Below are 115,343 nucleotides of genomic sequence, written 5' to 3' on the forward strand. Positions count from 1 at the left end.
AGGCCCCATCGGCGGCCGTCAACACAATCGTCGCCCGGACATCCCGACTCGGATCAAGCGCCTGTAGCCCAACCGCATAGGCGGCCATCTGCGGTTCGTGGTGGGTCGCTCGCCCCTGGACAAACTCGTCGATTGACTCCTCGCCCCAACGATCAGTCTTGAAATCAACAATATGGTAGGCATCATCGGAGACAAGCAGGCGGTCAATCTCCCCGCGCATCGCCACGCGTGCCCCCGACACGAGCTCCTCTAACTCGGCATCAATGCCAAACTCAGCATGGTGACTCTGGACAGCCGGCGTCACTAACGACTCAAGACCCTGGACCGCCGCGTCCGCATCTGCCATCGCAGCCGTCGCCACCGCAGCGATATCAACGGCCTCGACATCAGCCGCTGTCTCGCCAGCAAGCACTTGCCGGACAATGCGCTCAACGGCCTCCTCCGGCGGCGCCATCTCAACCAGTCGGTGGACAAGCGTGCCGTAGGCAGCTGCCGACACGCCACCAGGAATGTCACGCCCACCGCCAGCCGACTGGCCCGCTCCACGATCATGCTCCGGCACGTGGTCTTCCTCAACCACCCCAATCGTCTGGTCATCAAGCCATGCGAGCGACGCCGTTCCAGCTGCAAGGCCACTACACTGCGATGGCGACAGCTGAATCGTCGGGGTCGCCTCTTGGGTCGGCGGGGGCTCATACCCGGACAGATCAACAGTCGGCTGCGTCTCATTCGATAATTCAACCGACTCCGCGGGTGGCTGCCGAATCGTAATCGTCCCGGTTTCCTGCCCATCTGGCCCGGGATATGGCAGCGTTCGCCTGTATTCTCCGTCCGCCGCTAACGCGTCGAACACTGCAGCTGGGCCGTCACCATCTGCCTCCTCATCGGCTTCGAATAGCGCGGCCTGGACCCAGTCACGCCAGGCCTTCGCATCCGTCGGGCTCGGCTCGGCCATCTCACCGGGATACTCACTGTCAGAGCCAGTCGCATGCCGCCCCGTCAAGACCAGATGATCACGCGCCCGGGTACAGGCAACATACAGTGTGCGCTTCTCTTCGGCTCGCTCTTCATGGCGACGCTGCCGCGCAGCTGTTGCGCGACTCAGCGTCTGCTGGGTCCGGAATCGATCCGACGGTGTCGGCCCCTTCAGGCCGAATACAGGCACCCGTTCATCCTCACCGGTCGGCACCGTCTCGAACTCCGCCTGTTGCGCGCCAAGTCGGGCGCCGCCGGCCTGCGTGAACTTACGATGCATTCCAGGCACGACGACAATCGGGAATTCGTCACCCTTGGCCTCGTGAATCGTCAGTAACTGCACGCTCCCAGCGTCGGTGTCCTCCTCAGCATCAGCGAACGAGACGACATTCGCTTCGGGGTCATGCTCGGCACGCTCCTGCTGGTGTTCCAACTGCCGAATCACGCCCGAGAGACTATGCTGGTCGCCGTCGGCAATCGCATCTACACGATCCCGGAATCGCTCCACATTCACCATCGCCGTTTCGCCACGCTCGTCTGCCCCAATCGCCGCCAGATAGCCAGTTTCGCGAAGCGCCAGCTCAACGACGGCGCCCCATGAGTCTACCTGGCGACCATCGACATCGGGATCCGTGCCAGCTGCCTCGCGCAACATTGTCAGCGTCCGCGCAATCGCGGCCCACTCCTCGCCATCGGCGGCCTGCAGCGCCTGCCACAGCTCCACATCGTCCCCGTCGGCACCGGCTTGATCGTCGCGACCAGCGACAGCCAGCTGGGCAAGGCTATCATCTGGCTGGCCAAACAGTGGCGACCGCAACACCGCATACAAGGCTCGGTTATCGGTCGGATCAGCGATGACGCGTAACAGATTACAGAGTGTCTCGACTTCCGGCGTCTCGAAGAATCCCTGCCCCTTCACCACGGTATGTGGAATCTCCGCTCGTCGAAGCGCCCGCTCATAGGCCGCGAGCTCACTCCGCGACCGGAGCAACACCGCCACATCACCAGGCCGAGCTGAACGGGCGCGTTCAATCGGTTCCGTCTGGGTGGCGGCGAGCTCGGCATACTCCGGATCGTCGGCTGAGACGCTTTCATAGACGGTCGTGTCGCCAGTGAGTAACTCAGCAATGCGGGTCGCAACCACCGACGCCTCAAGCCGGGCGGGCTCATCGCTTCCCTGGGTGAGCATATGCGTCGCCACATCAGGGAGGAGCGTTTCCTGGAGTTTGGCGTCCGTCGGCACCGGAATGTACTCGACAGCCGATGTCACACCATGTGGATTCGTCCGTCCGGCACGCAACGGCTCTGACCGCGCCTCGAAGTCTGCCGGCTTGCCGTCTCGCTCAGCATACCACGGCTCACCGTCACGGGGCCGGCCAACGAAGATCCGCTCGAACAGGCCATTGATTGCTTCTAGTGGCCGTTGGAGTGTCCGGAAATTCGTCGCCAATGGCGGCTGGGCCGTGGAATACCCCGCCGCGTCGTTTGCTGCTTTGAGCGTCGCTTCGCCATCGGCAAACACGCTGACATCGGCGCCGCGGAAGCGGTAGATACTCTGTTTTGCATCACCGACGATGAACAGATTCGTCGCTGTTGGCTCCGCCGGCTCCTCACACGTGAGCTGTTTGATGATGGCCCATTGCTCCGGATTTGTATCCTGGAATTCATCCACCATCACATACGCCTCCTGGGGCGACTCGCCAGACTCACTCATGAATCCAAGCTCGCGGCGTGCAGTCGGCGATATCGAGGCCAAGAAGTGGTTCGTCAGCGCAATCAAATCGCCGTAATCGACGACATTCTCCTCACGCTTTCGCTCGGTATATGCAGTAAATGCCTCTGTCGCCAGTGTCGCAAACGCCTGCACATCCGGGTAGGTGAGTTCGGCTGTCTGGAACGGTTGCTCTGGAATTGCGTCCCACGCGCCTTCCTGTGCATATGCAAAAAGCGACTCAAGGGCGTCAGCATACAGCCCAAGCGACGACTCTGGATACTCGTCAGCAATTCCCCCCTCCGGACGTAACGCTTCGTAGACGGTGCCACTGCTGCTTGAGATGACGGCCGCAAGCACACCAATCGCCATCTCGCGGCGTTCAGCCGTCGACAGTGACGACAGATCAGCCGACGGATCTGCATACTCGCCAAGCGCCCCAGCCACGTTGTTCAGCATCCACGACTCCGTATTGCCGTGTAATTCGGCTTCGGCCTCGGCCGGAAGTGCCTCGAAGGCCGCCACCATCGTCTGCCCGTGTTCGATTACGGCTGGGGTGATGGTTTCCAACCGTGCAAGCGACAAGCCCGAGTCCTCCGTGTCGAAATACTGCGCCGCGACACGATCACGGTAGTCGGCGGCTGACGTACAGGCGTCCATCGTCGAGAGCCACTCATACGTCGTGGCTCGTGGCGTGAACGCCAGAAAATCAGTGAGCATCTCTGCCAGCGTCTCCCGCGGAAACCGCCGTGCCAGTCGTTCAACGGCGTCGGGGGCCTCTGGGTCGCGGAACACTGCCGCAACGGCCGCCTCCTGTAGCGCCGTCGCGTCTCCCTCCTCGGCTACCTCAAACCCGATATCAAGTCCGTCATACGTCATGCCGTAGCGGCCAAGCGGTGTCTCGGCGTCGACAGTCGGTGTGGTCGTCGCGCCGACGGCATGCTCGCTCAAGAGCCGGTGACACAGGCCGTGCAGGGTGTGAATATAGGCGTCGTCAAGCCCATCCGCAACGGCCCGCCATGTTCGAAACTCCGGGCCAGAGTCAGCCGCTGAGAGGCGGCTGAGGATTTCTTCACGGACGCTTTCCACAAGATCATCCGCGGCGCGTTCAGTGAATGTTGTCGTCAGAATCTGTTCGGGAATCGCTTCCGCAGCCGCCAGCCGCGCCGATTCATCGGCTGTTGGCAGGGCGGCGACTCGCTGCTCCAGAATCTGCATATATCGCGCCGTCAGCGTCGTTGTTTTGCCCGTCCCCGCCCCGGCCCGCACACTCACGTTCCGATCAAGCGTCGTTGCAGCCGTCTGTTGTTCCGGCTCCAGTCGCTCCTCGTCAATCATCGCGGGCCTCCAGTCGCATCACCGGGCGCATAGATGATGTGGCGGCAAGGGTGCAAAGAAAGTTCCTGTGGGCACGCTCGGGCGTCGTGGCTTGCCTCACGGTAGGCTACGTCCATGAGGAGTCACTGGCAGGCATGTATGCCGGCGCATCGCCAACTCCGTCACGCCGCGCCTGGCGGTGGTGATGGCGCACATCACAGACATGGGCAAAGTCACAATGGGAACACCCAGCCGTGTCCGCTTCAAGCAGCGTCGGATGGAAGACGCCCGCCGTAAGTGCCTCCCGAATCGCTGCTAACCGCTCGTCAAGCGTCGTCGTGAGAAACTCCGCAAGTGTCTCTCCCTCTGTAGCATCCGCAGCAAACAGCTGATCTGTGCCAGTCGTGTACGGAAGCGCCATGCCAGAGTGGCCACGCCAGCCAGCCACATCCGCCCCAGCCAGTGGCGTCCCGGCATAGCCCGCCGTTGTCGGCGCATCAAGTGTGTAGTATGCCGCGCCGATTGGCGACCAGTCAGCATCGAGCGTGGCATCCAACAAGCGGAGATACACGGGCAGCTGGAAGCTCACACCGCGTCGAATCTCGTCGATACTCGGATACGAGCCCGTCTTGTAATCGACAGCAACAAACTCGGTGCCGTCATCGCCTGGCTGGATATCGACGCGGTCCACCTTTCCCCTGACAGACAATCCCTCAATGAGCTCGACGGGCTCTTGCGACAAGGGTGTCTCAACCGCCCCGTTGCGCACATCAAGCCCAACCGTCGCTTCAAACAATGCTGGCTGTGTCGTCAAGCGGCCGGAATCCCGAACGAGCTCATCACGCAACCGCACGAATACGCCACGATAACCGGGCGGGCCAGCATACGGATTCTCTCGGCTGTTCGGTTCAAGCCCGGCCAGTAGCCGCGTGAGAAACCCATCACTGAATGGCGACTCAAACTGGGCCATTGCTGAGTCTGCACGCTCTGCCATCGCCGCCGCAACCATCGCGTCCGCGACGCCATCACTGGCTTGGAAATCAATCGGCTCACCGGGCTCGTCCTGGAGTCGCTTGCCAACCCGCGCCAGCGTATTGTGAATAAACGTGCCGCCAATCCGGGCATCCGGATCCTGAGCCCGTTCCGTCGGCGGCTCGAATCCCAGCAGCTCACCCATGTAATATCGGAAGCCACACGTCGCAAACGTATCCAATCGCGACGGGCTGATCGGCCCGTCAAGCACCCCAAGCGCCGTCGCAGTCTCCGTCGAGATCCAGCCGTCGTAGGCCGTCGTCTCCGGTCGCTGGCGGGCAGTTGCAAGCGTCACGCCGGCCTGGAGTCGGTCACCAACGGGCGTGTCGGCAAATGGTGGCTGGCTCGCAGCCGACGCAGCCATCTCAACCCCATCCTCCTGTATCGCCGTGTCCGCAAGCGCCCGTCCGACGACCCGTTGGGCATCTAATGCTGTCTGCGGTGGCTGTGCCCCATCACGCTGCTTCGTCGGGGAGACATCAGTACCGATCCGCTTGAGCTCAGCCAGCAAATCCGCAATTACCGTCGGGTCGCCCTCGGCCGTCTGATCAGGGTGCGACAGCGTTATTTCGGTCATCTGGGCACACAGAATCCCAAGGGCATATCGCGCCTGTTGGCGCGTATCTGTTGCTGCGAAGTCCGGGTGGACATCGTTGACAGCTCGAGTAAAAGCGAGTCGAGTCGGCGTTGACGGGAATGCATCAGCCGTGAGCCCAACCACGAATGCGTGTGTCGCTGACTGCAGCAGTGTCTCTCCATATGTGCAGATCTGAACGCCCGATTCCGCGCCCAGTGTCCACTCCACGGTAGTCGTTTCGAGGGCGCGCGGCAGGACATCACTCAATGCCCCATCGCTCTCACTGGTGTCAAGCGTCGCGGCGACACGCTCCAGCGTCCGAACCGCGGCTCGCTCCCGGGTTGTTACCCACGGCTGGCGCGTCTCAACCTCGCGAAGCTGCCAGTCGGCTGTCGAAGACAGGATGCCCAACTGACGACACAGCGTCGCAAGTGTCTCCGATGCGGTCTCTGGAGCCGCTGTGAGTGACGCACAACACTCGATCAGCCAGGCCCGTTCGGCCTGTAGTTGACTAGCTGGCGACTCCTCACCGTCGGAGGACGATGAGTTGGCCTCGGCATCCGCTGTGGTGACAGTCGTCGCGTCCGCAAGGATCTCGGGGAGCGCGTCGAGGCGTGTCTCAGCCGGCAGCATATCTTCATCGACACGGATCGAGCCGGCCAATCCACTCAGGGGCTGGGCTGGTGTCGTCAGTGGGGTGGCGGCCAACTGTCGTACGGTCTCCAAGGTCGCTTCTCCCTCTGCAATCGTCAGACACAACGAGAGCACGGTTCCGAGTTCGGTATCTACCCCCGAGCACGATTGCTCAACTGTCGCCGGAATTCCGTAGCTTCGGCATGTCTCATACAGCGTTCGGCAGGCATCCGGATCACTCGCCGCAATGAGCACCTCTGCTGGGTCGGTTCCGTCCGCTAATGTTGCTCGCACACGGCGTGCGACACCCCGACGCTCATGGGCTGGCGTCGGATACGTGTCCCAACAAATGCCCGTTGTCGCAAGCGATGGGGCAGCCGTCTCCGGCCGATAGCGATACAGGTGGCTAGCAAGGCCCGATGTATCAGTCGCTGATTTGGCGTGGAATCCAAGCTGGCGATACGTGCGCCAGGCGCGACTAGCTCCCTGATCGACACCCGTCAGTGGCGCAGCAAGCGTCGGCTCACTGGCCGCTGTTGACAAAGGCAGTGTGGCAATGACGGTCGTCTCAGTCGCCATGATGGCATCGAGGAGGCGTCGTTCCAATGGTGAGAAGAACGGTTGCGGGCCGATTACAACGGCATCTGTGGATGCAAGGGCCGCCGCAAGAAGTTCGCCATCATCAATCACGCGTTCATATCGCTCAGTTCGAAGCGTTTGCCGGTCGGTCGGATCCGATGCAGCAATCGTTCGCTCCCGATCAAAGGCCGTCGAGAGCTCATGCAATGCCGTCAGAATTGACTCAGGCAACTCAGCCAGGCGTGCGTCAGTTGTAATCGTTGCTGGCTCAGTGAGCCCGGCGAATTCAAGCAACGACAGCAGATCTTCAGCTTGCTGGCAGACACCAGCGCCAGCATGTGGCACGGACGCAGCAAGCGGATGCTCAGCCGGTAGTGAATCAACAGCCCGTTCCACCAATCGCTGTCGCTGTTCGCCTGAAAGTGCATGTTCACGTGTTTCGAAGGCATGCCGCTCTAGTGCCTGATCAACAAGGCGATCGAAGGTTGTCGTCTGCAGTTGGAGTGGTGTTCCATGCTCAAGCCACAACTCGCGCGCAGCGTCGGTCTCATCGCGCGATGGCGTCACATAGAGGACTCGCTCTGGAAGTGGCTCTGCATGTGACGCTGCATCGCCAAAGGCAGCGTCAAGTGCCGTCGCCGGATCAGTGGCGACGTGCAGCGTTGGAGACATAGTTAGTAGGCACCCACGAGCTGTAAGAAGGTTTCCACAACGTGGCAATGCCAGTCGTGGATGTTCGTCTCGGCAATGGTTATTGAAATACGCGGACAGGAAGCCCACCACTGCCGCCTGCAGCACACTCAGTATGTTTGGGGCGGTTGCTCGAGAATCTGGAAGATTTCTGTTGCACGATACTCAGCCGGTCGGCCCTGGCTCTCGACCTCCTCAAGGATTCCTGCCTCGAGTAATGATTGAATTGCTCGGTAGGCAGTCGATCGATCGACATCATACATGTCCGCGACAACAGCCACCGTCACAAACGGAGTGGTAAACAAATCGCAGGCAAGCCGTGCAGCGGTCTTTGCTTGGCCTCCATACTGGTCAGTATACGTCTGTTCCAAAGTGGCAAGTTCACGGGTTCGGACAACGGCTTCCTCGGCTTGCTGTTTAATCCCAGTGAGGAAGAAGTCAAGCCATGCACCCCACTCTCCGTCTGTTCGAACAGCTTCCATTCGCTCGATATATGTTCGCTTGTTCCGGTTGAAGAACTCCGAGAGATAGAGATTTGGCGTGGAGAGATACTCTTGATCGATCAGTTGGAGCGTGATGAGGAGTCGGCCTAGTCGCCCATTGCCATCGCCGTAGGGGTGAATAGTTTCAAACTGATAGTGAAACAAGGCGATATCGATGAGGGTGTGGTAGTTTCCTCCAGTCTGATAGTACGTTAACAGCGATTCCATCAGATCCGGCGTAACGCCGGGTGCAGGCGGGAGATATGCACCAAGATGATTTGGAGTTTGCTTGTATTCGCCAATCGTAGCAGTCTCTACCCGCCTGTCCGGCAGGTCGGTGAGAAGCACCTCATGAAGATCGTGGAGGAGCTGCTCTGTCAGCCCGTCCCTGCTAACTGCTTTGCGTCCTATTTCAATGGCTTGTTCGTAGTTCAGGACCTCCTGCGCATCTTTCGTTTCACTAGCCACTGTGGACGCTGATGCCACCTCAGTATGCGTTTCGTACTGATAGACACTTGTGTAATCGACATTTGCACCCTCAATTTCCGCGGATTCCATCGCCTCCTTTCGAAGCAGACTCGTATACAACAGCGGCGAGAATTCAGCTGCTGCTGTCCCTCCGCTTAATTTACCCAGCCAATACGTTGCGTCGGCAAGCAGTTCATACAGCCTGTCTGGAAGTGTGAGCGGAGGGGATGGAGGCAGCGGATCTGGTCGATAGTACGACTGGTCACCGTACGAGACGAGCCTCCCGGGCGCAGTGTCTGCAAGTGTGAACTCACGCGCCATTGTGCATATAAGATCGATATAGCTGCAGTATTGTGAATCTTCGTGCCGCCATTGCACGGCTCACCGATTTGTAGACATAAACTATGCATTTTGGAGAACCAAATGCAACGTTGGGCGTATAGAAAGCCCCGACACTGCAGACACACCGTTGACTGCATCACGGTGAATGTGAGGAAATCCGGAAACCCGGAAGCGACCCTGCGACCCTCAACATACAGCCGCGCGAAGATGTGTGTATGGCACACCACCACGCTCCACGCGGACCAGACCGGAGTGAGGGCCCACAGCTCGAGCCGGGAATCACACTCCTGCATACAACGGCCGTGCAGTCGCCTGGTTTTGTCCAGCTTGTCTGCAGCTCGCTTGCAGCCGCTGACGATGCATTGTGGATTGATAGCCGCAACACCGCCAACACATATCGCCTCTACGAGACTGTCAGTGACGAGCGACAGCTTTCCGGGTTACAGATTGCCCGAGCCTTCACCGCCTACCAGCATTTCGAGCTATGTCGGCAGCTCTGTCGCCGCGTCACGCCGGACACAACGCTCGTCTGCTTGCCAAACATTGTGAGTCTCTATCAGGACGATGACGTCCCGGCGCATGAACGTGAGCAGCTATTCACGGCCGTCTGTGCCGGGCTGGCTGGGCTCGTGGAGACGTATTCGCTGCGTGTGGTGATCTCCACCCCAGCTGCGAACGAGCTTGTCGACCGGCTCACAGCGCTTGCTGACCGAGAACTCTCCGTTGAGACCACGCCATTTGGGTGTTATTTCGAGGGCGACGACTACGAGACGACGCTGTATCCGACGCAACACGGGTGGCAGACTACCATTCCGTACTGGGTTGAGCTGTTCGGCGTTGTCGACGATACGCAGCTCGTTGAGACGGCCTACAAAACAGAGTTTGCAGGGGTTGCATAGATGGGCCGAACAAATCCGACCTATCGCCGGTTTCTCGATGGGCAGCGCGAACAGTGGAGTGGCTACCGCCGAGCCCTCCGCTATGAGGCGAAACAGGATTTTGATTCGATCTTTGCGTATGCCGAGCGGTATGCCGATGCAGCCGGCTATCTGAATCGGACGGATCCCTCGACCGCGCTGCTTGTCTCGATGCTTATCGGTGTAGAAGCCGAACGGCGCCAGCTCGCTGACCGTGTTGCTGCGCTTGAGGCAGCCTGTGATGATGTCACTCCTGACTGTTGAATTTCGAGAGACTGGCGTCGTGGAGTGGCATACCACCGCGACTGGTGTCCGCACAGTGGCCGCTCCGGAATATACCCCAACGATGTACGTCGGGGGCGACGAAACAGCTCTCACAGAGCTGTCGGCCCGCTTGACCGATGATCCCAAAGTCGTCACGCTGGCTGTCGAAGACCACTACACGTCACTTGGGGCCAGTGACCGCGAGGCAGTCTTGCGGATCGATGCGGCTCGCGAGCGAGATATTCGACAAGTTGCGACTGAGATCCGGCATCACCACGAGCCGACAGCGTTCCAGCCAGCGACGTTTCGGCTCTACAACGTGGATTTCTCGCCACAGTTTCGCTACTGTCTGGAAACAGCGACTGCACCAGTACCGACACGCGACCTTCGAACCCTGCGACTCGAGCTCTCCGAGCCGGCGCGGGCAGCCGATCGTGTCGAGGACCTTGCTATCGATGGCGAGCAGGTGGCTGGCGATGCAGCTACAACACTTCGGGTGCTCGACGAGCGGCTTCGGACGACCGATCCAGATGTGCTATGTTGCTCTACGGCCGCACTTGTCCCCCTCCTCGAGACGGCCGCACACGAGCATGGCCTCGATGACTTTGCACTCGGGCGCCGAGAGGGCTATGAGCAACTCGCTGGAGCAAGCACCTACGAGAGCTACGGGCAAGTAGGCCACTCGCCCGCTCGCTATGCCGTCCCCGGGCGGGCGATCATTGATCGGGCAAATAGTTTCATGTTCGACAAGGGCGGGCTCGCCGGCATTCTCGATCTTGTTGAGCGATCATGGAAACCGATTCAGGAGACGGCATGGGGCTCAATTGGGACGATCTTGACAGCGATTCAGTTACGCGAAGCAACAAGCCGGGATGTGCTGGCACCGTGGAACAAATGGGAGCCAGAGCGATTCAAATCAGTCGATCAGTTACACGATGGCGATCGTGGTGGGTTCATTTTCGCGCCCGATGTAGGACTCCATGAGAATGTCACCGAGGTCGATTTTGGCTCGCTGTATCCGAACATCATGTGCAAGTGGAATATCTCACCGGAGACCATCGACTGTGAGTGCCATGACCGGGCGGGTGTGCCAGGCCTCGAGTATTCACTGTGTGACAGTCGTGGCTTCATTCCGGACGTCTTGCGCCCACTTATCGATGATCGCGCGGCGTACAAAGAGCGGCTTGCAGAAACGAGCGACCCTGATGAGCGTGAACACCTCCAGCAACGAGCGGATGCACTCAAATGGATCTTAGTCTCCTGTTTTGGGTATCAGGGATATCGTAATGCGAAGTTTGGCCGCATCGAGTGTCATGAGGCGATCAATGCAGTGGCGCGTGAACTCATGCTCAATGCGAAAGCCCGCCTCGAGGAGGGTGGTTGGCGCGTGGTACATGGAATTGTGGACTCGCTGTGGGTGACACCGAGGGCGCCCGATCCCGAGCCGATTGGAACCCTCTGTAGCGAGATCTCCACAGCGTGTGGAATCCCGCTTGAGCACGAACACGAGTTTGAGTGGGTTGCCTTCGTTCCAAAGCGTGATTCGGAAGCTGGCGCACTAACGAAATATTTCGGCGCAGTGCGCGATCCAAGCCCCGAAGCTGATGCGTACAAGATTCGTGGGATCGAAACCCGGCAGCGATCAACGCCGGCGTTCATTGCGACTGTGCAAGAGGAGCTGATTGCTCGCTATGCTGATACGCGCCAGCCGGAGGCTGTTGTCGCTGCGCTGCAGACGCATCTGGCTGCGTTGCAGACTGGTGACGTTGCACCTAATGAGCTGGTAGAGACTGCACGCACATCACAACCACTCGAGGCGTACACGCAGGCAACGCTCACGGTCGCAGCGCTGGAGCGTCTGCGCGAGCAGGGACTGTCACGGGCGCCTGGCCAGGATGTCGAGTATATCGTTGTTGCCGATGATGCAACGGGCGCCGCACGCGTTCGGCTCCCGCACGAGTCCCCCAGTACGTACGATATCGACTACTACAGCCAGTCGCTGATTCGAGCAGGCGTGAGTGTGTTGGCGCCATTTGGCTACGATGAGCGAATGCTCCGCCAGGCACTGCGTGAGACGACCGACCAGACACTCGCTGCCTATCAGTGAATCCAGATTGCCCCGGTGAGAGACGTGATGAGCTACCCGGAAACCCGGAAGTGACCCCCTTCCGCTTATGATGGCTGGCGCAGGTAGCATGGAGTAGAGCATGTTGCACAACGCCCGCGTTCTGGACGCTGACTGGGTCCCGAACGACGTGATCCACCGGAACGCGGAGAAGAATCGCCTGCGCAATGCGCTCCAGCCGGTGTTGGATGGCGCCCAGCCACAGGATGTGTTGGTTGAGGGGCCATCGGGTGCAGGCAAGACCTGCTTGGCGCGGTATACAACGGCAAAGCTCGAAGAACAAGCCCTGAACGTGCAAACCCAGTATATCGACTGTTGGAACCACTCCAACCGCTATCGTGTACTGCTCGATCTGCTCGAAGGGATCGGCCCGACGCATGATATTCACCGCAATACGCCACAGGACGAGATGCTGAGTCGGCTTGAGCGGATCGATGACCCGTACGTCGTCATTCTCGATGAAGCCGATCAGCTTGCCGACAAAGATCTGCTCCGGGAGCTATGGTCGATTCCACAGTTGACGGTGATTCTGATTGCTAACCGCGAAGAGGACGTCCTGAATGCACTCGACGAGCGAGTTCGCTCTCGGTTGCGGAGTGCCATGCGCGTCCGCTTCGATCAGTACCATCATGATGAACTCGTGGCGATTCTGCAGGCGCGCGCTGAGGCAGCCCTCACGCCAGAGGCGATCGATGGGCCGCAATTGGATCAGTTAGCCGATGCTGCAGCCGGCAATGCACGGGATGCGATTACATTTCTCCGACAGGCGGCCCAAGAGGCAGAGTGGGACGGCCGTGAAACGATCACGAGTGAACATATCCGCACCGCGATTCCGGCAGCACGCGACAATCTGCGTCAGCGCAGTCTCGACAAGCTGAGCGAGGATCAGCGATTGATCTACGATGTGTTGTTAGAGCATGGGTCACTCATGCCCAAGGAGATTCATGAGCGGTATACCACGCGGGTTGATGATCCAAAGACGAAGCGAACAGTACGGAAGTATCTCCGTAAGCTGGAGCACTACAACCTAATCGAGAGCGAGGGCGAAGGGCCCAGTCGTCGCTATACGCCAGCGACGTAAATTACTCCGAACTCAACCCCCGAGACACTCGCCGTATTCACCTGTAAAATTGGTACCCGGAAACCCGGAAGCCGCCACCTTACGCCTATTGACAGACACTGGCTGGGTAGTAGTATGGCAGCAACCAACAGCGTCGGAGACCACATCCAACGGCTCGCACTGCAGCGGATCCTTGACCACCTGCGCGCGGAGCACGAGCGTGGTCGGAGCTTCTACACACTCACTGAGATTGCCGAAGCGACTGGGCTTGATCCCACGACTGCCGCACAGGCGATGGAAGAACTGGAGGACGGTGGCCCATACACCGTCGAGGCAGTGGACGCAGAGTACAGCGAGATTCAGTGGCACGTATGGGGGTCTCCCTACGAGCTTGATGGCTGGGACTCTGACGTGTGGAATATTGAGGAGTGAAGCACAGCTAAAGACATACCTTCCGAGAACACCTGGTCTAACACATAGTCACACCTCGGTTCTGAGGCCGCCATGGACGAGGCAAGTTGTGGCGGGGCTTCAAACCGGGTGTCCTAACTGATGAGTTACAAGTGCTCGATGGGTGGCAATCGAACAGCCACGATCACCCCTGATGTACCGACTTTGCCCCGAAGGTTCTTGGTAGACGACTAGTACTGACACGCATGGTATCAGTCGAGAAGTGGAATGGGACCGGGAACGATTTCGTGATTGTTCCAGGGACCGCGCCTATCGAAGATGAGGCTCACTTCACGAAACATGTTTGCGACCGCGAGACCGGGCTTGACGACGTACATAGTAGAAAGCGTGGTGCAGACGGTGTGCTGTTTCTTACACTCCATGATGGCACTCCACCACGGGTTGAGATGCACCACGTCCAACCCGATGGCTCAACACCAGCGATGTGCGGCAACGGGGTTCGATGTGCAGCACAGTGGGCGCTGAATCGGACCGAGGCCGAATCCGTCATTGTTGAACCACCAGCTGGCCCACATCCGGCGACGCCAACAGCAGATGGCATCGAGATTGAGATGCAGCAACCACGATTTGCGCCGGCGGCTGTTCCGCTCAATCGACCCACGCCGCTTGTTGCAGAATCCCTCGGCGGATTCGACATTACAGCCGTCTCGACTGGGGTCCCGCATGCCGTTGCGTTTGTAGACGATATTGCTGACTACGACCTCTCAGAAGTTGCGCCACCGATTCGGCATCACGATATCTTTCCAGAGGGTGCGAACGTAACGCTCGCCGAATGGGTCGGTGAGACAGAGCTCATTCAACGAACGTACGAACGTGGTGTTGAAGCCGAGACAGACGCCTGTGGAACGGGAGCCGTTGCGATTGGCGCAGCCGCGGTCCGGACCCAGCGCGTCGCTCCCGGAACAACGCTTTCAATCCAGCCGCCAGGTGGGACGTTGGCTGTGACTGTCGACGAAGAGCAGGTCCTGATGGCCGGCCCCGTAGAACGCGAGTTTGAAACGACACTGGAAGCGACCCGTCGGAGTGTCACTCCCTCTCCGACCGACTGATGGCGGAACAAATTGCGACTGAGCCAACAGTCAGCACAGACACCGTTGCCGTCCAGGTGTTGCCCAGAAAAGCATTTGCTGCCAGTGACTTTCGCGACCCGCTAGACCAGTTCAAAGATGTCGTTATTCTCTCCGACTCGACATTCGCTGAGCTGTTCGATGATGCTCGTCCGACGGGCTATGTAGAACTCTCGACAGGGACCACCTCCACTGTGGCCCCGGCGTTGCGATTTGCTGATGGGTACGATGGCACAGTGAACGGTCGCCCGAAGGCGTATCTCAGAAACAACATCCAACAAGAGCTCGCTGTCGATCGCGCAGATCCGGTTCTTGATGTTCGAGCCATCGACGAACCAGATAGCGGTCCCTTGGAGGTCGTCCGCCTTTCAACGCAGATTGAGAGTACCGAGCCAGAGACGTGTCGGCTCCACCCAGAGCAATTGGCCGCGATGAATCTGGCAGACGGCGATGATATCGAGCTGTACAACCCACAGACAGGGTGGCGACTGAACAAAACCGCGCGAGCAGAGTCACGGCTTGATCCAGACCAAATTTCACTGAGTACTCGGGGACGGAAGTTACTCCAAGCTGAATTCGACGAGCGAGCCGGCGATGACGTCACAACGGTTCTGCATGCCAGGCCGCCAGTCGCCTGTCATGAACCAGAAGACCAGTTCTTGCCGACCGTACGAGCCGCTCTCCGGCGGCTTGTCGATCGCTCGGTCGGCTACCAGGAGACACAGCTGAAGATCAATATCGGACTCAATGCTGATGAAGGCCAAGGCCGTGGACGGGTCAACGAAGATACGATGGATATCCTGGCTGTTGAGGATGGTGACCGGGTCGAGATCTCCGCCAAAGATACTCGCACCGTGACGCGAATTCGAGCGATTGACCCAGAGAGCCACCTCATCAAAACTGACGAGGATATCCATGCATCTGATGTCCGGGACCGAACGATTCTCTTGCCATCGACCGTGCGAGAGGAGATTGACGCTGTCAGCGGAGATACCGTCACCGTCCGTAGGGAAACCCGAAATATCGCAATTCGACAGATTACACCTTCGTTATTCGGCTTTCTGGGCGTGTTTGTTGGCGGAATTCAGACGGTCGATCTCGCGGTGCCGCCAGCCTGGCAGTTGGAGGGCATTATTCTCACGATCATGCTCTCATTTGCCGCAATTTGGCTGACCCTCTGGCCGGAGCGGGAACGCTGTCGGTGACGAGTGTTATGGTGCGGTTTCGCGGGCGAAATACACTGTATCGGTATCCGCGCCGCGATCATTTGGAATTCGATGCACGAGATCGAATCCGAACTGCTCTAAGATTGCAATGTGCGCTTCGTTGTCGTCCCAGGTTTTTGTCGTCACATAGGGTTGGACCCACTCTGTCGGGAGATCAGTGAACAGGTACTCATACAGTGTTGAGGCGATGCCTTGCCCCCGGGAATCGGGCTCTACAGCAACGATTTCCACGTGGTTTGACGGAGTATACCCGTCCAAGAATTTCGACTCAGAGATCTGCTTGAATGATAAGAACCCAACTACCCGGTCATCCTCAACTGCGTAAATGAGCGGACGGGCCAGACATCGGTTGACGTACCCGTCAACATCTGTGTGTCCGCCTTCGGCTGCCGACCGATCCATGTCACTTCGAGAGCCGCCCGTCAGCGGGGGGACGAACTCATCATCAACGGTCTGAATGAGCCGGCGGATATCTGCTGTATGCGTCTCCAGCTGCCCGTCGCTAAATTTTACATTCATATCTCATCTGACCCGCATTCCCTGGGGTCGTACACGCCGTTCGCCCAGCGATTAGCGAATTACCGGCTGATAGTCGCTTAACAATTGTCACTTGGCCTCGGTGGCATCATCGTCGTTCGGGTGTTCTCTGGAACAACGCTCTCCGCTGAGGTAGCGGTGTTCACCGCACCGAGCACGTCCGCGAAGTCTCGCGGTAACTATCGTCCGGGGGACAGAAGCTTTCTCTGTCTCGCTCTGCAATCTGTTTGACAGTGGTTGACGCTATCAGAACGTACGCTGACTACGATACCTTCGCTCGCAGGTGGCACTCAGAGACACTCAGAGACCACGGTGTGGCCCTGGAGACGGCACGAGAGCGGAGTCTCATCAGCGAGCAAGATACGCATCGACTGTGGCAGTTGTTGGGTCTCCTGGACGAAGCTGACGTGTTCATCCAGCTCCCGGAGTGGCTCGTTGACGAGAAAACCGACGACGTGCGGGAACGCCTGGCCACCGCGTTTGTCGGACGTATCTCCCGTGAAACCGAGGAGGCAGTTCTCTTCAAGAACTCGTCGCCGGGTCGTCGTCTCATGCAGATCGCACACAAGATACACTCGCTCGAACACGGCATCGAGAATACTGCAGTCGATAGCGACCGTCGAGAGCGGTTGAATGATATGCTACAGGAAGAGCATCGGCGATTCGAGAAGCGAGACGATGCCCCGTATCTCTCTGACGAGTGGCTTCCGAAGTCTCAGCTTATCAGTATCGTCCAACGGAGAGAGTAGTCGGTACCACGGCCTGTTCACCAAGCCAGTGTGGCGAATCTCGTCGTGAATCGTTCTATACGACGGATTCTCCCGACGTTGTGTATGTCATTCGAAATGCTTCTGAGTGTAAGATTACCGAGAATTTTTGACCGGTTTGTTACGGAGAACTCGTCGAGGAAAGCACTTGGAGTCGTTCCTACGGTGGGTTGCGACCTGCGTTGAGCGGGGCATACGAGTCCGTGTGGTAGGCGACCCGCCAGAGTTTGAGGACCGCACGGGTGATCAACTCTTTGGGAGATTGTGCGATACAGGACGCTTCGACCGCGTCTGGGTCGGAACTCGCATTCGGTGGTGGGTGGTAGTGTGCTAATCCGGAGACATGGATGTAGTCGCCTGCGTGTGGATGCTTTCCCCAACGCAGATTCTCCCCTTCGGTGTCCGTGTAGTGGAATTTGTAGTCATCTCGTGTTGTCCACTGGATGTCGATTCGGGCCTCATCGGCTGCACACAGTCCGTCGTCAAGCACAACTTCGAGCACAGAGGGATGGAGATAGTCGTCGAGTGCAGCTGTTGCGAGCGGTTCCATCTCCTCAACGATGTCACGAATCGTCAGGAGCGCCGGGCGATCCGTCGCTCCCCGGAGCGTATGGGTTTCTGCTTGGGCAAGAGACTCCCGCACCATTCAGGCAGAGACGCTATCGTCAGTCGACCGACGGTCACTATCAACGAACTGCTCAGCGTTGTCGATCGAGAGGGCAGCGTTCGCGAACGCGAGATTCCGTCGAAGGGTTTTCCACTCACGAATCGTTGCTGGATCGATCTCCTCCTGTGGGGATTCGGTCTCGCTGAGGGCCTGGTTCGTCTGGTTGACCGTCAATTCCTCGGGAGAATCAACACCGAATTCGGATCGATACTCGGTGAGCTGCTCGCGCATCTCCTGAATTCGAGTAACGAGTTCATCAGTTGAGACGTGCTCGAGGATGTCGGCAGCCTGTTCGACGACAAGTGATTCAGGGGAGCGCCGATAGAGTGTTCCACCCTGTTCGCCAGGTGTCGTCTCGACAAACCCCTCGTCTGCGAGTGTGTTCAGGTGCTTCCGAGCGGTCTTTGGTGCCGTCCGTGCATCGTCAGCGACGGCAGCAGCTGAGACGGGGCTGTACGTATGCGCAACGACGTGTCGAATGCGCTCATAGGGGGTTGTGTCTGCTTCCCAGTCCTCACCAACCGCGTCGTTAACGTCTGTGAACTCATCTGGTGGGGCTCGGTCGCTCATGTATAGATGCACGTCTTAGAGGAATATAGTGCTTTGGTGAATTCATATGTTCCCCCAGTAGAGAGTACACCGGCTGGATTCCCCCAAGTGAATTCCGGAAATCGGGGGAGAAGTAGCGGAACACAGACAAACGGCCAGAAAGCGCCGATGGATAGGCTTCTGCCGATAGATTCGTTCGAGCCGCGGTGCGGTTATCCAACGCCGCAGGTACGCTGTCCGATACTCTACTGTACAGCGTCAATGACTGCTGCCACGTCCGACTCATCCTCAAGAGAGTCGTCACCAACGAGGTGCAGTCGTTGTCGTGGCCGTCCGACATCCTGTTTAATCTGTGTCGTGGCAATCGCGCCGGCATCCTCAAGCGTGGTCTTGGCGCGCGAGATCGTCGCTTTACTGGAGAGACCACAATCCTCCAGGAGCTTCGAAACCGCATACAGCGAGCAATCGTTGGCTGCCGCCGCCAGCACCGCTCGCTGTTGGTCTGGCGTCTCGCCGGGGGCTTGCAGCGCGGAAATAAAGTCAGTCTGCAGGTCTTCGTCGAACTCCTCGGCCACGCGCTCACGGAACGTCGACAGCGTCCCGCCGGGAAGCCCGTATGGCTCGCCGGCCTCGAATGCCTGTGCGGCGGCCTCGCGTGCTCGCTCGACCGTGGGTGTATCCTCGCTCGTCGTCGCGACGGTCGTCTCAGGCAGTGGCGTCGAGACCGCGACCGCGTCGTCCGTCACCGCGAAACTCGACTCATGTGCTGCGGTCTCCGAAACGCGAACGTCCGCGGTCGCTGCAAGCTCATTGAACAGGAGCCGCCCGAGGTAGTCGCCTCGGAGACGTGTTCTGGCTGTTGGCGACAATACGATGCGCTCCGGGCCTAGTTCCGGCATCTCGCCGGGTGGGTCAGTCGGCGCTGGAGTGCCACACAGGCGTGATGCATACCCGACCGCTTCCCGGGCGCTGGTGAAGACGAGATACTCGGGTGCAGTCAGTGCCGCGAACGTGGGGGCTGAATGCTCGGCTGGGGGTGCACTCATACATCAGTTTAGTGGTGGGATAAAATAAGACCTGTCGCTCTGGAATCTGTTGGCTTCACTGTTCCTCTCGCAGTGCGACGACCGCGTCCGCCCGCTCGACCCGCCGCGGTTCCCCATCGTGCACAACAAACAGATCGTTGCCGACGGTGACGGGCGCACGGTCACCCTCCTCGAAGCCAGCATCGCGGGCGTTCGGGAGCTGTACCTGATACCCGTTCCCCTCCGGCTGGATGCTCGCGAACATGATGCGATAGAGCGACTCGGCGTCACGCGCCAGCGGATCGACCAGTTCGATGCGGTCGCGGCCAGTAAGTTCCGCTCGATTCCCGACCAGTAGCGTGTCGTCGACGGCGACGATGAACACGTCGGCGAGGTCGTGCACGTCGCCGTCGTCGGTCTCACGCACGAGCCCAGCCTCGCGCGCCGGCACGGTCACCTGCAGCGCAAGCCCGCCGCCCGAACGTTTGATACGGTTCGCTGCCATACGTTCGTACACGATACGAACGTGGAAAGAGCTACCGACGACGACTCTCCCGACCGCCCGCTCTCAGAGCTGATCGACGACCGGAGCGACATCGCTGAGTTGCGACCACGCATCAAGGAGCGGGCTCGCGAACTCCGGGCGGCTGGGGACGACGCCCACGTTGAAGACCTCCTCGCGCTGACGCGCAAGAACGATACGGCGTACATCTCCGATGCGGACATGGCGAAAGCGGAGTGGGCAGCCGAGATGTACGAGTACGCGAACGACCACTTCCGCGAGCAGCGCGACGACGGCGAGCTTGACGCCGCCGACATGGACTGGACGCCCGACGGCGACGTGATGATTGCACCGCGGAAACTCCACTACTTCCTCGGCGGCTCGGGGAAAACGACCCGCGACGGCCGCCCCGTTGAGAATAACACGCACTGTTGGGGTGAACTCCGCGAGGGGTTGCGGTGGGCGCAGATTCTCGGCCTCGTCGACGCCGACGCCATCAAAGACAAGCGGAATCCGTCGCCACAGGGACCGGCTATCACCATCGCGAGCGACGGATCGGTCGAGGACGCCTCGCCTGCTCGCGACCGCGGTCCCGCCCGCGTGCTTGACGAGGTCGGGCCGTTCGAAATCGACACTGGCTACCGGAAACCGAACGTACCGACGGAGATTCGCCGGCCCGAACTGCGCCACGAGGATGCCGACGATCTCATTAGTACGGTTGCGGAGGACCTCGTCGACACAGCCTTCCAGCGCGTCCGGTATGACGCGCTCTCCCAGCAGGCCTACTACGTTGAGGTGTGGTGCGAGAAGTCGGGTATCATCCCCCAATCGCTCTCTGCGGAGTACGGGGTCACCCGGCGTCCTGCAGGCGGTGGGGAGATGTCGTATCAAATGTGCCGACAGGCCATCGAGATTGCGGCCGCTCGCGAGCAGGGCCTCGTCATTATCCTACTCACCGACTACGACCCGAAGGGCAGTGATATGCCGAAGTCCGCCGCCCGGAAGCTCGAGGTTGAAGCCGCGTTTCACGACACGGAGGTGCAGCTGCATCACGCGGGCGTCACCCGCGCACAGGTGCAGGAGTACGAGCTCCGAACAACGCCGGCGAACGACCCCAGCGGTGACGCGGCGAATCCGGGCCGGAAGGCGTACGAGGGGCACACGGAGACATTCGAGGCGTACGCCGGACAGGACCCGGTCGAAGTGGATGCCTTTGCCGCCGACTATCCTGGCGAGTTCCGCCAGGCCATTGCCGACTACATCGAGCCGTACTATGACGATGCGCTCGCGACGCGGATTGAGGCGGCGACCGAGGATGCAAAGCAAGAGGCACTCCGACTCGTCCGTCGCCGCCTCAGTGAGGACGAAATCGCGGTTGAGGATGCCGTGGCGGACCTCCAGCGGGCGATTGATGCCTACATCGACCGCATGGCCCCTGGGTTCGAGGCCGCCGAAGCCAGCCTTGAAGCACTTGCTGATGAGGCGCGCGAACAGCGCGAGGAACACAAACTGGACCAGCGTCGTGACGAGCTGAAGGACGCAATCCGCATGGACTTCCGCGATGCACTTGCCGACGTGGAGGTCGACCTACCGGACCCGGACGCCGACGGCCGCGAGGGGCCGCTGCTGGATACGCGACGTGGCTTCTTCGAGCAGGTCGACTGGTACAAGGCGAACGATATTCGCGAGGAGTAGCCCACCGACGCGTCACTGCTGGTTGCTGTCACCGTCTGAGCGGCGCTGCTCGGGTTGTGATATGCTGCCCTGTTGAAATTCACACTCAGTACAGTTGCAGCAAATCTATGCGTGTTTTATCTGGGTACGGGAAACGCTGGAAGCGATGATTCGTCCTGAAGTGTGGCGACGAAGTGCTGTCTCAGCCCCGCTGGTCGTTTTACACAGTTTTTTGATACGTGGCTGTAGTAAATGTGGTATGCGCGATGTACCGATGTACAATCCCACTCATCGGGTCCCCCGATCTCGCAAGCATGGGCCCGACTCCGACCCGTCTGTCCGCTGGAGTCACCAACTTCAAAAGTACGTCCATGAGGTCGCTATCTGGGACAACACGGTGTATGTCGCAGTGAGTGATGAGGTTGTGGCAATCGGTACCGATGGCACCGAACAGTGGTCGTTCCGAACGGACGATGAGGTGTGGTCGTCGCCAGCGGTCGTGGATGGCACCGTCTACGTCGGGAGTGACGACGCCCATGTTTACGCGCTGGATGCTCGCAGTGGCACCGAACAGTGGTCGTTCCGAACGGACGGTGAGGTGCGGTCGTCGCCAGCGGTAGTTGATGATACCGTTTACGTCGGGAGCGGGTACAGCGCGCAGGTGTCGTCGCCTCCTTTCGATAGGGGGACTGTCTACGCGCTGGATGCTGCCAGTGGCACCGAACGGTGGACGTTCCAAACAGCCAATGATCCAGTTTCGGGTGTGAGCTCGTCGCCAGCGGTCGTGGATGGCACCGTCTACGTCGGGAGTGACGACGCCCATGTTTACGCGCTGGATGCTCGCAGTGGCACCGAACAGTGGTCGTTCCAAACAGCCAATGCTCCAAGTTCGGTTGTGAGGTCGTCGCCAGCGGTCGTGGATGGCACCGTCTACATCGGGAGTCGCGACACCCATGTTTACGCGCTGGATGCCCGCAGTGGCACCGAACAGTGGTCGTTCCAAACGGACGGTTGGGTGCGGTCGTCACCTGCGGTGGTTGATGACACTGTCTACGTCGGGAGTGACGACACCCGTGTTTACGCACTGGATGCTCGCGGTGGCACCGAGCAGTGGTCGTTCCGAACGGACGGTGAGGTGCGGTCGTCGCCAGCGGTGGTTGATGATACCGTTTACATCGGGAATGTCGACCGTCATGTCTACGCGCTGGATGCTGCCAGTGGCACCGAACAGTGGTCGTTCCAAACAGACGGTACAACGATCTCACCTGTGGTGGTTGATGGCACTGTCTACGTCGGGAGTTGTGACAGGGTCTACGCCTTAGGGGAAGAGGAGTCAGGAGGGAATACGAAAGTCTACGAACGCTGTTCAGGGTGTGGGGCGGATTTGTCCGACCACGGTGACGTGAACTTCTGCCCAAAGTGCGGGGCTCAGACAGAGACGAGTGCAGACTCCAATTCATAAGTATACGACCCGTGGGTGTTTGATACCAGTCTCAGTCGCAGAGCCTAGTGACTCACTCAATGATTCGGTCAGCAGCGGGATGCTGTACAGATGATCGAATCGCTGCATGTGCGCCCTACATCTTGCACGGCTTCCAGAACGTGTACTGGATCTGGTAAGACTCACAGCGGTATCTACAGGCGGAGCAGGCCGAGTGCCTCGGGGCTTGACCCCGAGGCGGTTCACGCACTTCGAGTAGCACAGCTGATTCGGTAGATCAGAGATGGAATGAACGTGGTCGCAGTGCTGCATTGATCCTCTGTATACCGCACGTAGTCTGTACCAAATTCGAAGAATTCTATTGAAGCTAAACATCCTACTCACTGCGTAACCCCCCGTGATTGTGTCCCGGTTACTACCCCACAGCGTGTAGGCGTTCACCGCGGCGAACGGATTCTACCTCAGTCTCTCTCCAGTTGAAATGGCGTTAGTAGATACGCGCGTATCCACCGCGCTCGCCAGCACCCTCGAACCCAGGCGGCAACTCGCGTCCAACCCTCACGTCCAGCAGGATGTGCTGTGCGGCCCGTGTGGCTGTTTGTGGTTGCCGGGTAGGTCTCCATCACACTCTGGGGCAACTGACCCACACGGTACCCGCTCGTGGCTGCTGTCTCGTCTCACTCGATATGCCCCGTCCTGTGCGTTGAGGCTATGGCGAGCCGGCCATCAACATCCTGCAGGTCGTGGTGACTCGCTGCGGCGAGTTCGTCGATTGTATCCTCAACCTCCGGACGCCGGAACCGGTCGCCAGAGACTTCCTCGACGACTTCGGACCGAGCGACACCGTAGCCGGAGTCGCGCTGGTGTTCGTCGACGTAGTCCACAACCACATCGCCGATATCGGTCGCATCGGCGTCGACTGTGATATCCTCGCGCTCGTGTAGTTTCGTCGCGCGGAGATATGTCGAGAGGACCGACTCCTTCTGCTTCTGGAACGCTTTGTACGTTCCCGAGATGGTGAGGCGGTCGCCCTCTTCGACCGTATCGCAGTCGTCGCCTCGGAGAAACACGATGAGCCTCGGTGGGTCTTCGAGCGTCGAGTTTGGTGGCTTCGTGAGTATCTTCTGATGGTCGATCAGGTCAGATTCGGAGAGCTTGAACCGGAGGACGGGGTTGCCACAGTCTTCACACCGCTCCGGTTTCTGCATCTCTCCGGGCTGTTGTCGTCGTTGATTGATGTAGTAACACGATGTGCATTCGAAAGCTGCATTATGACAGAATGGCTCGACTGGCCCAGCCTCGACGACAGCTGCGTCGACGGAAATCGTGGAGTTGAGGTCGGCCGCTCGCTGCTTCCCGACGCGAATCACGTCGCCCGGGTCGTCGCTCATTGGTCACCCTCGTAGAGCGCGACGTTGATGCGGTCCCATGGCAGTTCAACTACTTTCTCGCCGACAATCGAGAGGTCGTACTCGTCGTTATCGGTTCGTTTGTAACACGGCTCCAGATTCTTCGGCGATCCGTCGTCGTGAACACCGATATGGTTCTTCAGTGACCCTCGTTTGTAGTCTGGGTGAGGGGCCGCCCAGTCGGATTGCGTCCGCACTGGCCCCTCCTCGTCGAGAATTTCACACGCAGTGACCAGTTTCTCCCGCACGTCGCGGTCCTTATCGAGCCAGTCGCGAATCTGGCGTGGCACCTCGAAGTCCTTCGCGACCTCCTCGACGGTCGGGAGGTCCTCGGGATTGAACGTCACCTCCTCTTGCCCGCGCTCGGCCTCCGTTGACTGCAGCATCAGGTCGGTTTCGAGCGGATACGGCCGACGGTCTTTGAGTGCGCTCCGGACGAGCGCCTCGTTCCCGGCCACATCCTCGGCCGTCGTCCCGTCGGGGAAGTGTGCATCTGTCAGATACCACTGCGAGTAGTAGTCGCCCACCGACGGCTCCTCGTCTGCCGGGTCGTGCACGGTCCGTTCGGGGACATGAACCCACCAGTTGCAGTGGCGGTCGCCGCCGTCGACCCACGGGTCGTGCCGGTTGTCGTTATCGGGGTCGGGCCGGACCTCGGCCCCGAACGCGAGTCCGTAGCGGTCCAGCCAGAACTCGTCTTTCAGCGAGAGGGCACAGGGGGACCCGCGTAACTCCACCGGGTAGTACTTCTGGCCGCCGGCGACGACCATCCCCCAACCAATCGAAAACTGGTTCAGCTGTCGCCGCTCCTCGTCAGTGAAGTTGTGCGAGCGGTCCAGCGTCTCAATCCCCTCCTCGTTCTGCCGGAGGAGTACCTTCGTCGCGAAATTCTGCCGAATCGACTTCTCCACGTCGTTCAGCTTCTGCGTGCTCGCGAGCATCATGATACCGCGCGAGCCGCCGCGTGAGCCGATGCGGAAGAGCGTCTGTTTCAGGGCACGAATCGCTTTGGTCTGCCCGCCGCCAAACCCGTGCTTCGACGGCGCGAGATCCTTCAGTTCACGAATTTCCAGGCAGGCACGCGGGAGTCGTGCGTTCTCCTCACGTGCTTCCCAAATCAACTCCAGCCAGAGGTTGATGATGTAGTACTTCAGCGGCTCTTGGCCCCGCCCGAGGAACGACGTACAGAGAACCGTCGCCGTCTCCTGGTCGGCGATAACCTCGGCCATATCGATGTTCGTCGCGGCCGCTGGTGAGGTGATGAGGCCGTCGCCGGCGAGCCGAGCCAGTTGGTTCGCGGCGTCGGTGAGCACGTCCGAGGCCGGCATCTTGTACTCCGCCGTTTTCGTCACCGTTGAGCCGCCCTCGCGCTCGCCGACGGTTTCCGTCCAGGTCACCTCGGCAGGCGTTTCGCGAGCATAGAGATTTAGCTTGAAGATGAGTTCGGCCACGTCACCACCGTTGGCGAGCGTCTCGTCGAGTGCCTGCTCGATGCGGTGGACCACGTCACCCTCGCGCTTGTTCACACCGGCAAAGTTCAGAATCATCTCCGGCGTCAACTGGTCGATGCCGATGGTGAACTGTGTGAAGTTCGCCGGGAGTCGGTCGGGGACGGAGTCTTCCATCCGCGGGACCAGCACCTCAGCGTCGAAGCCGCGCGGCACCTGGTCGAGCCGGTCGAGATTCTGCTGGATGACTTCCTCGTCGGTTGGAATCGGGAGCATCGGGGTCTCCATCCGGCCATCATCGAAAATCGAGAAATAGGAATAGCCATGCTCTTCCCAGAGATTCATCCCAATCGAGGTGAGCGTTGAGTCCTTGCCAGACCGCGGGAGCGCACAGGCGAGGATATGGTCACACGAGTCGTGTGGGATTTCGACCTTCCGCGCGTCTAGATCGTCGGAGTTCTCAGCGGAGAGTCGCCGCCGACCGACAGGCGTCGGATTCTCCTCCTCGTCGAGCGACCCGAGGTGGCCGAGATTCTCGACAACTAACGGCGTCCAGTTCGACGGGTCGTGAATCGAGTTCTCGTACCCGAGCGCCTGCGCGACCGCCGAGAGCGTTGCTGCCTCCTCTTCGGCGTCGGGGAAGCGCCCCTGCGACCGCGCCCGGTCATGTGCTTGGTACGTCGCCCGGTATCTCGCGGCCATCTCGACGGTTATCTCTTCACCGAGATTCTCGGCCAGCGCTGCGGGCGACTGCAGCATCTGCTCGAGATCGGCGTCATTCTCCAGCACCGACCGAATGTGCGTCATGATTTCCGACGCCCGCCGCTCTTCGCGACTTCCAATCGCGGACCGTGCCTGCTTGAGCAAGCCGCGTACATAGCCTTCCGTCTGGAGCGTATCCTCGCGGGCGGCTCGCTCGCGCTGTGCCTCGATGACGCCACGGACGGCATCCGATATCTCGGCATCGTCCTGTGACTGAATCTGCTGGTATTTCCGTTCAAACGCGTCGCTATCGTGGGTCTGTGATTCTGACATGAATGCGAATCTGATTAGCTCGGTGTGGTCGTCCAACTGTCCGCGTCGATATGCGATGAGACGGCGGGGTCCCACGACGCCGAGAGGTCGGGCCGCTCGGGAAGCGGATACGTCGCCTCGGCATCGGGGTCGAAGTCGCCGTGGAACTGCGCGCGAATCTCCGCGGTTGACTCGGGCAAGCCCATCTCGCGGAGATACACAACGGTCACGTCGCGCATCTCACCGTCGCTCGACTGCACCGGCACGTCGATTTCCCAGAGTGCCGGCCCGAGCAGGTCGAGATAACACTCGCCGATGAGCTCCGGATCGTAGCGACCGTCGGGTGCTCGCGATGCCACGCGCTCGGCGAGTTGGTACTTCGGTACCATCGCCGGCGGGTGGTCGTTCTCGCGCACCTCGTCGAGAATTTCATCATACACTGCGCCCCGCGAGTACTCACTGTCGTTCCACTCGATGAGTTCCGGGAACGGCAGCATCTCGGCGGCATCCGTGGCCCACTGCTCCTGCTGTGCGGGCCATACATCCTCACCGTGGATGAGCTGATACCACCGTTTGGCTGTCGTGCGGGCAAGCCGGTGTTTGTCGTGGTCGAACAGCACCCGTCCACCGACGAAGACGACGTAGGCGTCGCGCCCGCCGTCCACGTCCTCGATGGGTTTTGCGAGCGCCATCGAATCGCTCCAGGTCGACGTGTCGCTGTCAGCGCGCGCACTTCGGACCGCACGCCGCTCTTGCCAGCGCCGGCCACCGTAGTAGCCTGTCCCAACGACAAGACCCATCGCCCCGAGGAGAACGTAGCCAACTGGGGAGAGCGTCACCGTCTCCAGTGCCACAATGCCGAGGAACATGATGAAGCCCGCTGGCAGGAGAAGCTGGTAGGCGATATTCCCGAGGGAGGCGGTCGCGGCGACCTGCTTGCGGAACGCCCGTAGCGTCTCGGCCAGTTGCGCCGTCGCGCTTTGCTGACCCCCGGCTGCGTGGTCGTCCTGCAGCGCCGTCTCGTCGGTCGTATCCAGCGACTCCTCAGTACTCGCCGCGCGCTCGTGAGCCTCCACCAGCATGGCCGTGCGGACGCCCGCCCGCGTGCCTGCCTGGAGTACCGCGGTCGCCATCTGGTTTGAGATGCAGTACTCGATGACGTTGTCCTCACGCGCGGCATCGAGCAGGCCGTGGTATTCCAGCACCAGTCGGTCGTGGCGCGCGGCCAGTCGCTCGCGGTCGGTGTCTGTGTCTTCATCGTCGACGGGCAGGCCGGCAAGGTCCGAGGCTCGGTCCTCGTAGGCACTTTGCAGCCGTTCAATATCGGCCTGCATCGCCGTGAGCTTCCGGTCAACAAACGCAGCCAGCGACTCGTCGGTGTCGCTGCTGGCTCCGGCATCGGTATCTACAGACTCTGTCTTCTCGGGACACGCCGGCAACGCACCGGAAACTGGATCGGCGAGTTCGCCGCCCTCTGTGGGCGTAGCCTCTTCGCCGGGTGCTTCATCGACGGCGTCGCCGTTGAACGCCCGCATCAGCTTGGCGCGCAACTGCTGTTCGCTGTGGTCCGTCGAGCCGTAGAGACCGACTGCCGCCGCCGTTGAGCGAACCTCGGCGGCGTACCGTTTGACAGCCTGCTTCGAGACGTTCGTCTCGGCGGCGGTCTTTGCGGCCATCCGGTCGCGCTGCCAGCGCAGCATCATCGCCGCCGCGATAAGCCCGAGCACACCGTACAGATACGTCGAGGAGCCGTACTTCACGAGCGTCCGAAGAATCGGCCCACTCTCCGTCGTCAGTGGGAGCGACAACCGGACGAGCAGGAACAGCACCCCGATGACGGCCATGAAGAACATGACCACGGCGAGCGCGAGGAGTCGGAGCCCAGCCGTCTCACGACTCCCGACGATGCGCATGAACGCGCGAGCAGCGTACTCGCGCAGTGGCGTGCCCGCACGACGTGGGAGGCGACCGCGCACAGCCGCGAGTGGCTGGTAGTCAGACCACCAGACGCCTGCACTCGCGAGGAAGAGGCCGACAACCGCCGCGATGAGCAAGAGCGACACCATCAGTCGTCACCTCGTGCAGCCGTCGTGTAGCGGTCCTCGTCGGCGCGGCCACTCTCCAGCCGGCCGGTCCCGGACTGCAGATGGTCGAGAGCCGTCGACACGCGCTGGTACGGCTCGCGATACTTCGGCAGGCCATGCTTTTCCGCGAGTCGCTGGAGGACGTACTTTGACTCGGCGAGGAAGCGCCGGGCACTGCCGAGATGCTGGTCGCGAATGATGGGTTCAATCCACGTCTCTTCAAGCGGCTCGCCGTTCTGCAGTGCCCGCTCAATCTCTGCGATACCCTCATGCGTGCGAACGAGTGGCCCGAGTTCGTTGCCCTCCTCATCGGTCACCACGTCGCCGGTGTGGTCACGAACCGGGTCGACATCGTCCGCGGATGGGTCGAGCCGGAGCAGGCGGCCGTCACCGTCGACGGCGGGTTTACCAGCCGCCAGTAGCTCCCCGAGTTGGCTCTCGGTCGCAACGCCCAGCTGCTCGCGATAATGAACCGCGCCGGTCCCGATCTTGTCCACGTCTTCCAGCCGCGACTCGGCGGCCTGCTCTTCATCGCGCCGATAGCGTTGCACGAGTTGGCTCCGACGGAGTTGGCTCAGTTGACTCTCGGCGAGCGACCGGAGTTTCCGCCCGTGCTTACTCAGGAGGCGTCGCGAGAGCAGAATCAGCCCGACGGCAGTCAGGAACAGCAACAGGCCGGTACTCAGATAGAGGATGAACAAGTTCTGAATCCGGGTGAGGTCGCCGGCGAGGAAGTTATCGAAGACGCTCGCACGCTGCTGGAGATTCTCCTGCCAGTTGCGAATGCCAGCGAGCGAGCCCTCGTAGCCAGCGTCCTCGGCTTGGTCCTGCAGGTCCTCGATGAGGCCCTGCCCGTTCGCGACCGACGGCGGCACGGTCGTCGTCCCGGTGCCGCTCACGTAGAGGTCAATCGTGCGCGTTGAGTCGTCGGCGAAGAACAGCTCCAGTGAGTAGTATGATTCCGAGTCGGGCGACGCCTCGGGTTGCCACTCCAACTGAATGGTCTGGTCGCCATCGAGGATGCGCGCCTCCCCACCCGGCTGGGTGATGCGAACCGCCTCGACGGGAATGGTCGTCGCGAAGCCAGCGCTCCGGCCGGTGATGTTGTAGGCGCTCCCCGCCTCGCCGGTGGTTATCGACGAGTACTGCTCGCCGAAATCCAGTGGCGCAAGCCGCACCTGCTCGGCGAGTGAGGGTGTGGCCGTGCCGTTCTCATCGTCTGGGGTTGGCGTACCGCCGTCGTCGTCCTCCTGGAGCGCGGGCGCCACAGACGTGTCGGCCGCTGTTGCACCACCGGCGGCGGTCGCCGGCACCGCGAGGAGCACGACAAGAAACACCACAAGCAGTCGTTTCATCGACGGTCCTCCCCGCTCTCGGCGTCAAACGGCGGCTGGTCCCGGGACTGATGTCCCTGTGATTCGATTTGCTCGAGTATCTGGTTGGTCGTCATATTGCCGTTGATGTAGGGTTGAATCTCTTCGATATGGTCCGTCACGTAGTTCCAGGCGTCCTCGCGAGCGAGGCTCAGCTCTTCTTCCTTCTTCCGGAGCTCCTCGGACATGGAGCCAATCCGTACCTGCAGTTCCCGCGTCCGGTCGCGAAGGTTGCGGTTGTCCGTCCGCAATTGCTCGCGCTCTTTGGCCGACATCGTCGCCGGCGGGAGCCAGATGTAGTCCGGCTCTGTCTCGGGGGTCAGTGACTTCACACGCCCCTTCGTCCGGAAGTGCCAGACGTTCGGTTTTACCTCGGTCGCCCACGGCGGAATCTCGTAGCCAATCTTGTCCGAGACCGGCCGCGTCAGGTCGGAATCATCCCGGAGCGCGCGGTCGTCGGCGATGCGCTTTGCCGACCGAGCGACCCCAAGCGTTCGCGTGTTCGAATACTCGTAGGCGACCATCGACGAGCCATCGACTTCGGGGTCGTCCCGATCCGACCGCGCATCCGGCGCGTTCGAGATATCGCGACCGTCAATAGGCACGGTAATCTCCTGCTCGTCACGCCCACTCTCGGGGTCGGCTTCCACCGTCGCGACGAGTTCGCCTTCGTTCGCCGAGCGCCGGCGCTCGAACCCGATTGCGACCGGAAGGGAGACCGCCACGACCGTGCCGACCTGCACGACAGGGTTGGCGAGTATGCCCGACGGCCCGCCGCTCTGGAGGAACGAGAAGCCCTCGTAGCCGACGACACAGAGTGCGACGAGCAACGCCCCGAGGGTGATTTTGCCCTCGGTAGGCAGCGAGCCGAGGCGTGTCCCAAGCCCGACCGAGTCGTCCTGCACGGCCTGCTGGCGCGCCTCACTCGTCTCCTCGATGCCGCCCGACGCACTCGCCTGCGATTGGCCGAGGCGATAGATGATGGCGACGACGGCGAGCGCAATGACGAGCGCAAGCACCACGAGGACGGGCGTCGAGACGTTGCCCAGCAACGGAACGGACGCCATCAGTCGGCCCCCGCGTCGGCAACCGACGCTGTCCCATCGTCAAGCTCGGGGTCGTCCCCGTCGCGTGGTTCAAACAGGCCGACCTCGGGGTCGCCCCGAATCACGTCTGCACCCTCGAACGCGCCAGGGGAGATGTCGAACTCCATCGCGCTCGTGATGCTTTGCTCAATCTCCGACTCCGCGTCATGGAAGATGAGCCGGTCCTCGACGACCATCAGCAGAATCTGGCCGCGCTTCACCAGCGGTTCGTATGCCGTACTAACGCGCTCGACGGCGTCTTCGAGGATGTGACACTGGTTGTCGGCGGCGAGTCGGCGGAGCCGCTGTCGCCGGCGGACGGGGTCTTCGATATGCTCCATAATCTGTTGGAGCTGCCGTTCCGTGCCGTAGTCGGCGAACACGGGACAGGCCGCCCCCGCCTCGTAGTGCGGACAGCCTTCGCAGTCGTCGGGAAACTCATCCCGACCGTCCGTCGTCCCCGGCGTGCGGTACATCGCGTTCCCCCGCGTCAGTTCGGCCGTGCGCTTGGAGATGTGCTCGCGAGCGCTGGCGGCCGGGAGTTCGCGCGCGATGACGAGCCACTCGGTCACACCCTTGAGCAGTGCTTGCTCGTGCCCGAGATTATCCCGGTGCATCGAGAGTTTCTGTCTGAGTTCGGCGGCATCCTGCTGGAGGATATCGGCCTCGTCAGTGTCGTCGCTAATCGGATTGTGTCTCATGTGTTGAATCAGGTGCAGACTCGGGGTCTGCGAAGCCGCGGTCGATTGCGATGCGATGCAGTTCGTCGGTGGCCTCAGGACAGAGGTCGCCGTCCGGGGCGGCCACCTCAGCCCCGTCGGCGACATCAGCGACTAACCCGTCTGGTGGGCCGTCGACGGCGATGGGATACTCGTCGACGGCCTCGACGGGCAGGAGCAACAGACCGCCACCCTCGGTCGGCTGCGCGATGACTCGGCCACCATCGGACAGCGCCCGCGGGAACGCGGAGTCGTCGACAAAGCCCGCCCGGAGGTACGCCTGCAGCCCAGCGCCGTTGGAGATGATATCCAACACCGAGTAATCAGTCATGGCGTGAGCCCTCCGTTATCGTTGTACTATGATTATAACGCGGCCAGCTGGCGAAAAGACGATACGGAACGGCCATCAGCCGTTCACCATCTGTCGCCAGTCGTCTTTCGCGTCGCCGATGCGTGTCGTTGCGATAGCTGCCCCGAGGATGACCATGATGAACGCGACCGACCGCGCCCACCCGCCCAAGAACAAGAGCCCGCCGAAGATGGCGACGTACGCGATGCCACCGAGCGCCTGCGTCACGTTCGACAGGAGGCCGATGCCGTCGCCGAACGATTTGCCGATCCAGCGCCCGGCGAGGACGCCGACGACGAGGAGCACCGCGCCGATGACGAGCGTTTGCCCAGCGGCCATCAGTCCCGCCCCCGGTCGTTGCCGTCAGACCCGACCAAGTCGCGGACGCGGTCTTCGGTTCGGCGACCTTTCGCGCCCATCTCTCGATTCAAGATAAGGTCCCACGCGAGGGAACTCCCGAGCAGTACTGCGACAACCAGCGCCGCGAGCACAGCCGCCAGGACGAACCCGCCGCCGGCGACGAGCGCCGGCAACAGGAGCGCCGTGGCGAGCACGGCCGCGGCGATGATGAGGATTCGTGAAACCATTAGTTGAGCCTCCGTCTCCGAATCATGACCGGCAGGACCGTCCCGCCGAATAGTGAGAAGTCGCCCAGCATGTCGAGCCCGGAGAGGTAGCTCTTCAGCTGGTAGTCGATGTTCGCTCGGAACCCGGGATTCGCGTAGAACTTCACGACCGCGTCCTCGCGTGCCGCTTCCGAGAAGTGGAACGCGACGGCCGTGCCGTTCTGCGTCTCACTGTAGTAGACCGGGTCGGACGCATCCTGGCCCGCATCGCGCCACGAGCTGTAGCCGTCGACGCTCGGGGCTTTCGCAAGCGCACGCCAGTCGTCGATAGACTGGCCGTTCGTCGCGTTCTCCAGCGGGACAACCACACGGGCCGACCCGTCGGCGGCAATCTCGTAGGTGTGCTTCTCGACACTGCTACTGCTGAAGTCGGGGAGGACCTCCTCCCACGCGCTCTTCGACTGCTCGGCGCGTTCCGTCACCCATGACATCGAGAAGATGCGGGCTTGGTTCGGGCTGAACGAGGCCGTCGTCTCGGGTGGCAGGGTGAACGCGATTTTCGTGTACGTCCGGTCGGCCTCAAAGTCGTGCGTGGCATCCCACGTCGCCTCGATATCCGCGTTGTCGGCAGACACCGTGCCCGGCAACTCTGCCGGCGGAACTGCTTCCTCGTCGGCCTTCACGACCAGTCGCACGCAGTAGCCGTTCGGATTCTCGCCCGTAATCCGGTAGAACGAGTTGGCCGTGCCGACCGTCACGCGTGTATTCTGGGTCGTCGTCTCGACGGTCGTCCCGTTCGCGAGGGTGTCAATCTTCGCCGCGTCAGTCATGAGCGCGTCGTGCGTCACAACTGTCTGGCAGTCGGATTGCTGGCTTGTGCCCGCTGCTGGGCCGACAGTGACGGCCATGCCCACGAGCATAAGCGCACAAGCGAGTACGAGGAGTCGTCTCATCGACGCACCCTCCCGACCAGTCGGCCGAGGCTTGTCCGCACGGCGCTGCCGAACTGGCGCGTGCCGTCGACGAGTCGCTGGCCGAAGGCGTTGGTCCGGCGTCGCCACCGGTCGCCGGCGTCGCCGTCCCAGTAGTCAGCGGCCCAGTCGCGGAACCGCTGGTACGGGAGCACGATGCGAATGAGCATCCCAGCGGCGATGGACGCCAGCACCGCGGCGAGAATGCCACTCACCGTCGCCGAGGCGACGATGAGCGCCAACGTGCCGGCGAGAAAGACGCCCCGAGCGAGCCAGCGGAACGCCGACACTTCCGCGTCCGCGACCGCTCGGCGTACGTCATCCTGTGACGGGGGATCGTAGTCGAGGAGGCTCATCTGTCACCTCGCAGGTAGCGGTATGGCCAGCGGACGGGGATAGTCACGACGAGCGCGACCGTCACGAACAGCGTCGCGAGGGCGTACGTGGCTGCCCACACGGTATTTCCACCCGCGTAGCCGACACGCCGGGCGTAGGACGTGTCACCGTCCATGAGGCAGTCGCCGGCGTCACTGAGGCGGTCACCAGCCCGTCGCCAGTACGTCTCCGGCAACGATTCGTGGCGTCGTTTTTGGGCGTCGCGATGGCCCCGGGAGTCGCCGGACCACCCGCCCTTACTGTGCGTCATCCGTGCCCTCCGCGGCCAGTGCAGCCGCTCAGGGGTAGTCGAGTACTGTGTGTCATACTGAATCAGCCTCGAACCGTCTGCAGGCCGAACCGGCCCAACCCGATCAAGAAGGTAATCGTGAACAGGACGACGAGAATGAGCGTCGCACCAAAGCTGAACAGCGCCGACACGTAGGCGGCCCCCATCCCGAGCAGCGAGAAGACCATCTGGTCGCGTGGCTCACCGAACAGCACCGCCCGAAGCCCCTCCTGTGCGAACTGGACAGGGTCGTCCTGCAGTGTCGCGTTGACCATTATTCTCTCACCCCGTCGGGCAGGTCGATGGAGTCGCTGTAGGCCTGCATCCGCGAGAGTAGTGCCATGTCAACGTCGCGGTTCTCGGCGACGTACTCCGTCGCGAAGTAGTCGAGTTCACTCGCCGCATCCTCGGCGGCGAACTCCTCGATGGTGAGCGTCCCGTCGACGTCGCGGGTGGTGTCGTTCACCATCCGGAGATTCGTGAACTCGCCGTTGCTCTCGTCGGCAAGCAGGTAGCGCGTCGCGGTCGCGTCCTCCACGACGAACTCCACGGCGATGGTGTCCCAATCGCTCACCGGCGCACTCACGCGCTGGTTCACGTATGGTTCGAGCGCGGCAGCGTGCGTCTCGAACACGGCGCTCGTGTTGCTCGCGTACTGCTGGGCGCGGTCCATCGACGACGTGTCGGCGGTCAACTTCCCGAACTCGTACATCGCGCGGTCGATGAACTTCTGCGCGACGGTCGAGACCGCGTCGACCCGTTCACCGAGCGTCGCATCACTCGACGACACCTCAACGCCCGTGAGTTGGTCGAACAGACTCGACTCCTCCTGGGTCTGTGTTGCTGTGGCGACGCCGGCCCCACTCGTCACGAGCAGGACGGCGACCGCGAGGACGGCGACAGTGGAAAGGCGGCTCACGGTGGTCCACTCCGGTTGTACCGCGGCGTTGGTGTTCGCCAGAGGGCGACCGCCGCGACGATGAAGAGGCCGATGCCAGTCGCCGCTGCGACCGTTGACGCCGAGACGGACAGCGGCATGTCCGTGAGGAGGCGGGGCAGCGCCGCGGCGAGCATGAGTCCGCCGCCAGCACCGACGCCGACGAGCGCGAGGTCAGCGTCCGTCATGGCCCTTGCCTCGTGGAGTCTGCTGTTGCTGTGTGGTGTAAATGTATCATAGGTTGAATTGCTCACCCCGAGAGTCGAACTCGGTCCCTGCGGTGAGCGCGAAAGAATGGACTGCGATGCTCCGACAGAGCCGGAGCGAGCGGCGTTACTTTGCGGGTGCGCCCCACCACCAGCGGAACCACTCGTCACCGCCGCCGGTGAGCGCGAAGATCGTCTGCCCGATGGCCCAGCTGAACGCCGACGAGACGAGCATCCCGGCTCGCCCGTCTTCGTCGAGGCCCTCGCTACCGAGCAGGAGCTGCCAGATGATATCCAGCAGCATCCACACCAGCGCGACAAGGCCGACCAGCACGACGACGATGTAGCCGACCGTCGCCTGCCAGACAAGCGCGATGATGCGCCAGAGCGCCTGTGCTCGATATTCGTTGCTGAAGGTATCCATCGGGACTCACCCCTGCAGCGTCGGGCGACCGATGAAGAGCAGTCCAGCGCCGAGCATGCCCGTCAGCGACGAGATGGACGGGATGAAGCTGAAGAAGCCGGAGTCACCGAACGTGGTGACGGACTCGAACATTCCCAGCTCCTCACCAGCCGTCGTGGAGATGTCGGCGCTGCTCTCGCCCTCGTAGGCGTCACCGAGCGTGATGCTGTGGGCGGGGTAGCCGCCGACGCTATCGTACTCGGCGTACGTCGCCCCACTCGCGTCGAGCACCGACTCGGGTGCAATCTGCGAGTAGATGCCGTAGTTCTCGTCGTCGAGCGTGACGATGTGCTCACTGATTCGGTCACTCTCCGAGATGTCCGACGAAGAGAGTCCGAGGAACGACGAGTCAGACGACGCGCTCGATTCGAAGGCCGAGGAGACGGTGTCGTTAGCGTAGACCACGTTGACGGTCGTGCCTGCGCCGCCGATGGCGACATCAGACGCTTCGACCGTCGCGGTCGTCGTGTTCTCCGTGTTGCCGAAGAGCGTCTCTTGGAGGAATCCCGGCTCTTCCTCTTCGGTTTCAGCGACGCCGGATGCGGTCGCGTTGGAGCCGATGAAGACGACCGCGCGGTCGCCGACGTTGTTGAGCGTACCGGAGATCGAAGCGGTCGGCGGCGAGTCGGCCGTCGTATCGCCAATCATGCGGACACTGACGGACTTGGACTCGCCCGCGCCCATCTCGATGGCTGCGAAGTCGCTCTGTGTGAGCGTGATTTCGTAGCCGTTGTTCGCCGAGTCGTACTCCGAGAACCGCGTGGAGTCGCCTGAAATTCGCTTGACGACTTCATCGGTTTCGCGGTCAACGATTTCGATGGCGATATTCTGCGTGTCGTAGGTCGCACGCAGGACGCCGATGTCGGTCGCACTACCGTTGAAGTCAGCGACGCTGAAGCCGTCGGTGATGTCTGAAGTCTCTTGGCTGTCGGTTGTTTCGGTGTCCACCGTCGGCACGGCGAGCGCGCCGCCCGATGCGGCGAGCAGGAGCGCGGCGACCATCGCCAGCGCGCCAAAGGTGGCTGTGATACTATCGCGTCGGAATGAAATATCCATGAATTAGTGTCGGAATCGCAGTACGGTGCGAGCGTGAGAAGCAAGCGGTCGGTGAGTGATTGAGGCGGTGGGACGGGTGGTGGTGGGGTCCCTCCACCTTCGTGACGACGCGGTCGCTGGTCAGCGTGGCTGTGTGGCTGTGTCATGAGTGTCGTGAGTGAGAATGGCTTCGTTGGCTGGTCTTTGTGTGGCGTCGCCGGAAGGCGACTGGCAGTATCGGTACCCGAAGCTACGGCTGATAGTCGAATTGTGTATGAGAACGGTGCGGCGCTGTATCCTCTCCCTACGTCCTCAGTTGGTTCAGACGTTGAGGAAGGTGACTTATCGCTTCAATCCAGCTAACCGTATTTCGCCGCATCGGGGCTTTTCGTCACTTAGTCGTCGTCAGCGGTGTACGCGCCACCTCGACGCTTGATACGTGCGACAACGAGCTGCCCATCGCCCTGCCGGAAGCTTACGGACAGCCGGAACTCCCCGACGCGTATCTTCTTGTGCGGGCTGTTTTGCAGTGGCTCACCGTAGTCGGGTGGGTCGCGCCACGGTGAGGAGACGATTTCATCGAGCTTGTCGAGTATCCGGTCTTGGTCGGCGGGAGACAGTCCCGCGAGGTCGTCCTCGGCGGTCGAAGAGAGTACCCACGTCCACTCCACATCACTCATCGCTTGTGCCGAATCGCTCGCGGGCCTCCTCGGCGCTCGTCGTCTGATCCTCGCGGAGGTCCTCCTCCACTTGGAGCAGCGCGACGAGTTCGTCGCGGTCGAACGTCGGGAACTCGATAGCGTCTCGAAGCGTGTACCGGATGAACTCGCTCCGGCTGTTGAACCCGCGCCCCTGCCACGTGTCGTCGATTTCGTCGAGGAACGACTCGGTGACTTTGAAATTCACCGTGGCGATTTCGTCCGTATCATCGTTGTTTGTATCTGCTTCAGACATATAGACGTAATACGTATATCTTACCAATAGTCATTTCGGCGGAATCACAACCGGCTGGCGTGGGCCGTAGAGAACCGTATCGAGGAAGAATTTGTCTCGAAGTTGGAGTGAAACGGCTGTTCAGTGGGTATGCGAATGTATCAAAACCCATTTGTTGAGAGACGAATAGCCGGACGTTATGACAACTACGGTGTATTTCGACCTTGATGGAACCCTTCTCGACTACACTACCCCTTTCGCAGAACTCTTCGCACAGACACTACCAACCACTGCCTCCGACGAGATGGTTGAAACGTATTCTGAACAGGTACTATCAGGGATTACGCAAGTAGATGAAGACCCATACAGACGAGCGTTCGAGATGGTTCGTCAAGAGTACGACCTCAATATTAATCCAGAGACACTTGCGGCGGAGTATATCAAGAGAGAGGCCAATGCGACTCAACTATCTCCATCAGTAAAACGACTCGTAGAGTCCGTTGCAAGCCAACATCAAACCGGTATTCTCACAAACGGAGATGGACGAATGCAGCGTCAGAAGCTCAAACAACACGCGCTCGACGAACTCGTAGATACGGTTATCGTTTCGAATGAAGTCGAGTCACGGAAGCCGAGCCAAGAAATATTTGAAGAAGCCAAGGAACGGCTTCCGGCAGAAACATTCGTTTACATCGGAGATACGTTTGAGGAGGACATCATACCAGCACGCGAAGCGGGGTTTAAGACAGTCTATGTCGGTGAGGACAACCAACCGGACGCAGCAGTAGCCACTAGAGGAACAGAAGAACTGGCGGAGATACTTCTCCCATTAATCGAGGAAATCTCTGTAAAGTAGTTCTTCTATACTGATCAAAACGTGAGTTTCCTATGCGGGGCAATCGGTTCGCGGTGGAATCTAAATTACGCTGCACGTTGGTGGGCGATTCGGTGACGGAGGTGGCAGCGCAGAACTGGTATAGTGCATCTCTTTGCCATCTCCGTGGCGGTGTAGTCGCTGGTCGGCGTGGGTGTGTGTCTTGAGCATGAGTATCAGGGTCTGAGTCGTGGCGCGACGAGCTGTGGATTCGCTTCGACCGCGTTGTGCAACGCGACGTGGAACGGCAGCCACGAGATGGCGTTCTGTGAGAGGTCCGACGCCGCTGCCCCGTCAAGCCCGAGCGTCAGTCGGGTGCGGGCGTACAGCGCGTCGAGCGACCCAAGCCCGAACGAACCCGTTGCCCACCAGTCGGGTTCGGCGAGGATGGTCTCGGGTCGGGCAACCCCGACACTGGTGTCGAGGGACTCTTCCAGGCCGTTATCCAGCCAGTCGGGCATCTCTGGCACGAGGTCCTCCACGTCGAACCGTTCGGCCGGCGTGGTCGGTGTCGGAGCCATGAGGTAGTGGTGATACGGATTGTTCACGAGCATGACTGGGTTCGTGCCGTCGAGTGTCGGCATCCGGCTCTCGGCTTTGAGCCAGTGATACGCCGTGTAACAGACGCGGTCGACGTTGCCCTGCTCGTCGACGGCGACGTACAGGGGTTCATGGTCGCCACGGTGACTATCGAGGTCCGTCAAGCCGGTCTGGTGGGTGTACGACGCCCAGTAGCACGCCCAGTCGTACTCGAACTCCGGGCTGGAGGCCCGCCAGCCGTAGAGGCCGAGAAAGCGCGACCGCGTCTCGGAGTCCATCGCGAGGAGCGGCTGGTAGCGTTCGAGCCACGGCTGGTCGTAGCCGATGGTGACATGCTCCGGAATCTCCTCAAAGTGGTCGGCTGCCACCGTGCCCGTCGCGAGTGTCGTGGCAGCGAGCGCGCTGCCGGTCGCGGTGAGCACTGCACGACGCGTCGGCATTAGTCACCACCCAGTCCCAAACTGTTCAGGACGCCGTAGAAGAGGCCCCCCGAGCTGTCCGAGAGTGTCTCCACCCCGGCGTCACGCGCGGTCGCCTCGGTCGTCATGGCGTCCGCTTGCGTCTCCTCGCTCGGTGTGTTCGCGACCGCGTCGCCGAGGGAGACGTAGCCCGCGCCGACGGCCGCCGACGTGGCGTTCGGCATCCGCGTCGCGGTCGACTGCAGCCGCTCTTCGACGGCCGCCGGGTCACCAGCGAGCGTCGAGTCGGCGTCGAGCAGGACCGCAATCGCGCCGGAGACGTGTGGCGTCGCCATCGACGTGCCCGAGAGTGTCTTTGTCGTCAGTGTGCCCCGGCTGTCGTAGATGGGCGCTTGCACGGCCGTCCCTGGCCCGACCACCGACACTGTCCGGCCCTCGGTCACGCCGTTGCTCAGGTCAAGCCCGTTGTCGGGACCGACCTGACTGAATGACGCCGGGAGTGCCGTACTCGCGTCGGCTTCGACCGTTGCCGCGCCGACCGCGATGGTCTCCTCGGTCGCGTCAGCCGGCGACGCGAGGAACTGGATGCCCTTCATACGCGAGTTGCCCGTTGCGACTGTCACAATCGAGCCTTCTTCCTGTGCGTAGGCGACAGCGTCCGCGATTTGGCTGTTGTACACCGGCGCGCCGAGGCTCATCGAAATCACGTCGGCGTTCTGGTCCGCGGCGTACCGAACGGCGTCCGCGATGTTGCTGCTATCCCCACTGCCGCGTTCCGGATCGAGCGCCTGCAGCACGAGGAGTTCTGCGCCCGGCGCGACACCGTCGAGCGAGTCGTTGGCGTGATTCGCCGCGATGGTCGCTGCGACGTGGGAGCCGTGGCCGCCCTCGTCGTCAATCGCCGCAAAGTCGCCGGCCGGCACGTCCACGGATTCGCCGGAGACGAACGACTTCGACGCGTTCGAGATGCGAAGGTCGCTGCCTGCAGTCCCGTCACCGAATACGCGGCCATCACCGACCGACGCGCCAGTGTCGACGACCGCGACCGTCGTCCCTGCGCCGGTCTCCGTGACGCCATCGGTCTGCATCGCGTCACGGGAGTCGGCCAGACTAGTCGTTTCGTAGTCGCCGGCGAAGGCGAGGCCAGCGCTTGCATCGAGCGTTCCGCCACCGAGCGCCGCGTTCAGCTGTGTGAGCCGGTCGCCCGGAGCCTGATAGCCGTCGGCGCTCGTCAGTTCAACCTCTGGCACCGGGACGGTAATCTCCGGCTCGATGCTCGACACGTAGTTGCGTGCCGCCAGGCCGTTGTTCAGGAGCCGGTCGGCAAGGCCGGTCCCAATCGCTGTCGGCGAGGCGGCGACGACCGCGTAGCCGTCACTCGGAGCCTCGATGAGATGCCGTTGCTCCGAACTCATCGCCCAGTCCTCGAGCTTGCTCGCGTCCGATTCGTTGTCGAGTTCGACCACCCACGACGGCTGGCCGTGGCGGAGAATCGTATCGTCCGGGCGGTCGAGCGCACTCGGCCCGAGTGTATCGGCACCGAAGACGCCCATCGCGGACGGCCCGGTCGCCGCAGCCGCCGCCACGGGCGACGCGACGAGTAGGAACGCGAGGCCGGCGACGATGAACGTCGGATTTGTGTTGCTCATGCCGACTCACCCCCGTTGCGGCGGCGACGGAGACTGAGTGGGATCAACCCACCGAGCGAGAACCCGCCGATGTGAATGAGCGGTAGGTCCTGGCGGAGGTTATCGAAGTCCCACACAATCGACTCCCAGAAACTCGGGTTGGCTGTCGTTGACAGCGTCACAACACCGTTCGCGTTGGTGAGCGTGTCGGCGGTTGTGCCGTCCGAGCGCACGTCAAGCGTTGCAAGCGAGTTTTCTGCCCCCGGCGGGACAGCCGCGCCGTTCACGCGGAAGATCGCGTCGTCGCCCGGTGCGGGCGTGTGCAACACCACGTTCACGCGGCGTTCGAGCGCACGTTCGTCTGGCGCACGGACGACTGCCACGGTCACATCGGCACTTGGTGCGAGTTCGAGCCCGCTGGTGTAGACGTGGAGCGAGCCAGGAATCTCGGCGTTCTCGCCGATGACCGCGGTGATGGTCGTCTCCGTGCCAGCGTTCGATTCGACGCGGGCGCTGTCGATGCCACCCGTCAGCGCGTAGGTCCCCGTCGGCCCGGAGACCGTCCGGACCCGCGGCACATCCTGCTCATCGCTACTGGCGGCATCGAGGTACTGGACCTCGGTGAACTGGTTGCCAGCACTGTTCGAGAACGTTGTCTCGATGCGGTAGGCTCCGGCACCGCTCGTGCTGAATTCGAACTCACGCCCATCGAGGGTCGGCGTGATAGTCGACCCATCCGGCTTCGTGATGGTCACGGAGTCGAGGCCACCGAACGCGGTTCGGTCGGCGGGCACAACCTCGCCGGTGACGAGTTCACTCGGGCCGGGCGACAGTGTCGAGAAGCTCATCGAATCGAGTTCCGGAATGTTCGCCGTGAACGCCGGGTTCGTCACCGTCGACGTGGACGTGCCGAGCCCAGATGGCGTTGCCACATCGAGTTGGACCTGTGCGACATCCATCTCGCCGAGCGGGTAGTCCTCCAGCGCAACGGTCGTGCCTGTCGGGCCGTTCGTCACGGAGAGGTAGTCGCTGTCCGTCGAGAGTATCTCCGTCTCACCGCCGTCCGACGGCGTGACGCGGACAGAGAGTGCATCAGACCCAACTGAGTCACTAAACACGCCGGTGTTACCAATCGACCACGTCCGCGAGAGGAGGTTTTGGCCGTCCTCCTGGACGGTGTCGCCGGACTCCTGCAGCACCTCAACAGTGGACTGCACCTCCGTGAGCGACTGCTGCATCGCCTGGACCTGACTCTTTAGCTCCTCGTTGGAGAGCTGGTCCAGGTCGAGTTCCTCCGCAACCTCGTCAGCGTCGACCTGCTGGTCCAGGTTCTCACGGTAGAGGTCCATCAGCTGCTCGTTGTTGTTGCGCAGGCCTTCGAACTGCGTCGCAATCTCTTCGAGTTTCTCGCGGCTCGTGCCGTCCAAGCCCTCCTGCAGCGCCTGTGGCAAGTCCGAGAACGTCTCATTCTTCAGTTCGTTCAGATACGCCTCGAACTGGTCCTGGTAGGCCGTCGCGTTGCCGAACGGATTGGTCGAGACCTCCGTCATGGTGATGTCGAGGTTTTCCGCCGGGACGCTCGCCCGCCGTGGTCGCGTCGGGAAGTAGACAGCGGGTGCGTCCTCGCCGCTGACGGCGTTCTGGAGGCCCGTCTGCGTGCGGTTGAACGCGTACTGCCCGTCGGGGTACTTGTACGCCTGCACGATGACAGTCTCCGTGCGGTTGTCAAGCACAGCGCGGAATTCACCATCCGCATCCGTGCTGCTGGTGATGCGTTGGAACGCGCCCGAATCGAAGGCGTTCTTCGCCTGTTGAGAGGCGTCTGTCAACCGCTGCTCCGTGCTGTCGACGCTATCCTCAACGCTGTCGCGCACGTCAGCGCGAATCTCCTCGGAGAGGAGTTGGATGGGGTTCCCCACCTTGATCACGTACGAGATGTCGCTATCCACGACGCTGACACGGTAGAAGCCATCCGACAGCGCAACCGTCCCGTAGTTCAGCGCGCTTGGGTCCCCAAGCCCGCCGCCCTGCCGCTGGTCCAGTGTAACCGTCGTCCGCGAGGTCGCGTCCTCGCCGACAAGCGGCTCGACGACGACTGCGGCGTCGTTCTCGAACGTCCCGAAGACCTGTGAGTCGTACTCGCCGTTGAGGAAGCCACTGTTGCGGCCGTCTGTCGGGTCGACAGCGGTCAGCATCACCTGTTGGCCGGCGTCGATATCACGCCAGGCGGGCTCGCTGAGTTGCGCGGTGTCGAAGTACGAGAACCCACTGTTGGCTGAGATGTCCTCGCGCGTGTACACGAGTGGGTACTCGCCGTCGAACTCTGACGGCTTCGCGTTCGCACCGGTCAACTGGAAGCCGTCCGACTGCTGCGTTTGGAACGCACTCGGGATGTCAGGGATAGAGTCGCCGACGAGTTCGTCAACGCGCTGCTGGATGTCTTCCTGTGTTGGGGCCTCACTCAGCGTCTGGTTGAGCTGGTCTTCGACGGCCTGTTGCTCGACGCTGACGACTTCGACCGTCGCGTTCGAGACTGGCGTCCCTGCCTGATTGGTGACGGTGCCAGTGACGACCTCGCCGCCACGGTCGCCCGGCCGGACAACATTTGTCTCGTTGAGCTGCTCCGGTGGGTCGTCTTCCCAACTGACAACCTCTTTCGGATTTCCAAGCCGAATGCCCATCAGTCGGCCGCCGGGTTTGAGTCGGACGAACCAGTCTTGGGTGACGCCATTGTACGTTGAGGTGATTTTGAGAATCCCTGACGGGGGTGCTTGGAAGCGAGCGTTAGAGGTGTAGTTGCCGTCGAGGTCTTTGTCGGCGTAGCGTGTCCACGTCTCGCCTTCTTGTGGCCCGCTGATAACCTCGAAGTCAAGTTTCGTGCCCGGTGCGCCGTAGATATCCCAGCCGAGCGGTTCGCCGTTTTCATCGGTTTCGTCAACCTTCCAGTAGTGGATATTGAGCGAGTCGTGTTTGTTGTCGTACTTCGCCGGCTCCATCGTGATGGTGTCGCCGATGGTCCCGGTCGCTGGCCCGTCAGCTCTGCTTGAGTAGACGGTTACCTGGCCGGAGGCAGCAAGTTCGTAGTTGCCCTGTGCGTCGGTGTAGCCGAGCACGTTGCCGTTCTGGACGAGTGGTGCGCCGGGGACCGGTGAGCCGTCAGAGGTTTCGACAGTGCCGGTGGTGGTCTCTGGGATGTACTCTGCGGTGTAGGAGACATCATCCACATAGTACTCGCTTTTACCTACCGCCGCAACGTCGGGGATAGGTATGTCTGGTTGACTGATTGTTTTTTCGTACGTTTCGCCATTCCCTTCGACAGTAACCTCAATCTGGTTATTGTTTCCAGCAATTCGGAAGTCAAATGTCCCAGGTTGTGTCGTCACGCCCTGGATAGGGTACTCATTCGTTACACCATTTTTATCAACAACAATATCGATAGCTTCGTCAGCAGTATTAAGATTGACAGCCAGCAAATCGCCACCATCAGGATCTCCGACTTCAAACCCACCAGGATTGACATATTGGTCCTTTGTCTCTGACCGAATAACGGTGCCCTCTAGCGTGAAATCCGCTGTTGTGCCCGTCGCGGAGTGACGAGCGCGTCCAGTAAGCACCTTCTTTCCGTCTTGCATCACCACCTCACCATAATAAGGCGTAGACCAGCCTGCCGGCAGTTCTCCAGTCGGGGTTGATTCGAAGTCTTGCGTGAAGTCAGAGTCTGCTGTCGCAACACTCGCCTCAGACTGCCCGGTCGGCGACATCGTCCCGAGCGGCACGCCACCGACAACAACGAATGCGGTCATCGCGACAATTGCGACCGACCGCCCCGAGGGCGACCGCCGCCGAACTTGCCCCACCAACTCCCGCGGCGCGAACGCAACTGTCGCGCCACCGAGTGTGAATAGCCCGACCGTCGCAATCTCGCCCCACGGCGCGGTCTCGGGCCACCCGCCCACGGTGAGCACGCCACCGACGTTCGCGGCGGTGACGACCCACGGGCCGAGCGCGAGCAGGCTGGCCATGCCCCAGCCGACGTGCTGATTGACCCGATGCTCGTCGGCGACGAGGCGCGTAGCCACCTCGCTTGCCCCAGCGACGAACGCAAGAAAGACGGCGGCCCAGAGCGGGTAGCCGCCGGTTTCGATGAGCGTGCGCGAAAGCGGCCCGATTTCGGTTGCCTGTGCCGTCCCGACGACGGTGCGTGTCAGCGTCACGTCGACGACGACGCCGGCGAGGGCGACGGCGCGCAGCCGGGAGAGCGACGTGTGGCGAGTGATGCGACTGGTGATGGATGTGTGCTGTGTCATGGGTGGCCTCAGTCCTCGTAGTAGTCCTCGACGCTGCCAGGGGAGGTGACGGCAAGCGTCAGGTCGGCGATGATATCCACGTCACTCGTGTCTTGGGCGGCTTTCTGCTGGCGGGCCTGTTCGCGAAGCCGGTCACATTCGCGGTCGCGCAGGCTCTCGCGAGCGCGCCAGAGGTCGAGACACGCCTCGACGATCTCCATGAACGTGTCACGGGGCTGGTCGCCCAGCTCGACCCATGTTCCGAAGCCGCCGGCGAGCGCGCCAGTTTCTTCGTTGACGCGGACGGCGGTGAGTTGACTCGCTACCGGGTCGGCCGGCGGGTAGGCGTCGGGCGCGGTGAGTTCGATGTCGATGCCGTCTTTCCGGGCGAGTCCGCAGAGTGCGGGCGCGCTGTTGGCAAGCAGCCGGTGGGCTTTCCAGGCGGCCTGCTCGCTGGCGGTTGCGCCAGTGGTGTCGTGGCCGGTCTGGTCGTCGGTGCCGTCAACGTCTTCGCCCCACCAGTTGCGCCCGGCGTAGGGTGAGCCGGACCCGGACTCGGTGGTGCTGGTGTCGGTCGACGGCGCGGTCGCTGATGGATTAGTTGACATGGTGTGAGTGTGAGAGTTGGAACTGCGGACGCATCGCGACGGCCGGGACAGCCGCCGCCGTGCGAGCGGACCGGGTCGGCCTGTAAACCGCCGGTCGTCAGCACGTTCCCCTGCGCGGGACGGACCCGCCGCGAGCGTGTTACCACCGCTTTGGCACGACTCCCCTTAGCAAAATGGCCGTGTATACATCGCTGTGCGCGTGGAGGTCGTGGCTAGTGTTAGCTGGCTTATCAAACACGCGTTTGTGAATAACAAGCGTGCTTGTGAACCGCCGGCACGAAGCGGTACTCGCCAGAATTACTACTTAAACAGTTCTCTCAAATCGGGAGAATGAGCGGGAGGATTTAACATTCATGGGCGCGTCACTACGGCTAGACCGCGCGCTGACGCGACCGGTGGCTTGTGCTCTCGGTCGTTGACGAGTCCGCAAGGAGAGAGAACGGAGGACAGTCACCACCTGTCCAGCCTCAAGAGTACGGTTGCGTGTCATGCTCAAAAATCCTTGGGCCGGCTCGGTGTCTGACGCGCTGGTTGTCAACCAATATGGAAATTAACAATCTGTTCGACGACGATACAGCCGTCTCGCCTGTTATTGGCGTGATACTAATGGTGGCAATCACTGTCATTCTGGCAGCTGTTATCGGGACGTTCGTGCTCGGACTTGGCGACAACGTCCAGAGTACGCCAACAGCCACGTTTAGCTTCGACTACTCGAACAACGGTGATGAGGTCACCATCACGCACGACGGTGGCGAGACGATTCCGGGAGACCAGTTGGATACGGTGGTAGCCGGTAGCGACGCTAGTAGCGACTGGCCAACAGGAAGTGACATAAGTTCTGGCGACAGTATCACTATCAGTAGTGGTCTTAATGCCGATGACGAAATCCGTGTCGTCTGGAGTTCGACCAACGGCGATACGACCCAGACACTTGCGAGTAGTGAAGTTCCAAACTAACTGACGAACTCCCTGCTGTGCAGCCGTTTTTTCACGACGACACTACCCGGTAGCTGCGGCGGCGTCCATACAGCGATGTGTTCGGCCGGCTATTCGAAACGCTAGCCCAGCACACGCTGACAGGCTCGCCTGACGCGGATATTTCTCACACCGAGAAGATACCCATCAGTCTTTAATAACAGTGGAAGTGTACATACAGATAGACCGCGCGCTGACGCACCCGGTGGCTTGTGCCTGCGGGTGTCAACGAGAGCAAAAGGAGAGAGAACGGAGGACAGTCACCACCTGTCTATCCTCAAGGAGATATGTTGCGCGCATATCTCGCCCCCCTCTACTGGCTCGGTGTCTGACGTGCTGGTTCCAAACATACAATGAATATCAAACAACTGTTCGACGACGATACAGCCGTCTCGCCTGTTATTGGCGTGATACTAATGGTGGCAATCACTGTCATCCTTGCTGCGGTGATTGGCACGTTCGTGCTCGGACTTGGCGACAACGTCCAGAGTACGCCAACAGCACAGTTCAGCTTCGATTACGATACAGGCGCATCACCGGCTACAGTCACTATCACGCACGACGGTGGCGAGACGATTCCCGCAGACCAGCTGGAAATCGTGACAAGTAGCAGTGGCAATGGCGGCGATTGGAACAGTGCAGGCACCGGTACCACAGTAACTGACGTGAGTTCTGGTACGAGCCGCACTATCGAGTACGCTACCGGTGAAGAGATCCGTGTTGTCTGGAGTTCGGGCAACGGCGACACGACCCAGACGCTTGCGACCAGCGAAGCACCGAGCAGCTAACGACCGCTTCACGCAGCCCTTTCTTTCGCGACCACAACACTCGATAGCCCCGGGTGTGTCAATTCGATAATGCTCCCCGACCGCCCCGACCGCGAACGCCGGCTCGCAAACACCTACGCCGACAGAGGCGGCCAAACGGGCTGGGAGCGCGTCGAAGACTACCGCGAAATCCGTCGGTACTGTGCAGAACACCCCAACGACGGGTCCCAAGCCGTTGCGACCGCGATGGACATGAAACGCGGGCGGATTCGCGGCTGGGTTGATGCAACAAGTCGTCCCGAACCGGCCCACGCAATCGAGGTAGCCGACCAGCACGGCTGGCTGGACTGCGAGCTGTCCGACCGAATCGGGGCAGCGTGGACCATCGCGCATGCGTGGGTGTGTGCTGGTGGGTCGCTGTCTGGTCCCTCATTCACCGCGCGGTTTGCCCTCGGAGACGACGATCCAGCTGCGGCACTCCGTGAGGCGCTTAATGTGCTCGGGATGGCGACGACTGAGCATGGGGACCCGGACGCTGGCCGTGGACGTGAACTCCAGCCAGCAGCGAATGGCTCCGTATTCGGGCGATTCTTGTACGGTATCCTCGACGCGCCGCTCGGGGCAAAAGCCGATGGGGACCGCCGCGTCCCGACATGGGTGCAGGATGCGCCGCCAGCCGTCGCGCTCCGGTGGCTCCAGACGCTGGTCAGCGTTCGTGGAACACCTGTCGACACGGAACAACACGCCTACGCGGTCAGGCTCCAAGCGGAGCGCCGCGGCGACGCGTGGTGGCAGGGACTGGCAACACAGATGCGGCGTGTGTGCCCGGCTGACTCGGTGACGCTCGGGGAGCAGAGTCTGCTACTGCGCCCGGAGGCAGCGGCGGTCCTCGACCAGCCGCCGACACTGCCGGCGCTGGAGAGCTAGATCACGGGGCGAGCGGTCTCGCCCCAGTTGCGTCTGTCTTGCGACGGGACACAAGTATGAACCCGCGGTAGGGGTCTGTTCATCCCCGCGCGGCACTCTGTTCTCACGGCCAGTACGCATAATTCTGCCGGGTGGTCGCACCAAATGAAGTAAATGAAGCAAATGAAACGACCCGTTGCATTTGATAACCCCATGAGTTGTAATCGCACATATGCTGCAGAACGTCAACGCGTTCCGCCTCGACGAGCCGCCGCGCTCAGTCGTCGGGCGGAACCCTGAACAACAGGCGCTATCGCGCTGTCTCAAGCCGATTGCCGATGGTGACCCCGGACAGTCAGCGGTGCTTGAGGGGCCAGCGGGCGCGGGGAAGACGACGGTCGCGCACTCCACGCTCACGCGCCTGCGCGAACAGTCGATTGCGGCCAACACCGCCCACGTCCACTGCTCGGGCATGTCGCGGTACACGCTGCTTGAGACGCTCGGCCGGGAGACAGGCGTCGGGCCAAGTGGCCACGCACGGTCGGCCGCCGACATGCTCGACCGCCTGCGTGAGTTGACCGAGCCGTGGGTCATCGTGCTCGATGAGGTCGACGGTCTCAAAGACCGCAGTGCGATTACCGATATCTGGTCACTGCGTGAGGTGACGTTGGTCGCGATTACGAACAACGAACCGCGACTGCAGGCGGCGCTCGACGAGCACGGCAAATCGCGAATTCGTGCCATGACGACCATCAGCTTCGATAGCTATTCCGACGCCGAACTCATCGATATCATGCGGGAGCGCATTGAGTGGGGCCTGTCGACCGCCGGCACGGTGCCCGACGACCAGCTCGAACTGATTGCGCGTGCCGCCGATGGCGATGCCCGCAACGCGATTTCGATTCTCTCCCAGTCAATTCGCGCGGCCGAAGAAGATGGCCGGACGACTGTGACGCGCGCCGACGTGGTGGAAGACGGTATCGACCGAGCAGCCGAAGAAATCCGGGACAAGCAACTCAGCAAGCATTCGCACCACCACCGCGCGGTCTTCGACGCGCTGGACGATGGCGGCGAGTGTGGGCTTGAGACGCTCTACGAGCGGTACACGCAGGCCGTGTCGGACCCGCGCAGCCAACGGCAGATGTCGAACTATATCTCAGACCTCGTCGAGTACGACCTTATCGAGCGCCGGGGGCCGCGACAGGACCGGACGTTCGTCACGCGACCGCCAATTACGATTTCATTAGAAAACCACCAGACACCGTAGCGACTCGCCAGCAAATGAAGCTCATGAAGCAAATGAAACGCCCCGTCTGTACTGATACGTGGCAGGCTGGTAGGCCGACGTATGAGTGCCGATGCTGCTGGCGACCCGGATTACGACCTGATTGCTGAGGAGCTCGGGCTGAACAGTGATAGCGGACCGGAGACCCATCTGCGGAAGTGCGTGACTGAACTCCGCGAGGCGCTGGCGCGAGCGGCTGGACGTGGTGAGTACGAGCACACAACGGCGTCCGCCTCGCGACTCGTCGGCTACCCCGCACCGGTCGTCGGTGAAGCACTCCGGGCGATGGCTGCCGACGCGCCCGATCTACTCGAACACACAGACGACGGGTGGCGGTTCATGCCGCCGGAGGAAGAGTGAGGCCGGTTTCGTTCGTACGCGATACGAACGACGTGGCACTTACTCGTCGGAGTGAAACCAGCGATAGAGGAAGGCAGGGCCGCGCCGACTCCGGACCCCTTTCTCGGCCATCGTCAATTCGTCATCACCGCCAGAAGAGTCGCACATGGTCACTCGTCATCATCCGGTTTCGACTGGTCATCGAGCGGCGAGGAAATACCGAGGAATCTGAAAAATCGTCGCAGTCGCTCGGAACCGTGGCGACTGTACTCAACAGAGATGTCGTCTCTGTCAACGCCTTCCGGCGTATAATCCACCGCACTCGAACCTCCGTCGTCGGTGGTTTGACTCATATTACCAACGTTACTCACTCACTCCTCATTAGTCTTAGTACTAGAATACTTCCGACAGAGACGGCGGCTGCTATCCCTGGTGCAACCCATATTGAGAGGTCAAATCCCCGAACAGTGATGAGCGATAATGACGAGACAGTCAGGAAGATTATACCAATAAGCAGCAGTAGCGACGCATACTGGAGATATCCTCGATTCCGGTCAATCTCTCTATCGAGCTCATCAATCGCCTGCGAGACCGTGATTACCGCACGAAACGTCCAGACTTCAGTATCGGTCTCACCGCCGCCCGGTGTAATGAGATTCTTTGTCACGTCTTCCGGGACAATCGTCTCTGCATATATCCCGACGGAGACGATGCCCGCGACGAGTAGTGAGAGGACGCCGAGTCCCCCGGTGAGCAGGGCGATGGGATTGAGTGACCCAACTGCATCTGGGCCGCTCACAGCGACCGCCGACGCGACAAAGCCGAGGACGATGACTACTGTTCGAGCAGTCCGCATCGACTTATCGTCGATTGCTTCGAGTCGGTTGTACTTTCGGTCGTACTTCCGACGCGCAGCAGTCAGTAGCTCTGGGAGAACGTCAGAATCGGGCCGAGCCACAAACGACACCCCGTGGAATCATATGGTGACTGTGGTTAGCGGTTCGGTAAAGGAATTCCCGTTGTCCGTGGACGAATACAGAGATGCGGGAGAAAGGAGCGAAACGACTACTCTGGTTTGGTTAACACTGCAGTCGGCAGTTCGTCGGTCACATCGACAGCATCGAGCGTCTCGGTCCCAACGGGCCGCCACACACAGCCGGTCCACTCCTCCTCACGCCGGACAAGGCCATCCTCGGTCTCGCGAATCACCAGCCGCCGCCGTGGCCCACGGACGGGTGTGTACGCCACGACCAGCGCGTCGTCGGGCTGGCTCATGCGCCCAGCGCGCGCTCGACCATGCCACTGAGGCCCCCGTACAGCCGCTCATCGAACCCGTAGGCGTCATCGTAGGCCGCGACGAACTCGTCGAGCGTGCGCTCGCGGGCGTCCCAGACGTACTGATGGACAACACGCCCGGCGTCGGTGTCGACGACGTGCACGGTGTGCGTGCGGACGCTCGCGACGAGATCACAGCCGCCGGCGCGCCCGACGAGAAAGTAGGCCGGCCGCTGGCCAATCTTCTGGCTGGAGATGTGTGGTTGATCGGACGGTGCAACAGATTTACTGGGGTCGGAATCGGATTTGCTCATGCTTGCTTGCAGGGCCAGGGTCGCGTGGGTGCGCCAACACCCGGGCGACCACACCTCGCTTCTGGTGTAATCACCCGCCAGCGACCGCGTTCCCTATCAAATACGTATAGCGGGAGCTACTTAGTTATTGTGCAAACAAGCACAATAGAGAGCTTATTCAGACAATTTTCTACGCCCAGATTCGGACACGACGTAGCGAGCACGTTTGCTGGAATTGGGTGGGAGGTCTCGCACAACCCCTTCATCCGTGTCTATCTCAACCTTCTTGAGATGTCCATTCTCGTGGAGGTCGGAGACAGCCACCTGAACAGAGCGGTAACTGAATGTGATATCGCGGGAGTAGATGAGGCCGCCGTAGATGTCCTTGGGCTGGTGGGGGTAATCATGCTCCCCCAAGAACTCCAGAACAACCTCTTTGGCGGTCTTCTGTGGCACATTTTGTCTATCTGCCACGCCGCTATTATGACCACCGGAATTGTCGGGTTTGTTATAACTGGGTTTCTGGGTGCGTTCTTTGCACACAGATGTTCTAACAAGCACAAACACTTAACTACTTGCCGACATCAAGCTCTGCGTATGGAGACCGACGCACGCACGGGTGGTGTGGCATGAGTCAGTCACTCCCCAAACTCCTCCGCGACCGCGTCGAGGACGACGGCGACCCGATTGCGGTCGTCGCACGCGAGCTGGACGGGCCAAGCTACGACCGCCTCCGGCGCACAGCCGAGCGCGAGGGCATCGAGGTCCAGCCGGGTGGGCCACGGCCTGTGGTTGACGCGACGACCGATGGCCGATGCGTCGACGGTGCTGCCCGGGTGCAGGTCCAGACCCGCGTGAGCGAGCCAACGGCAGCACAGATTCGCGACACCCGTGAGCGGCATGATATGACGGAGTCGGCGACGGTCCGCGCACTCGTGAATCTCGGCCTGCTAACGCTCGCGCTGCTCGACGAGCAGGACTCGGAGGACACCGAATGATGCGTCCCGTCGTGGTCGGTCACGGCCAGTTCGATTCTGGCACGGGATATGTGACTCTCAGGAAGCGAACTCGTCGCCCACAAAAAACGGCGACGAACCCGTCAGGGCGGGTCCGACGCCTCGTGGGAGTCCCTGAGGACTATGTGGACTAACACACCGCACCCGCAAGAATCTGCGGGAACAGACACGAGTTGTACAGTCACCCAATCGTCACTCCAACAGCCACATTCAGATCGGTATCCAACAACCGCACACAACACAACAACCCAACACCCAACTGAGGTGCGTGGGCGATGAGCGCCGACGACGTGCAGGACCGCCGCAAGCAGAAGGCGCGCGCCGGTCGGAAGGGGGGCGCACGGCGGATGCCTGTCGGCGACGAGCGCCCGACCCAGTGTGAGGTAACGCCAGTCGGTGCACGCCAGACGTTCGCGCCCGAGGCAGTCTGGAATCGCGTGCTCCGTCCGCAGGCGTGTCAGTACTGCTTCGGCAAGGACGCGACCGTCGAGGAAGCCATCGCGATGGCGACCGACGCCGGCGCGCAACTCTCGACGACAACCAACAGCCGCTACGTCCACTTCGTTGACCCGAACCCCGAAGCGGACGCGGCGTCGGAGTCGACGACCGAGCCGACCGCGACGGACGGTGGCCGCGCCGACGTAGACCGCCTGACCGATGTGAAAGGCATCGGCGACGCGACCGCTGCGGATCTGTTGGCCATCTACGACGGCGACTTCGAGGCACTGGTCGCTGACTGCGAGCAGTATCAGTTCAGTTCCGGTGGCCCACTCACCATCGCGAAAGCCGATGGCTTTGGCCCCGACCGCGCCGGCAAACTCGGCCGGCGCATCGCCGATGCATTCGGTGACGACGAGGACGAGGACCCGGAGGTCGCGACCGACGGCGGCACTATCGCCACCTGTCGAGACTGCAAAAAGTGCGAGGCGACCGTGCCGACGGTCGTGCTGGTGGATGGGCTGTGTGTTGGCTGTCGCCAGCAGATACTCGACGACCACGAGCAGACCGACGGCCCGGTGCGGTACGACGCGGTTGACGAATGTGCCGCGACCGCGGCCTGTCCCAACGACCCGGCCGGCTCACACACCCGGTACTGTCGCGAGCACTCGTACTTCCGGGGCGACCTGCCGACCGACGCCACGACCGCGGGGGTGGCCAATGGCGAGTAACGTGCTGTCGCGAGCGCTGTCGCAGCTCCGACGTGAGACCAACGACGCGGACGACAGTATCGTCCAGTCACGGGCCGCCCACGGCGACTGTGCCGTCGCGGTCTACGCGCCCAATGATGCGAGCGCCGAGGAACTCGCGGCGATTCGCGACGACATCACGACCGAACTCGCCCGCATGGAAGCTGATGCCGAGGCACTGGCCGACACCGAGCGGGGTGAGGCGGATGGCCAATGACCGCACGGCCGGCGAACGCGGGCGCGTGGTGGGCGGGCGCAGTCGTACTCTGTCTCGGTATCGGCCTGGTCGTTGTGTCGCTCCCGCCCAACGGCCCGTTCGTCGCGACGACAGCCCAGACCGGCTTTGCGGGCCTCATCGAGGGGTGGCTCCTCGTGGTTGGGATGGCCGGCGGCGTCTTCGCCGGGAGTGTCGTCAGCGTACTCGGACTGTTCTGTCTCAGCAGTGCGTGGACCACCAACCGCTGAGCGGGGTGGCCGCATGAGCCAGTCTGCCGACCTTCCGACTGTTGACGCGGTCGTCACCACCATCGAGACGATGTGGTACGACGAGGGTCGCCGCGGGATTCGTGCGAAAGACCTCGCGAAGCGGTTTGGGCTTGCAAACGGCGGCCGGCTCACCAACCACCTGCAGGAGGCAGTCGCCGCCGACCGACTGACCGCGCGCGACCGCGCGACGAACTGCCGCACATATGCGCCGGCCGACGCGGAGGTGACCTGGCCGTGAGCGCTGACACACCCGAGCCGGCGTCCGAGACGGCACTTGACCGCGCGACGCGACCCAAGCATCGCGCCCGGTGTACGGACGACGAGTATGGCTTTACCGCCACCTCCCGCTCGCGTGCGTTTCTCGCCGCCGAGTATGGCGACCACGAGGCAGCGACCGGTCACGAGACCGAACTGAGTGGCGATTCAGCCGAAGATACAGCATGACACCAGCTCCAGATTCATCGACAGCCGACGAGACACAGGAGACCGAACACAGCGAGCGTACCGTCGAGGCCCACGAGCGGGAGCCTGGCAGCCAGGAGCCATCACTGCCGCTCGGCTCATCGGACCTGACGCAGTTCCAGTGCCGCATCCTGAGCGTCCTCACCGGGGAGCCACGCTACGGACTCGCCATCAAACGCGAACTCGAGACCGCCTACGGCGCGGCCATCAACCACAGCCGTCTCTATCAGAACCTCGAGCAGCTTGTCGACAGCGGGAGTATCACCAAGCGTGCGCTGGATGGGCGGACGAACGAGTATGCACTCACGGAAACGGGACACACCCAGCTTGCGAGTGAAATCGCATATCTTGCCCGTGGGTTCGAGGGGGGCGACCAATGACCGACCCAGAGGCCATGAGTCGCGCGGAACTCGAGACAGCCGTTACCGACCTGCGAAACGATATCGAGTATCTCGAACGGTCACTCCAACATCTCGAGGAGTTCGTCCTTGGTGAGTACAATCCGGCCATCGCCCAACAGGAGTTGGACGGGACGCCGCTGTTCAAAGTGGCCCAGCAGTCGGGCGAGGCCACCGAGACGGTGGCCTTCGACGCTCGAGAGGCGATGGTCGATGCACACATCGAGTTACAGGACCTGAAGGCCGGGCGGGCGAACGGCTCCCAATCCGAGATTCGGGCAGCCCGTCTCCTGCAGGCGTTCATTCGGGAACGCTCTCCAGACCACCAGTTGACCGGCGTCTCCCCGACAACGGGTGGGCGACTCGAGATGGGTGCAGACGACGCCCGTCGACTCCTGCGCGAGCACGACCTTGCGACCAACACGGGGATGTCGACGATCATCGCGCGGGCGATGGACGCACTCGTTCGCAACAGCGAGTATGGCCCCGACGCGACGCCACTGTTCCGACACAAGTCCGAGCATGGCCACGTGGTGTCGGTTGATCAAGAGCGCTGGAACGAGTATCTCGAAGCCGTGCAGGCCGCCCTCGATGGCGTGACGGTCGCGGTTCCTGACACCGGCGACGCGGCCGATGATCCCACGATGGGGGAGGCCACCGACGAGCAGCCAGCACCCAACGATGAGCCAGCCCAGCTGCCGGCCGCTCCCCCACGAGCAACTAACACTGTTGTTAGCTGCTCGGACGAGTCGGTGTTTGGAGGTGAGACGGACGACTGACGGCCGCCACGCATCTCCCCCCATCAAAGGAAAATTCCGCGGTTTACGGTGCTGTATTGTGCGGTCCGCTACTGCGTGGTGAATCACTTCCCACTTCGATTCCCGAGTTTACGAGGTGAATCGAAGTGTGGTTCACCACGCGCTCGACAAACACTCCCTTTCGCGAGCAACTAACAACGCTGTTAGTTGCGGAAGGGGTGCAGCCACTCACGAACAACAGCAAGAAACGCGTCCGTCGGTCGATTGCATCGTGTCTGGGCTGACGACCAAGTCGAAGTTGGTGTCAGCCGGTTCATTATCCGGTGACAGGTAGCCAACAGCGACTGCCGAGTATACTTCGCCACCGCTGAGGCTCACATCGTAGCTTGCGACGACCTCTCCGTCGTTGTTCTCGGTATCGCCACGAATGTCGAGGGTGTAGTCGCCAGCAGGGACCGTCGCGTACCCGGACTCGCCGTATGCCACGCCGTCAAACACTGCATTGCCGTTGCTTGCGGTCCGGTCGATGATGCTGATACAGGTGCTTGAAACAGCTGGGATTGCTGCACTCGCTTTCGTCATCTGGAAGTGAGGTAACTTCTGCTCAGGCCTGTTCTGTGCCTGTGATCTTCCGTGGCGGGGGTCCCTCGTCTTCTGGCGCGGAAGGAGGTCAAGTCCGCGTGACTGACCCGATATATGCCGACGTATCTAACCGCTTGTCCCTCAATGGGTAAGCTCAGCGCATCAAATAAAGAAACAGAATGTGAGCCGATTAGACTCCGTCGAGATCCCGGATAAACGCCTGCACGTCGTTGATGTCGAAGTCGCCGTCGCCGTCGAAGTCAAACGGATCGGGATTAACAAGGCTGCCACTTCCGATGGCAATCCGGTAGAGGATACGCGCGTCGTCCATATCGACGACACCGTCCCCGTTGACATCTTCGTACAGCCCGTCGTCGTCCGGGTCGGCGGGATAGTAGGTCTCCCCGTCGATGGTAAAGCCACCGGGGAACGCGACTGACTTCTGGGCCGCACGAGTCGCATTCATGTGGCCGTCACCACGGTACCGCTGTGACGTGTATGGGTCCTCAAGCTCGAAGTCGCTGAAGACCCCAGGGACAACCTCATCGAAGTAACCGATGTTGACCCCGAACAGCTCGAAGACCGGCGGATACTCCGTGTCGATTTCACGGGCGGTGTTCTTGATGTGCTGTTTGAGTTGGTCGGGCGCTGCGCCGGGATTCTCGCCGACGACGAGGGCAACAAGTCCCGCGATGTTGGGCGCTGCCATACTCGTACCGTGAAGCGTCCCGTACTGTCCATACTGGCCACTCCCGACGCGAGCAAACCCACCCGGAACATCTGGCGGCATCGTGCTCAACACAGCGTCGAAGTTGGATGCAAGTGAGTTCCCACCGGGCGCGCTCACGTCGATGGAGTCCGGGCCGTAGTTGGTGTAGTAGGCCGGGAGATGTGTGGGAGCAACACTCCCGAAATCAGGTAGACCAGCCTCTGTCGTCCCGGATGACACCGGTCCGGTCGAACTCACCTGCAGGAAACCGGCGACAGTCCCTTTTCCGGAGTTGGTAATCGTCTCCTCGACAGCATCAATATTCGCGTCGGCGTTACCGGCTGACTCGACGAGCACTGCGCCGTTCTCACGGGCGTACTCACCGATGCGCCGGTAGGATTCGACACTGAGGTCTGAGTCGATGCTCGGTCCGTAGGGGCTGCCAGGGCCGAAGCTCATGTTCACGACATCTGCTCCGGCGTCCACGCTCGCGCGGATTGCGTTTAGGAACGATGCCGAGGAGAGGTACGGGAACACCTTCATGTCCAGCACCTCGGCGTCGGGCGCAACGCCGACGACATACGGCGAGCCGTCCCCAGACGCGTTCGCACCGCTCGCAGTCGCGATGCCTGCAACGTGGGTTCCGTGATAGTCGGTCGCAGCACCGATGCTATCAGCCGCAGAGAAATTCTGCGACGCTTCGGTATTCACGTCCAAATCTGGGTGGTCGGCATCGACACCGGAGTCCACGACGGCAACCGTGGTCCCCTCTCCGGTGATACCCTGCTCGTGGAGTTGTGCGATGTCCTGGGCCTCTTTGTCCCACTGGAGCGGGTGTGGACCGGGTGTTCCCTCTGTGGCTGTGTCTGTCGCGTCAGGCGAGACGGTGGGTACCGACTCGTCCGTCTCTGCTGCGGGGACACCGTCCGGCCGTTCGGGCGGCGAGATCTCCATCTGTATCTCCTGCCCGTACCGAAGACCAGAGAGTGCGCTTTCGCTACCCCGCACCGAGGCGAACCCGATCTCTGGTACCTCGTCGACAATCTCGACTTCGTCTCGCCATGCCTCTGACTCGGCCGAGCGCGTGTCAACCAGATACTGGTCGTCGATCGTTCCGGTCGCTTGGACGGCACCACCACCGCCAATCGCGACTCCGATTCCTCCAGCGATGCCGGCGAGTGTGGCTCGCCGGGTGAGCGTCCGTTCGCTATGTTCGTTTGTCATTGGTTTCCTCGTGTGTTACTCATCGAGCTGTTCGCGGCCAAGTGCCAGTAGTGCGGCACCAACGAGTGCGACGATTGCGACCATGCCACCGAAGCCGGGCTGGCTTCCCGAGGTTTCAGTCTCGGCGCTACCCTCCGTCGGCGTATCTGTCACAGGCTCCGGCGTCGGTGTGTCCGTAGCAGGAGCTGGTGTTGGAGTAGCCGTTACGGGCTCTGGCGTCGGCGTGTCGGTTCCCGGCGCCGGCGTCGGAGTGGCTGTCGCGGGTTCTGGCGTCGGTGTGTCCGTCGCGGGCGCCGGCGTCGGCGTTGCATCACCATCGCTCGGTGGCGCACCACCATCATCATCATCACCACCGCCATCGGCCGGGGTCGCGGTCGGGGTTGCTGGCCGCGTCGGGTCAACGACGGCGAACGTGGAGAACCCGGGGGTCGTTGCCTCAACTACGATCTGATCGCCTGTTGGGTTGACCGTCGTCTCGAGTTCTTCCCACGCGTCGTCTGCCTCGTCATAGCGGACCACCGTCAATTCACTCCCAGCGCCGTCAAGTGCGACGTTTGGCAAGGTGAATTGAAGTGTCGCGGACTGATCAGTGACCGAATCCGGTACCGTGATGTCCGAGACGCGAACTGAAGCACCGGGCGGCTGGCTGAACTCCTCGGGTGGAGCCGCGCGCTCACTGACGGTGACCGTGCCGCTTCCCTCGACCTCCTCGTTGTCGAAGGTGATGGCAGTCACGGATGTCTCACCGCCGCTGAACCCAACGTTCACCCCCGGTGTGTTCGGGTCGGTGTCTTCGATGGGGGCACTCGACTCCCCGTCGACCGTCTCGACGGCGAAGTCGACTTCAGCTACCCCACCGCTCGTCCACTCGTGATCGGAAGACTGTTCGCCCGTCTCCACGGTGAACTGGCGCTGCTCGTCCTCATCAATCGCTGATGCCTGCACTTTGAACCGGTACTGGCCGGTACTCGTCGTCACATCGGTTGCGACGACGTCGCCACGGTACGTCGCTGTGACCGTGACGCCGCTGACAGCGGTCCCTTCCGCATCAGTCACTTGGCCGTAGACGACTTGAGGCGGCTTTGGCTGTGCGCTACCACCGGAGAGGCCGACCGCACCGCCACCGATGGCGCCAAGTACGACGACGGCAGCAACGACGGCTGCGAGACCGGCGCTGCGAAGTCGCCGTGCGGAGCCTGAACGGTCCGTCGGCGTCGTCGGGTGATGCGGTGTGTTATGTGACATTGTGTGGAAGGGATGTGTTAGGCCTCGTTGTATACGCCACCACGCATCGGTGCTTCCGTGTACGTCTGATCAGACGTGACGAAGACGAAGTATGCCTCGCCGCGTTCGAGCTGATCAAACTCGTCAGCGCGGTATGACTCGTAGCTGAAGCCGTCGCTCGATTCGTCCTGTCTGAGCACCCGGAAGACGACATCCTCGAAGCTCCCGTCCTGATCGGCAGTTACCGAGGAGAGCGCTGTTTCGACCGTTTGATGATCTTCCTGGAAGTGCCCGACGAGATTGTACCCCTCGGTGAGGTCGACGCTGTTAGGTGCGTCCGCACCAGCGGGCACGTTGTTGACGTTGATTGGCACTGAGGCGTCCGCAGTCATCCGGACGATGTAACCCTCACCACCCTCGAGTTGGCTGAAGGAGTTATCCGGTGCACCGGGGACGTAGACGTCGAACTCGTTGTCAGCAGCATCGTAGCGGCTGATGGATTCGATGCTCTCGGTCGGAAGTGCCTCGATATTCAGGCCACCACTGGCTGCAGGCACCGACACGAAGTTGACGCCTTCCTCAAGTTCGAGGACGTCAGTGTGGATGGTCGTTGCACCCTCACTCTCACCGGCTGTGCCGGCGAGGTCGGTGTAGCTGTCACCGGCAATCGTCACGTCAGGCGTGTCGCCGGTTCGAAGCTCACCTTCGAGTACAATCTCAAGCGCGCCGAAGGAGCCAGCATTCTGCACAGCGACGATATCGCCGTTGAAGCCCTCGACTGAGACGTCGTCCGGAGACACTTCACTTGCCTGTATCGGCTCGCTGAACAGTACTCGCACGCGCGGTGTATTCCGAGTATCGTCAAGCTGGGCCGCACTGGAGACGCCAAGCAGGACAGCATCGGTCGGTGCTGGCGCTTCCGTATCAACGACAGCGGTCGCAGTCTGGTCAGCCTCACCGACTAACGCACTCGCGGTGTAGGAGCTATCTTCCGGTGCTTCAACCGTCGCGGTGTAGACACCTGCCGACTGTTCCGTGAAGCTATCAGGCGAGATACTCTCGGTGAAGCGGTCTTCCAGCTCGAAGCCTTCGACCGCGGTGAATTCACGGTTCGTCTCGGCAACCGAGACTGGGCCACCGAGGGTGTCGGCAATCGGCTGGTCACTCACCACGGTCACGGTGAGGGTAGTGTCGTCTGCGCTGAGACGCAGGTCCGGTACGTCACCGACCCCTTCCAGTACAAATGGAGCGTTGAGACGCTCATTGCCTGCAAGGTCTGAGACGCCAGCAGCCAAGCTGACCGTGTCGGTACCGGTATCAGCCGGCGAAACGGGCGAATCAAGCGTAAGCCGGAACTCAGTTGCGGAGAGTTCCTCAGCGCCGGTGACCGTGGTCGCGTCTCCACCACTCTCGTCGGTATACGTGAACGTCGATGCCGTTGTCTCCTCGACACCGAGCGGCTCACTGGTTTCGACGACAATGCTCGTCTCCCCGACCGCCGCGGTCGCAGAGATGACTGATGGACCAGTCGTGTCGTCGATCGTGACGGATCCAGTCACGGGATTGCCTGCCGCGTCGGTCGCGCTGCTCTCCACGGTAAGCTGTTCCAGGTCCTCAGGTGGAACCGCCTGACTGAGCGTGACGGGATACACAACTTCGTCTTCGTCGTCGGAGTCAGTGTCGATTATTATCGGGTCGGCCACTGAATCGACTGTGTACTCCTCGCCGGAGACCGAGATGACCTCAGTAGAGGCGGTTTCGAGCAGTTCGCTCGTCGTGAGTTGGACGACGGACGTCCCGGCGTCAACTTCTGCATTGAGCAGTTCCGGCGCGACCGTGTCCTTCTCGATCACCGCGTCGTCGGATGCAGATTGGCTCGAGGCGTCGGTCACTGTCGCGGTGACAGTGAGTTCACCATCAGCCAGCTCGGAGAGATCAAGCTCGGTGAAGCTAACCTCCCCGGTCACGTCGGTCTGCTCTCTCGTGACCATTGTCTCACCGTCCGTGACAGTCAATTCGACATCGCCAACCGTGTCGCCGATGTCGACCGTCACTGGCCCGTAGCTCTCGACGTTCTCAGCATTAACGGGGCCATCTGCGGTTAGTGTCGGCTCGCTGGGCGCCGAGGTGTCCGCGAGCGCGATCGTTGCACCGCTTGGAACTGGACGCGCGTTCTCGCCGTCAGTGTCTACGACTTGCTCAGCCCGCACGCTGATCAGGTCGTTACTGAGGTCCTCGCTGTCGACAGCCGCATCCAGTGTGAGCTGAACGGTGTCAGGAGCGATTCGCTCAACGCCTGTGATACTGCTCGCGGGACCAGCGTTATCCTGATACGCGAAGTCGCTGCGATCAAGCGCTTCGTCGCCGTCGCCTGCGACAACGGCTTCGGTGAACGTCACCGTCACAGTGTCACTGCCGACATTGGCGTTGACGGCCTCGAAGCCGGGCGCCTCGGCGTTCACATCAACTCCCGCCGGAGTCTGGTCGACGATCGGATCAGCATCGGTGTCGAGGTTCGTGTTGCCGTTCTCGTCGGTAGCAGTGACGAACACCTGATAGTCACTGTTGTCCTCAATCACCTCAAGCGTCGACAGATCGACGGAAACGGTCTGATCCGTGTTGCCGTTATCGATGTCTTTCGTCACCTGCGAGAAGTCCGCGTTCTCGAAGTCACCGGCCGCGAACGCAGGAACGGTATCCTCGGCGACGACATGGATAGTGACGCTCGCTGCGTTCGTCACATCTTGGTAGGTGTAGGAGACATCTACCTCGGCATCCGTGCCGACGTCGCTGTCCGGATCAACATTCACGTTGAAGACTTCTGGTGGCTCATCATCGACGACGACGTGCGGTTCGGCGGTCGTCCCCGAGACCGTCTCCCCGTTGTCGTCTGTCACCTCAACCGAGACGGTGTACGCACCATCGGCAAGCGTCTCGTCATTCTTGTCGAGGTCAAGCGCGAGACTCTTCGTCGTACCGTCGCCCGCGTATTGTGAGCTATCGACCGCGTACGTGTATGACGCATCACCGTCAGCCTGAGTCAGCGTCACCGTGACATCTTGGACGCTATCTCCGCTTTCCGTGTATCGATAGCTCACGTCGAGTACGTCCGTCGAGTCAACGAGTGTGCGCTCGCTCGGCGTCAGTACCTCAACGTTTGGTGCTGCTTCATCAACGACTACCGACTGGTCGATTGCCTGCAACGCATTACCCGCAAGGTCGGTTACCTCAGGACCGTCAGCAAGCGCCACCTCAACCGACCCCGTCGAGATGTCTGCGTCGCGGGCGACGGTGAGTGTGAACGCTTTGTCGTACGGTGAGTCACCGGTGGACACACTCTCGGGCGTCACGCCCCCGACCTCAAAGTCAGTGGTGTTAAGCGTGCTGTCGTCAACGGGTTCATCCACGGTCACGTCAACCGTGTCAATAGAGCCGTCGTCGTTGTTATCACGCAGTACCGCTTCGGTCACGCTTGGCGACCCCTCGCTATCGCTCCGACTCGTATCGCCAATTGTGACGTTCGTCACGGTGTTAGCGTCGTAGACGGCTTCAAGTTGCGCTGTTGACTGGTCTTCACCGTTGATGCCGGTGAAGCCATCCGAGCCTGTCGCATCGAATGTAAGGAAGCTCTCGGATGCGGCTCCTGTTACCGTATTCGACTCAACGGTCACGTCCGAAATCTCATCGGCGTTTTCGTAGAGGAAGATACCCTGTTCGAAGCCCGTGATATCGTTATCACGCAGGGTTGCTCCAGTCGTGTCACCTGCATTATTCGACACCAGGATCCCCTGCCCAGCGGCATTACCGTCGAATGTATTGTCGACGACAAGAGCATCCGTCGTGGAACTCAGAAGGATTCCTTGTGGAGTGGTCTCCCCAGTCACCTCACGCTGGACAAAGTCATTCCCTCGAATCTCGACGTTCGCCGCGTCACCAACACGCAAACCGTAGTTGCTTGTTGGCGAAATCGAGATGACATTGTCCGTCAGCGTGAAGCCATCTCCTTTCGTGTAAATAGTGGTACCATCCTCAAGATCGATGTCAAACCCAATGATACTCGTCCCGTCGCTGGGTCCGATTCCTGACTGGGTTACATCAATCTCTGGACGGTCACCCTCGGCTGCCCGAATTGTCACGTCGGATTCAGGGACGGTGAATGCGTCGTACGTACCGTCATACCCTTCGACGACAACAGTGTCGTCAGTCCCGACGTCTTCACTGTCGAGTGCACCTTGAATGGTATCAAAACCAGTGTTGCCGGCTGCATCTACCACATACGTGTTTCCTGCACTTTGCCCCACCGCTGCTCCAGCAAACGTGATGCTCGCCCCGAAGACAGAGACGACCATCAGTGCCGCTAGAAGCAGGGCACGTAATTTGTCTGGTGTTGAGTTATCTCTCATCATTCCCCCGAATGATTGCATGACAACCCTCGAGACGTCAAGCATCGTCCCATGATAAGGATTGTCACTCTCTGATAACGCCCCCCTTAACTTAATTACTGCTATATTGAGCAATGACCCTACCGATAATTTGCAAACGGTAAGCCAAAAATTGGATACATATATATTTTAAACTGCAAATAGAAAAGCTATACATATATTTGATATTGGCAGCCATTGAGGAGGAGAATACTGAAATTTTATTCAGCCGGTGGTACGCAAGTGGTTTTCCCACCGACTCATCCACTGATTGGCTGGGGCCCTAACCGACATACCATCTCAGTAAGGACAGCTAGTATGAACTGCAAGCAGTGTCCCATCAGTCGATGCTAATGATCGTAAGTGTCACATGTCTGTGATGTCGATGGGGTATTTCATTCATAGGTATCATGCCGCCAAACCCCATAGCACAAATATCTGGGGTGACAAAATATATGTGCTCCCTGAGCATAGCGTAGTGTATGTCAGACACCCCATCATCCTCCGATGGTCCCGACGAGTTCCCCACCGAAGAAGAGCTCTCAGAAGACCCAGTGACCGTGGATGATATTGACCCATTCAACACTGCTGACGACGATTTTGAGAGCATTGATGACTTCGCCGCCGCAGAGTGGAAAAGCGAGACCACTACCGACGAGCGAATTCGCACGGTAATCGATAGAACAACTACTCCGAAATCGGCGTCCGACATCGCAGAGACAGCTCTCGTCTCAGAAACAAAAGCCAGAACCACACTCAACAAGCTTGCTGATGAAGGGATCGTCAAAACACAGCAGACCGACTCTGGAAAACTGTATACCCGAGACCCAGAATGGCACCTTCTCAAGCAAATCAGGCAACTCGCCAGCAGCGAAACACTCGTCGATCAGATTCAGCGAGTAAAACAAGAAATCGCAGGGTACAAAGACAAATATGACGCAACTGATCCAGAGGAACTCCTCGTTTCAGACAAAGAACTCGACCAGAATGAGCTCAGCGATGTCTCTCACTGGCGGACAGCAGAACGAGAACTCAGTCACCTCAGAGCAGCATACCGTCTCAAAGAGGCAAAAGATCAGGCGTCCATCGTAACTGACCCGGCAGACAAGCAAACAGAGAAGCAGGCAACGAACTCCACCGGCAATCGGTCCCCACGCCAGTAATGGGGATGGGGAATGGCTCTCTCATTGATTCGGACGCGATTGATGAGGGCGTGAATCAGATGCGGCGACAACTCGGCAACGGAATCGTCGACGTCAAATTCCAGTATCAGAACGGTCACTCATTCACACAGCGGAACGGAGACGATATCAGAGCGGCACGAGTCACAGTCGCTCCCGGAATTCACGGACAAGGTGGGTATTTCGATATTCAATGGTGGGAGAATGAGGACTACAAATACCACTATCGAGAGAAGGAACTGGAATTTAGATTCGGGCGCGAAGCAACGAATGAAGCCACCGATAAGCCGGTACGCCACTTTCATCCACCCAATACTCGCAACGCACACAAGCAATCCTGTATCGGGGTTGACTACCCACCGGCACTTGTCACAATTGCTGTACTGAAGACGTGGTGGACAGCGGTTGAGAATGGTAATCGGGACTTGGTGAATGCGCAGGATGGCTTGCCGTGACATCCTCCTCGCCGTAAACAACGAGGTTTCCGACGCATGGTGAATGCCAGTCAGTCGTCGCTGGCAGAGGGTTCCGACTCTTTGGGCGTCATCTGCGCTGGTATGCTCTGCTCACACTGAGTCGTGACGGTGTCACAACCGCTCCCATCCCGAGGCGAGTCATCGCATTCCGCCTTGTCAAGCGGGACGCTCTCTCCCCACGGGTCAATCCGTCATGCGATATTCGCGGAAGCGGTGATGTCGGCCTGAACCAAATCTTCAGACTCGGTTTTTACCCACATTTCCCGGTTTCAGAAATGTAGAGCGATTTCATCCGTGATAGTTGGTAAATGGGACTACATTTACACTGCTGTACTACTGGTACTACTCCATAATGAAACGGAGGACGTTCGCATCTGCCGCATTACCCGTAATCCTAGGTCTGAGTGGATGCAACTCCCTGAGAGACGGGCAAGTTCAGGGAGAAAGTAACACAGAGACTGAGATGAAGACAACTGACTCTAAGACTGCAGAACCCACCAACAGTGATCAAGATACTGAAAGCGAGGGGAGTGACCGGGCTACGGTCGGAGTAGATCTGAATGCGCCTGAGAACTATCCGAAAGGCGGCCCCGGAGTCGTCGGTGTCACTACCACGGGACGTACCCAGACCGAATATAGCTATACGGTTCTGTTCGGTGATGAAACTCTTGACACGATTTCTGGCCAAATTGACGAGGGAGATATCTATGATGAACGCTATAGCGTCGAGTTTGATCAGGAGGATTCGGTCGAACTCCGTGTAGAAGGTGACCCGTCGGTGATACAAGAAAAATCTCGTACGATTTCACTTGTTGAGCCACGTCACGAATGGAACCAATACGGTGGAACGGTGAAAAACACGTTTAGCAATCTTCGAAGCTGGGGCCCTCATCTCGAGGCGACACACCAGTGGACGTCTGAAGAGAGTACCTACGGCCAGCCCGTGGTTTGCGAGAACAAGTTGTATGTCTGTAGTACTGACGAGGGCAGTAGCTTGGCATGTCTTTCTCTGGACACTGGAGACAAACGATGGGAGGTTGAGACCGACGGCGTGTTCGAGGGAGCCACAATTAATGATGGAATCATCTACCTCACCGAGATAAACGCCGGGGCGAAAACACGAGCTGTTACCACTGATGGCGACGACGTTTGGGAGTTCGAACACGACACGTACTCGAATGAGCAACGTTCAGGGAACCATACCCCGCAGTCGGCGTTGACGTATCATGTTCCAGTCGTCACCGGTGACACGGTGTTTGTGCACTCTCCTGAAGAGGGAGTATTTGCGTTGCACAAACGCGACGGGAGTGTCATTTGGAACACGAGCGACGTCAGGTCGATCTGTTCATTATCTGCCGATAGTGAGCGAATCTACGGCGCGGGACCGCTGACAGGCGACAAAAGCCAAACGTCTGGGCAGGAACAATGGATTTGGAGCATACATCAGGAGACTGGAGACGTGGCTTGGACCGCTCGCACGAATGTAACAACGAATCCCGACCGATATGTTGGCCCTGATGACGAACAATACGACCCCGCATTTCGATTTACACCGCCGAGTATTCACGACGGAAGCGTGCATATTGGAACGTCCCACCGAGTAACAGCACGTGGACGGGAAGGTGGCCCGATCGATGATGGAAACAATAACCATTTATTTAAAATAGATGCGGAATCTGGGGAGATAGAATACAAAACAGAAGTAAGCCACTACGTCCCCCCACCTGGTCCTGGCATCATTAGAGTTGGCGTATCTGCGCCGCTTAGTACATTTCTTGACTTCGTTCTGTGTAAGCCATTTTACAGCGATAGATGGTATTGGATGTCTCCTGAAGGCGTAAAGACGCGCTTTATTTCTGATGTGCTCTACAACGCTGACTTGGCTGTTCCACGTAACGTTGCTCCGGTGTCGATGGCAAACGGGGTATACTTTCTTAGCTTAGACAACAATCTGGTACAGATTGATAATGTGGGTGAGCCTCACGAAATCGTAGAGGATGTAGATCGTTTCGCTGACGGACTGATCATAGGTGACTCCAAAATTGTCGTCAGCGGCAGTGCAGGAATCCGCGTCCATGCACAGGATGCAGACTGAGGCACCGACTGCGTAATCTTGACACAGTGGGGGTGAGCTATCTCTGGTAACGATGCTCGACCGGACCGTACAGATGTACAATCCAACCCATCGCTTTGACACGTCAGCAGAGACAGCTCTACCCGACGATCCCACTGTCGCCTGGTCTCACGAATTTCAAGGCCCCGTGCGAGAGGTGGCTGTCTGGAACGAGTCAGTGTATATCGCCGCCGGAGACGGTATCGTAACGACTGACAAGCATGGCAATTTACAGTGGGCCTTCGAGAGTTATTGGTCGGTGCGGTCGTCGCCGGCGGTGGTGGATGGCACTGTCTACGTTGGGATTGAGGATGTCTACGCGCTGGATGCAGCTACTGGACTCAAGCAGTGGGCCTTCCAGGAGACTGATAAATGGGTCCCCTCGTCGCCGGCAGTGGTAGCTGGCACTGTCTTCATCGGGGATGGCAATGGGACTATTTACGCGGTAGATGGCAATACCGGCACTCAACAGTGGGCCGTCCAGACAGATGGCACGGTGCGGTCGTCACCGGCGGTGGTGGATGGGTCCGTCTATGTCGGGAGTAACGACGGGACCGTGTATGCGCTCGATGCAGCGACTGGACGCGAGGAGTGGACGTTCCGGACTGACGGCTCGGTGTACTCGTCGCCGTCGGTGGTGGGTGGCACCGTCTATGTCGGGAGTAATGACGAGACCGTTTACGCGCTGGATGCAGCCACTGGACGCGAGCAATGGGCGTTCAAGACCGATGACTGGGTAACCTCGTCGCCGGCAGTGGTGGACGGGATCGTCTATGTTGGGAGTAACGATGGAACCGTCTACGCGCTCGATGCAGCGACTGGACGCGAGCAATGGGCCTTCCACGCTGATAGGCAGGTGAGCTTGTCACCAGCGGTAGTGAGTGACACCGTCTACGTCGGGATTGACGACGTCCACGCGGTAGATGCAGCTACTGGGCGCGAGCAGTGGGCCTTCGAGACAGATAGCATGGTACACTCGGTGACGGTAGTGGATGGCACCATCTACATTGGGAGTGAGGATGGGATGGTCTACGCGCTGGATGGCTCAGGGACCGAGCTGTCCGGAAAAACTGAGCAGGCAGAGAACAAGACACAGATCTATCAAGCGTGTGCACGGTGTGGAGCCGATCTTTCTGACCACGACCCACTGAATTTCTGCCCGGAGTGTGGCGCGAAACAGTGACTCTCCGATGTGAGGGAGACAGCACTCGATGAATCTGCGTGGTTGGCTATACCCTCGGTATCGCTGCCTGAAGCTCGATCGTTAAAACGGAGGACAGATTGCTCATAGCGGCCTCGGTACACAAATCCGGTGCAGACGGTGGTATCGGAAGCAGAATTAGACTCCCTGGTGGAGTCAATCTATTCCGTCTTACGGACCATGTCCCGTCTCACGGACCACTTCTATAAATAGTTTATAACGAGACGGCATTCTGTTTAATCGGCGGCGGCTTCAGCGTCTCCATACCCGTGGTCGGTTGTCGGCCGTGTTCCAACCGTCGTGTGCCACCTGCCGTGGGCGATTTCGTCAGTCAGGCCATATCACGTCGCGCGCGGATGGTCGCGAAGATTGCATCGGCAAGTGACTCGCCGAGTGGCGAACACTCGAGTCGTTCCGTGCCGTGGCTGTCGCGGTACCGGCCGATGAGCCCGGCGTCGGCCAGCTGCTGGATGTCGTCGGCGAGGGCGGTGGGTGAGCGGTCAAACTGGTTGGCGAGTTGGGTGGTCGCCGTTGGGCCGGTCGTCAGCAGGTGGTGCATGATGGTGAATCGGGTTGGGCTGCCGAGAGCAGCCAAGCGGGCGACTTCTCGATTGAGATCGAGGTCGTCACCGAGGAGGGCCGTCTCGATGTGTTCGCGGGCGTTGGGAGTTGTCTGGTCGGCCATGGGTGGTTAGTGGTAATGTACGAGGAGTGGGTGTGTAAGCGAGGGGTTTGGATGGGACGGTGGGGCAGTGGCCGACTCACTCGGCATAGCATCGGTCCTCAGCGAGTTCCGCCCCGGTGTAGTGGCGGGGAATCTCGCGTTCGCCAAGGAGTGCGTGGAATTGTTGTGGCGTTCGGTCTGCGAGTTCGCGTGCGTTCGCGAACGAGAGCAGATTCTGCGCGTACAGTGCGATGGCGAGTTCCTGCACGAGTCGCTGTGACCGCTCCTCTTCGGGTAGTCGTAGTGCGTCGTATATTGTATCGTCAATTTCGATTGTCGGCATGGGTACGTGTTCGTGATTTCGGCTGGTGAATGTTTGGCAGACACTGGGTGGCAATCGTTGTTACTCGTGAGGTATCGTAGATGAGGGAGTGATTTGAATCAACTGCGGGGGCAGCGTCCTAAGTCCTGCAGTAGACCTCGTTCCAGTGGAACACAGTATACGCTATTGGTAGTGGAGTAGTCCCTTCGACGGTATTAGTGTGAGGAAGCATTCGCTACTCGGGAAAGAATGACATAAACACACCCGTGAGGGTATCCAAACCATGGATCTCAGTGCACTTGTCTCAACGGCACAGTTTGGCTATTCGTATCTGACTGGACAGGAATCGACGACTGAAGCTCGGCGGGAACTATTTGATGCAGTTGTTGGGCAAGAAAGTTCAATCACGCCCCAGAATGGGTCACGGATATCGACTCGCATACAAAACTGCGCATATCTCGATGAAGAGGGGGTCTCCCTCCTGATAATTCGAGTTCACGACCCAAATCACCAGCGTCGTATGGAGCGGCTTGAGAGCGATTTCAAGTATTACTACTTCAATACTTACCGCCGGCATACGAGTGAGTTTGCAAATCCCTTAGTCACAGAGAAACGGTTCCTGTCTCGGGGACCTAATGAATATAACGTAGAATTCCGTGTAAAAAGCCGAGATGCGCCGACAATGCAACTCCTCGCTGAACGTGTAGAGATCATTATCGCCAACCTGTATTCTGATCTTCACCGCTATTTCGAAGAGATGTATGCGGAGTATCACACAGAATACGACATTACACGAGAGATGGACGGCGGAAGCATGGAGTCAACGATAACAACAGATTTGGATACGTCTGAACTCATTCCTCAGCCGAACGAGTACACGTTTCGGAACACCTCGGGGCAAGAGATATCCGAACTTGAACGTGTAGACCTATCACATCGTGTTGATGATTATATCAGGTGGACTCTTGAGTCGCTGGACCCCCGCACGTGATAGTCAGAGTGTGGGTACGCTCATCTAACACGCTGGTTGGCTTAATGCACTCCCTCCCCGCTCCCAGTGAACAATTGAACCTCCTGAGCGAGAGTGAGGCCGGGCCGTCACCCCTTCATATATACTGGTAGCCAAGCGAGTTAAGCGACCGAAGCCAACAAGTCTGGACTTACCGCCCGTGTTCTACCGCTCGCTCCGGGTCGACCTCCGCCAACGCACTCCGCAACTCCGACCGCGCCGCTTCATTCTCCGTCGAGATATGCGCCAACGCTGCCTCGATCCGCGCAGCTACAAATTCCTCATCGGGCTCGTTCAAACTCATACACCAACCTCCGAGCGCTCGATCACGCCCGCAATCCCGCCGCCGTACAACAACTCATCCCACCCGTACGCCTCGTCGACCGCGCCAACGAACTCATCGAGCGTCTTCCCGTTGAGATGATATCGATGCACTCGCTCGCCGTCGTCCGACACGACGTGCACTGTCCGCGTCCGGAGGTCCGCAACGTAGTCACAGTCACGCGTGCGCCCAAGCACGAAGTAGGCAGGCCGGTGGCCGAGTTGTGGGTCGGGGGAACTGATATGCGATGCGCCGGTCGAACCGTGGCCAGCAGATTCTTTGCTAGCCGTGTCTGATTTGCTCATGGGTTCGTGTAACCCACTGGCTCGCCTGTCTCCAGCAGGCGGGCGTTTTCGCGCCAATTTACGGCCAGTGAGTCTACTTATGGCTATGGCCTAAAGCTCCAAAAACCCTTTGCATGTAGCAGAGCTAATTAGCACATGGTTCAGGGCAAGCTCACCGCCACTGATGAGGAGATATTGGAATGGATGCGGGAACAGGATGAGCCTGCATATGTTGCATCAGAGGTAGCGACGGAGTTTGAAATGTCCACCGAGGCTATGCGCAAGCGGCTTGAGAGCCTCTCAGAGGAAGGTTGTGTAAACCGAAAGAAAGCAACTCAGAGAACTGTGTTGTGGTGGTTACCGAAGCAGACTCAGGTAGATTCTTCTGAGTAGTGCTTACGTCCATCGTCCGTTATCCAGTAAATCACAGTCCGTTCTCCCGGCTTCTTGCGGGCTAACAGGCCTCTATCAACAAGCCGGTCCATAGCCTTGCGTGCAGTCTCTGCGCTTGTATCGAACGATTCGGCAATTTCAGCGGGGACGAAGGCAGGATCCGGAGACACGACAAACTCATGTAGGAGTTCCACTGGATCGATTTTTGGGTCAGGTCCCCGGGACATATTTGCTATCTGTCCCGGCGTTAGAAGTAAGCTATTGATTCAAACCCCTGCCCGAAGCCAAATGTTAAGTGAAAGCCAAGAGTATGCTCAGCCATGCCTCTACGACGCGGATTGCGCACCCACGAAAAGGGTGCGACCGTGCTCGAACACGGCCGCGTCGTGGGGTCTCTACCCGAGACATGTACACGCACGACCCGAACGCCGAAAATCGTTGTGTCGTCCGCTCACCAGCCACGCCAACGGGTGACCGAGCATGACGGCCCCGGACTGCACCGCCTTCCAACTCCGACTGCTCGCACTGCTTGACCGTCGCGATGACGCCCCGAAAGGCGTCACCATCAAACAGCGACTGGAAGCCTACCTCGGCGAGCAGATCAACCACGGCCGCCTCTACCAGAATCTCGATACACTCGTCGAGGCCGGCTATGTCGAGAAGCGCCCCCGCGATGGCCGGACCAACGCCTACTCGATCACCGACGCCGGCCACGAAACACTCATGACGGAGCTGGCGTGGCTCCGCGGCGAGCACACGCCGGAGGCACAATGACCGCCAGTCGCGTTGGCGCGGTCCTCTACGATCACACACCTGGGCCGGCTCGGCTCGCACACGTGATCGACGAGACCGAGACCGACGGGCCCACCCGCTACACGCTCACGGACGCGACCCACACGCAGACGCGGTACTGTGACGGTCCCACGCTCCAGACGGAGTACGTCCCGGCCGGCTGGCAGTGGCCGATTACGGAGCCGCCGCTTCGGGCGTGGCCCCAGCCATCGTTCGCGCCAGCAACCCGGGTGATCCGTGGGCCATGATAGCCCAGCGGCACACAACGCCGACGGCTCAGTTGCAGCGTGGGACCACGACTGGTACCACGCCGCCGACTGTTGAAGAAGAAAGCCCACGAACGCGTGGCCCCCGTCGCGTCACGATTCTCAAATTCACGCAAACCCACACACTGCGGCAGGACGACCCGACCCACCCCCACCAGCCCACGCCTGGCTTCGTTTTCAACACCCTACTACTACACTACCATCCAGTTACCACACACACCACACACGTGAGAGGACAGGCGGTGTGTGGCACCGGCGTGGTACCACGGCGCCGCCGTATTGAACGCGGAGGTGGCCAAGATGAGTGATCGTGTCCAACTCGGCTGGCACGTCCCCACCGTCGTGTGGGAGCGGTTCGAGGCCGATGTCGAAGCGAAATTCGGCAGTAACGGGCCGTACGAGCGGTTTGCGCTCGAAGTCGCCATCCGTGAGTACATCGACGATGACACCATCCTTGCCGAGGCCGAACGCCTGCTGCGCGAGCAGACAGACGCTCGGGCGCTTTCTTCTTCAACAGTGCTCGTGGGGACCGGCCGGTACCAGGGTGAACCCACGAAGAAACTGATGCACCGTGTTGATCGCGAGCTGAAGGAGCGATTCACGCAGTTTGCAGACGAGCATGACGCCCGCTCGTACGGGCGAGCGTTGGCTGCAGCGCTGGATACGTACACGGACGGCGGGCGTGACCGCCGGATTCTCGAGCAAGCACGCCAGCTTGCCGACGAGCCAGACACACCAGATAGCGACGGCGATGGTCCCAACGGTGGGACCACCGAGCCGCGCGTTGAAAATCGTAGCTCCGACAGCGACGTGTCCACAGCTGCATTTTCAACGGCGTCACAGACTGGGACCACCCCCGACACGTCTTCAGCCGAGACCACGGAGACCGATGCGTCGACGACTACCGACACGGCCGAGTCTGCGACCCCAGCCCAGCCCCAGCGCATCGACCGCGGGAAACTCATCGCGATTGCCGAATCGCTCCCGAACGAGACGATGCCGAAACCCGTCGTGCACGACACGATCACAGCGGAACTTGGGACAGACGAGCCCGCCGTCGTCGAGCGGTATCGCGAGGCCGTGCTCGAGCATATCGGCGCCGGCGAGCATCCCCACCGCGATGACATCTATCTCACCGACACGTATCGCGAGAGTCAGTGTCTGTGGGCGGATCTGAGTCGGTCAGACCGCATCGTCTTATTGCGGTGTTTCGCCGCGGCCGAGGCCGTTGACAACACAAGTCGCACGGCCACGTTCGACTACCGGGAGGTGATGGAGGTCTTCGAGCACAACGCCGGCGGTGGTGGACCATCACACCAGTACGCGTATGAGTTGATGGAGGCCGCTGGGGAGGCGCAAGGGTTCGAGTACGGGAAATACCACGGGCAGTATCAACTCCGTGTCGATCTCGACCGGGTCGAGGAGTCGGTACTACACTACGCGCTGGAGGATAACCCGCAGACGTCGCGCGAGGAACTCGCCTATCAGGGGGTGATTACCAGTTACGGGGCGAGTCAGCCGGGGACAACGCAGGCGGCCGGCGACGACTGACGATGAGCGGGTCGACGAGCGTAGCGGCCGTGAGCGGTAGTGCCAGTTCCAGCATGCCAGCACGGACTGGCCGTCGGACGACTGGCGCCAACCGCGCCCGAATGCGACTTGCGATGGCACGATATCGGTACCGTGCCCTCTCGCTCACCTCGGAGAGAGCCTCTGAAGAGCCATGTGGGCGATCACCTGATGAGCCTTCGGAGTCATGCGTCTCCGGTCTCGTACTGGTAGGTCGGTCGAACGTCCGCAAGCAGTGTTTCGACAATTTCCCAAAGCATCAGGGATGGCGTCTCGTGCTCAAATGTAATCCCCCATCGATCCTCCGTTTCCGTAGTTGAATACTGGAAATGTGCCTCCCCAAGCTCAGGATGGTCCCCATCTTGATGCCAGCCAGCATGAAAGCCGGTATTCGGGTCCGTGTAATTGATCCGGATCCAGTCGGTCGGGTCCTGGCGGTACCACTTGATCGTCAACTCCGGTGACTTGGGACCTGTCGGAGGGTCCAGACGAGCTGGATCGAACGTCGCTCGCAACTGCTTGGCCTCAATCTCGTCCGGCACATACGTAACTGCCGAAATCTGCGGCACACGATCAAGTACATCTCGCTTCAATTGCGCGTAGAGATTCGCGTTCGGGTTCCCGCCAGAATGTGGCACCGACATCAACTAGCTGTGGGCCTCTGTGGACTCTGTCGTCGGTGTAAGGAAATTCCACTCACGGATTGCGAACCCGACGATTTCGATCCGGTTTTGCAGGTGCTCCCATTCACGGGCTATCGCTCGTCGCCGATCTTCCTCCGCAGCGGCAAGCGTTGCGTCAGCGAGCGTTCCACGAAGCTGATTCGGTGACTCAACGCCGAATTCCTCCGCCCAGTCGCTGATCTGCGCTTTCATCTCGGTGAGCCGGTCCGTGAGTTCCTCAACTGTGTGCCCACTGTCGCGAAGCCGCATCGCCTCCTGCAGTGCCTGCCGGCGGGAATCTGGATAATACGTCGTATGAGTACCGCTGTCGTCACGATGGAGAATGCCATCGGCGACAAGGCGGTCAAGTACTCGCTTGGTTGGCTCGTGTGACCAGCCCGCCTCAGAGGCAATCCAGTTGGCCGTCCGGGGCTCCGACAACTGCTGGGCGGTCATCCGGACGCGGTCTTCCCCTGTCGTCTGGCGGGACATGAGGCCTTCAGAGTCCGATGCATCGTCGGCCATGCAACACAATTCGAGTCGCTTCTTAATATATGTTGTGGTGGTTGGCCCTATATCGAATGCTTACCTCCGCTATCATTCCTCGCTTCTGGAGGGGGACGGCGGTGGTCTCACGAAGGAGTCTGTGAATTGATTGAAGACGCAGAGTAGTTGCTCTCGGTGTTCGTTCGAACTGGCCACCTCCCAGCTGGCGATGCACAGTTGCTCCTTGACGAGATCAGCGACGCCCGTAGCTGGGACGCCAACAGTTACGTCCAGCGAGCCCGCTCGTTGCTCGACGACCCCTGACATTAGGGGCGTTCTCACGCCAGAGCACGATGACATCGCGGCGGTCGCGGAGTTCGGCACTTGCGAGGTCGCCGCCGGCGAGCGACTGTTCGAGCGCTTCCCACATCTCGACGTCGTAGGTCGCCTGCCACTCCTCGAGCTCCTCGGGGATCGCGGCCAGTTCGTTCTGCAGTTCCTCGCGGCTGTTCTCCTCGATGAGCGTGCGGATCTCCTCAAGGAGCCGTCGCGTGTAGTCCGGCTGGTAGCGCGTGGTCGCCGTGAGCGGCAGCACTGTGCCAGTTGGTGTGTGTCCGTACACAGTGGCCTACCGAGCGACGTGGCCAGCTAAACCCGTGTGTACGCGACGGCCCGCCCCGCTCGCCACTGCCGGCCTCCGCGTCGCTCGCGACCGACCATTCCGGGCGGTCTGCCTGCGGTAGCGGGCGGGCTGCCGGACTAAGGTGAATGTGCCCTCGACGCCAGCGCTTCACGCCGGCTGGTCTCGGGGGAGCGGACCTTTATCGCCTATCGGCCTATAATTCTCGACGATGGACGAGGAGACAGACACCGTTTACGTCGCCGCACAGATACAGGTTGAGGACTGGGAAACCTACCGAGAGGAATACATGCCGAAGACGTTCGAGCGGATTACTGCTCACGGAGGGGAAGTATTAATCGCCACCGAGGAGGCAGAGGAACTCGAGGGCGAGTGGGACGGCAACTGGACTGTTCTAATCGAGTTCCCCAGTGAGACAACAGCCCACGAATTCATGCAGGACGATGAGTACGTCGAGGTGATGAGCGCACGGCACGAAGCCAGCGCATGGAGCGACGTCGCGATGTTTCCGAAGTTCTCGGGGTGATCAAGCAGCCTGTTAGGGACGCAAAAGAGGGACCCCCTGTTTTCGCTGAAATGTCCAGTCGAAGCTGGTTGGATACCCTGCAGTCAGGGCGACATGGTCCCTCGCTTGATCTGCTGGGTGCATCATTTAGCCAGCATCCTGTGAGTATATCGATGTTTGAGGCTGAAGGAATGGAATGCAGCCCGTCAGCTCGTGGCTCTCGACTGACCTGTCGATGTCAGTGTTCAGGGGCTAAACACCGCCTGCGCTTGGAATAGCCTCCTTGGGGAGGTGGGGTAGCTTGTACGTGCGGTCGCCGGTTTCAACGATGATAGTCTCCGTGTCGAACCATCGGTCAATCCTCGTTTGGTGAGTTGTTGCAGTCGCTAGCTGTTCGGTGTCGAGTCGCCACTGTGGGCCGAGAACGCGGTCGCGAGCCAGTACGCCACCGGCCACGTCATACGTCACGAGGAGATACCGAAGCGAGCGGTCCACGACGCCCACGACGGCGGCCAGTAGTAAGAGCCACGCTGTGATGTTCCCCATCAGAACCAGCAATCCCACGCTGTTTGTCGTGATGCCGAGAATGGTGAATAGGCCGATGAAGACGCCAAGAACAAGAAGCACTGGTGACTGGAGTCCCCGTGTGACGCCGTTAAGCACGACGGCGCCAGGGTGTGACCGATAGTTCGTCGGTGAGGTCTCGAACGTCGTCTCCAGAGGCGGCCAGTCCTCATACTCGACGGCAAATCCAAGCTCAATATCGTCGGTTCTGTCGAAGGCGATGAGCCGATCCCGGTAGATGTTGGCGAGGTCACCAAGGAGCTTCACGCCGATAACCGCGAGCAGGATACCCCAAGCCGGTGCACCGACAGTGGCCGCCATCCCTGCAAACAGCATCGCTGTCCCAACGCCCATGATAGGGACGAGTGCTGATCGTAGTGGATCCCCAACGGGAACATTCGTGTACTCACGGTTCCAGAAGTAGGCGACTCCCTCCCCGATTCGGGTTACAAAGACGGCAAGAAAGCCGAGCAGTGCGGAGCCGGCTGCTCGATCTATCTCTGATTCCGGCAACTCCATGCCTGCACCGCCGATGCCGATACTGCCTGTAATAGCCCACACAAGACCGAAGCCGACAATCGCTGCAAACACCGGCGGCAAGTTCGCCGGGCGAAGCATTGCCTGTGTCCCCGGCAGGGGAATCCCGCCGCGCTTGGTGACGAGAGCCCCAAACAGCAGTGTTTCCGTCGGACTATCGTCGTACATCGGTGGATACTCGGCGACCACTCCCTCCACCACTGCGACGACAAGATTGACGCCGAGCTCAAACCAGTAGATCAACAGTAGTGCAAGAAGCGACCAATCAAGCGCGAGGACACCGACGACTGGAACGGCATTCAAGACAAAAGCACGGGCGAGTGCTCGGCGTCGAGACTGGTCGGGGGATATCAATTCATCACCTCGTTGTGGCAACTATGACTTGAACACGTTGCATTTGTCAGCTCACTTGACGGCTTACCCTGCGAGACATCTCAGCAGAACCCTTCCGGGTGAACCCTGGAGGAATTCGGCCAGCGCAACCGGCACACACATCGGGGAGCATGCGAGAACATCCTGCATGGACATATCGATAGAGGGGTGTGTACCAGCGGAGCCACCCAGCCGTCCCCAGGAGCATACATTCCGATAGAGGGGTGTGTCTTCGCACCGACTTCCCGCTAAATCAGTCGGTAAACGCCTCCAGTACAGCTATCTCTACCCAATACATTTCGATAGAGGCGGGTGCCATCACTCAGCCATTGTGTCCCCGCCAGTCGAACAATTCGATAGAGGGGTGTCTGGTTGTGGGCCGAAACATTCCGATAGAGGGGTGTCTCCCAGCCGATCAGCTTTCGCCGCGAAGTTGTGCGGCAACGACACTATCGAGTTCGTCAGGGTGCAAGTCGTTGATTCGGGAATCCTCACGAAGCGTTTCCATGATGGTCGTCGGCTCCTCGGCGAACCGGAATTCAAGGAACACACCACTCGTCGGGCCACGTGACTGGCGCTCGAACTCAACGAGCGAGTACGTCGTGAGTTCCTTCATTTTGTTCACGTAACTCTCCTGCTGGTACTGCTCGGCATCAATCGACTCGCAGATATACTCGTAGACACGGAAGCCGGTCGTCGAGCGCGCTGTCCCATCGGTGGACTCAGCCGCCACCGCGGCCGTCGCATACAGACAGAGCTTCTTCTGGGTCGAGATGCCGCGGACGACCTCAAGGACCCGATTCTTCTCGACGTTCGCTTGGGCTTGCTCGACGTGTTGGGCCGTGACCGTTGCATCCCCGCCGCGCTCGGCAAGTTCCCCAGCGACGCGCATGAGATCGATCGCCTTCCGTGCGTCACCGTGCGTCTGTGCGGCATACGCAGCTGCGAGCGGGATTACGTCACCATCCAGCACACCGTCGGCGAAGGCATCCTGCCGTCGATGGAGGATATCCTGCAGTTGGTTCGCATCATAGTCACCGAAGTGAACCTCCTCAGGCGTGTACGAGGAGAGGGCTCGTGAATCAACCTGCTCGAGCATCTTGGTGTCGTTGGAAATTCCGACAATCGAGACGTGGGCATCGAAGGCATCGGCTTGCCCACCGGCTCGCGACAGTTGGTACAGCAACCGAGAGAACGCGGGTTCATCCTTATCGCGACGGCCAACGAGCATGTCGAGTTCATCGAGGATGATGACGACCGCGTCGAAGTGGTCGTTGACGATACGATAGAGTTCATCCCATTTCTCCTTGGTCGCCACCCCGTGTTTCGGGACTTCGACCTCGACGCCAGCAGCGTCAGCAGCGCGTTCAGCGAGCTCATAGACAGCAACACCGAGGGTATCCAGGTCCTGGCAGTTGAGCTCGATCGTGCCGAAGCGGATACCTCGCTGTGCACAGATGGCGTCGATCTTGTCACAGACGGCCTTCGAGATGAGCGACTTCCCCGTTCCGGAGGGGCCGTAGAGAAAGAGATTCGGTGGTCGATTCCCGCCAATCGCAACACGAAGCATCCGTGTGATCTCGGTCAACTGGTCGTCACGGCCAACGATGCGGTCTTCATCGACAACGTGTGTCGGGTCAAGCAGGCTCCGGTCCTGGATCAGCTGCGCTCCCTCATCGAACTCGAGCAGCATATCCTCGATAGAGGGATCGGCATCGTCGGCGTCGGGAGTCATAGACAGACTCTGTAAGGGAGATGGCAAAAAGCTTCGGACACCTCTATCGAAATGTATCATACGTCAAGACAGCGTAACTGGTCGGTTTAGTACAGAATCGAAGTTATCCGCGGTGCCGAGACACACCCCAGTATCGAAATGAACACGGGGAGACACACACCCCTCTATCGATATGTTCGAGCTGAGCGTGTGTCGGCCGCGAGAAGCCCAGTATATCGGCGAGAGCGGGTTAATAACGTATGTTGACGGTAGAATCGGCGAGGCTGTCGAATTCTTGATCGTTTTCTCTTTTCTTTCTTCTTTCTAGTAACAACACAACACACACACACACCTGTATCGATTTGTTCGAGATGTTTCGTGCTAGGTCGTCACACCCTTAGTCCGTCAGCCGGAGTAATCTGCAGTCTTACCCTCGTTATCCGGCGATAATCGACACTCTCGACGAAACCGATGGCCGACGCTGGCCACAGACGCCCAGGGGGAAACATATCGATAGAGGGGTGTGTGTCCCCCTCAAGGACGCGTGGGGATATCTCCTCACCGACCAGTTCTTCGAGCTCGTCCGCGATTGGTACTGTTGGCAACGCTGTTCCCGCCGTCGCCCGTTGTAGTCGAGTCATTCACTGCGATTCACGAATCGTCGCGACCGAGGTCGCACGATTTGCTCGGCTCGGGTCGCCATCGTGGATAATGAGGATATCGTCTCCAGCGACGACCGGCGCCCGATCTCCGATCGTGAACCCGGCATCACCAGCGTTGGGTAGTTGCACTTGATATCCGTGTCCTTCTGGCTGAATGCGGGCATGGACGATTCGGTGAAGCGACCCTGCATCGCGAGCAAGCGACGTGATTCGTTCGACGCGGTCGCGTTCCGTCACCGCGTCACGGTTCCCAACGAGAATTGTGTCGTCCACGGCAGCAACGAACACAGGTGCGGTCCCTCTCTCAACTCGCCATCCGCTGTTTCCGTCACGAGTCCGGCAGCCCGTACTGGCTGTGTGATCTGCAAGGCGAGTCCACCGCCAGATCGTTTGATGCGGTTCGGGGCCATACGTTCGTATTGTATACGAACGAGCAAGCGTGTACCGAGGGGTCTGTTTTCCGGAATCGAGTACCGTCTATGACTCGATCACAATAGATCTCGATAGATACAACGGTACCGTTTCGACTGCAGATTTCCCGTACGCAACTGCGAACACGAGGGCTACGATTGGTCAGACAATGAAGCACTGCACACTCTCGTTCGTATCGCATACGAACAAGGCACACCCCTCTATCGAAATGTTCTACGGGTTCTCAAGCCCAATCTGCACGCATCATGACCTTTGATATCTGACTCCAACTCTGTCTCGGAACTGATGGTCTGTCTGCCCGCTTTCTGTCCGATGGAGTCAGATAACCGATGAATAGTGCTACATCTCGATAGAGGGGTGTCTCCTCCAGCAGATGCATGTGATGACTATTCGGGTGTCGATAGGGGTAACTTCGAACTCAGCACCGCCGTGTGAACTGCTGTAAGCTCCCGTCGGTGTTGCTAAGTTCCGCTCTACAGGTGGAACAGGCCGAGTGTCTCAGGGCTTGACCCCGAGGCGGTTCACAACTGTCGATACGCCACTTCTGTGCCAAGTTGGGTGAACTACTCAATTAGTCATGATACGCTGTCACGTCCTCTTGGAACCCGACAAAATGCTCCAATTCATCTTCATCGTCGTACAGTGGCGCAAGGGTCACACGATTCCAGAACATCTCACCATTCTTCCAATAATTCCGAAGCTCAACGGAGACAGGTTCCTCTGCCTCGATTGCATGACGCATCTCTGTGACTGGCTCTTCTTGTGTCTCCTCGCCCTGTAGAAATCGGCAATTTCGACCAATGACTTCGTCTCGATGATACCCAGTCAGTTCGACAAACTTGTCGTTGGCGTAGATGATGGAATTATCATCCTGTGATGGATCACTCATTGTGATTCCAATTGGTGCCTTGTCCATCGCTCCCTCTTTCATCGACAACTCCTTGCGTATCGCCTCTGCTCCATCCGTCTCCGAGATGGTGCAAATCATCGTCTCCTCGGTCGTGAATGAGAGGAGATGGTCGACAGTAATCTGTTCACCACCTTTCGTCACGAACACCGTCTTTCCTCTCCACTGTCCACTCTGCTTGGCAGTTGGGATGATCTCGTCGTACGCGATGGAGATATCTGCTTCGGGGTAGAGCGTGCTGAAGTGTTCTCCGACGAGCTCACCGGGGTCATACCCCATGATATCGGCGTATGCTTCGTTCACGTAGATGAAATCACCGCTGTCATCAAGGGAGCTGATGCCATCGTACGCGGTCTCGATGGCCTGGAATCCCCGTTCAACCTGCATTTCGGCGCGGCGTCTTGCCACTGCTTGGTCAATATTTCGCGAGCAACTAACAACGCTGTTAGCTGCGGAAGAGGTGCAGCCATTCGGCACGGTAGCGCGTCGTTGAAGCAGGAAGCCCCGAGGTTTGACCTCGGGGTGAGTTCACGAATCAAGAACCAGTTCAATATATCACTTTCTGAGGATTTCAACAAAGCTCAAATCATTAAAGGCTCCAGCGTCGATATGCTTGTCACCCATTATCACTGCCGTCTGAGTCTTGTGGTATCGATTCTCTGTTCCGATAAAAACGAACGACTACGGTAGTACCCGTGGTACCAGTAGACTGGAACTCAAGTTCAGCGCCCAGTTGGCTTACTGCCCAATTGACGAACCAGAGTCCGACACCAAGCCCGTGTTCAAGTTGTGTTTCGCCCGATTCGGTCAATAAATCACGTTCCCGGTCTGGCATTCCGGGACCATTGTCTGCGATTCGGAGTTGCGGGATGTCATCAACTGTTGTTTCAACCTCGACATCAACTCGTATGGGATCATCTGAGTGAACGATGGCGTTCTCGACGAGCTCAGTCATGAGCCGGTGTACAACGGTCCGATAGGAGGTTAATTGTAGCCGCTCCGGTGCGGTGACTGAGATGCTGCTATCCGGGTAGTCATCCCGGACCCTCGTGACGACTTCGTGGGCGACAGCAGCAATATCGACCGTCGACGGAGCGCCGACGCTATCGGTCATAACCTCTTCAGCCTCCCGTGCTTTCCGACTGACCGAGGCAAGTTCTCTGGCACTATGCTGAATTGATGTCCGGTGCGTATCGTCTTCTACGTGATCCGCATGCGCCAAGATCACGTCGAGTTTGTTCCGGGCGTTGTGTCGAAGCACTCGATTGAGTACTGAGAGCCGCTGTTCACGGGTCCGCTGATCGGTTACGTCTCGGAAGACAATTGTCCGGGCCACGGGCTCCTCGTCGCTGTCGCCTGTGTCGCGTTCGACGTCAGAAACCGTGTACTGAAACTGACGTCGGCCCTTTGTGGTCTGTAGCGAAACGACTCCTGTAGTACCAGTTGATAGATCTATCCCGTCGAATCCATCAACGGCCGTGTCGAGTGGTGTCCCGATTACGTTTTGTGTCATCCACCCAAACAATTCCTCAGCTGCTACATTGGCATCGAGGATTTTTGATTTCCAATCTACAACGACAACTGCCTCCTGAAGCGATTCGACAACGCGTGACCGCGCGACATAATCAGCCTTCGGGAACCCTGTCAATACTGGATAACGTTGAATCGCAACTGTCAGTAGCACTCCCGAAACTAACAACCCGCCTGTAACTCCATCGATAATCGAACTTCCGTCGAGCCAGCCACCAATAATGTACGGCGCTGAGACTGCTCCTAGTTGAACTCCAACCTGTGTTCTTGAAACACGTCCGTGGTTCCAACCGTAGCTAATGAAGAGAAAGGCTGCGTAGACAAAGATTATAATTATCAAGAATAATTCAGCACCGACGAGTGACGCGAGTGAGCGACGAATCTCCTCCCTCGTTGGGTCACCCTCGCACGTGGCGGCTGCCCCAGTTAGCGGGAGCGCCAGGAGAACAAACAGCGCGCCTCGGAGGAAAGTAAAGCCTGTTTCTCGGCCGGTATACCCGAGCACATAGACCAGCCATATCGCGGGAAGAAACACAATCGGTATAACCTGCGCGATAGCAGCCAAATTCGATCCGACCCCCCACGCGTTCGGAAGTTCAGAGATCAGCGAGAGGAACGCCCACAACAACAGACTGCCGGTCATTAGCGCAAAGGGGGCCGCATTTGGCGGGGATCGATCCTTCGCAGTTTGCCACGTTACCCATATCAATAGTCCAATAATGACTACATCAATGGAAACTGAGAGTCCTAATGAGAGCAGCATTGATAGGGGGCGTTCGCTTTCGAATATTCAAACAGAATTGCATTGAATCGTCAGTCGGTTACAGCTATCATCGGGGTCAATCATATTGATTGATCAAGTGAATCATACATAATTTCACCACACCTGTTACTGGTCCAGAAACGCAGATATCTCAAGTGATATACCGGTCCCAAGTGTGACCTCCTCCTCGCCGTAAACGACGAGGCTTTCCACGGCACCGCACCGCTGGGTTGGGATATTTGCTGGTTTACGACCGGTCGGCATGACAGGCCAATGGCGGGGCCACGCCGCCGTTACTCCTATCCCAGCATGGGACTCGGAGTTATCATGGCCGAGACACCACAGCGGTTCGAGAGTGTGTCTCGAACATTCTGCGTCTCGGAGTCCCGATATTGTGCATTTGACTAGGCGGTGTGACCGCCTCGGTGTACGTTATGCTACAGCACGATGCCAATTAAATATCCGTATTGTTGCTGAACGTGGGGGGTGGAAGCGTTGCCGGATTCACGCCCGTCGTGAACGGCGGGATTCTCTCCTCGAAGAAAGATAGTACTTTCTGAGTTTGTTAATTCGTCCGACGGCTAAGCAATTAACTGATCGCTGTTACTACTGTTGAAACACTCCGATTACGATTATTAATCCTCTTGAAGAGACTCAGGTAAATGCAGTTTACTGTCCGTGGGGTGGCTATCACGATTACGCCGGTGATCATTATCAGTAGATAGTAGCGCGGTTCCTTTTTCCAGAAACCACCGTGAAACTGAATCAGGGTGATTCGGCCACTACATATGCATGTGTTGCGCAGTGAGAAACACGTCAAAATTAACATTTAGTAGTCTAAGCAATCACGAATATGTCGAAGCTGTCTCTGATAAGTATAATACTGGGGATTGTGCTGCTCGGAGTTGCTGGATACATGGCATACTCTCAGCAACAAAGCCTCTCGTCCGGGGTGCAGATTGAAGCCACGGTGGAGAGCAAAGAAGTCACCATGGATTCGTCAAAAAGTGGGGATAGGTACACACCCCACGTCACTTACAGCTACACGTACAATGGAACCCAATACACTTCCGACAATATCAGCCCGGGAATAGGAACAAAAGCGTCCGACACAAGGGCCGCCGCGGAAGATAGAATTGACCAGTACAATGTCGGGGAGACAACCACGGCCTATGTCGTGCAAGGCTCACCCTCGGAATCGTATCTTAAGAAAAAGAGTAGCCCCGTACCACTTATATTCGGCATCTTAGGCCTATTCCTGATCGGAAGGCCAGTCTACAAATCCGTCGCTTCTTAATTTTGAACCACTCCGTTAGGGTGATCTCCTTCCGCTTGGTTGCTGAATCACTGCTTCATGTTCTGTCTCTAAGTCTCGCACGTGTTTCGTAACAATATTGTGGTATTTTGGGTATCGGGCTGGTATGTGGATATCCTCTACTGAACGTGAGTTTCACGCACTACTCTGAAGTAAGAAACCGTATTACCAACTACTTGGTGCTGCCCAGTTCGAAGATTAATACCGGTGGTAGTTGCTGTATCAACTCGCACCTTTCATTTTCGTATTTATCACTTCAACTTCTCTCAAGATTGGAATATTCTATCAAACGACAAAAGTAAATCTTTGTAATCAATAATCCGCACGATGCCCTCCAGAGATCCCGAGCGCTCCCAAAAGGCAGTCGATGTCGCACAGAGCTATCTTAGACGCGAACGTCCACTCAACGCGCTTATTATGCTCCTCACAGTGTCAGCATTCCTAGGCACATATCTCGTAACGTCATTGCTACTAGCCATTCCCGCCGGTGCTATCCTCATTATATTCATGCGATTTCCCATTTTTCAGTCAAACGGGACGCTCCGACTTCGGTCTAGTGACAATCTCGATACCGTTATTGACGAATTTTCCGGACCCGTACCGCCTGTTCTCGCACTTCAATGGGGTATGGCTGATGAAATTTCGATAGAAGATGACGCAGTAATATACTCCGTTTCATACCTATTTGGACTCCAGTCGGCCGACGTGGCTGTCCAAACCGAGACGAATCCGACAGCAGATAGTGGATCTGTAATTGAGTCAGAAGTCAATATTAATGACCAACCATGGGCGACGTATACCTCAACGGTTAGCACCTCAGGTAAATACACAACTATCGATGTGACATATACCTCAAATCGGCGGTTCGGACTACGACGTGTCCCACAACAGATGATTGCGAATCAGTATCGTGATGAGATACTCTCAGTCCAGGGATATACTGTTGTCACACGCGACGCACACTTCGGCATATAATCGAGGTCTAAGATTCCGCCTCTATACGTGTTAAGTTTGCCAGCACTGAGAACGGTCTTTGTAGAGGCTTCGTCTCGAGAGGTCCCAGACGCGATGAGATCTCATAATCGTCACAAATTGAGAACGGGACGACCCCTGTTGGGTGGGACGAAAAGCGCAACGTCGTTGATTTCTATGTGATTCAGAGTGTGAAACGCTGACTTGTATTTTTTACTAACACGAGAAAATCCGTTGGTTGATGCGATCAGCATTGAGTTCATCCGATCCGGTACAATTCATCAGTAGTAAAAATATTGAGTTATTTGTAACACTAGGACTTGTTGTCTTGATTTTTGCCGGATTTTGGAAGATGTTCGAGAAGGCTGGTAAGCCGGGGTGGGCTGGAATCGTCCCAATATACAATCTCTACGTCTTGGTCAAAATAAGCGGAAACACAGGGTGGTGGTTTATCCTATTTTTTATTCCAGTGATTAACTTTTTCGCCACGCTGAAAATTAGTATTGACATCGCTGGCAAATTCAACAAGGGTGTTCTGTTCGGCATCGGACTCACGCTTTTTTCATTCATCTTCTACCCGCTTCTTGGGTTCGGTGACTACCAGTATGATGATGCCACTACCCCGGATAAGAATATGATCTAATAGTTGAATCTACAGCGGTAGGAAGGCGAAACCAACGGATTCAGTCCTATGATAAATTGGACATTGAAAATTATCTTGATGTAGTGAGGAACCCACGCCGTTCACAGCGGGAAGGAATCGCGTTCGTACGAGCCATCCCTTGCCCCACAGTGGCCCCTCGGTGTCCAACGCCTTCGCGCCCTGAATGACGAGGCCTCGCCACGTTAGGCCGTGTGTGTCCTTCACTTTGCTCAGTCATTCGTACTCTTCGTCGCTCACTTCGATGTTCAGGTTCGGCATCTGTCCCTAAGATAGTAGTTCACTATTTCATTTCAATTGTCACTGGCGTTGTCCTCAGCGGTACTCGCACCAACGAGCGGGTTCATGATCGAGGTCGTAGCTTTAAGATGTGGTAGTTCGGCTAGTCTGTCACTGCAGCCAGTGAAGGTCAAGGGGTCAACCACCTGTTGACGGCCTCACATCCAATTCGAATCTCGTGATCGATCAGCAATTCGTACCGCCAGAGAAAGTTCAAAAAAGGTGTCAGCCGCGACGATGGCGATCGAACTTGGTTGGTATTCAATATCCCCGTACCGGGTTCAGTAATCGGGATAAGTGAGAATCAAACGGAGAATAGTCCCGAGAAGTGTGGTGGAGTTAGTGTTGATTGCTGAGTAAGGATTTACACCAATTGATACTCCTTCCTATTGAGGTGAGTACGACAAAGGCCCCAACCACGAGGATTAATCCTCCAAGAATGTGTTCGGATGAATGAAAAAGTAGCCAGCCTATTACAATGTTAGTACTGGCCAGTCCGAGCGGGTAGAGTGTCTGTAATAATTTCATTGCTCTCGACTCTGTCGTTACTGAATTGCGGTAGATATTGTTGAAGAACCTGTACCGAGTAGTTGGCAAGCAACGCGATTTCGGAAAATGGGTTTCAGATGATCTCTGACCCGCCGAATTGGGTGCGCTGTTTCCGATAACAGCTTGTTGAGGACTCTTTCCTGCCACCCCTTGTGGACGGTGAGATTAGGTTGCTTACAGAACAGGTGTCTTCCAGGAATCGACTGCGGAAATACACTCGTCATTGTGTTCAGTTGTACCTATGTGCTGGTTCTCTATGTAATCAAGAGCGAGTAATACAAACTCAACGAGAAGCGTCGATCTAGCCATACAGACCCAGCAAGGTAGGATACTTTGGCGTCTTTGACAACTACAGTACCGGCAGTTAGGAGTACCAGCGATTTTGACATCTTCCTCCGATTTTAATAGGGAGAAATTGTCAATTACACATTAGATTGGGATATGAAGATTCCAATTTTAATCTCAACTGGTACTCTCTAGACACATTACACTAGCCTCCAAAGCGGCTTGTCGCGGGGATCAAGACATTGGATCGTGAGTATCGGACTGCGTCTGCTGGAGTACAATTCTGTCGCGCCAGTATCTTTTTGAACTCAAAACCATGCTACGATAGATAAAGCAGATTAATAGTTGAAGATTGATTTCCAGCGTGGTCGCAGCGGCAACCGGACTCGCGTAACAGTGTTGATACACGCAGCTGGGCGTTTTGTGTTGTTCGTTGTTGCTCCTGACTGGAACCCGCCGTCGAATGTTTGCTCGCAAAACTCCTTGGCCCCGGTTAGCTGGTCTCGTTTGTCTGGCCAAGATTCGAGAACGATTCCCCGACCCGAAGCGCGATTGGCTCATTTTCGTTGCTTGAGCCAATGGAGATAGCGACGATTTCCTCTTCAGTACTGGTAATCGAAAATCGACGATTTAGCTGTGAAGTCCCTGCTATTACCGTATCTGCGAGTTCCAAGTCAACTTGATACTCACCGGAGGTGGTCCATACGTCGGCGTAGGCGACGATATTGCTCTCCCCACCTGACTCAGTAGAGGGAACGTCGAACGAGGTATCGAGAACCGTCTCACCGTTGGGGTCTACGACCTCAATCGATCCACTGACTTCCTGATTCAACTGGTTGAGTAGGTTAATCTCCTCGAAAATCTGATTGCCAATCGCATCAAGGACTGTCGAACAGCCGGCGGTGGACGCTAGAGCGGCGCTGGCACCGATTGCGAGGGCTCGACGTCTCGTAACGGACTCAAATGACAAGCGCGTGTTTCGGTTCATCGTCGGAGGGCGTATTGCTATTGATATGAGATTGAATTAAACCCACTTGGAGTGTCTCTGACGGTGAAATCGGTCGATAGAGTGCTTATAGTGCACGGCTATGATTGGGAGGGTAACGTGTGTACCTGCCTGGGGACCAGTCATGATAATATCATCAACCGCTAGCGACGCGCCGCATAGTTCAATTATTTCCGCGAGCAGTGCCAGATATCACAGTTCAAACGTGACCTCCGTGATTGTGGCCAAGAACAAGAGTTTGGGATTTTGCTGGGTTTGATATCGGCTCCCACAAGCCGATTCAAGATATCAAACGCAATCGGAGGAGATTGCTAAACGTGGGTGCTGTTTGGACGCAGATACTGTGGCCGTTACACCTCCAGTCGGTGCATTCTTAATTTAGAGATAAATCGTGTATTGTTGATGTTGGGTACAATGTGCGAACGAGCCCGTTCGGAACCAGACCCGCTACCTCCTTTACGGCTGCTAGCGCAACACGTTCGGTAAAGAAACGTGAACGACAGTTCCACCATCGGTGGGTTGCTCAAACTCAATACCGCCACCAAGTTTCCGAACACCCCAGTTCACAAGCCAGAGACCGATTCCGTGATTATGCTGGAGCGGCGACTCACCGTCGGCTCGGAACGGACTGAGGACTCGATCAGGAATGCCAGGTCCATCGTCACGCACTGTGATTCGCGCCTCATCATTGGTCCTAGAAGCCGTCGTCTCAATTTCGACTTCCGGGGAGTCACCACCGTGTTCAACGGCGTTCTCAATGAGCTCGCTTAACACCAGCCGAAAGACAGCTGTATCAGCCGGTGCGGGAGCCTCCGCAGAGCACAGTTGAATCGTCGCTTCGTCGTGAGACTCACGCAGGTTGGCGACGACAGACTCCAGAACTGTTCCGGCTCCGCTATTTTCCGGCTGGTCGTTGTCCTGAAGCATTTGGCTGGCGGCGCGCGCCTTACCGCTCAGTTCCAAGAGACTGTTCGCAATATCGTGAACGCTTTCGGCGTATTCTTGAACGACCTCGTCTTCCGCCGTCTCCTCAATTGCAGCCGTGTATCCCAAGACCGCATCCATATCATTCCGTACGTTGTGTCTCAGTACACGGTTCAACACTTGTACCCGCTCTTCGCGGTCGCGCCGTCCAGTGACGTCACGAGCGATAGTGACCACACGCTGCTCGCCGCCAATCTCTGTTAATGCCGCGTTAACCTCAATCCAGACTACCTCGCCACTGGCGGTCCGTAGCGCCCACTCGATGTCCCTCGCCGGGTCACCAGACTTGGCCACGTCGCGGATAACATCTCTGATCGTCTTCGCATCGAATCCAAGCGCCGTTGCCGTCACCTCTTCTGGGTCCATATTGACGATCGTGTCGCGGGCATATCCGAGGAGCTCACACATGGTGTCGTTCACATCAAGTAGTTCTGCGGTCTGCGGGTCGTAGACCCCGATTATGTCCGTCACGCCGTTGAAGATCTGCTCGAACTCTCGTTCGCGACGCTTCCGCTTTGTGATATCACGCTGGATCGACAAAACTCGCTGTTCACCACCGATCTCAGCCGTCGCCAGCGTGACCTCAATCCATGAGTGCTCCTCGTCCGGCGGCGCGAGTTTCCACTCGATGGTCTTCGGTTCACCGGAACGAGCGACGGTCTGAAGTAGTTCTTTACCGCGTTGGGCTGTGTACCCATCCTCAGTCGCGCTGAGACCTTCGATACCGAGGTCTCGAATCTCCTCGAGATCGTCGCACCCTGCAAGCTCGAGATACGAGTCGTTCACACTGACAAAAGAGAGCGTCTCCGGGTCGAAGATGGCAATAGCGTCGTTGACACCGTTGAAAATCTGCTCATACTCCCGCTCGCGGCGCTTGCGTTCGGTAATATCGCGCAGCAAGCCGAGGACACGGCGCTGTCCACCTACAGTTGCGACTGTGAGGTTCGCTTCGACGAGACGGTGTTCGCCGTCGGCAGTCTCGATTCGCCACTCAACGGTCTCATCCTCCTCGTTCTCGGCGACATTGGTGATGAGATCCTTCGCTCGCGCACTGGTATACCCCTCATCAGGGACACTGAGACTGTTGATTCCCTGTTGAAGGATCGTCTCATAGTCGTATTCGAATAACTCGACGTAACTGTCGTTCACATCGACGATCTCACCCGTTACGGGGTCGTGGACTGCGATTGCGGTGGTCACGCCGTTAAATATCTGCTCGTACTCTCGCTCGCGGCGTCGCGCGTCGGTGACATCCCGAATGACGCCGACGATTCGGTCGACAGCACCGCCCGGGCCGCGGCTCGGGTAGCCGCGTACCTCTACCCAGCGCGTCTCACCGTCCACGCGGAGTCGGTGACTAAACGTGTACGGACCCGACTCCTCCTCGCGGATATGTTCGCTCATATTGATGAGATCCGAGCGGTACGCCTCGCGATCGTCCGGATGGACGGCGTCGAGAACGGCCATCGGGTCATCATACAGGCGTTTGACCGGTTGGTCGAACAAATCTGCGTAGGCCTCGTTAATAAAGAGCACCTCAGAAAGGTCCGCACGTGCCAGATAGACGACCTCATCGATATGCGTCGATATCTCGCGGAACTGACGGCGCTGCCGTCGACGATCGGTCACATCCGTGGCGGTCGACAACACTAGTTCCTGCTCGTCTATCGTGACCGTCGTCAGCGTTGCTTCGACCCAGACGTGTTCGCCATCAGCCGTCTCAAGCGGCCATTCAATTGGACCGACGGTTCCGCTCTCCGTCGCGGAGGTAATAACCTCCATGGCAGCGGCCTGATCGTACCCGTCGATGCTCGCAGTGTAATCGCCAACCTGCATGGAAATGAGCTCCGCTCGGTCATACTTTAGTAACTCACAGAGCCGCTGATTTGCGTGGATTAACTCTCCCGTCTGGGGGTCATGAAGTGTGAGTGGCTCAGAGACGTTGTCGTAGATGGTCCGATAGTCGGGTGTCGGCTGTACCTCTGTTGCGGTAACCGCTCGCTCGAGCACTGTCGTCGGCGATTCTGCGAGCAGTTCCCACGGGAGGTATTCCGTTACACCGGCCTCAAGCGCTTCAGCGATCGATGCCTCCGTAGAGGCGACGTACACCACCGGTGGGGCGGAGTCACGGGTGGCGTTCCGAACCGCCCAGTTGCTGACCTCGGTCGGTGACGCGGCTGTATCGCCGTCTGTCCGGTCGGCGCTGCCCGACTCAGGCGTTACCGCGGCAATCACACAGTCGAACTCCTCAACTGAGCCGGGAGCGTCACGTCCGGCAGACGCTATTGAAACAGCCACGTCGAGCGAATTCTGCGCGTCTTGAAGTGTCGTTTCGACCGACGCTGGCCCCACCACGCCAATTGTCGGGTGTCGTTGCGTGAAGAGCTCGAACATTTTCTCTGTAAGTTGAACGTTATAGAATAATAACGCTACGCCCGTGTAGCGGTATTTTGGGCCGGTAGAGCATCAAGATGGTCCAGACATTCCTGCCCCTAGCGAGTGCGCCGGCCGAAGGAATCATGTTTCTATAGTGGTACCGAAATCGGAGGCTGTTCGATGTGGTACTGTCGAGAGAACCCTCTGCATGTCACGAGAGAGCAGTTGGCCATTATCAGAAACGTATCTACCAGTTGATCGGTATTAGTAACGGAATCGAATATGTGTTTCTGAATGTGAAACAGCGCATAAACATCTTATCTCCTAACGATAATTGAGAAATATGGAGAACCAACCAAAATCAAAAGAACCACAAGGATGGTTCATCGGGTTGCCCTATGATTTCCGGAAGCCGACGGCAACTCGCGTGAAAGAACGGTTTTGGAACCCAGATGATAGCCGAGTCTTTACCCCAATGGTATTCGGTTGGGGCTATGCAATCAATCTGTACGAGCTGGGGAGGCGAACTAATCTGATTCGGTAAGAAGTAGAGTGAACTCAGCACTCGGTTATCTACACGGTGTCGAGTCGAATACCACGGGGCTTGACCTCGAGGCGGTTCACAGGTCGCTCTGGCGGCGTACATGTAATGACGACGTGAAAACATGACCCCCAAGTTACACCGTCATTCAACAAGCAAAATGCCGGAGAAGTAGCGCTACTCTTCAGTTACAAAGGAGACGACGACTAGAAGATTCGCGCATTAGCAGCGGCGCTGGGAGTAAGACGATTGAACAACTCAACATCACCTGATCACGATGCTTGGTCGACCCGGGCACCAGCAACAGTGTTTGCTACCCAGCCACCAATCCGACCGGAAATCAGGCCAAGTACTGGTGAGAGACACAGAAGCATCCCGACGGCGATAAGGAAGAATACGATTGTATTGAGCGACCACGCGACAGCCGTGGCTTCTGTTATAATAAACCCAGATATTGCAACCCCCCCGCCTAGAAACCCAGCGCGGAGCCCAGCAGCACTCGGTTCTACCGAGCGCTTAGCTGCGATGGCGCCAGCAATCATTGGTCCAGCTATCATCACCCCAGCACCGGCAGTCGCTTCAGAGTTCGGCAGCCAATTTATTATAATAGATGCAGGTAGTGCAGCTATTGTTCCGAGAATCGCAACGGACCAGAGTTGAGGAATTTGACGGCCTTGGATCTTTGAGAGCATACGATGTATTGCACATCTGTATATATAGTCCAATTCTTCTGTTGCTGAGTCTGAAACAGAACACAACGATACGGGTGTTAGTGACCAATCTTTGAAGTTGTAAAAGCACGCCTTACATGGAATCAACCGGAAAGCCTCGCGCTCCAGCGCGGGGAGAATGTCAAGTCCCCATACGGGAGCACAGTCTGACAGCTTGGGATATCATTCGGGACCACCAAATCGATGCTCCACTACCTCCAGGCTAGCCAGCGAAAGTTGATGGGCGCGTCATAAGATGAACACGCCAGCAGTAGCAGATAGCGTCCACAATTTGCTGTGCCGTGTCAAATTGATGTGCAGCCGCTTGCGCCCACACCGAGAAGTCTGTATAGTTGGATATCTTCGCAGAGCGGGCTCTGGATACTGAGCACATCCCACCAAGCGTGTTCCGTAACATCGTAATCACATGGCAGTGCGACACAAGTCGCGCGACAACCAGACTGAGGAACCGACCGACAATCCATCAACCGAAGAGCTACTCAACCTCTTCGGCGACGAGTACACCCGACGAGTGTTCGAGGCGGTTTCCGAGCAACCCCGCGGTGGACGCGCCGTCGCACAGGCCGCTGATGTCTCTCGACCGACGGCTTATCGGCGTCTCAATGAGCTTCAAAACGCCGGATTGGTTACCAGCGAGTGTTACGCTGCACCTGACGGCCACCACCGAGAGCAATTCAGTGCCTCCGCGCGACACCTCTCCGTGTCGCTCGATGGGGGTGACATTGAGGCGACAATCAGTCTGAGTTGCTGAGTCAAAGAAGGATCTGCGCTGAGAACACGAACACACGCTTGTAATCAATTGGGTGTATCAGGTCTGAAACCTCGGTCAGCGGGGCGGTGGCACGAGTAGTTTAACAGCGGTGACGTTCGTCGCTACACTCGCTACTGTGGGAAATGGTATTCGTTCAACTCTCAACGCCAAACATGTTGAATAACCTCTTGAATCAATTTTGAATGCTCTGTGAGGTGGGTGATACTTGTCATATGGTATCTGTTCGAGAGTAGCCTCGCCTCTTTAGCTCCGATAGTTCCATATCAGAATAACCGCCAGTATTATTACCTAATGTAAAACGTGTTTTACTACCGAGGGAGAATTACGCTATGACAGCAACCAGCACAAATTCAAAACTCACTCGCCGGCGGTATCGGGGACTCGTATACGGAATTGCCGGGCTAGCAATCCTCGGACTACTCGCTGGATTCGTACTCAATCGACATTTTGTCGGTGCACTAATCTACCTACTTGGTGTATGGATTGCTGGCGGAATCACTGTTCTTGCACCGATGTGGAGCGAGACGACACTGCAAGATGAGAGAGACTGGGAGTTACACAATCGTGCCAGCGGAATCCTAGTTGGAATCACGATGGTGCTCGGCCTGAGTATCCTCCCAGCGATTTATGTTCTTGATGCTGGTAACTATATCGAAATCACAGGAATTGCTTCAGGTGTAATTCTCACGCTCTCAGCGCTCTTCCTGTTGTATGGTGTGTGTTTCGGGATTGCGAAACAGCGTATCTAATCAATGCAGAACGATCTCACTGAACGACGGGAAGATGAAGGTCTCAGCCAAGGCGAGCTCGCTGAAGCCCTCGGTGTTACCCGCCAGACGATTAATGCAATCGAGCGAAACCGATATAATCCGTCACTGGAACTCGCATTCAAGTTAGCGGATCACTTCGACTGTCGTATCGAAGAGATATTCGACCCAGATCAGGACGAGTAGCGCACAAATACAGTTCTGACTATGAGTGTTATCAGGACGCTTCAACTGGGGAGGAAAATTGCCCGCGCGGAGTGGACGCGCCACCGCCGTGAACGCGGGACTCCACTGACAGGCAACCTGGTCCTGTTCGTTCTACTCGTCGGTGTCGCTATCGGTGTCGGCTGGCTTGCGTACTCAGTCGGACGAACCGTTGCCTCCGGTCAGACACTTCCCTACACTCGGCTGAGCCTCTTTGTGAGTGTTGCGTTCGTCTGGATGACATGGCGGAGTTCCCAGTACACACGTATTCGGTTCGAACGGTTTGATCCCGATTTGCTGTTGACAACCGTCCCAGCTCGGATAGCGGCAATTGGACTCTTGGGCTTTGTCTACGCCCGGCTAAGTAGGACACTCATCGTTCCAATGCTCGGCCTAATCAGTGGGGCAGTGGTCGGATTCGGAACACCGAGTATTGCAATTTCAATCGCTATCTCCGTCACCGCGATGGCTGCCCTCGCCGTTGTTCTTGGGATGACGGGCAGACTCGTTGGGCGACTCATCGCCCTCCGATTAGTACGAGTTCGCTACTATCGGGACTTGCTCATCGTGTTTGGCTGGATTCCGCTGATGATCGGCGCGATGATTCTGCAGGAACTCTCGATTTCACTCGCCCCGATGATTTCTATCTTTGGAGCCTTGCCGATCGCATGGTTCATCGATCTGGCGTTCGTTGGTACCGGCGAAGCAACGGTATCAACTCGAAACGCCTTCGGTGTCCTCGGCCTACTCGTGATCGTCGTCCCGCTCCTCGTCGGTAGAACCACGATTCTGGCACGTCAAATCTGGGAGAGTGTGCCCGCTCGTTCAACGGGCACTCGTGGCTCCCATTCCCTCCTCAAGACGGGAATATTAGAACGGATTGTTGGATCACGAATACCACGAGCGGTGTACACCGTTGCCCGGGAGCGATGGCTCATGGAGCGGCGCATTCCACGCGGGGTCCTGTCTACGGGGTATGTACTCGCCGTGATGGGCCTCGTCGGATTCCCAGCAGTACTTTTTCTTGGTGAGACGCTCACGCTGTTAGTGTTATTTGCGGTCACGGTTGGCCTGGTCGCCGGTATCGCGTTCGGATCTGATCCCATCGGTACAGAGTACCGAACGCTACCGATGGTCCTCACCTCAGTCAGCGGCCGTCAGTTCATCACTGGTGGACTCCTTGCTGCAGCAGTGGTCGGCATTCCACTCGTTGCCGTTATCGTTGTCCCGCTTGGTATCATCGGTCCCATTGGGCTCGCACAGACCGTCTTGACCGCATTCCTCGGATGGGTTGTGTGTGTCTGTACAGCAGCTGTGGCTCTCGCAGTTGGATTAGATGTGGAACACGAGGAATTCACACCGCTCCCGTTTTTCTTCACCGACGTCCCGATCTACGCCGAACAAGGGGTGAACGCGTTCCTTCGATATGGACAAATTCTTGGAATCGTCCTGCTGGCATGCCTACCGGCCTTTGTTGGAACGTCCTCGTACATTTCCGAGCCCATAGCAACTGTTGGGATACCAGGTTCCCTTGTTCAGACCGGATCGTTGCTTCTCACAATACTGACCGTCACTGCCGTCACCAGAATTGCCAGCCGAATCGCTGCCCAGCGATTTCAAACATATCCGATTCACTAACGAGACGATGACACGGAACCAATCCAATCCAGCCGCTGTGAACGACCACGGAACAGATGACCAGCTAGCGATCAGTACCGACGATCTGGGAAAAGAATACGGCGGGACGATAGCAGTTGATGGACTCAACCTTACCGTTGACCGCGGAACAATATACGGGTTCCTCGGCCCGAATGGAGCTGGAAAATCGACCACGATCCGGATGCTGACAGCGTTACTCCCTCCGAGCAGTGGTACCGGACGCGTTGCCGGTGCGCCAATCACGGACCGAGAAGCACTCATCGACCATATCGGGTACCTCCCTGAGTCACCGCCAATCCATGACGAATTCACCGCCCGTGAACAACTCGAATACCACGGCGGTCTGCGCGGTATGAAGCTGACCGAGATCGAATCACGAATCGAGACGCTACTTGACCGATTCGAGTTGGCCGAGGATGCCGATAATCGTATCGTCACGTACTCGAAGGGGATGCGTCAGAAGACCGGGCTCATCCAAGCAATCATGCACCAACCAGATGTGGTCTTCCTGGACGAGCCGACGAGTGATCTTGATCCCCGTGCCGCACGCACCGTTCGAGAGACGATTACTGACCTCGCCGCCAACGACACGACCGTATTCCTCTCAACACACATTCTCCCGGTCGTCGAAGAACTCGCAACCGAGGTCGGGATTCTCTACGACGGCCAATTAGTCACAGAAGGGGCACCAACTGAACTCAAGGAACGCCTCGAAGCCGGTAAGGAAAGCAGCCTCGAAGACGTGTTTCTCGAAGTTACCACTGACGAGCAGTACGCTGCAGAGGACTCAGAAGACGAATGAAGAATCGTTACGACAAGTCCGACAAGCAGAACACTTCCAACTGATACCAGAAGGCCGGAGAACGGGACTTGGAAGACCCGAACAGCGAGCACCCCCAGCGCGAAAAAACAATACCAGCAAACAGTACCCGCATCAGCGACGTGCCGTTCGCGGTCATATCACTTCGTTTATGCGACTATCGTATAAGCCCCCGTCCTCTCACGACACTACGAACACTCAGTCTTCCGTTTCATCCAGAAGTTCCTGGACACGTTCGAAACCTTGGGTTGTCAGTGTCGGAAAGACGATTGCAACCACGGTTCCGACGACAATTCCGGCTGTGATGCCTTCTGTACTGTCTCTAAGGACTGCAGTTCCGAACGCAGCTCCAAATACAGCTCCGACAAGCATCGCAAAGAGCAGCCGTTCTGATGTAGAGACGCTTTCCTCGTCAGCCATTGGATTATGAGGGGTTTTGTGACTGGTTGGTTATGAACGTTGCAAGATCGACGACGACTTGCTTGGCAACAGGGTTCGGTTCAGACCACTCTGACGGTCTCCCCATCCCCTCGCCGGGCTGGAAGCGGTGATTGAGGGTCTCGTACCGTTTGATCTGGACTTCGGGATCTCCCGCCAGTTCGTCCTCCCAGATGGCCAGATCGTCTTCGACCGTCACGAGATAATCGCGCTCCCCCTGGAGGATGAATCGGTGGATATCGATTGAGGCGGCTGTCTCGACGTGATCGTATTCCTGGAGCGTGCGGAAGAACGGTTTCCCACGTTCACCGCCACCAAGATTGATCAGTTCATCGTCGCCGATATCGAGGGTTCGGATCCGCTCAGCTACCGCTTTGACCTGTGCCAGTTGGGCTTGGCGCTGTTCGTCCGTGAGGTTTGGATTTTGTTCTACCCGATGCTCGGTCTGCCGAACAATCGCATCGGAGATCGGTTCCGCGAGTGGCGCAAGCATAATGACGCCAGACAGTTCGTCGTCCTGTGCCGCGATTCGTGGGGCGAGCCGCCCGCCCAGACTGTGGCCAGCGACAAACGTCTCCTCGATTCGATTGTACTCACGGAGACGTTCGAGGGCTGTTACTGCGTCATCGGTGATCAAGTCGTCTACGGTCGCTTCTGTCCGATCGATCTCACACGCGACTGGTCGCTGGTCGTACCGTAACACTGCAACACCGCGAGTCGCCAGCCCCCACGCGATTTCTTTGAACGTCCTGTTTGGGCCGACCTGTTGATCTCTGTCTTGATCGCCACTGCCGTGAACGAGGACGACGCCCGGGACAGGCTCATTGGTATCGGGAATCGTTACCGTCGCTCCCAACTCACAATCACCAGACGCAGCCAGCGTGAGTTCCTGTTGTATAAACGCCGATTCATCGGCGTACGCAGGCGGTGACCACGCATCGACGTTGAAAAAGAATCCCTCAATGACCTGTTCGTCGAACTGCACCGAAAATCCGACCCGTCCGTCGGCGAACGCTGCCTGAGCGCCGACGACATCTAATCCTCGTTCCTCGCCCTGGTAATCGATGGACGTGAACTGATTGAACTCCCCCAATGGAATAATATTGGCTTCCCATTGTTGGACAAGGTTGTCCTGCGGGACGCTTTGTGCGAACTCTGGGGAGGTGTATTCGTACGCTTCGTCGAAGGACTCTGCTATGAGCGCCTCCAGAAAGTCCTGTGTGATTGCTTCCAGTTCAGACTCCGTATCGTTCTGTTGGGGGGTGGTCTCGGTATCCGGTGGCTCGGTTTGGGTTTCGGTATCGTTGGTTGTGCCGGTAGTACCCGGGTCGTCGTCACTATTACCACTACAGCCAGCGAGGACGGCACCTCCTGCTGCCCCGAGAGCCGCGAGATACTGTCGCCGCTTCATGCTTCTACTACGGTATTTTGAACGGGGTCGGGCGGAGTTTCGATCGTGCATCGTAACAGACCTCGTTAGTGTAAAGCACCCTTTTCGTAAAGTTTGCTTTACAGTAAAGAGTTCTTTACACCGATAATAAAACCACCGGTGTCAACGGTTATTCACCTTTGCTGGAAGTCAATGACCGCGCGCTCGCTGAGAGTTTCATCAGACAGACTCCACTATATTTGATAGTCCTCAATGCGGTGAATCGCAACCCGATACGCGGTAGCGATACCGATAACACCACCAACGAGTACAATCCCGCTGAGGATTGCCAGCGTTTCGACACCGATGTCAAGTCCGAAAGGCAGCCACCGTGAGAGGAGTATCGCACCAACCGCGCGCGCAGTCTCATCAGCGACGAACGCACCAGCGATGACAATCAGACTCAACGTCACGGAAAAGAGACTGTATGCGCGTTTGCTTGGCGGGACCGCTCGTCGGGACCCATCGAAACTAACCTCGTCAAAGCGTGGGAACATAGAGCCGATGCCAGCCGCCACCACCGTACTGCCAGTGACTGCAACGACACTCGCAACTCCAAGCGCGCCCAACACAGGCGGAGAACTGCCAGCGAGATAGCCTGCAGCGAGTGCCACCACTGCTGTCAGGGGGACACCGACAAGTGCTGCCGCAGTGACGTTCCCGTGAACGACATGCCGGCCGCGTGCCGGAGCTGTCAGCAGTGTCGGAAGTGCCGAACCCTGATTCCCCAACGGATTCAACGGCAACACAGCCCCGGCAGCCCACGCACCATACCACACGACGAACCACGGCACGTACCAGGGGACCGAGCCTGTGGTCACAGCCCCTTCGATGAAAACAATCGCGGCCACCAGCGGCGGCGCAACGAACACAAACTGGAACGGCGACCGGACCGCTCGACGAAGCGTCGTACTAGCGATGCCCTGCGTCGCGGGCGCTCGGCACACAACGGCAAGTACCGCATCAACACGTGAATCTGGCGCGGACGGCAGTTCCCGTCCTTCATCAGCACTCGTCCGAGCGGTATCAGCCAGCCACGCGTATCGAGCTGCTGGAACCGCAAGTACCGCCCCGACGATAACGAGGACTGGCATGAGTCCGAGCAGGACAAGCGGGCCGGTCAGGGCAACGCCAGCGTTCGGTGTCGTCACGAGTGCGAGGTGTCCGAACCACGCGACCGGCGGGGATTGTAAGACTGGCTCCAGTCGCTCGACGACAGTCAACAACTCGCCGGTGACAGAAAGTGTGATGTAGGCAAGACCGAGTGCGACGCCGAGAACGGTCGTGAGTTGGCCAAGGTTCTCAGAGCGACGAACGAATCCTTTGAGTACGAACCCGATCGGGTAGCCGACCACTGCGGCCGTGGCTGGAATCCCGATCGCTGCGGCGGTGATACCAAGCAGCGGGAGGGGCGAGTTGGTCCCGGCTGCCAGTCCTGCGCCAGCAGCAAGCCCGAGTCCGATCGTGTACACCGAGAACTTGGCGGCGGCTGCGAGCAACAGCCCCCCGACGACATCGGTTGCCGGGCGAACCGTGAGATACTGTCCGTCATTATCAAGGTCGCCGTTGCTCCCGAATCCATCACCAACGAGTAGGATCGTCAGGAACGCCCAGAGGACACTCGTCGCGGTCACCAGCCACGCTGGAAGTGCCTCGCCAGCAGCGAGCGCCGACCCGACAGACTGGGCAGCGTCGAACGTTTGTACGAGAAAGAAGACACTCATAACCCCAATGAGGGCGGTGAAGACAAGCCAGAAGTCCTGATGTCTTACCCACCGGTAGCCACGAAGTAACTCGATTCGAGCGATTTCCCAGCTCTGACTTGGCGACGGAAAAGCACTCGTGGACGAGGTGTGTTGACGCGATCTGAGACTGTCGGGTCTACCTGATGTCGACGACGGTTCTGAAAGGCTCGTAGATTCTTCGGACATATGGCTACCCCTCCGAGCTGATGGCACTGCTGTCGGTCAGTTGTGAGTGTTCCGAATCTGTGGTAGTCCGTTCTGCAGTGACCTCTAAGAAAGCGGTTTCGAGATCAGGGGACTCGTCTGCCTGAGATTTCAGCTCCGAGGGCGGGGCTTCTGCGACGAGCGTCCCGTCATTAATAACGCCAATGGTGTCCGCGAGTTCATCAACGATTGGGAGAATGTGTGTCGACAGGAAAACCGTCATCTCACGGGTGACAAGGTCAGCAATCGTGTCCCGAACGGTACGTGCGGCACGAGGATCAAGGCCACTCGTCGGTTCGTCTAAGAATACTACGTCCGGATCGTGGAACAACGCTGCGATGATACCGACTTTCTTTGTCATCCCAGTAGAGTAGGATTCAATGCGTTTGTCGGCGTCAGCGAGCAGACCGAAGCGATCAAGCAGCGTTTCGATCCGGGTGTCGGCCTTGTCTTCAGGGATACCATGGAGACGTGCGACGTGGCGAAGTTGTTCCCAAGCGGTCAACTCGTCGAAAACCGGTGGCTCTGCTGGGAGGTACCCGATTCGCTGCGTGAGACGGGCGCGATCTGTGATTGGGACGCTAGCGATTTGCGCAGTACCGGCTGTCGGTTCGGTAAGTGCGACAAGCATTCGCATCGTCGTCGTTTTTCCGGCCCCGTTCGGTCCGAGGAACCCGTAGACGGTTCCCTGTGGGACCGAGAGGGAAAGATCGCTAACAGCGTGTTCGGTACCGTACTGTTTCGTTAGTCCGTCCGCAATAATCGCGTAGTCGGTCATGATTCGATCACTCTCAGCATTGATGTGTTATGATTGCTGATGGAGGACAACGGGCTGATGTGGGAACACGATTCGACGTGCTGGGGCATTCGTGGTCGGTCAGGCATCGCAGTGTAAACACTCCTTTACAGTAAAACATGTTTTACACCAATTATTAAAACCACCGATGAACTCACCGACTCTCAGAAACTGGGTTCGATAGGCATCAGCATCGGCTCCGCCAGCAGATCCTGCCGGGAGGACCCGTAGCCGCGGACCCACTTACCACTGCTAGCAGCCCATGTGGTTGAGCGCGTGTCGAGAGCGTCCTCTTCAGCCAGAGACATCATCTGTGTTCGACCAGTCGCCATCTGGCGTCAGCAGAATCTCTGTCAAACAGCCGCCGATTTTAGCCAGCCCATTCAGAATGTGGAACGAAATAAACGCAAGACCAACACCGAGGAGTCCTCCCGCCAGTGCATCGGTGAATGAGTCAACAGAATGCACCCCGACCGTATACACCATGTTGGGTGTGTCATAGAACAGCGGCAGCGTTACCAACGCTCCAACGATAGCGCTGGCTGTCACGACAGTCGTGAACGCGACGACTCCATAGGCGAACTTCAGAAGCACGAAAACCAGGCTCATCCACGTGGTTCGAGAGGCAACGAGACGGCCTGCAGCCGTAGTGAGCCCGTCGATTGAACTCAGATCATCGTCAGAAGACGGCGAAGCTACCTCTGGAGGATCGACATCAATTTGCAACAGCAACGAGGCTAGGCGAGCCTCGAATTGACCAATGTATCCAACTACAAGAAGCGTCAGTAGTAGCAATGGCAGTCCAACAAGGGTGAGTGCCAGCCCAGCGCCGACAGAGAGTCCGACCGTAATGGCGATAAAGTAGGTCATCCCCAGAGGAAATGCTAACAGCAGGAAGGCGATGTTACGATACGTCTGGTACCGGAACGGAACGCCGAAGAACCACCTGAGTCCGGAACGGTTATCGGTCAAGTGAGACTTTCTCTGTATCACATAATCAGCATATGACCCACGACCAGTATAAGTGAGCACGGTGTTGCTCGGTTACAAATCCGACGATAAATACAAGTGATTGCTCCGGTCGCTGCACTCAGGTTCAGGTGCTCAGTTGGGGCCTTGCCAGCGGGCAACCTCACCGGTGGCACCGTCGACAGTCGCGTACACGACAACCTCATCGCCTTCTGGCTCTACGGCCGTCTCGAGCATTGTCCCAGCACCGACCGGCTTGTCATTGGTCAGCGAACCGACGCGGTCGGTGAACAGGCCCGGTGCCTCCTGTGGTTGCGCGACAAGCGTCTCGGCGTCCGTGTCTGCAACGACTTCGACCGTGAGTGACCCGAAATCGCTACCATCAGGGGATTCGTAGCTGAACGACAGCGCGTCTGCCGGAACCGCCCGGTTGGCCGCTGTCTCGGATAATTCGTCCGTGGGGACGGACAGAGTCATGAGCTCACCGGCCGCACCCTCGGCATTGACCGCAAAGACAGTCACCGAGTCCCCGTCCGGATCGACTTGGACCGCAACACTGTCACCAGCGCTGATAGACCGCTCCTGTGGCTGCATCTCGGTGTATCCGCCCGAATTAGCCTCTATCCGAATTCCTGCCGCGTCGGTATCTTCGGTAACCCGTACCCAGAGTTCGCCGAACTGCTGACCACGTGGCGGCTCGTACTGGAACGTCAGCGCTTCTGGCGATACCAACTCCGCAGCCGCTGCCTGCGAGAGTTCTTGCCCCGCCGGGTCCGCAGCCAGTTGTTCGATATCGTAAGTCCCGCTAGCGGTGATGCGGTCGTCGTTCACCTCAACTGATCGCGAGCCATTGACGGCTGCTGTCCCGAACGAAGCTTCGATCGTCTCTTGTCTGTCCTCACCGAGGTCGGCCGCGGCAAAGGCGAACTGCGACTCGAACGTCTCCCCGCTCGCGTCGAAATCCACTGTTGAAACCATATCTTCACCGGAGCGTGGCCTGAACTGCGGGTCAGAGTTGGGCTGGAAGTCTCCGAACAGCTGCTTAGCTGTTGCTGACCCGAATTGACCGACCACGAGATCACCGGTCCCGGCCTGTTCGAGCAAGTCTATAGCGGTTTCATCAGCCTCGAAGATACGGGACCGATTCCCGTCGCCGGCAGCGATCGTCCGGTCGAGTCGGCTGGCGTCCGGCCCGACGATGACTGTCTCGTCTGCGACTGCTACCGCAGGTGGATCGCTCACTGAATCGGGAATTTCAGCGGGTTCGTACCGGTCGTACCCACGGTCCGTGCTGGTTCGTTCGTAGGCAATACCGAACGTTTCGTCTGTGGGCTCGACCAGTCGTTCATTTAGTTGGTCGGTTGCGAACGATCCCTCGGCGATTATACTCTCGTTAGTGATGGTTAGCTCCCGTACTGTTGAGTCGGACGTGGCCGTAGGGCTCACAGCATCTGTAAGCCCAGCAAATGAAAGCGACAATTGGCCGACTCCGACAGCTGCGCCGCCTATTATGAGCGGATACAGAGCCAGCGGATCATCGACGGATAGTTCGGATGAGTCACCGGAGCCAGCGACGGTGTCCTCGGGAAAACTGTTCAGATTAGCGTAGGCAAAAAACAGCCCACTCTGGTCTGTCGTCAACCACTGGCCGTAGGGCAGGTCGCTCGCTGGATCGAACGTGTCTGTTGAGGAGTCGTCGGCCGGAGTGTCGTCGGTCGGAGTCTCTTCGGTCGAAGAGTCGTCAGCCGGGGTATCGTTTTCTGCTTGAACATCGTCGCCGCTGCAACCGGCAAGTGCCGCTGTCAGGGTGCCTACCCCAAGCAGGAATCGGCGTCGATTCTGACTCGTCTGTGTCGCACTGTCATCGTCGTCGGTAAAGCGTGGGAACATACTGGTGAACGCCTCTATAATGTATACGAGTGCTACTCTCTCATTAGCCACCGAGCAGCGTTTCTGTTTGAGAGACAGTACGTATCTCTATTTTTTACTGACGCTATACCATTCTCCGTCCCAAGTCAGGAGATACTCAACAACTGCCTTGATTCCGGCCAAGCTATATACAGGAAGGATAACAGGCAATAGAAGATAGCCGACACCGAGTGAATCCAAACGACCAGCAACGACATCATGAAGACGAATTGCTGCCGCGGTCATAGCTAACGTACCAATCGGGAGCCACAGCCAGCCCGGTATCTCCTGAATGAACAATGCTGCTGCTTTGGGCACCAATGATAACATGAAGAGATTTCCCAACACGGATGCGGCACAGATTGCTGGGGCAACTATGCTTCGGTAGCCAGTCGGCGACCGGCATTCCCCGAGAAGTCGGTGGAGTACCTGCGCGTAGCCAGTCATCCAGCGTTTGCGCTGTCCCCACCAGTCGGTTAGACTGTGTGCGGCCTCGATAACGGAGGCGTGGGCGAACTGTTCAGTCACGTCAAGCCCGGCGTTGTAACACGCGAACGCGAAGTCGTAGTCTTCGGTCAGCATCTCGCGGTCGTATCCGTCGACCGTTGTGAACGCGTCACGACGCATCACGACTGTCCGGCTCGCAGCCATCGTAAAATCAGTCAGAAGTGTCGTGAGCCGTCTACTCAGGTCTCCTAGAACAACCGATTCGTAGTAAGCAACGGTCTCGATGAGTCCGTCAGGGTCGGGAATTGTCCGGCCCTGCACAATGTCAGACCCGCCGTTGAGACGGGCCACTGCGCTGGCGATAAACGCCTCGTGTACTTGCTCGTCAGCATCGAACACTGCGATGTAGTTACTATCAGTTGCAGCGACAGCGTGGTTAATGGCACCTGCCTTGCTGCCGGGAGTCTCTGTGTTGATGAGCATGCGGGCACGCTCATGGTCATCCGCGAGACTGCGGGCTTGAGCGATTGAGTCGTCATCATTTGGTTCCGTGACAATCACGACCTGAAGATCACAATACCGGCTAGCGAGGAGCGACTTGACACTCCGATCTAGAACTGCACCGTCGTCATAGACAGGGATGATGGCCGTAACTGTCGGGCCGCGTGTGGGAAGCGAAGGAATTCTGCTATTCCGCAGTTTCGCCAGCAGTGCCGTGCCTGAGAGCCCGAAGATCGTCGTGAGTGTTACGCAAGCGACAGCTGCCTGGGGGAGTGCGATACTCGCTCCACCCAACGCGGTCGGCAGTGCAAGGATAATTTCGATTGTCCCTTGCAGATACCCTGTGATCATGATAACACCGACCGCAAGCCCGAACACAACTCTGTCAATACTGGCGTGTCCGATGGTGAGAAGCTCGTGCAACGACCCGGTCGACGCTACCGTAGCGGCTCGAATGGATGCAAGTCGGGTAGCAATAACCTGCTGAAGGGATCTAGCTATGTCGGATGGACTGGACGACATATATCTCAGTATTGGTTAGCCTCGGCACGTGGGGTGAGGCGAAGTATGTCGATTCGGTACCGGTTCCAAGGGGAAGCCGGTGCAAATCGCCCGGACTCATCTTCATCGGGAACAACAGCGTGTGTTCCAGAGACGTGTATCCAAGTTGGCTCGTCCATTGTGCCCAGACGTACCGTGCATGTCCCCATCGGTGTCATCGCTTACAGTCCAGATACCAGCGAAGATCAGTATCCAACAGTTCAGACGACAAGAGACAGCTGTGGATGCTCCAGCCTAGAACAGCGTCATGGGACCACTGGAGTTACAATACTACACGCACAGACTCGAACGTGGCCGCTTCAGGAATCGACGACGCAGAGGTTCGAGCTCTTGTCGTCGACGACGAGAAGGAAGTCGCGGATGCTTACGCCCTGCGGCTGAAAGGTGTCTGCGAGACCTCGACAGTGTACAGTGGAGCAGCGGCACTTGATCACGTTGAGACGGAGTCTGTCGACGTGATTCTGCTCGACCGACACATGCCAGCAATGTCAGGTGATGAGGTGCTCAAGCAACTAGATGAGCGTGGATTTGATGGGAGAGTAATCATGGTAACAGCGGTTGATCCGGAGTTCGAGGTCCTTGATATGCCGTTTGATGATTATCTGTGTAAACCGGTAGACCGAACCGATTTGCACGCAGTTATCGACCAACAACGGCAGGTCCTCGCATACGAGATGTTAGGGAAGTATTTCACCGCAGAGTCGAAGCGGGCTGTGCTTGAGGCTGAGCTGGCGCCCGACAAGCGAGCCAAGCGGCCGGAATTCGAGGCTATCGAGCAGCGGACGTCCAAGCTCGAACGGCGGGCTAGACGCCTGCTTGGTGACGAGACAGCCGTACTCGAAGCGTTCAGCGACATCGATCGTGAGGACAGGTAAGCGCCACCTCTTGATATCTTTCTCCTGCGTGAACCGCCTCGGGGTCAAGCCCCATGGCATTCGCCTCAACACCGTGTAAACGCCGAGAAATCCCGGTCGATGGGAGCTTCAGATTTGCAATCAAAAAACGGAGCCAAGTCCCAGAAACACAACTCCGTTCAGTTGTCCGGGTTCCCGTTACCCTGATTCATGCTATTGACACCGACAGTCGGATCGGCTCTTGAGTCCACGTCAAAATACACGTCAAGCAGCTTCCGCTGGCCCGCACGAAGGTGATGGAGGAGAGTTGAGCCGGTGATACCGAGTGCGGCCCCAACCTCCTCGGCGGTGCTGTCGCGTGGAGATTGGAAGTAGCCGGCCAGATAGGCAGTCCGGAGTACATCCGTTTGTCGGTCGGTCAATCGATCGCTGAGTTCGGTGCGGAGTTGTTGACCGGTGACCGGTGCTCGCTCTTGTCTAATGGTCGAGACGGTGTCAATATCGAACCGTCGACCCAGCGTTTCGGCGAGCCGTCGCACATCATATTCTGGTCCTTGTGGAAGCTCGGCCGTGACTCGTCCTTGATCCGGTGTAAAACGAGCATCAGCGATGCTCGCGCCGAAGGAGACGACAGTATGAAGCGGTGTTTCTGCTGCAAGCTCAACCTCAAGACGGCCAGCGGTCCCGTCATCAGTTAATGTACGAACAGCACCAACGGCGGACTCAGAGCGAAGTGTCGATGCGGTCTTATTCGGAGATTCGCCGTCAACATGGAGATAGCAGGTGAGATGATTATCGTGTGGCGGAACGGTCCCATCAACAGTTAGAACTGCGCCGGTGGTCGTAGCGGCCGACACGAGCGGAGCGTCGGGTTCAGTCACCTCGAACGTGTACGCCGTTACCTCATTTGCCGAGAGAAGGTCGCGATTCCGGATAGCGTCGACCGCAAAGCCGCCGACCGCGCCAAGCGTCTCGAAGCTCTCCCGTGCCCGTTCCGAGAACGCGTCACGCTGGGTCGCGTAAACCCCGACCACACCGTACACTGTCTCACCGTGGACCAGCGGAACGGCGATTAGCGACTGGATTCCATCAGCGAACGCGGCACGACGGACCTCCGGCGGAACGCGCTCATCGTTCGCGACCGATTCAATGACTTCTGTCTGGCCGGTGTCCATCGCCTGGCGTTCTGGACTCGACTCAAGATTATCGCGAACACTGGCGAAGGTCTCGCCAGCCTCCCCTCCAGTTGCACGTATCTCCATTGTATCAGTCGCCGGGTCACGCTCCCCGAACCACGCAAATGCGTATCGGTTAACATCCCCGAGACGGGTACAGATCCTTTCCGCAAGCTCCTCCCGGGTCGAGGCGTCGATAAGTTGCGAGAGCACAGTCGAGAGTAGCTCTGAGATGGCTGCAACACGATCAAGACGACCAGTCAGGCGTTCGACTTGCCGCTCGCCGGCCACCCTGTCAGAGATATCTTTGACATAGACAGCCGCCCCAACCGGAACTGGTTCGACAGTTACCGAGAGCCACCGGTCGAGATCCGGATAATATTCGTCAAACTCGATAGACTGCGTCGGGTCCCCGTCTGCGAACACTTCTGTGATGGGTCGGTCAACAGCGTCAGGAAACACGGCTTCAACAGGCTCTCCATCGGGCGAGTCGATATCGAGTGTGTCCCTCGCAGCGGCGTTGCACTCCCGAACGATGCCATCAGCCACGGTGAGGACGCCAAATGGACAAGCATTGAGAACGGTAGCAGTCGACGAGTTATCACCGCCAATCATGGTTGTTCCTCCTCAGAGTCCTGAAAGTAAACTTCCACGCGTGCGCCACCTGCCTTGCTCTCAGTGATTGAGACCGCCCAGCCATGGGCTGTTGCAATGCGTTCGACAATCGCCAACCCGAGGCCCGTCCCATTGTCGGTCCGACTGTACCCGGCTTCGAAGACAGCCGCACGCTCGGTCACTGGGATTCCGGGACCGTCGTCGGCAAGGTAGAACCCGCGGGTCTGTTCTAACCGCCCCGCCCTAACCGTGGGTTCGGCGGCAGGCTCCCCAGTCGTGCCATGTTCTATGCTGTTTCTGAGGAGGTTCTCGAATAGCCGTTCGAGGCGACGCTGGTCGGCGTCGGCCACTGGAAGGTCGTCCACGATGGTAAGCGAGGCGTCAGCCGTCGCAACCGATTCCCAAGCATCTGAGAGGACGGCAGTCAGATCCACGTCCTTGTCCCGGTCAAGGGCACGCTCACCCCGCGCCAGCGTCAGTACGTCGTTGATGATCTGTTCCATTCGGTCGTGTGATGCCAGCACCGTCTCGAGGTGGTCGTCCTCGGGATGTGCATCTACGCTCGCACGGAGGTGAGCCTTCGCCACGTCAAGCGGGTTTCGGAGATCATGACTGACCACCTGTGCGAGCGCCTCGGGTGTCACCGGTGTGGCATCAGCTCCTGCGACTGGTATTTTAATAAACACCAAATGACCGGCAGACTCTCTCTGCGCCCCGGTCTGCTGCAGTAGTCTTGGCCTCGATTCTCCATCGAACGTCACGGTGTCTGGAAGCGGAGCTTCACCAGTGAGTGCGGCGACAATCTCTGAGCCGGCGGCGTCGGCTAGCCACCGGTCAAGGAGAAGGGCCAACGGTTGGCCACTGGGTCCGGTCACGGACCGGTCTGGTCTGGCGTCGCGGAACGACTCGTTGACAGTTGTGACGACGGTCTCTCCACTCTCCTCGGTCACGTATCCGAGAGCGGGGTCGGTATGGTCGGCAGGGACAATGGCAACCTCGCTGGTGTTCTCTGAGGAGTCTTTTGTCATCGTGTACTCTCCCGTCTAGTCGTTAGCATTGTGTCGGCGCTTCTGAAGGAAAGCGCGACAAATGGCAGCGGTGTGGAGGTCATGGTTGACCCACAATTGACTACGCCACCTCTTAGAATATTGGTCCAATGATACAGGGTTCCATCGGGCGACTCTAGTCTGCATACTGAGACATGGGTGAGGATCGAGACTCTGTGTGGGTAGACATATTATCGAAGTGGGTTCCGCCCATCGGTTTGCTTGCGGTGGCTCCCCCACCGCGTGCCCGCCTCTGTCACACCCCATCAATCCCTCCTTTTCGGCCCTCCAAGCCACTGTGGCGGGCACACTGATCCCCTGCATCGATACCGCAACACCCTAGGAATACACTCTCTCCGAACTGATGTCCGTATGTCGATGTTTCCGCACTTGCAGCCGGGTGTTATGTGCAGGTGATGTCGCGGGCTTCCCACTGATGCAACAGTGTCGGTGGTCTGCCATGCGCTGATCAGAGCGAGACAGGCTGCTTGGAGATGTCGCAGGCCACCGTTTGACTGACTCCTTCAGCGACTCCCGGGAAGATCCACAATGACGGCGGTGCCACCGAGCGCGCTCGACTCAAAGGTGAGGTCGCCGCCAAGCGTTTTTATTGCCCAGTTTGCATCGTAAAGTCCGAGGCTGCTCGCATGTGCCAGTTCATGTTCGGTGCCAGAAGTGTTGACATCTTCCTCCGCCTGAAAGCGGAGAATCCTCGAGCGTTGGGATATTAAGATTTGCAGTTTCCCTGTTCTCTCGGTGTGAACCGTCCGCTCTCACGGTTGAACAGGAGGACTCCGGGCTGTGCCAACCAGCCGTTACTCATATCTCTGGTTGGGGAACTCTGAGTCATCTTTCTGCGAATGTTCACCGCACCGTTCACCCCAAACGGCGTCGCTAAATCGGCATACACGTTGGCCACTGCCCCCCGACGACGAATTGCGGTGATTCCGATAAGGAAACTACAGAGTCCCGCAGCAGCGGGAACCGCAATGTGGAGGCCGACCTCAACCCCAGTTCCAAGCACTGAGGGACTCGTTGGCACGAGCGATTAAATTGATTTAGCTGATGCAGCGAGGTCGACACATAGTTCACCATCGTCCAAAGAGACGTGGAGTTCCTCAATCCGCGCCACAAACCGACGACGGTGGTGGCCGTCAGGATGGTAACTCATCGACGACTCAACTAGGCCGGCAGTCTCAAGCCGATTGAGTCGGCTATACACTGTTGACCTTGCTACCCCCATCCGGTCGGCAAGTACCTTCGCAGGAAGCGGATCTTCGGCGACGTGACGCAGTACCTGCCGGGCGAGGTCATCACCAAGAATCGCCAGCAGTTCCTCGGGTGATAGCTCGTCGGCTTGATTGCCATCAGTCGTCTGCCGGTCCATCTGACGGGGTGCGACTCGTTCGGCCATCGTTCCTGCTGATGACCATGCACCATAGTGGATTGTATAGCGTGGCTATCAGTTCCGACAAATCGGTATAATCGTAGTCTAGGCATGCAGACTGGGCGTCACTCATAATACGTGGCACAAGCAGGGGCATCATTCCGGCCGCCGGTCGATGGGGAGTCTCCGACATTGGTTGTCTCCAGCCAATCCGACGATTGCTTAGACGATATCCGAATTGCGGAAGCGAAGATACCCAAGTGCAGGAGCGATAATCAACCAGCCAATCAAGAGGATTACCGGAAGCCAAACGGAACCGAAGGGATCAGTGGTGAGGAGACGTCCGCTGGCAAGCGCGTCGAACGCGGAAACGGCTGCGCGGTTCGGAGAGAGCAACCCGACAAATGTTAGCCAGCCTGGCTGGGCACCACTCTCAATAAAACCGAGCTCAACTGCCCCGAGCCGAATCCCCGTGATGATGAGATTCCACAGAGCTATAAAGATCATGTACGCACCGACCGCGAGAGCGGTCGCGCGCCCATCGCTTCGACTCGCGGCCGAGATGCCAACTCCAAGTCCGACAAACGCACAGCCCATCAGCCCGAGTGCACCAATAAATGGTGCCACCAACGCGGCTCCACTCCCCAGCGTCACCACCGCGACCAGCGCCGTCGCAAGCCCCCCTAACAGAGTTGCGGCAAGCATCAACGCCGTTCGCCCAGCCAGTTTTCCAAGGAGTATGTCGCGCCGCCCCGGTGGAAGACTCAACAGAACTCGCAGTGACCCAGATTCGCGCTCAGTTGTAATTGCTCCTTTCGCTAAGAGGAGTGCGACAATGGGGAGGGTTGTGACACTGAGCTGCATCGCCAGCCGGAACACTTGGCTAGCCGCTTCATCGGTACTAACGGTCACGAGCGCAGTGACACCAGCTGTTGAGAGAACGACCAATATCGTAACTGCCCACAGCACTTTCGACCGGCCGGCGTCGGCTATATCTTTCCGGGCGATACCAGCGACACTCATGGTTTCACCGTCATCTTAGCAGTAGCATCACTCTCTTTATCAGTGGTCTCGCCGGTGTAGCTGGCGAACATCTCTTCTAAAGAAGACTCCTCGATGCGAACATCGGTAACAGTCGTCGTCTCTCGAACGCGGTCGATGAATTCGAGTTTGGCTGTTGGTTCGGCGCACGTCGCAGTGACGACCCCATCTCGAACCTCAACATCACGGACGTTCGCCAGGTCAGCCAGCTCCGTCTCCGGTGGATGCGACACATCCAGTGAGACCTGAGCCCCCTTATTGAGTTGCCGTCGCAGCTGTTCAATGGTATCGACCGCGACTAGCTCCCCTTCAGCAAGGATTCCGACTCGGTCGGCGACAGCCTCCACCTGTTCGAGGATGTGACTAGAGAAGAACACTGACGCGCCTCTGTCATTCTCTGCTAGTATCAGCTCTCGTAGCTCGCGAGCCCCGTTTGGGTCGAGACCGGCCGTCGGCTCATCAAGAATGAGCAGATCGGGGCTGCCAACGAGCGCAACGGCGAGTGCGAGTCGTTGAGCCATTCCAGTCGAATACTCGCCAGCGGGACGGCTTGCCTCATCAGGTGAGATCCCGACTCGGTTGAGTAACGTGGCGGGGTCATCCATCGCATCTTTGAATTCAATCGCAAGCTCAACGTGACGCCGACCACTCAACCGGTCGTACAGCCCGTAATTCTCAGGAACAACACCGATACGACGGTGGAGTTCCTTACGCTCGGCCGCCACATCATACCCCAACATCGACGCGCTGCCAGCGGTCGGGGAGATCAAGTCCAACAGTACGTTGATTACCGTCGATTTCCCAGCGCCGTTGGGCCCAAGAAACCCGAACACTTCGCTCGATTCGACGGTGAGGTCAAGTCCCTCAACAGCGGTCACGTTGCCGAACCGCTTGGTCAAACCTGTAATTTCGATAGCTGGATCA

The 115,343-nt window shown here is 58.7% G+C and carries 106 protein-coding genes and 3 pseudogenes (1 of these 109 running past the window's edge); 42 read left to right on the forward strand and 67 right to left on the reverse strand.

The window, feature by feature from the left end:
* The 3 genes from DM818_RS13220 to DM818_RS13230 all read right to left on the reverse strand — a co-directional run.
* The coding region (locus DM818_RS13220) for a UvrD-helicase domain-containing protein (RefSeq protein ID WP_153952705.1) at positions 1 to 4,024 on the reverse strand (4,024 nt) is incomplete at its 3' end.
* 106 nt (positions 4,025 to 4,130) lie between these two features.
* Positions 4,131 to 7,496 (reverse strand): PD-(D/E)XK nuclease family protein, encoded by a 3,366-nt coding sequence (locus DM818_RS13225; RefSeq protein ID WP_153952706.1) that lies wholly within the window; start codon positions 7,494 to 7,496, stop codon positions 4,131 to 4,133.
* A 128-nt stretch (positions 7,497 to 7,624) separates the two neighbouring features.
* Positions 7,625 to 8,785 carry a Fic family protein gene (locus DM818_RS13230; protein ID WP_153952707.1) on the reverse strand — a complete coding sequence of 387 codons (1,161 nt, stop codon included), beginning with the start codon at positions 8,783 to 8,785 and terminating at the stop codon, positions 7,625 to 7,627.
* 236 nt (positions 8,786 to 9,021) lie between these two features.
* On the opposite strand from DM818_RS13230, the gene DM818_RS13235 reads away from it, so the two are divergent.
* From DM818_RS13235 to DM818_RS13265, 7 genes are all read left to right on the forward strand, one after another.
* A complete protein-coding gene (locus tag DM818_RS13235) occupies positions 9,022 to 9,705 on the forward strand; it encodes a hypothetical protein (protein WP_153952708.1) in 684 nt (227 codons plus the stop codon).
* Positions 9,706 to 9,987, forward strand: coding sequence for a hypothetical protein (locus DM818_RS13240; protein WP_153952709.1), 282 nt, complete (start codon positions 9,706 to 9,708; stop codon positions 9,985 to 9,987). It begins immediately after the preceding gene.
* Positions 9,968 to 12,094 (forward strand): type B DNA-directed DNA polymerase, encoded by a 2,127-nt coding sequence (locus tag DM818_RS13245; protein WP_153952710.1) that lies wholly within the window; start codon positions 9,968 to 9,970, stop codon positions 12,092 to 12,094. Before DM818_RS13240 ends, DM818_RS13245 begins: the two co-directional genes overlap by 20 nt.
* Positions 12,095 to 12,194: 100 nt before the next feature.
* A complete protein-coding gene (locus DM818_RS13250; RefSeq protein ID WP_153952711.1) occupies positions 12,195 to 13,193 on the forward strand; it encodes a Cdc6/Cdc18 family protein in 999 nt (332 codons plus the stop codon).
* Between the two features lie 114 nt (positions 13,194 to 13,307).
* Complete coding sequence (locus tag DM818_RS13255; protein ID WP_153952712.1) at positions 13,308 to 13,604, forward strand: helix-turn-helix domain-containing protein; 297 nt, start codon at positions 13,308 to 13,310, stop codon at positions 13,602 to 13,604.
* Between the two features lie 224 nt (positions 13,605 to 13,828).
* Positions 13,829 to 14,692 (forward strand): diaminopimelate epimerase, encoded by an 864-nt coding sequence (dapF, locus tag DM818_RS13260; protein ID WP_153952713.1) that lies wholly within the window; start codon positions 13,829 to 13,831, stop codon positions 14,690 to 14,692.
* Positions 14,692 to 15,915, forward strand: coding sequence for a hypothetical protein (locus DM818_RS13265; protein ID WP_153952714.1), 1,224 nt, complete (start codon positions 14,692 to 14,694; stop codon positions 15,913 to 15,915). The genes dapF and DM818_RS13265 overlap by 1 nt, the downstream gene beginning before the upstream one ends.
* Positions 15,916 to 15,921: 6 nt before the next feature.
* Here DM818_RS13265 and DM818_RS13270 read toward each other — a convergent pair whose 3' ends face one another.
* Positions 15,922 to 16,455: a GNAT family N-acetyltransferase gene (locus DM818_RS13270; protein WP_153952715.1), complete on the reverse strand. Its 534-nt coding sequence runs from the start codon at positions 16,453 to 16,455 to the stop codon at positions 15,922 to 15,924.
* 251 nt (positions 16,456 to 16,706) lie between these two features.
* On the opposite strand from DM818_RS13270, the gene DM818_RS13275 reads away from it, so the two are divergent.
* A complete protein-coding gene (locus DM818_RS13275) occupies positions 16,707 to 17,222 on the forward strand; it encodes a hypothetical protein (RefSeq protein ID WP_153952716.1) in 516 nt (171 codons plus the stop codon).
* A gap of 178 nt (positions 17,223 to 17,400) precedes the next feature.
* On the opposite strand, the gene DM818_RS13280 is transcribed toward DM818_RS13275, so the two are convergent.
* The 4 genes from DM818_RS13280 to DM818_RS13295 all read right to left on the reverse strand — a co-directional run bounded on the left by DM818_RS13280 (position 17,401) and on the right by DM818_RS13295 (position 19,986).
* A complete protein-coding gene (locus tag DM818_RS13280) occupies positions 17,401 to 17,886 on the reverse strand; it encodes a hypothetical protein (RefSeq protein ID WP_153952717.1) in 486 nt (161 codons plus the stop codon).
* The gene (locus tag DM818_RS13285; RefSeq protein ID WP_153952718.1) at positions 17,887 to 18,477 is read right to left on the reverse strand and encodes a DUF7342 family protein; all 591 of its coding nucleotides are present in this window, start codon (positions 18,475 to 18,477) and stop codon (positions 17,887 to 17,889) included.
* A gap of 224 nt (positions 18,478 to 18,701) precedes the next feature.
* The gene (locus DM818_RS13290) at positions 18,702 to 19,502 is read right to left on the reverse strand and encodes a transcriptional regulator TbsP domain-containing protein (RefSeq protein WP_153952719.1); all 801 of its coding nucleotides are present in this window, start codon (positions 19,500 to 19,502) and stop codon (positions 18,702 to 18,704) included.
* A gap of 55 nt (positions 19,503 to 19,557) precedes the next feature.
* Positions 19,558 to 19,986, reverse strand: coding sequence for a hypothetical protein (locus DM818_RS13295; RefSeq protein WP_153952720.1), 429 nt, complete (start codon positions 19,984 to 19,986; stop codon positions 19,558 to 19,560).
* Positions 19,987 to 20,007: 21 nt separating this feature from the next.
* Between DM818_RS13295 and DM818_RS13300 the strand changes: the two genes are divergently transcribed.
* Complete coding sequence (locus tag DM818_RS13300) at positions 20,008 to 21,678, forward strand: hypothetical protein (RefSeq protein ID WP_153952721.1); 1,671 nt, start codon at positions 20,008 to 20,010, stop codon at positions 21,676 to 21,678.
* 253 nt (positions 21,679 to 21,931) lie between these two features.
* A complete protein-coding gene (locus DM818_RS13305) occupies positions 21,932 to 23,119 on the forward strand; it encodes an outer membrane protein assembly factor BamB family protein (RefSeq protein WP_235907967.1) in 1,188 nt (395 codons plus the stop codon).
* A 656-nt stretch (positions 23,120 to 23,775) separates the two neighbouring features.
* Here the strand turns inward: DM818_RS13305 and DM818_RS13310 are convergent.
* From DM818_RS13310 to DM818_RS13400, 19 genes are all read right to left on the reverse strand, one after another.
* Positions 23,776 to 24,489, reverse strand: coding sequence for a minichromosome maintenance protein MCM (locus DM818_RS13310; protein WP_153952723.1), 714 nt, complete (start codon positions 24,487 to 24,489; stop codon positions 23,776 to 23,778).
* A complete protein-coding gene (locus DM818_RS13315) occupies positions 24,486 to 26,990 on the reverse strand; it encodes a hypothetical protein (protein WP_153952724.1) in 2,505 nt (834 codons plus the stop codon). The genes DM818_RS13310 and DM818_RS13315 overlap by 4 nt, the downstream gene beginning before the upstream one ends.
* Before the next feature lie 14 nt (positions 26,991 to 27,004).
* The gene (locus DM818_RS13320) at positions 27,005 to 29,035 is read right to left on the reverse strand and encodes a hypothetical protein (RefSeq protein ID WP_153952725.1); all 2,031 of its coding nucleotides are present in this window, start codon (positions 29,033 to 29,035) and stop codon (positions 27,005 to 27,007) included.
* Positions 29,035 to 30,408, reverse strand: a complete 1,374-nt coding sequence (locus tag DM818_RS13325) for a hypothetical protein (RefSeq protein ID WP_153952726.1) — start codon at positions 30,406 to 30,408, stop codon at positions 29,035 to 29,037. The genes DM818_RS13320 and DM818_RS13325 overlap by 1 nt, the downstream gene beginning before the upstream one ends.
* Positions 30,405 to 31,493 carry a hypothetical protein gene (locus tag DM818_RS13330; RefSeq protein WP_153952727.1) on the reverse strand — a complete coding sequence of 363 codons (1,089 nt, stop codon included), beginning with the start codon at positions 31,491 to 31,493 and terminating at the stop codon, positions 30,405 to 30,407. The genes DM818_RS13325 and DM818_RS13330 overlap by 4 nt, the downstream gene beginning before the upstream one ends.
* Complete coding sequence (locus tag DM818_RS13335) at positions 31,493 to 32,212, reverse strand: hypothetical protein (protein ID WP_153952728.1); 720 nt, start codon at positions 32,210 to 32,212, stop codon at positions 31,493 to 31,495. Before DM818_RS13335 ends, DM818_RS13330 begins: the two co-directional genes overlap by 1 nt.
* Entirely contained in the window at positions 32,193 to 32,561 is a 369-nt protein-coding gene (locus tag DM818_RS13340; RefSeq protein WP_153952729.1) for a hypothetical protein, read from the reverse strand. The genes DM818_RS13335 and DM818_RS13340 overlap by 20 nt, the downstream gene beginning before the upstream one ends.
* Before the next feature lie 75 nt (positions 32,562 to 32,636).
* Positions 32,637 to 32,918: a hypothetical protein gene (locus DM818_RS13345; RefSeq protein WP_153952730.1), complete on the reverse strand. Its 282-nt coding sequence runs from the start codon at positions 32,916 to 32,918 to the stop codon at positions 32,637 to 32,639.
* Positions 32,918 to 33,166 carry a hypothetical protein gene (locus DM818_RS13350; RefSeq protein WP_153952731.1) on the reverse strand — a complete coding sequence of 83 codons (249 nt, stop codon included), beginning with the start codon at positions 33,164 to 33,166 and terminating at the stop codon, positions 32,918 to 32,920. Before DM818_RS13350 ends, DM818_RS13345 begins: the two co-directional genes overlap by 1 nt.
* The gene (locus DM818_RS13355) at positions 33,166 to 33,975 is read right to left on the reverse strand and encodes a hypothetical protein (protein WP_153952732.1); all 810 of its coding nucleotides are present in this window, start codon (positions 33,973 to 33,975) and stop codon (positions 33,166 to 33,168) included. Before DM818_RS13355 ends, DM818_RS13350 begins: the two co-directional genes overlap by 1 nt.
* 119 nt (positions 33,976 to 34,094) lie before the next feature.
* Positions 34,095 to 34,472: a hypothetical protein gene (locus DM818_RS13360; protein WP_153952733.1), complete on the reverse strand. Its 378-nt coding sequence runs from the start codon at positions 34,470 to 34,472 to the stop codon at positions 34,095 to 34,097.
* Entirely contained in the window at positions 34,469 to 34,627 is a 159-nt protein-coding gene (locus tag DM818_RS13365; RefSeq protein WP_153952734.1) for a hypothetical protein, read from the reverse strand. Before DM818_RS13365 ends, DM818_RS13360 begins: the two co-directional genes overlap by 4 nt.
* A gap of 197 nt (positions 34,628 to 34,824) precedes the next feature.
* The gene (locus DM818_RS13370; RefSeq protein ID WP_153952735.1) at positions 34,825 to 35,055 is read right to left on the reverse strand and encodes a hypothetical protein; all 231 of its coding nucleotides are present in this window, start codon (positions 35,053 to 35,055) and stop codon (positions 34,825 to 34,827) included.
* Positions 35,055 to 35,699: a hypothetical protein gene (locus tag DM818_RS13375; protein ID WP_153952736.1), complete on the reverse strand. Its 645-nt coding sequence runs from the start codon at positions 35,697 to 35,699 to the stop codon at positions 35,055 to 35,057. The genes DM818_RS13370 and DM818_RS13375 overlap by 1 nt, the downstream gene beginning before the upstream one ends.
* The gene (locus DM818_RS13380; protein ID WP_153952737.1) at positions 35,696 to 35,905 is read right to left on the reverse strand and encodes a hypothetical protein; all 210 of its coding nucleotides are present in this window, start codon (positions 35,903 to 35,905) and stop codon (positions 35,696 to 35,698) included. Before DM818_RS13380 ends, DM818_RS13375 begins: the two co-directional genes overlap by 4 nt.
* A gap of 145 nt (positions 35,906 to 36,050) precedes the next feature.
* Positions 36,051 to 36,347, reverse strand: coding sequence for a hypothetical protein (locus DM818_RS13385; protein WP_153952738.1), 297 nt, complete (start codon positions 36,345 to 36,347; stop codon positions 36,051 to 36,053).
* Between the two features lie 6 nt (positions 36,348 to 36,353).
* Positions 36,354 to 37,442, reverse strand: a complete 1,089-nt coding sequence (locus tag DM818_RS13390) for a hypothetical protein (protein WP_153952739.1) — start codon at positions 37,440 to 37,442, stop codon at positions 36,354 to 36,356.
* 374 nt (positions 37,443 to 37,816) lie between these two features.
* Complete coding sequence (locus tag DM818_RS13395; RefSeq protein WP_153952740.1) at positions 37,817 to 38,101, reverse strand: type II toxin-antitoxin system RelE family toxin; 285 nt, start codon at positions 38,099 to 38,101, stop codon at positions 37,817 to 37,819.
* Positions 38,094 to 38,375: a ribbon-helix-helix domain-containing protein gene (locus DM818_RS13400; RefSeq protein ID WP_153952741.1), complete on the reverse strand. Its 282-nt coding sequence runs from the start codon at positions 38,373 to 38,375 to the stop codon at positions 38,094 to 38,096. The genes DM818_RS13395 and DM818_RS13400 overlap by 8 nt, the downstream gene beginning before the upstream one ends.
* Before the next feature lie 178 nt (positions 38,376 to 38,553).
* Here DM818_RS13400 and DM818_RS13405 point away from each other — a divergent pair, with 178 nt between their 5' ends.
* Complete coding sequence (locus DM818_RS13405) at positions 38,554 to 39,210, forward strand: HAD family hydrolase (RefSeq protein ID WP_172977341.1); 657 nt, start codon at positions 38,554 to 38,556, stop codon at positions 39,208 to 39,210.
* A gap of 194 nt (positions 39,211 to 39,404) precedes the next feature.
* Here the strand turns inward: DM818_RS13405 and DM818_RS13410 are convergent, their stop codons facing one another.
* Genes DM818_RS13410 through DM818_RS13425 form a run of 4 tightly spaced genes read right to left on the reverse strand, consistent with a single transcriptional unit; the run spans position 39,405 to position 46,709 of the window.
* Positions 39,405 to 40,208: a hypothetical protein gene (locus DM818_RS13410; protein WP_153952742.1), complete on the reverse strand. Its 804-nt coding sequence runs from the start codon at positions 40,206 to 40,208 to the stop codon at positions 39,405 to 39,407.
* The gene (locus DM818_RS13415) at positions 40,208 to 41,836 is read right to left on the reverse strand and encodes a S8 family serine peptidase (protein ID WP_153952743.1); all 1,629 of its coding nucleotides are present in this window, start codon (positions 41,834 to 41,836) and stop codon (positions 40,208 to 40,210) included. Before DM818_RS13415 ends, DM818_RS13410 begins: the two co-directional genes overlap by 1 nt.
* Positions 41,833 to 46,122, reverse strand: a complete 4,290-nt coding sequence (locus DM818_RS13420; RefSeq protein WP_153952744.1) for a hypothetical protein — start codon at positions 46,120 to 46,122, stop codon at positions 41,833 to 41,835. Before DM818_RS13420 ends, DM818_RS13415 begins: the two co-directional genes overlap by 4 nt.
* An 8-nt stretch (positions 46,123 to 46,130) precedes the next feature.
* A complete protein-coding gene (locus DM818_RS13425) occupies positions 46,131 to 46,709 on the reverse strand; it encodes a hypothetical protein (protein WP_153952745.1) in 579 nt (192 codons plus the stop codon).
* A gap of 543 nt (positions 46,710 to 47,252) precedes the next feature.
* On the opposite strand from DM818_RS13425, the gene DM818_RS13430 reads away from it, so the two are divergent.
* The 5 genes from DM818_RS13430 (at position 47,253) to DM818_RS13450 (ending at position 51,002) form a co-directional block, all read left to right on the forward strand.
* Complete coding sequence (locus tag DM818_RS13430) at positions 47,253 to 47,666, forward strand: type IV pilin (RefSeq protein ID WP_153952746.1); 414 nt, start codon at positions 47,253 to 47,255, stop codon at positions 47,664 to 47,666.
* Positions 47,667 to 48,037: 371 nt separating this feature from the next.
* On the forward strand, positions 48,038 to 48,472 hold the full coding sequence (locus DM818_RS13435; RefSeq protein ID WP_153952747.1) for a type IV pilin: 435 nt from the start codon (positions 48,038 to 48,040) through the stop codon (positions 48,470 to 48,472).
* Between the two features lie 69 nt (positions 48,473 to 48,541).
* On the forward strand, positions 48,542 to 49,378 hold the full coding sequence (locus DM818_RS13440; RefSeq protein WP_153952748.1) for a hypothetical protein: 837 nt from the start codon (positions 48,542 to 48,544) through the stop codon (positions 49,376 to 49,378).
* A 211-nt stretch (positions 49,379 to 49,589) separates the two neighbouring features.
* Positions 49,590 to 50,624: a Cdc6/Cdc18 family protein gene (locus DM818_RS13445; protein WP_153952749.1), complete on the forward strand. Its 1,035-nt coding sequence runs from the start codon at positions 49,590 to 49,592 to the stop codon at positions 50,622 to 50,624.
* A gap of 81 nt (positions 50,625 to 50,705) precedes the next feature.
* On the forward strand, positions 50,706 to 51,002 hold the full coding sequence (locus tag DM818_RS13450; protein ID WP_153952750.1) for a hypothetical protein: 297 nt from the start codon (positions 50,706 to 50,708) through the stop codon (positions 51,000 to 51,002).
* Positions 51,003 to 51,348: 346 nt separating this feature from the next.
* Here the strand turns inward: DM818_RS13450 and DM818_RS13455 are convergent, their stop codons facing one another.
* From DM818_RS13455 to DM818_RS13470, 4 genes are all read right to left on the reverse strand, one after another.
* Positions 51,349 to 51,939 (reverse strand): hypothetical protein, encoded by a 591-nt coding sequence (locus DM818_RS13455; protein WP_153952751.1) that lies wholly within the window; start codon positions 51,937 to 51,939, stop codon positions 51,349 to 51,351.
* 107 nt (positions 51,940 to 52,046) lie between these two features.
* Positions 52,047 to 52,256 (reverse strand): hypothetical protein, encoded by a 210-nt coding sequence (locus DM818_RS13460; RefSeq protein WP_153952752.1) that lies wholly within the window; start codon positions 52,254 to 52,256, stop codon positions 52,047 to 52,049.
* A complete protein-coding gene (locus DM818_RS13465) occupies positions 52,253 to 52,570 on the reverse strand; it encodes a hypothetical protein (protein WP_153952753.1) in 318 nt (105 codons plus the stop codon). Before DM818_RS13465 ends, DM818_RS13460 begins: the two co-directional genes overlap by 4 nt.
* A gap of 153 nt (positions 52,571 to 52,723) precedes the next feature.
* Entirely contained in the window at positions 52,724 to 53,005 is a 282-nt protein-coding gene (locus DM818_RS13470; RefSeq protein ID WP_153952754.1) for a hypothetical protein, read from the reverse strand.
* A gap of 173 nt (positions 53,006 to 53,178) precedes the next feature.
* Between DM818_RS13470 and DM818_RS13475 the strand changes: the two genes are divergently transcribed.
* The 8 genes from DM818_RS13475 to DM818_RS13510 all read left to right on the forward strand — a co-directional run bounded on the left by DM818_RS13475 (position 53,179) and on the right by DM818_RS13510 (position 56,877).
* The gene (locus DM818_RS13475; RefSeq protein ID WP_153952755.1) at positions 53,179 to 53,547 is read left to right on the forward strand and encodes a hypothetical protein; all 369 of its coding nucleotides are present in this window, start codon (positions 53,179 to 53,181) and stop codon (positions 53,545 to 53,547) included.
* Positions 53,548 to 53,840: 293 nt separating this feature from the next.
* Positions 53,841 to 54,734: a hypothetical protein gene (locus DM818_RS13480; RefSeq protein WP_153952756.1), complete on the forward strand. Its 894-nt coding sequence runs from the start codon at positions 53,841 to 53,843 to the stop codon at positions 54,732 to 54,734.
* Positions 54,724 to 54,969, forward strand: coding sequence for a hypothetical protein (locus DM818_RS13485; protein WP_153952757.1), 246 nt, complete (start codon positions 54,724 to 54,726; stop codon positions 54,967 to 54,969). Before DM818_RS13480 ends, DM818_RS13485 begins: the two co-directional genes overlap by 11 nt.
* The gene (locus tag DM818_RS13490; protein ID WP_153952758.1) at positions 54,966 to 55,217 is read left to right on the forward strand and encodes a hypothetical protein; all 252 of its coding nucleotides are present in this window, start codon (positions 54,966 to 54,968) and stop codon (positions 55,215 to 55,217) included. Before DM818_RS13485 ends, DM818_RS13490 begins: the two co-directional genes overlap by 4 nt.
* 13 nt (positions 55,218 to 55,230) lie before the next feature.
* Positions 55,231 to 55,476 (forward strand): hypothetical protein, encoded by a 246-nt coding sequence (locus DM818_RS13495; RefSeq protein ID WP_153952759.1) that lies wholly within the window; start codon positions 55,231 to 55,233, stop codon positions 55,474 to 55,476.
* Positions 55,473 to 55,682 (forward strand): hypothetical protein, encoded by a 210-nt coding sequence (locus tag DM818_RS13500; protein ID WP_153952760.1) that lies wholly within the window; start codon positions 55,473 to 55,475, stop codon positions 55,680 to 55,682. Before DM818_RS13495 ends, DM818_RS13500 begins: the two co-directional genes overlap by 4 nt.
* Entirely contained in the window at positions 55,679 to 56,080 is a 402-nt protein-coding gene (locus tag DM818_RS13505) for a PadR family transcriptional regulator (protein WP_153952761.1), read from the forward strand. Before DM818_RS13500 ends, DM818_RS13505 begins: the two co-directional genes overlap by 4 nt.
* The gene (locus tag DM818_RS13510) at positions 56,077 to 56,877 is read left to right on the forward strand and encodes a hypothetical protein (protein ID WP_153952762.1); all 801 of its coding nucleotides are present in this window, start codon (positions 56,077 to 56,079) and stop codon (positions 56,875 to 56,877) included. The genes DM818_RS13505 and DM818_RS13510 overlap by 4 nt, the downstream gene beginning before the upstream one ends.
* Before the next feature lie 207 nt (positions 56,878 to 57,084).
* On the opposite strand, the gene DM818_RS13515 is transcribed toward DM818_RS13510, so the two are convergent.
* The 4 genes from DM818_RS13515 to DM818_RS13530 all read right to left on the reverse strand — a co-directional run bounded on the left by DM818_RS13515 (position 57,085) and on the right by DM818_RS13530 (position 65,043).
* Entirely contained in the window at positions 57,085 to 57,438 is a 354-nt protein-coding gene (locus tag DM818_RS13515) for a DUF4397 domain-containing protein (RefSeq protein WP_153952763.1), read from the reverse strand.
* 190 nt (positions 57,439 to 57,628) lie between these two features.
* Positions 57,629 to 59,371 (reverse strand): S8 family peptidase, encoded by a 1,743-nt coding sequence (locus tag DM818_RS13520; protein WP_153952764.1) that lies wholly within the window; start codon positions 59,369 to 59,371, stop codon positions 57,629 to 57,631.
* Positions 59,372 to 59,386: 15 nt separating this feature from the next.
* Entirely contained in the window at positions 59,387 to 60,349 is a 963-nt protein-coding gene (locus tag DM818_RS13525) for a PGF-pre-PGF domain-containing protein (protein ID WP_172977342.1), read from the reverse strand.
* 284 nt (positions 60,350 to 60,633) lie between these two features.
* Positions 60,634 to 65,043 carry a NosD domain-containing protein gene (locus tag DM818_RS13530; protein ID WP_153952766.1) on the reverse strand — a complete coding sequence of 1,470 codons (4,410 nt, stop codon included), beginning with the start codon at positions 65,041 to 65,043 and terminating at the stop codon, positions 60,634 to 60,636.
* Between the two features lie 455 nt (positions 65,044 to 65,498).
* On the opposite strand from DM818_RS13530, the gene DM818_RS13535 reads away from it, so the two are divergent.
* Positions 65,499 to 66,179 carry a winged helix-turn-helix domain-containing protein gene (locus DM818_RS13535; protein WP_235907962.1) on the forward strand — a complete coding sequence of 227 codons (681 nt, stop codon included), beginning with the start codon at positions 65,499 to 65,501 and terminating at the stop codon, positions 66,177 to 66,179.
* 523 nt (positions 66,180 to 66,702) lie between these two features.
* On the opposite strand, the pseudogene DM818_RS15240 reads toward DM818_RS13535, so the two are convergent.
* Positions 66,703 to 66,900: pseudogene (locus DM818_RS15240) on the reverse strand (RNA-guided endonuclease TnpB family protein); the annotation flags it as partial.
* Between the two features lie 236 nt (positions 66,901 to 67,136).
* Here DM818_RS15240 and DM818_RS13545 point away from each other — a divergent pair.
* Both DM818_RS13545 and DM818_RS13550 read left to right on the forward strand, forming a co-directional pair.
* Positions 67,137 to 68,768 (forward strand): outer membrane protein assembly factor BamB family protein, encoded by a 1,632-nt coding sequence (locus DM818_RS13545; protein WP_172977343.1) that lies wholly within the window; start codon positions 67,137 to 67,139, stop codon positions 68,766 to 68,768.
* A gap of 52 nt (positions 68,769 to 68,820) precedes the next feature.
* Positions 68,821 to 69,969 carry an outer membrane protein assembly factor BamB family protein gene (locus tag DM818_RS13550; protein WP_153952768.1) on the forward strand — a complete coding sequence of 383 codons (1,149 nt, stop codon included), beginning with the start codon at positions 68,821 to 68,823 and terminating at the stop codon, positions 69,967 to 69,969.
* Between the two features lie 349 nt (positions 69,970 to 70,318).
* On the opposite strand, the gene DM818_RS13555 is transcribed toward DM818_RS13550, so the two are convergent.
* The gene (locus DM818_RS13555; RefSeq protein ID WP_153952769.1) at positions 70,319 to 70,672 is read right to left on the reverse strand and encodes a winged helix-turn-helix domain-containing protein; all 354 of its coding nucleotides are present in this window, start codon (positions 70,670 to 70,672) and stop codon (positions 70,319 to 70,321) included.
* 76 nt (positions 70,673 to 70,748) lie between these two features.
* The gene (locus DM818_RS13560; protein WP_153952770.1) at positions 70,749 to 70,994 is read right to left on the reverse strand and encodes a UPF0175 family protein; all 246 of its coding nucleotides are present in this window, start codon (positions 70,992 to 70,994) and stop codon (positions 70,749 to 70,751) included.
* 262 nt (positions 70,995 to 71,256) lie between these two features.
* On the opposite strand from DM818_RS13560, the gene DM818_RS15040 reads away from it, so the two are divergent.
* Positions 71,257 to 71,964, forward strand: a complete 708-nt coding sequence (locus DM818_RS15040) for a hypothetical protein (protein ID WP_172977344.1) — start codon at positions 71,257 to 71,259, stop codon at positions 71,962 to 71,964.
* 318 nt (positions 71,965 to 72,282) lie between these two features.
* On the opposite strand, the gene DM818_RS13570 is transcribed toward DM818_RS15040, so the two are convergent.
* Positions 72,283 to 72,609, reverse strand: coding sequence for a hypothetical protein (locus DM818_RS13570; protein ID WP_172977345.1), 327 nt, complete (start codon positions 72,607 to 72,609; stop codon positions 72,283 to 72,285).
* Between the two features lie 135 nt (positions 72,610 to 72,744).
* Here DM818_RS13570 and DM818_RS13575 point away from each other — a divergent pair, with 135 nt between their 5' ends.
* Entirely contained in the window at positions 72,745 to 72,981 is a 237-nt protein-coding gene (locus DM818_RS13575; protein ID WP_153952773.1) for a hypothetical protein, read from the forward strand.
* On the opposite strand, the gene DM818_RS15410 is transcribed toward DM818_RS13575, so the two are convergent.
* Positions 72,960 to 73,208: a GntR family transcriptional regulator gene (locus DM818_RS15410; protein WP_075935919.1), complete on the reverse strand. Its 249-nt coding sequence runs from the start codon at positions 73,206 to 73,208 to the stop codon at positions 72,960 to 72,962. The two genes, DM818_RS13575 and DM818_RS15410, sit on opposite strands and share 22 nt — an antisense overlap.
* Before the next feature lie 253 nt (positions 73,209 to 73,461).
* Here DM818_RS15410 and DM818_RS13585 point away from each other — a divergent pair, with 253 nt between their 5' ends.
* From DM818_RS13585 to DM818_RS13595, 3 genes are all read left to right on the forward strand, one after another.
* Positions 73,462 to 73,755: a PadR family transcriptional regulator gene (locus tag DM818_RS13585; RefSeq protein WP_153952774.1), complete on the forward strand. Its 294-nt coding sequence runs from the start codon at positions 73,462 to 73,464 to the stop codon at positions 73,753 to 73,755.
* Positions 73,752 to 74,021, forward strand: coding sequence for a hypothetical protein (locus tag DM818_RS13590; protein ID WP_153952775.1), 270 nt, complete (start codon positions 73,752 to 73,754; stop codon positions 74,019 to 74,021). Before DM818_RS13585 ends, DM818_RS13590 begins: the two co-directional genes overlap by 4 nt.
* 318 nt (positions 74,022 to 74,339) lie before the next feature.
* Positions 74,340 to 75,590: a hypothetical protein gene (locus DM818_RS13595; RefSeq protein ID WP_153952776.1), complete on the forward strand. Its 1,251-nt coding sequence runs from the start codon at positions 74,340 to 74,342 to the stop codon at positions 75,588 to 75,590.
* Positions 75,591 to 75,793: 203 nt separating this feature from the next.
* Here DM818_RS13595 and DM818_RS13600 read toward each other — a convergent pair whose 3' ends face one another.
* The 3 genes and pseudogenes from DM818_RS13600 to DM818_RS13610 form a co-directional block, all read right to left on the reverse strand.
* Positions 75,794 to 76,252 (reverse strand): hypothetical protein, encoded by a 459-nt coding sequence (locus DM818_RS13600; RefSeq protein WP_153952777.1) that lies wholly within the window; start codon positions 76,250 to 76,252, stop codon positions 75,794 to 75,796.
* 3 nt (positions 76,253 to 76,255) lie between these two features.
* Positions 76,256 to 76,795: a DUF7342 family protein gene (locus tag DM818_RS13605; RefSeq protein ID WP_075935914.1), complete on the reverse strand. Its 540-nt coding sequence runs from the start codon at positions 76,793 to 76,795 to the stop codon at positions 76,256 to 76,258.
* Between the two features lie 280 nt (positions 76,796 to 77,075).
* A pseudogene (locus DM818_RS13610) lies at positions 77,076 to 77,333 on the reverse strand (DUF7342 family protein); the annotation flags it as partial.
* A 274-nt stretch (positions 77,334 to 77,607) separates the two neighbouring features.
* On the opposite strand from DM818_RS13610, the gene DM818_RS13615 reads away from it, so the two are divergent.
* Positions 77,608 to 77,922: a DUF1330 domain-containing protein gene (locus DM818_RS13615; protein ID WP_075935913.1), complete on the forward strand. Its 315-nt coding sequence runs from the start codon at positions 77,608 to 77,610 to the stop codon at positions 77,920 to 77,922.
* Between the two features lie 231 nt (positions 77,923 to 78,153).
* On the opposite strand, the gene DM818_RS13620 is transcribed toward DM818_RS13615, so the two are convergent.
* The 4 genes from DM818_RS13620 to DM818_RS13635 form a co-directional block, all read right to left on the reverse strand.
* Positions 78,154 to 79,356, reverse strand: coding sequence for a DUF6498-containing protein (locus DM818_RS13620; RefSeq protein ID WP_143823750.1), 1,203 nt, complete (start codon positions 79,354 to 79,356; stop codon positions 78,154 to 78,156).
* A gap of 433 nt (positions 79,357 to 79,789) precedes the next feature.
* Positions 79,790 to 81,109, reverse strand: a complete 1,320-nt coding sequence (locus tag DM818_RS13625; RefSeq protein ID WP_200798662.1) for an orc1/cdc6 family replication initiation protein — start codon at positions 81,107 to 81,109, stop codon at positions 79,790 to 79,792.
* Positions 81,110 to 82,753: 1,644 nt separating this feature from the next.
* On the reverse strand, positions 82,754 to 83,497 hold the full coding sequence (locus tag DM818_RS13630) for a PAS domain-containing protein (RefSeq protein ID WP_172977346.1): 744 nt from the start codon (positions 83,495 to 83,497) through the stop codon (positions 82,754 to 82,756).
* Positions 83,498 to 83,705: 208 nt separating this feature from the next.
* A complete protein-coding gene (locus DM818_RS13635) occupies positions 83,706 to 85,382 on the reverse strand; it encodes an ATP-binding protein (RefSeq protein ID WP_153952779.1) in 1,677 nt (558 codons plus the stop codon).
* A gap of 853 nt (positions 85,383 to 86,235) precedes the next feature.
* On the opposite strand from DM818_RS13635, the gene DM818_RS13640 reads away from it, so the two are divergent.
* Together DM818_RS13640 and DM818_RS13645 are read left to right on the forward strand one after the other, a co-directional pair.
* A complete protein-coding gene (locus DM818_RS13640) occupies positions 86,236 to 86,679 on the forward strand; it encodes a DUF3592 domain-containing protein (RefSeq protein WP_075935909.1) in 444 nt (147 codons plus the stop codon).
* 1,231 nt (positions 86,680 to 87,910) lie between these two features.
* Positions 87,911 to 88,312, forward strand: a complete 402-nt coding sequence (locus tag DM818_RS13645) for a DUF5684 domain-containing protein (RefSeq protein ID WP_153952780.1) — start codon at positions 87,911 to 87,913, stop codon at positions 88,310 to 88,312.
* Between the two features lie 1,624 nt (positions 88,313 to 89,936).
* Here DM818_RS13645 and DM818_RS13650 read toward each other — a convergent pair.
* Together DM818_RS13650 and DM818_RS13655 are read right to left on the reverse strand one after the other, a co-directional pair.
* The gene (locus tag DM818_RS13650) at positions 89,937 to 90,431 is read right to left on the reverse strand and encodes a hypothetical protein (protein ID WP_075935906.1); all 495 of its coding nucleotides are present in this window, start codon (positions 90,429 to 90,431) and stop codon (positions 89,937 to 89,939) included.
* A gap of 483 nt (positions 90,432 to 90,914) precedes the next feature.
* The gene (locus DM818_RS13655) at positions 90,915 to 93,827 is read right to left on the reverse strand and encodes a PAS domain S-box protein (protein ID WP_153952781.1); all 2,913 of its coding nucleotides are present in this window, start codon (positions 93,825 to 93,827) and stop codon (positions 90,915 to 90,917) included.
* A 325-nt stretch (positions 93,828 to 94,152) separates the two neighbouring features.
* Between DM818_RS13655 and DM818_RS15315 the strand changes: the two genes are divergently transcribed.
* Positions 94,153 to 94,353: a DUF5808 domain-containing protein gene (locus DM818_RS15315; protein WP_268891836.1), complete on the forward strand. Its 201-nt coding sequence runs from the start codon at positions 94,153 to 94,155 to the stop codon at positions 94,351 to 94,353.
* 269 nt (positions 94,354 to 94,622) lie between these two features.
* Here the strand turns inward: DM818_RS15315 and DM818_RS15045 are convergent, their stop codons facing one another.
* On the reverse strand, positions 94,623 to 95,042 hold the full coding sequence (locus tag DM818_RS15045) for a DUF5518 domain-containing protein (protein ID WP_172977347.1): 420 nt from the start codon (positions 95,040 to 95,042) through the stop codon (positions 94,623 to 94,625).
* A 445-nt stretch (positions 95,043 to 95,487) separates the two neighbouring features.
* Here DM818_RS15045 and DM818_RS13660 point away from each other — a divergent pair, with 445 nt between their 5' ends.
* From DM818_RS13660 to DM818_RS13680, 5 genes are all read left to right on the forward strand, one after another.
* On the forward strand, positions 95,488 to 95,832 hold the full coding sequence (locus DM818_RS13660) for a winged helix-turn-helix domain-containing protein (RefSeq protein ID WP_075935902.1): 345 nt from the start codon (positions 95,488 to 95,490) through the stop codon (positions 95,830 to 95,832).
* Between the two features lie 350 nt (positions 95,833 to 96,182).
* Positions 96,183 to 96,602, forward strand: coding sequence for a DUF2178 domain-containing protein (locus DM818_RS13665; RefSeq protein ID WP_153952782.1), 420 nt, complete (start codon positions 96,183 to 96,185; stop codon positions 96,600 to 96,602).
* 3 nt (positions 96,603 to 96,605) lie between these two features.
* On the forward strand, positions 96,606 to 96,806 hold the full coding sequence (locus tag DM818_RS13670) for a helix-turn-helix transcriptional regulator (protein ID WP_075935900.1): 201 nt from the start codon (positions 96,606 to 96,608) through the stop codon (positions 96,804 to 96,806).
* A gap of 21 nt (positions 96,807 to 96,827) precedes the next feature.
* Entirely contained in the window at positions 96,828 to 98,462 is a 1,635-nt protein-coding gene (locus DM818_RS13675; RefSeq protein ID WP_075935899.1) for a hypothetical protein, read from the forward strand.
* Between the two features lie 7 nt (positions 98,463 to 98,469).
* Complete coding sequence (locus DM818_RS13680; RefSeq protein ID WP_153952783.1) at positions 98,470 to 99,285, forward strand: ABC transporter ATP-binding protein; 816 nt, start codon at positions 98,470 to 98,472, stop codon at positions 99,283 to 99,285.
* Between the two features lie 216 nt (positions 99,286 to 99,501).
* Here the strand turns inward: DM818_RS13680 and DM818_RS13685 are convergent, their stop codons facing one another.
* The 7 genes from DM818_RS13685 to DM818_RS13715 form a co-directional block, all read right to left on the reverse strand.
* Complete coding sequence (locus DM818_RS13685) at positions 99,502 to 99,723, reverse strand: hypothetical protein (protein WP_153952784.1); 222 nt, start codon at positions 99,721 to 99,723, stop codon at positions 99,502 to 99,504.
* A gap of 4 nt (positions 99,724 to 99,727) precedes the next feature.
* Positions 99,728 to 101,152: an alpha/beta hydrolase gene (locus DM818_RS13690; RefSeq protein ID WP_075935897.1), complete on the reverse strand. Its 1,425-nt coding sequence runs from the start codon at positions 101,150 to 101,152 to the stop codon at positions 99,728 to 99,730.
* A gap of 212 nt (positions 101,153 to 101,364) precedes the next feature.
* Positions 101,365 to 102,894: a hypothetical protein gene (locus tag DM818_RS13695; RefSeq protein WP_235907963.1), complete on the reverse strand. Its 1,530-nt coding sequence runs from the start codon at positions 102,892 to 102,894 to the stop codon at positions 101,365 to 101,367.
* 211 nt (positions 102,895 to 103,105) lie between these two features.
* Entirely contained in the window at positions 103,106 to 103,897 is a 792-nt protein-coding gene (locus DM818_RS13700) for an ABC transporter ATP-binding protein (RefSeq protein WP_153952786.1), read from the reverse strand.
* A gap of 312 nt (positions 103,898 to 104,209) precedes the next feature.
* Complete coding sequence (locus DM818_RS13705; RefSeq protein ID WP_235907964.1) at positions 104,210 to 104,887, reverse strand: sensor domain-containing protein; 678 nt, start codon at positions 104,885 to 104,887, stop codon at positions 104,210 to 104,212.
* Positions 104,888 to 105,019: 132 nt separating this feature from the next.
* On the reverse strand, positions 105,020 to 106,825 hold the full coding sequence (locus DM818_RS13710) for a hypothetical protein (protein ID WP_153952787.1): 1,806 nt from the start codon (positions 106,823 to 106,825) through the stop codon (positions 105,020 to 105,022).
* Positions 106,826 to 106,861: 36 nt separating this feature from the next.
* Positions 106,862 to 108,163 carry a glycosyltransferase gene (locus DM818_RS13715; RefSeq protein ID WP_172977348.1) on the reverse strand — a complete coding sequence of 434 codons (1,302 nt, stop codon included), beginning with the start codon at positions 108,161 to 108,163 and terminating at the stop codon, positions 106,862 to 106,864.
* 428 nt (positions 108,164 to 108,591) lie between these two features.
* Here DM818_RS13715 and DM818_RS13720 point away from each other — a divergent pair, with 428 nt between their 5' ends.
* Positions 108,592 to 109,176, forward strand: coding sequence for a response regulator (locus DM818_RS13720; RefSeq protein WP_235907965.1), 585 nt, complete (start codon positions 108,592 to 108,594; stop codon positions 109,174 to 109,176).
* A 158-nt stretch (positions 109,177 to 109,334) separates the two neighbouring features.
* Here the strand turns inward: DM818_RS13720 and DM818_RS13725 are convergent, their stop codons facing one another.
* The 6 genes and pseudogenes from DM818_RS13725 to DM818_RS13750 all read right to left on the reverse strand — a co-directional run.
* On the reverse strand, positions 109,335 to 110,945 hold the full coding sequence (locus DM818_RS13725; RefSeq protein ID WP_075935891.1) for a bacterio-opsin activator domain-containing protein: 1,611 nt from the start codon (positions 110,943 to 110,945) through the stop codon (positions 109,335 to 109,337).
* Complete coding sequence (locus tag DM818_RS13730; protein ID WP_153952790.1) at positions 110,942 to 111,973, reverse strand: sensor histidine kinase; 1,032 nt, start codon at positions 111,971 to 111,973, stop codon at positions 110,942 to 110,944. Before DM818_RS13730 ends, DM818_RS13725 begins: the two co-directional genes overlap by 4 nt.
* Positions 111,974 to 112,718: 745 nt before the next feature.
* A pseudogene (locus tag DM818_RS13735) lies at positions 112,719 to 112,871 on the reverse strand (RNA-guided endonuclease TnpB family protein); the annotation flags it as partial.
* Between the two features lie 168 nt (positions 112,872 to 113,039).
* The gene (locus DM818_RS13740; RefSeq protein ID WP_172977349.1) at positions 113,040 to 113,378 is read right to left on the reverse strand and encodes an ArsR/SmtB family transcription factor; all 339 of its coding nucleotides are present in this window, start codon (positions 113,376 to 113,378) and stop codon (positions 113,040 to 113,042) included.
* A gap of 222 nt (positions 113,379 to 113,600) precedes the next feature.
* On the reverse strand, positions 113,601 to 114,401 hold the full coding sequence (locus DM818_RS13745) for an ABC transporter permease subunit (RefSeq protein WP_153952792.1): 801 nt from the start codon (positions 114,399 to 114,401) through the stop codon (positions 113,601 to 113,603).
* Positions 114,398 to 115,343: the 3' portion of an ABC transporter ATP-binding protein gene (locus DM818_RS13750; RefSeq protein WP_153952793.1), read on the reverse strand. It continues 5 nt past the right edge of the window; only the last 946 of its 951 coding nucleotides appear in the window; its start codon lies off the right edge, out of view — the gene reads right to left on this strand; its stop codon occupies positions 114,398 to 114,400. Before DM818_RS13750 ends, DM818_RS13745 begins: the two co-directional genes overlap by 4 nt.

Origin of the sequence: Halosegnis longus (assembly GCF_009663395.1) — an archaeon.
In the GTDB taxonomy this organism is placed as follows: Archaea; Halobacteriota; Halobacteria; order Halobacteriales; family Haloarculaceae; genus Halosegnis; species Halosegnis longus.

Excerpts from the sequence above, each read along its gene's own strand:
- DM818_RS13225 (WP_153952706.1), bottom strand. The coding sequence starts at position 7,496 with ATGTCTCCAACGCTGCACGTCGCCACTGATCCGGCGACGGCACTTGAC.
- DM818_RS13230 (WP_153952707.1), bottom strand. The coding sequence starts at position 8,785 with ATGGCGCGTGAGTTCACACTTGCAGACACTGCGCCCGGGAGGCTCGTC.
- DM818_RS13235 (WP_153952708.1), top strand. The coding sequence starts at position 9,022 with ATGGCACACCACCACGCTCCACGCGGACCAGACCGGAGTGAGGGCCCA.
- DM818_RS13240 (WP_153952709.1), top strand. The coding sequence starts at position 9,706 with ATGGGCCGAACAAATCCGACCTATCGCCGGTTTCTCGATGGGCAGCGC.
- DM818_RS13245 (WP_153952710.1), top strand. The coding sequence starts at position 9,968 with ATGTCACTCCTGACTGTTGAATTTCGAGAGACTGGCGTCGTGGAGTGG.
- DM818_RS13250 (WP_153952711.1), top strand. The coding sequence starts at position 12,195 with ATGTTGCACAACGCCCGCGTTCTGGACGCTGACTGGGTCCCGAACGAC.
- DM818_RS13255 (WP_153952712.1), top strand. The coding sequence starts at position 13,308 with ATGGCAGCAACCAACAGCGTCGGAGACCACATCCAACGGCTCGCACTG.
- dapF (WP_153952713.1), top strand. The coding sequence starts at position 13,829 with ATGGTATCAGTCGAGAAGTGGAATGGGACCGGGAACGATTTCGTGATT.
- DM818_RS13265 (WP_153952714.1), top strand. The coding sequence starts at position 14,692 with ATGGCGGAACAAATTGCGACTGAGCCAACAGTCAGCACAGACACCGTT.
- DM818_RS13270 (WP_153952715.1), bottom strand. The coding sequence starts at position 16,455 with ATGAATGTAAAATTTAGCGACGGGCAGCTGGAGACGCATACAGCAGAT.
- DM818_RS13280 (WP_153952717.1), bottom strand. The coding sequence starts at position 17,886 with ATGGTGCGGGAGTCTCTTGCCCAAGCAGAAACCCATACGCTCCGGGGA.
- DM818_RS13285 (WP_153952718.1), bottom strand. The coding sequence starts at position 18,477 with ATGAGCGACCGAGCCCCACCAGATGAGTTCACAGACGTTAACGACGCG.
- DM818_RS13290 (WP_153952719.1), bottom strand. The coding sequence starts at position 19,502 with ATGAGTGCACCCCCAGCCGAGCATTCAGCCCCCACGTTCGCGGCACTG.
- DM818_RS13295 (WP_153952720.1), bottom strand. The coding sequence starts at position 19,986 with ATGGCAGCGAACCGTATCAAACGTTCGGGCGGCGGGCTTGCGCTGCAG.
- DM818_RS13305 (WP_235907967.1), top strand. The coding sequence starts at position 21,932 with ATGTACAATCCCACTCATCGGGTCCCCCGATCTCGCAAGCATGGGCCC.
- DM818_RS13310 (WP_153952723.1), bottom strand. The coding sequence starts at position 24,489 with ATGAGCGACGACCCGGGCGACGTGATTCGCGTCGGGAAGCAGCGAGCG.
- DM818_RS13315 (WP_153952724.1), bottom strand. The coding sequence starts at position 26,990 with ATGTCAGAATCACAGACCCACGATAGCGACGCGTTTGAACGGAAATAC.
- DM818_RS13320 (WP_153952725.1), bottom strand. The coding sequence starts at position 29,035 with ATGGTGTCGCTCTTGCTCATCGCGGCGGTTGTCGGCCTCTTCCTCGCG.
- DM818_RS13325 (WP_153952726.1), bottom strand. The coding sequence starts at position 30,408 with ATGAAACGACTGCTTGTGGTGTTTCTTGTCGTGCTCCTCGCGGTGCCG.
- DM818_RS13330 (WP_153952727.1), bottom strand. The coding sequence starts at position 31,493 with ATGGCGTCCGTTCCGTTGCTGGGCAACGTCTCGACGCCCGTCCTCGTG.
- DM818_RS13335 (WP_153952728.1), bottom strand. The coding sequence starts at position 32,212 with ATGAGACACAATCCGATTAGCGACGACACTGACGAGGCCGATATCCTC.
- DM818_RS13340 (WP_153952729.1), bottom strand. The coding sequence starts at position 32,561 with ATGACTGATTACTCGGTGTTGGATATCATCTCCAACGGCGCTGGGCTG.
- DM818_RS13345 (WP_153952730.1), bottom strand. The coding sequence starts at position 32,918 with ATGGCCGCTGGGCAAACGCTCGTCATCGGCGCGGTGCTCCTCGTCGTC.
- DM818_RS13350 (WP_153952731.1), bottom strand. The coding sequence starts at position 33,166 with ATGGTTTCACGAATCCTCATCATCGCCGCGGCCGTGCTCGCCACGGCG.
- DM818_RS13355 (WP_153952732.1), bottom strand. The coding sequence starts at position 33,975 with ATGACTGACGCGGCGAAGATTGACACCCTCGCGAACGGGACGACCGTC.
- DM818_RS13360 (WP_153952733.1), bottom strand. The coding sequence starts at position 34,472 with ATGAGCCTCCTCGACTACGATCCCCCGTCACAGGATGACGTACGCCGA.
- DM818_RS13365 (WP_153952734.1), bottom strand. The coding sequence starts at position 34,627 with ATGGACGGTGACACGTCCTACGCCCGGCGTGTCGGCTACGCGGGTGGA.
- DM818_RS13370 (WP_153952735.1), bottom strand. The coding sequence starts at position 35,055 with ATGGTCAACGCGACACTGCAGGACGACCCTGTCCAGTTCGCACAGGAG.
- DM818_RS13380 (WP_153952737.1), bottom strand. The coding sequence starts at position 35,905 with ATGACGGACGCTGACCTCGCGCTCGTCGGCGTCGGTGCTGGCGGCGGA.
- DM818_RS13385 (WP_153952738.1), bottom strand. The coding sequence starts at position 36,347 with ATGGATACCTTCAGCAACGAATATCGAGCACAGGCGCTCTGGCGCATC.
- DM818_RS13390 (WP_153952739.1), bottom strand. The coding sequence starts at position 37,442 with ATGGATATTTCATTCCGACGCGATAGTATCACAGCCACCTTTGGCGCG.
- DM818_RS13395 (WP_153952740.1), bottom strand. The coding sequence starts at position 38,101 with ATGAGTGATGTGGAGTGGACGTGGGTACTCTCTTCGACCGCCGAGGAC.
- DM818_RS13400 (WP_153952741.1), bottom strand. The coding sequence starts at position 38,375 with ATGTCTGAAGCAGATACAAACAACGATGATACGGACGAAATCGCCACG.
- DM818_RS13405 (WP_172977341.1), top strand. The coding sequence starts at position 38,554 with ATGACAACTACGGTGTATTTCGACCTTGATGGAACCCTTCTCGACTAC.
- DM818_RS13410 (WP_153952742.1), bottom strand. The coding sequence starts at position 40,208 with ATGCCGACGCGTCGTGCAGTGCTCACCGCGACCGGCAGCGCGCTCGCT.
- DM818_RS13415 (WP_153952743.1), bottom strand. The coding sequence starts at position 41,836 with ATGAGCAACACAAATCCGACGTTCATCGTCGCCGGCCTCGCGTTCCTA.
- DM818_RS13420 (WP_153952744.1), bottom strand. The coding sequence starts at position 46,122 with ATGACACAGCACACATCCATCACCAGTCGCATCACTCGCCACACGTCG.
- DM818_RS13425 (WP_153952745.1), bottom strand. The coding sequence starts at position 46,709 with ATGTCAACTAATCCATCAGCGACCGCGCCGTCGACCGACACCAGCACC.
- DM818_RS13430 (WP_153952746.1), top strand. The coding sequence starts at position 47,253 with ATGGAAATTAACAATCTGTTCGACGACGATACAGCCGTCTCGCCTGTT.
- DM818_RS13435 (WP_153952747.1), top strand. The coding sequence starts at position 48,038 with ATGAATATCAAACAACTGTTCGACGACGATACAGCCGTCTCGCCTGTT.
- DM818_RS13440 (WP_153952748.1), top strand. The coding sequence starts at position 48,542 with ATGCTCCCCGACCGCCCCGACCGCGAACGCCGGCTCGCAAACACCTAC.
- DM818_RS13445 (WP_153952749.1), top strand. The coding sequence starts at position 49,590 with ATGCTGCAGAACGTCAACGCGTTCCGCCTCGACGAGCCGCCGCGCTCA.
- DM818_RS13450 (WP_153952750.1), top strand. The coding sequence starts at position 50,706 with ATGAGTGCCGATGCTGCTGGCGACCCGGATTACGACCTGATTGCTGAG.
- DM818_RS13460 (WP_153952752.1), bottom strand. The coding sequence starts at position 52,256 with ATGAGCCAGCCCGACGACGCGCTGGTCGTGGCGTACACACCCGTCCGT.
- DM818_RS13465 (WP_153952753.1), bottom strand. The coding sequence starts at position 52,570 with ATGAGCAAATCCGATTCCGACCCCAGTAAATCTGTTGCACCGTCCGAT.
- DM818_RS13475 (WP_153952755.1), top strand. The coding sequence starts at position 53,179 with ATGAGTCAGTCACTCCCCAAACTCCTCCGCGACCGCGTCGAGGACGAC.
- DM818_RS13480 (WP_153952756.1), top strand. The coding sequence starts at position 53,841 with ATGAGCGCCGACGACGTGCAGGACCGCCGCAAGCAGAAGGCGCGCGCC.
- DM818_RS13485 (WP_153952757.1), top strand. The coding sequence starts at position 54,724 with ATGGCGAGTAACGTGCTGTCGCGAGCGCTGTCGCAGCTCCGACGTGAG.
- DM818_RS13490 (WP_153952758.1), top strand. The coding sequence starts at position 54,966 with ATGACCGCACGGCCGGCGAACGCGGGCGCGTGGTGGGCGGGCGCAGTC.
- DM818_RS13495 (WP_153952759.1), top strand. The coding sequence starts at position 55,231 with ATGAGCCAGTCTGCCGACCTTCCGACTGTTGACGCGGTCGTCACCACC.
- DM818_RS13505 (WP_153952761.1), top strand. The coding sequence starts at position 55,679 with ATGACACCAGCTCCAGATTCATCGACAGCCGACGAGACACAGGAGACC.
- DM818_RS13510 (WP_153952762.1), top strand. The coding sequence starts at position 56,077 with ATGACCGACCCAGAGGCCATGAGTCGCGCGGAACTCGAGACAGCCGTT.
- DM818_RS13515 (WP_153952763.1), bottom strand. The coding sequence starts at position 57,438 with ATGACGAAAGCGAGTGCAGCAATCCCAGCTGTTTCAAGCACCTGTATC.
- DM818_RS13520 (WP_153952764.1), bottom strand. The coding sequence starts at position 59,371 with ATGACAAACGAACATAGCGAACGGACGCTCACCCGGCGAGCCACACTC.
- DM818_RS13530 (WP_153952766.1), bottom strand. The coding sequence starts at position 65,043 with ATGCTTGACGTCTCGAGGGTTGTCATGCAATCATTCGGGGGAATGATG.
- DM818_RS13535 (WP_235907962.1), top strand. The coding sequence starts at position 65,499 with ATGTCAGACACCCCATCATCCTCCGATGGTCCCGACGAGTTCCCCACC.
- DM818_RS13545 (WP_172977343.1), top strand. The coding sequence starts at position 67,137 with ATGAAGACAACTGACTCTAAGACTGCAGAACCCACCAACAGTGATCAA.
- DM818_RS13550 (WP_153952768.1), top strand. The coding sequence starts at position 68,821 with ATGCTCGACCGGACCGTACAGATGTACAATCCAACCCATCGCTTTGAC.
- DM818_RS13555 (WP_153952769.1), bottom strand. The coding sequence starts at position 70,672 with ATGGCCGACCAGACAACTCCCAACGCCCGCGAACACATCGAGACGGCC.
- DM818_RS13560 (WP_153952770.1), bottom strand. The coding sequence starts at position 70,994 with ATGCCGACAATCGAAATTGACGATACAATATACGACGCACTACGACTA.
- DM818_RS15040 (WP_172977344.1), top strand. The coding sequence starts at position 71,257 with ATGGATCTCAGTGCACTTGTCTCAACGGCACAGTTTGGCTATTCGTAT.
- DM818_RS13570 (WP_172977345.1), bottom strand. The coding sequence starts at position 72,609 with ATGAGCAAATCAGACACGGCTAGCAAAGAATCTGCTGGCCACGGTTCG.
- DM818_RS13575 (WP_153952773.1), top strand. The coding sequence starts at position 72,745 with ATGGTTCAGGGCAAGCTCACCGCCACTGATGAGGAGATATTGGAATGG.
- DM818_RS15410 (WP_075935919.1), bottom strand. The coding sequence starts at position 73,208 with ATGTCCCGGGGACCTGACCCAAAAATCGATCCAGTGGAACTCCTACAT.
- DM818_RS13585 (WP_153952774.1), top strand. The coding sequence starts at position 73,462 with ATGACGGCCCCGGACTGCACCGCCTTCCAACTCCGACTGCTCGCACTG.
- DM818_RS13590 (WP_153952775.1), top strand. The coding sequence starts at position 73,752 with ATGACCGCCAGTCGCGTTGGCGCGGTCCTCTACGATCACACACCTGGG.
- DM818_RS13595 (WP_153952776.1), top strand. The coding sequence starts at position 74,340 with ATGAGTGATCGTGTCCAACTCGGCTGGCACGTCCCCACCGTCGTGTGG.
- DM818_RS13600 (WP_153952777.1), bottom strand. The coding sequence starts at position 76,252 with ATGTCGGTGCCACATTCTGGCGGGAACCCGAACGCGAATCTCTACGCG.
- DM818_RS13605 (WP_075935914.1), bottom strand. The coding sequence starts at position 76,795 with ATGGCCGACGATGCATCGGACTCTGAAGGCCTCATGTCCCGCCAGACG.
- DM818_RS13615 (WP_075935913.1), top strand. The coding sequence starts at position 77,608 with ATGGACGAGGAGACAGACACCGTTTACGTCGCCGCACAGATACAGGTT.
- DM818_RS13625 (WP_200798662.1), bottom strand. The coding sequence starts at position 81,109 with ATGACTCCCGACGCCGACGATGCCGATCCCTCTATCGAGGATATGCTG.
- DM818_RS13635 (WP_153952779.1), bottom strand. The coding sequence starts at position 85,382 with ATGCTGCTCTCATTAGGACTCTCAGTTTCCATTGATGTAGTCATTATT.
- DM818_RS13640 (WP_075935909.1), top strand. The coding sequence starts at position 86,236 with ATGTCGAAGCTGTCTCTGATAAGTATAATACTGGGGATTGTGCTGCTC.
- DM818_RS13645 (WP_153952780.1), top strand. The coding sequence starts at position 87,911 with ATGCGATCAGCATTGAGTTCATCCGATCCGGTACAATTCATCAGTAGT.
- DM818_RS13650 (WP_075935906.1), bottom strand. The coding sequence starts at position 90,431 with ATGAACCGAAACACGCGCTTGTCATTTGAGTCCGTTACGAGACGTCGA.
- DM818_RS13655 (WP_153952781.1), bottom strand. The coding sequence starts at position 93,827 with ATGTTCGAGCTCTTCACGCAACGACACCCGACAATTGGCGTGGTGGGG.
- DM818_RS15315 (WP_268891836.1), top strand. The coding sequence starts at position 94,153 with ATGGAGAACCAACCAAAATCAAAAGAACCACAAGGATGGTTCATCGGG.
- DM818_RS15045 (WP_172977347.1), bottom strand. The coding sequence starts at position 95,042 with ATGCTCTCAAAGATCCAAGGCCGTCAAATTCCTCAACTCTGGTCCGTT.
- DM818_RS13660 (WP_075935902.1), top strand. The coding sequence starts at position 95,488 with ATGGCAGTGCGACACAAGTCGCGCGACAACCAGACTGAGGAACCGACC.
- DM818_RS13665 (WP_153952782.1), top strand. The coding sequence starts at position 96,183 with ATGACAGCAACCAGCACAAATTCAAAACTCACTCGCCGGCGGTATCGG.
- DM818_RS13670 (WP_075935900.1), top strand. The coding sequence starts at position 96,606 with ATGCAGAACGATCTCACTGAACGACGGGAAGATGAAGGTCTCAGCCAA.
- DM818_RS13675 (WP_075935899.1), top strand. The coding sequence starts at position 96,828 with ATGAGTGTTATCAGGACGCTTCAACTGGGGAGGAAAATTGCCCGCGCG.
- DM818_RS13680 (WP_153952783.1), top strand. The coding sequence starts at position 98,470 with ATGACACGGAACCAATCCAATCCAGCCGCTGTGAACGACCACGGAACA.
- DM818_RS13685 (WP_153952784.1), bottom strand. The coding sequence starts at position 99,723 with ATGGCTGACGAGGAAAGCGTCTCTACATCAGAACGGCTGCTCTTTGCG.
- DM818_RS13690 (WP_075935897.1), bottom strand. The coding sequence starts at position 101,152 with ATGAAGCGGCGACAGTATCTCGCGGCTCTCGGGGCAGCAGGAGGTGCC.
- DM818_RS13695 (WP_235907963.1), bottom strand. The coding sequence starts at position 102,894 with ATGAGTGTCTTCTTTCTCGTACAAACGTTCGACGCTGCCCAGTCTGTC.
- DM818_RS13700 (WP_153952786.1), bottom strand. The coding sequence starts at position 103,897 with ATGACCGACTACGCGATTATTGCGGACGGACTAACGAAACAGTACGGT.
- DM818_RS13725 (WP_075935891.1), bottom strand. The coding sequence starts at position 110,945 with ATGATTGGCGGTGATAACTCGTCGACTGCTACCGTTCTCAATGCTTGT.
- DM818_RS13730 (WP_153952790.1), bottom strand. The coding sequence starts at position 111,973 with ATGACAAAAGACTCCTCAGAGAACACCAGCGAGGTTGCCATTGTCCCT.
- DM818_RS13740 (WP_172977349.1), bottom strand. The coding sequence starts at position 113,378 with ATGGACCGGCAGACGACTGATGGCAATCAAGCCGACGAGCTATCACCC.
- DM818_RS13745 (WP_153952792.1), bottom strand. The coding sequence starts at position 114,401 with ATGAGTGTCGCTGGTATCGCCCGGAAAGATATAGCCGACGCCGGCCGG.